Below are 115,343 nucleotides of genomic sequence, written 5' to 3'. Positions count from 1 at the left end.
ACTGTGCTAATGTTTTTCTTAGCTCTTATGATTTTTGGGCTAATCTCTGCTTTTAGCATGAGTGTAAATTTATTTCCTAATGTTTCCATACCTCTTATAAAGATTACAAGCAAGGTTAATGGGGACTTAAATTTCGTAGAATCAAAAGTCACCAAAGAGATAGAAAATGCTTTAAGTGAAATTGATGGAGTAAAAACCATAACCTCAGCTGCGTATGATAATTTTAGTGTGAGTGTAGCGGAGTTTAAACTGGGTAAAAATCTTGAAGTAGCTGCTAATGATGTGCGTGATAAAATAGGAACTTTAAGCCTACCTTCTAAGCCTGAAATTGAAAAAATCAGTTCAGATTCTGGTTCTGCTATTTCACTTTTTTTATATTCTAAAGATAAATTACAACTCATGCGTGAAATCAATGATAAAATAAAACCTTTTTTGCAAAGAGTTGAAGGAGTAGGTAAAATCGAAGCCAAGGGGTTTTTAGAACCCCAAATTCGCATAGAATTAAAACCAAACGAACTTAGAAAATACAATCTTAACGCCCTTGATGTAGCAAATATCATCAAAAGTCAAAATTTTAAACAAGCCCTAGGCGAACTTAATAACAATCAAGATAACTATATCATCAAAGGCTATTTTGAAGCCACAAATTTAGAAGAACTTAGCAATCTTCGCATAAAAACAGGAGTATTTTTAAGCGATATTGCTAATATTTCAAGCCTTTATGAAGATGAAAAACAAAGTGCTTTATACGAAGGTAAAGAAGGGGTGCTTTTAGAACTCGGAAAAATCACAAATTATAATACCCTTGAAATGATTAAAAATGTCAAAAATGCCTTGCCTATTTTAGAAAAACAAATTCCAAAAGATATAAGTATCAATGTGCTTTATGATAAAAGCTTAAATATCCAAAAGCACCTTTCTCAAGTGATTTTTGATATGGTTTTGGGGATTTTTCTAACCCTTGTTATCGTGTTTTTATTTTTAAGAAATTTAAGTGCAACTCTCATTGCTTGCATAGCTATACCTACTTCTATCATTTCAACTTTTTTTATTATCGATCTTTTAGGTTATGATTTAAACCGCTTAACTTTCATAGCTTTAACCTTAAGCATAGGAATTTTTATCGATGATGCTATAGTAGTGATTGAAAATATTGCTAAAAAACTAAAAACTTATCCGCCTTTACAAGCTGCTTTTTTAGGTATCAATGAAATAGGTTTTAGCGTTTTAAGCATCAGTATAGTTTTACTTTGTGTTTTTATCCCTATTTCTTATATGAACTCTATACCAGGGCTTTTTTTTAATGCCTTAGGCATAAGCGTTGCAAGTGGGATAGTGATAAGCTTTTTGGTTTCTGTATTTTTAATACCTAGTATTGGAGCAAGATTTTTAAATCCAAAAGAAAGCAAGTTTTATGAAAAAACAGAAGCTTTTTTTGAAAAAATAGAGCAAAAGTATGAAAATTTACTCTATAAAATTTTACAAAATAAAGCAAAATTTATCCTAACCACTCTTGTTTTTGTAGGGCTTTCTTTTGCTTTAGCTACTCGCATAGGGCTTGATTTTTTACCTATGGAAGATGATAGCGAAATTCAAGTTTTACTTGAAAGTAAAAAAGATTTAAGTTTAGAAGCCATGAAAGAAAAAAGTTTAAATTTGCTTGAAAAAATCAAAAATGATAGCAATGTCAAATACGCTTTTTTACTTGTAGGCTATGATGATGCCAAAGATGCTACAAAGGCTAAAATTTATGTTAAACTTAAAAATTTAGACGAAAGAAATTTAAGACAAAGCACTATAGTAAGTTTATATCGTCAAAAATTTCAAGATGAAAGTTTAAAAATCAAAATTTTAGAACTTCCAAAGATAGAGGGTGCAGGCATTGATGATCCCGTGCAGTTTTTAATCTTAGGAGATGATTTAAACACTCTAAAAGAAGCAGCTTCTCGAGCAAAAGAAATTTTAGGCACTAATGCACGCATTATAGATATAAGCGATAATGCCAATGCTACAAAAGATGAAGTAGCCTTACACATCAACAAAGAAAAAGCTAAACTTTTAGATGTCAATCCTGAATATATCGCTGGGGTTTTAGGGTATTCTTTCTCACAACTTAGCGTAGGAAGTATGGATAGAGGCAATTCAAAAGATGATATTATCCTAAGTTTTGCTCCAGAATTTAAAAAAGACATAGAAGCTTTAAAACGCATTAGTATTAAAAACAACCAAGGTGTAAATTTAGAACTTTCAAGCGTGGTGGATTTTATATACAGCAAAGATTTAAAAACTATCAATCGTTACAATAAAAACCGCTCTGTGAAAATCACAGCTGGAGTAAATGATCTTTCCTTAGGAGCGGTGCAAAAACTTTTACTAGATAATATGGATAAAATTTTAAATAACAATGCAAATCTTAGCTATGCTTTTTCAGGCTTTATCAATCTTTTAGGTGAAACCGTGCAAGGTTTTGCTATGGCAGTAGCACTTGCTTTTGTTTTAATTTATCTTGTTTTAGCCGCACTTTATGAAAGTTTTATTCTGCCTTTAATCATCATGATAACCATGCCTTTAGCCTTTGGCGGAGCTTGTATAGGGCTTTTTATCACAGGGCATAATTTTTCGCTTTTTGTACTTATTGCCATCATCTTACTTTTTGGCATGGTGGGGAAAAATGCTATTTTACTTGTGGATGTGACCAATAAAAAATGCCATGAAGGTTTAGATCCCGATAAAGCTCTTTTAATCGCTGGAAAATCACGCTTAAGGGCTATATTGATGACAACTTTTGCTATGATTTTTGCCATGCTCCCACTCGCTCTTTCAAGGGGTGCGGGCTATGAAGCCAATTCTCCTATGGCAATAGCCATTATCTTTGGGCTTATAAGTTCGACTTTGCTTACCTTGCTCGTAGTACCTGCACTTTTTAAATTTTGTTTTAAACTAGATAGTAAATTAAGAAAAATTTATGAGAGAGAAAAATTAAATTAACCAAAATGATTAATTTAATTTTTTTAAGTATTATTCTTATAAAGTGCTTTTAAGTTATCATAGGCGATTTGTATTTTTTCAAACTGTTCTCTTGCGTAAGCTTTTTCTATTGCACTTTTTCCTTGATGAAAATCAGGATGATAAAGTTTTACCAAAATCAAATATTTTTGTCTGATTTCACTAAGATCATTTTGCGGAGTGCATTCTAAAGTATTAAAATAATTACTAAAAAGCTTAGCTAAAGCATTAAATTTCCATTTCATATTTTCTTTATTGTGAATATTTTGGCGAAATTTTTTATACTCTTCGCGGTCAACTTCAAAATTCACGCAATATTTTAAATGCTCGCTCTCATCTGCAAAAGCTTCAAAAAGTTCAAGGGTATTCTCGTTTTTATATTCTAAAATTAGAATATTTGTCATTTCATTGTATTCTATATTATGATCTTGAAAATAATTTCTTATATAAGTAACGAATAATTTTTCATTAGAACTTAACTTCATCAAAATTCTACCCGCAGCAAAATCAATCTTGATAAACAACATAGGCTTAAGCATATTATTTTGCTCAAAATTTAATCTAAAAGTTTTAAAATGAGCATCTTGTAAATTCTCTATACCTTCGTTTGTACTTTTGCGATATTTTTGATCTAAAACTTTTAAGAAATAACGACGCTGTGGAATTTCATTTTCTTCAAAAAAAGAAAAAATTTTATTTTTTCGTCCTATGACCTTTGTGAAATTTTTGGTAATCAAGTCTTTAAAATACTGAAATACGCTAATATCATCTGTATTAACATTGATAGTTTCTAAAGTTTGCACGATTTGCATCTATTTCTCCCATAAAACCTCATTTTCAAAAAGCTCTTTAGTGCCTTTTAAAATTTCATTGGGTGTATAATCGGCTTTATAAGATAAAGATTGACACTTTTTTACAAAATACCCGAGATAAATATAATCTAAGTTCATTTTTTTAGCTATTTGTATTTCATTGAGCAAAGAAAATTTACCCAAAGAAAAATACGAAAAATCAGGATCATAAAAACAATAAATGCTTGAAATTCCATCCTCTAAAATATCAATCAAATCAACACAAACGAGCTTATCTTCTATATAAAATGCAAGCTCATATCCAAAATTCATAAAACCATCGACATAAAGATTATAATACTGTTTAAAGCTTAAATCATAACGCTTCCAGTTCTTTTTTTCTTCCATAAAACGATGGTATTTATCATATAAAAACAAATGTTCATTGCTTAAATTGGGTGTTCTAAGTATAACTTTGGTGTTAATATTTTTATTTATAACCCTTCTTTCACTTCTTGAAAAATTATATTCATTAACTAAAATTCTAAGACTTAAACATTCATCACAATCTTTACAAATAGGGCGTGAAAAATACCTACCAAAACGACGCCAACCTCGTTTTATTAGCTCATTATTGATTTCTTTAGGGCAATTTTCAATGTATTTATACTCTATTCTTGAGCGTTTATCTTTTAAGTAAGGACACTGATCTTCAAGAGTACAAAAACCAATCTCAAGCATTAAATTTTCTTAATATCTGCATTTTTGATAAATTCGGAAAATTCATCCTGTAGTTTTTCTTGCTTTAAGAAAATTTCTTGCATTTCCTTATCTATGTTTGTTTCTTGATTTTTTTCGCGAATATCTTTAGCTAGTTTTTCTAAATTTTTTACACTTGCACCACTCTTGCTTGATTTCTTTGCTAATTTTTGAGTATTGGTGTTAGCTTGCATTTCTTTTTTAATACTTTTAAGACTGTCTAAAAAATCCATCTATTATTCTCTGCTTTCTCGTATTTTTTTAAGAGTAGCAGCTATTGCAGCTATAACTTCTTCTTTATTTTCTTGATGACGATCTTCTGTTTTTTCTAATAGTTCTTGCATATGTGTTTCTATGAAAGAGGTGTCTAAATACCCTCTTCTAAATTCTCTTGTTTTTGTAATAGCGATTAAAAATGGTATCGTTGTTCTAATATCATCAATCACAAATTCCTTCAAAGCACGCTCAAGTTTATTAACCGCTAAATCATAACTTGTTGCTTTAATAATAAGCTTTGCAAGCATGGAATCATAATAAGGCGGTACAGTATAGTCTTTATAAATATGACTATCAACCCTAACAGATGGTCCAAGAGCTGGGTAGTATTCTCCTATTTTTCCAGGACTTGGAATAAAATTTTTCCATACATTTTCAGCAGTAATTCTAGCTTCAATAGCAAAACCCCTAGGTTTAATATCGCTTTGTTCTAAGTCCAAAATTTCTCCTGCTGCAATGCGAATTTGTCTTACAATAAGATCAATACCTGTAATTTCTTCAGTAATTGGATGTTCAACTTGAATTCTTGTATTCATTTCCATAAAATAAAAGCGATTATAATCATCAAGTAAAAACTCTATAGTTCCAGCATTTGTATAACCTACGGCCTTAGCAGCTGCCACAGCTGTAACACCCATGGTTTTTCTAAGATTATCTGAAATTCCAGGGCAAGGTGCTATCTCAATTACCTTTTGATGTCTTCTTTGGATAGAACAATCCCTTTCACAAAGATGGATAATATTTCCATAGTTATCTCCTAAAATTTGAAATTCTATATGTCTGGGATTAACTACATATTTTTCCATAAATACTTCATCATTATTAAAGTATGTTAAAGCTTCTCTTTTGCAAGATTCAAAAGCATTTTCAAGATCTTGTTCTTTATGAACAACGCGAATTCCACGTCCACCTCCACCACCTGAAGCTTTTAAAATAACAGGATAACCAATCTTCTCAGCAAAAATTTTAATTTCTTCCATGCTATAGGAATTTAATTTTTCAGTCCCTGGAACAATAGGTATGCCATTTTTAGCCATTAACTTACGAGCGATATTTTTATTTCCCATCTTATGGATTACTTCAGATTTTGGACCTATAAAAATAATTCCAGCATCTTCACAAGCCTTAGCAAATTCGTAATTCTCACTTAAAAATCCATAACCAGGATGGATCGCATCAGCACCACAAGCCTTAGCAATCTCAACAATGCGAGTAACATCTAAATATCCTCTTATAGCATCCGTTCCTATGCGATAAGCCTCATCTGCGATTTTTACATGCAAACATTCACGATCAGGCTCTGTAAAAACTGCAACACTTTTAATATGTAAATCTCTACAAGCACGGATTACTCTAACAGCTATTTCAGCTCTATTTGCTATGAGAATTTTATGGATTTGATTCATAATTTGCCTTTTTTGTTATATTTTTATTGTTAATTTTAGCAAATTTTCCTTACAAAAACTTAGCAAAAAATTTAATTTATTTTAGTTATAATAAAACTTTTTAAAATTTTAATTCCAATAAAGAAAAGTTATAATTATAATGGTTGCTGATAAAAGATTATTTTATTTAAGTTGTATTTTAATCACCATAGGAATAGTATTTTCATACTCTCTTACAGCTTTTACTGTTCTTTTTCTTGACTATAGTGAGTTTCATTTTTTTATTCGTCAGCTATTTTTTGGAATTAGTGGCATACTTATAATGTTTTTTATTTCTCGATTGGATCCTGATAAAGCACTTTCTAAAAAAATTATTTTAGCTATTTTGATTATTTCTTTTATCTTTATCATCATTTTGCCATTTTTACCTTCTGCATTAGCAACAGCTAGCGGAGGAGCTAAACGCTGGATACGCTTAGGCCCACTCTCTATCTCTCCTGTAGAATTTTTCAAAATAGGATTGATTTATTTTTTAGCATGGAGCTATACAAGGCGTATTGATGATAGTAAAAAAGCTATCAGACACGAGGCTTTAATTCTTCTGCCTTATTGTATCTTAGCTTCTATAGTTATAGGATATATTTATATCACTCAAAACGATTTAGGACAAAGCGTAATTTCTTTCTTTTTGATTCTAGCTTTAGCTTTTTTTGCAGGAGCTAGTAAAAGGCTTTTTGCTTTTGGAACTTTAATCATTATGATGATAGGTATAATGGTAATTTTTAGCAACCAAAGAAGAATTCAAAGAATCGCTTCTTGGTGGGGGAATATACAAGATGCTTTTTTACCTATGCTTCCTGATTGGCTAGCAAATGCTTTAAGAGTAAGTAGCAACAGCGAGCCTTATCAGATTTCGCACTCTTTAAATGCTATAGCCCATGGAGGAATGTTTGGTGAAGGCCTAGGACTTGGAACTTTTAAATTAGGCTTTTTAAGTGAAGTGCATACTGACTTTGTTCTTTCAGGAATTACTGAAGAAATAGGACTCTTAGGTCTTGGAGTTATTTGCTATATTTATCTTTGGATGATTTTAAGAATTTTTAGAATTGCAGGAAGATGCGAAGCTAAACAAGATTTTATTTTTTGTTCAGGCATAGCCTTACTTTTACTTTTTTCTTTCTTTATGAATGCTTTTGGTATTATTTCTCTTACTCCACTAAAAGGTGTAGCGGTTCCACTTTTAAGCTATGGAGGAAGTTCAATGTGGGCAATTTGCATAGGCATAGGATATGTATTAATGATTTCAAAAAAGGTTAAATTATGACAATAGCTTTAACAGGTGGCGGAACTGGAGGGCATTTAGCCATAGTACATTGCTTATTAGAAAGCGCAATTAAAAAAAATATAGAATGTGTATACATAGGCAGTCAAAATGGTCAAGATAAAGCTTGGTTTGAAAATGAAATACGCTTTAAGGAAAAATTTTTTTTAAGCTCTAAAGGAGTGGTTAATCAAAGCAAATTTGGCAAAATCAGTTCTTTACTCCACACCTTAAAACTCTCCAAAGATTGTAGAGAAATTTTTAAAAAATACCACATCCAAGCCGTTTTTAGTGTAGGTGGATATAGTGCAGCTCCTGCATCTTTTGCAGCTTTATTCTCACATTTGCCTCTTTTTATACACGAACAAAATTCAAAAAGCGGCTCTTTGAATATGCTTTTAAAACCTTTCGCTACAAAATTTTTTAGCGCCTTTGAAAAAGAATTTAGTCCTTATCCTGTGGCAAATAAATTTTTTGATAATGCTAGGACTCGCACAGAATTAAAAAATATTATTTTCCTAGGAGGATCACAAGGAGCTAGCTTTATAAACGAACTAGCTTTAAATCTCGCCCCAAAGCTTCAAAAGCAAAATATTAAAATCATTCATCAATGCGGAAAAAATGATTTTGAAAAATGCAAAAAACACTACCAAAGCTTAAATATCCAAGCTGATGTTTTTGACTTTAGTTCAAATTTGGAAGAAAAAATGAAAAATGCGGATCTAGCTATATCAAGAGCAGGTGCAAGCACCCTTTTTGAACTTTGCGCTAACACCTTGCCTGCTATTTTCATACCTTATCCTTATGCAGCTAAAAATCATCAATACTTTAATGCTAAATTTTTACAAGATCAAGCTTTATGTCAAATTTTCACGCAAGACTCGATCAATCTTGATGATTTTTTAAAAGCAATGTTAAAACTTAACTTAGAAGATATTTCTACAAGATTGCAAAATATAGCACAAAAAAATGGTGGGGATATTTTACTAGAAAAAGCACTATCTGATAACTTGGCTTTTATAAGATAAATATCCAAAGATATTTACCAAAACCCCTGCAAAAATCAACATCAAAATAGCAAGTGAAAAATTCTCAAATTTATCGTGTAAAAAACCTATAATCCACTGCCCTTGTGCTGCGATTAAATATCCAAAACCTTGAGCTAAAGCAGAAAGCTTTGCTGCTACTTGAGTATTTGAACTTTTTTGAGCGATAAAAAGTAGTGCAATACCAAAAACCCCACCCCATGGAAAGCCCATGATAAAAGCACTAATGATAATAGAAGTTTTACTATCAAAAACAAAAAGCATGGCAAAAGCAATTACATACATACTACACAAACTTGCTATATAAGGAGTATGTAAATTTTGCCTTAATTTTCCTAAAAGCAATGGGCCAAAAAGGGACACTGGAGCTGCAACAAGTTGAGCAAAAAGAACCATATTTGTAGCAAATTCTTTATCAAAACCTTTTTCTACAACGATTTGAACATACCAAAAAAACAAAGAATAAGCTAAAAAACTTTGAAATCCCATAAAAAGGGTAATCTTCCAAGTGGTTGCATTTGTAAAAAGATTGATTTTTTTAGAACTTTTTTTCTTAGCACGAAAAAATCTACCATTTTTAGCTTGAGGATAATAAACCACCAAAGCTACAAAAGAAAAAATCGCCCAAAAAAACATAGCACCTGCTAAATCAAACACGCTAAGTAAAGGTATAGCTAAAGCTACCCCTGCTATAGAAGAAATACTTAAAATAAGACTATAAACCCCCATCATACTTGCTATTTTTTTAGGAAATTTTTCTTTAATAAAACTAGGCAATAAAACATTAGCGATTGCTATACCACAACCTATGCCTAACATACCCAAAAATAAGCCATATATCCCTGTATAAGAACGCAAAATTTCGCCAATAAAGATCAAAAAAATCCCCACGATAATAGCCCTAATAGGTGAAAAATATCCCACTATAAAAGAAATACTTCCAAAGGCTATCAAAGGTAAACTTGTAAGCACTCCTGCAAAAGTAGAATTTAACCCATACGCATCTTTAATCACATCTATTATAGGCCCTATAGCGGTAATAGGAGCACGCAGATTAAAAGCTACAATCACAACGATGAAAAAATTAAGCCAAAAAATCTTTTTTTGAATACTACTCATAAGATAATCTTTCTTTGCAAACTTGGATATATGTTTTTAAGTCTTTTTCTTTCATTAAAATTTCACGCATACAAATACCTGCTATATTCATATCTTTAAAATTTTCTATATTTTGAGCATTGATACCGCCTATAGCATAAAGTGGAATTTGACTAAATTCAAGCAGAGATTTTAAAAAATCAAGCCCTTTAGGTTCTAAACCCGCCTTACAAGAACTTTCAAAAATATGCCCTACAAAAGCATAATTTACCTTATAACTCATCGCCTCTAAAAGCTCTTCTTTGCTATGGACTGAAGTACCAAGTATATGAAAATATTTTATTAATTTAGGCTCTTTTCTTAGCAAAGAAAGCGGTGCGTGAAAATAACGATGCCCTAATTTTAAACAAACCTTATCAAAAGAATGCAAAAAACAAGTCACTTTTTGCTTTGTGCAAATGCTTAAAACTTCTTTTGCTAAATCATAATACTCAAACTCGCTTAAATCTTTTTCTCTTAAAACTATAGCATCTACCTTAGCCTTAGCAAGTTTTTCAATCTGCTTTAAGAAGTCTATTTCTACACATTTTCTATCGCTTATAGCGATGATTTTTTTATCCCACATAAATGCTATCACTCATCACAGCTTGTAAATTTGATCTTTTAAGCATAGCTAAAATTTCATCTACACTCCTATCATCTGAAATTTCAAACTGCTCATCGCCCTTTTTCTCGCCCTTATGCTCACCTATACCCACACTCACTCCTGCGCTCATTTTAGTAGCGCCAAGCTTGATAACCTCATCTCTAAAACCTATTCTTTCACGACTTGAAATGGTAATACCCGCAAAAGGCAAAAAGAGTCTATAAGCACAAAGTACTTGCAAAAGGCGTTTTTCACTCACATCTTTAGGATGGATTTTAGCATTATTGATAATAGGTCTTAAACGTGGTACTGAAATAGAAATTTCAGCATGCGGATAAGCTTGTTGTAAAAAATGCGCATGAAGTGCCGTAGCAAGGGCATCTTTTCTAAAATCATCTATACCTAAAAGTGCCGCAAAAGCCACTCCACGCATACCTGCTTTTAAAGCTCTTTCTTGAGCATTAAAGCGATAAGGAAAAATGCGTTTTTCACCACCTAAATGAATTTTAGAATATTTTAAAGGATTGTAAGTTTCTTGAAAAACAGTCACATAATCACAACCCTTTTCATGCAAAATTTTATATTCTTCTTCATTCATAGGATAAATTTCAACGCCTACAACCTTAAAATACTCTCTAGCAATCTTGCAAGCATTTGCTATATATTCTACACTTGCAAACTCCCTACCCTCACCTGTTAGCATTAAAATTTCCTCTAAACCACTTTTAGCAATAGCTTGCATTTCTTCATGAATTTCAGCTTCACTTAGCTTAGCTCTTGCGATTTTATTACCTTTTTGAAAACCACAATAAACACATTTAGAATTACAATAATTTGACAAATAAAGTGGGGTAAAAAGAGAGATAGAATTTCCAAAATATTTTTGCTTGACTTTAGCGGATTTAAAGGCTAATTCTTCTATGAAATCTTCTGCCGCACTTGAAAGCAAGGCTTTTAAATGCTCTATGTTTAAATGTGTTTGATTTAAAGCATTTTTAACATCTTTGGCGCTAAATTGACTCTCATCATAGCTTTGAACTTGAGTTAAAACCTTGTTTAAAATTTCGCTTTTTATTTCCTGCATATGAGGTAAATACTGCATATAATCTTGCATGATTAATCCCTTAAAAAGCCTGTTAATGGAGAACTTGCTTTAGCCTCGCTCACACTTGCTAAACCTGCTAAAAAAGCCGCTCTTCCTGCATTTACCGCCAAAGAAAAAGCTCTAGCCATCAAGGCTATATCTTTAGCTTCAGCTATAGCTGTATTTACCATCACCGCACTTACTCCCATTTGCATAGCTTCACAAGCTTGCGCAGGACTTCCAATACCCGCATCTACAATGATAGGCAAATCAATTTCATTAAGCAAAATTTGTATAAATTCCTTAGCACATAAGCCTTTATTGCTCCCAATAGGTGCTGCCAAAGGCATGATAGCCGCAGCTCCTGCATCACGCATAGCTCTAGCTGCGTAAAGATCAGCATGCATGTAAGGTAAAGGCGTAAAGCCCTCTTTAGCTAAAAGCTCGCAAGCTTTAATTGTTTCGTAATTATCAGGCAGCAAATACCTACTATCGCTTATCACTTCTATCTTGATAAGTTCTCCACAACCAAGCTCTCTTGAAAGCCTTGCAATACGTAAGGCTTCATCGGCGTTTCTTGCGCCTGAAGTGTTGGGTAAAAGTGTGATATTTTTAGGGATATAATCAAGTATATTAGCAATTTCCCCTGTATTTGCACGGCGTAAGGCTAGAGTGATAATCTGTGCTTTAGCTTCTTCTATGGCTGATTTTATAAGCTCTAGCGAATATTTTCCAGAGCCTAAAATAAATCTTGAATCAAACTCGTATTTACCTATTTTTAATTTATCATTTTTTAAATTTTCTTGCATTTTTACTCCTTATTTGCTAAAAGCTCTAAAACAAGGTTACTTTGATGTCCTGCGCAAATATTTACCCTTGGTGCCATAAGTCCATTTCCTAGCTTAGCACCATTTACCAAATCCCCACATACATAGAAATTTTTAGCAATTTTTCTTGTTTGTATGCTGTTGCTATCACCATAGCCCGCAAGCCCTGAAGCACAGATTAAAATACTATCTTTGTAAAATCTATGAAAATTTTGCGCCATCATCGCTTTTGCGATAGCACTATCAAAGGCTTCACAAACTATATCTATATCTTTAAACAAAGACTTTAAATTATCCTCATCGATTTTTAAAGTGCAAATTTCAACGCTGATATAAGGGTTAATCTCGCTAATTTGCTCTTTTAAAGCTTCAGTTTTAAATTTACCCAAATCACTTACACGGTAAGCTTGACGATTCAAATTACTAGGTTCAATCACATCAAAATCAATCAGCTTTAAATACCCCACTCCACTTCTTGCCAAATTTATCGCTATATGTGAGCCAAGCCCACCTAAACCACAAACTGCCACGCGCCCATTTTTAAGTTTATCGTGAAGCTTTGGAGTGTGTCTTGCTCTCATCATAGCATCTAGTGCATCTTTTGGAGGTAAAGTATTTCTTTCTATGCAAAAAAGCTCATCATCTTCGTTTAAAGCGATAGTCTCTTTTGTTGCAAAACCATTGATAATCCATACATCATTTTCATTTTTGCTGATATTTTCAAAAAATTCCAAACTTGTTTTAAAGTCTGTATCAAGTTCTTTACCATTAAATTTCACTCTCATCAACCGCCTCCTACAAAACTTACGATTTCAGCTTTATCGTTTTCTTTTAAAATCAAATTTTCAAATTCGCTTTTTGGTATGATTTCTCCATTTAATTCTAAAGCGATAAGTTCGATTTTCAAGCCTTTTTCTTTGATAAAATCCATAAATTTAAGCTCTTTAAGCTCAAATTTTTCTCCATTGATAATCATCCTAAACCTTTAAAAATTTTCTATCAAGTCTTTAAAAACAAGGCAAAGTTTTTCAAATTCTTCTATACTTACTCTTTCATCAATAGCGTGAATTCTATCATTGCAAACCCCAAATTCCACTACCTTTACACCGTATTTTGCAAAATACCTTGCATCACTTGTACCGCCTTTGGTATTAAGCTCTGGCACTTCATGAGTGATTTTTTGAACGCTTTCATTCATTTTTTGAACGATTTTATTATCGATATTTGTCAAAAAAGCTTCGCTTGATTGTTTTAGCTCTAACTCATAGTTTAAACCATGACAAATTTTTTCTACATAACTTTTTACATCTTCTAAACTTGTATCAGGGGAATTGCGAACATTAAACATAAGTTTTAAATCATTTGGCGTAACATTACACACCCCCATACCTCCGCGAATATCGGTAATAACGATTTTTGAAGGACTAAATTCAGCACTTCCAGGATCAAGATCAAAACCCGCTAAAAGCTTTAAAACCGGTGCAAAATCATGCACAGGATTGATACATTTTTCAGGATAAGCAACATGCCCTTGTTTTCCGCGGATTAAAAGTTTTCCATTGATAGAACCACGACGCCCTATTTTGATACTATCGCCGATTTTTTTAACACAGGTTGGCTCGGCAACCACGGCATAATCAGGTAGCATATCTCTTTCTTGCATCCATTCTAAAACAGCCTTAGTTCCATATATAGCTTCGCCTTCTTCATCACTTGTTAAAATAAGACTCAGTCTTGCTCCTTTAAAATCCGCATTCTTTGCCGCATCTACAAAGGCTGCTACTCCGCTTTTCATATCTTGAGCACCTCTTGCATAGATAAAGCCTTCTTTTTCCATAGGCACGAAAGCATCGCTACTCCAACCCTCGCCTGCAGGCACCACGTCTACATGCCCACCAAAAGCTAAATGCTCACCCTCATCTTTAAATTTTTTAGTGAGTAAAAGGTTTTTAATGCCTTCTTTTTCTATAAAAAAAGCTTCAAAATCACTCAGTTCCATAGCGATGAAATTTAAAGCTCCATCATCATTTGGCGTAACAGATTTAAATTTTAAAAGTTCGATTAAAAATTCTTTTGCATTCATTTTTTATCCTAAGAAAGTTTTATATAATAAATTAAGAGCAAAATACTCTATAATTATAGCTGAAATTATATTGATTATAAAAACAACTTTTGCACTAAAAACATGACTATATCTTGCCACCACAAAGGCTAAAGCACTTACCCAAAAAAGTATAGCCACAACAAGCCCTAAAGTCATCAAATAAGCATGATCGCTGCTTAAAACCACGCTTGCAGCACTAAGCCAAAATCCTATCACAAAAGGATTTGAACCATTTAAAAAAGCTCCTTTAATATAACTTTTCAAAAGACTTTCTTTAAATTCTTTATGCTCTAAATTTAAGCTTTCTTTCTTTTTTCTTAGCATCAAATACGCCATATAAGTTAAAAAACAAAAACCAAAAATCGCCAAAGAACGCATAAAAATAACATTGTCTAAGAAATTTAAAAGCCCAAATTGAAGCAAAAAAAGATAAAGCATATCTATACTAAATGCTCCAAGTCCTACAGCTATGGAATTTTTAAAAGCTTTTAGTGCATAAGTTAAAATCAAAATATTTACAGGCCCAAAAGGTACGCTCACTCCAAAGCCCAAAAAAACTCCACTTAAAAAAGAATCAAACATTACCATCTTTCATAAAATTTTCTATATCAAGTGCGATTTTATCAATAGCACTTATAATATCTTCTATATAGATTTTATCAAAATACCGCTCTAAATTCGCATCTTTTTCGTAGATATTTAAAATACTTTTTTCGCACATTGAAGCATAACGCCCTACAGGCAAAACCGCCCCACTTGTGCCTATGCTGATAAAAAGCGAAGTTTGATTTAGCAAAGAATAAAGCGTAGCATAAGCAGGAGCTTGCTCTTCAAACATGACTATATTGTGTCTTAAATCCTTACTTTTGCATTTTGGGCATTGTTTATCTGTGATTTTTTCATAGCCTATATTAAAAATTTCTTCGCATTTTAAGCAGCGAAGTTCAGGCAAAAAGCCATGCAAATGAATCACATCTTTACACCCTGCACGCTCTAGCAAATCATCTACATTTTGCGTGATAACAAAAAGATTTTTACCCCATTTTTCTTTTAACTGTGCAATTTTTTCATGAGCATGATTTGGCTTTACATTTTGAAGTTGTGCTCTTCTTGCATCGTAAAAATCAAGTACTTTTTTAGGATTTTTTCTAAAACCTGTTGCAGAGCAAACCTCCATCACATCGTATTCTTCCCAAAGTCCGTCATTATCCCTAAAAGTTTTGAGCCCACTTGGAGCACTAAGCCCTGCTCCGCTTAATATCATAATGTTTTTCATCGCTAAACCTTATAAAATTTACAAAGTTTAGCGAAAAATGCTTTAAGAAAATAAATATTTTTGCAAGATTTTTTCTTTTTCTTTTTCTAATCTATCAAGTTCTATTTTATATTCATTGATTTTTTTCTCAATCTTGTCAGTTATATCTGCTATTTGATCTTGAAATTCTAAAGAAGGAAGTTTAACCCTTAATGCTTTTATTCTATCTATTGAAGCTCTAAGTTTTCTTGAAAATCCTTGTTTTTTACCAGCTTCATTTAAAATAAAACTTATGTATTTAGCATTTATTTTTGTATCATCAACCCTTAATACCCCACAATGATCAGTTGGATAAAACTTTTTATTTTTTGGCATAAATCCCACCATCCAATCTCCATCTATACCCCACAAAACAGAATCATTATCATAATCTTGCAAAATTTCTTTATTAACAAATCCAAATACTTCCAATACATTTGCACTATAAACAGGAATTTGTCCATTTTCAAGCAGCTCATTATTTAAAACTCTTTTTCCAATACTTAGTTTAAAAATTGGATTTGATAAAGCATATTCTTTAATTGTTTTATTAAATGATGATAAAAATTCACTATCCAAATTTATTTTACACAAATTATTAATTTTATCTAAAATAGAATTTAGTTCATATTCTTGATTGTCCTCTATGATGCCGCATTTTTGAAGCATTGCTTTGATTAGGTTTTGATACTCTTTTATACTCAAGCTTAAAGCATTATGCTGCTCTTCTACTTCTTCACACTCTGCTACGATTTGTTTTTGAATTTCAAGCGGTGGTTTTGGAATAACCATATTTTGCAAGATTCCTAAATTTATATTTTGTTGCGAAGTTGTAATAACTTCGTTATATAATTGAAATTTAAAATAATCAATAGCATACATAAGATATTTATTTATAAATTCTTCATTTGGAATAATAGCTACTATAGCTTGATTTGTTGTCATATCTTCGCCTAATATTCCAACTCTACCAATAGTTGCATAAATTGAAACAACAACAGCACCTTTTTGTATCATTTTTGCATTAGAATTCTTAAAACCCTCTCTTGTAATTTTTTCTTTAGTATCCATAATAACTTGACGATTAGAGTAATCGCTAATTGTTAGCCACTTAATATCCCCATTCCAATAATTTATATTTTTTCTTGATGGTGTTCCTCCCATGAAAAAATCTCCACAAATTTTCAATTTAACCAATGGGTATTGAGACTTTATTTCTTCTCTTTGAGTTTTTGGATTTAAACTTATAGCTTTATTAAATTCCACTTTTTCAAAATCTATCATATCAACAAGCCTTGCTTTTGTAGCATAAGTCTGTAATTCTTGCGGGATAACATCAAGCGTATTTAAAAAAGATTTGTAGATTAAAGTATTAAGCTTAGTTTCATTTTGCGGATTGCCTCTTTCAAAAAGTGGGCTCAAATAAGGTTCGTGCAATTCTTTTAAACCTTCATCACCTTTTCTATTGCTCCACTCATAACCTAAAAATTTCTTTTGTTCTTTTATATCACTTGGGGATTTTATGATTAAAACTTCTTGATTAAGACTTAGACAAAAATAAAGCAATTTATCCTTTTCTATTGCCTGAGCATAAGCTAAAAAGGCTTTATCTTCTAAATCTTGCTTATCTTTACTTTCTTTATAAATTTTAGATTCTTTAAGTTTTTTATAATCACTTGTTTGCCTAAATGCATTGCGATAATCTTTAAAGGCTTCTAGCTCTGCAAGATTAGAATCTAAGTTTCCATTTAAAAAATTGCTATAAAGCTCTTTATCAAATTTTCTAAAATCACAATACGCACTTAGATAATTTTGATAAAAGTTTTCATTGTCTTTTAAATTTTCAGCTTCTATGCGTTCTTTAATCAAACTATAATCTTGAGAAATAAGATGATTTTCTTGTTTAAAAGTTTCTTTTTTGCGTAAAAATAAAATAATCGTATTTGTCCCTGTTGCTCCAAATGTTTGATTACCTAGCTCTACAATGGCAATAAAATCAAAATTTTGAAACAATATTTCTCTTGTATTTTTATAAATAGAATCTTTATTTAAAATAGAACTTGGCAAGATAATAGCAGCTTTAGCATTATCATTTAAAATTTGATTTGCTCGCTCACAAAAAAAGCATTCGATAGAATTATTTGTTTCTATGTTTATATCATCGTTAAAAAGTTTATAGGTATTTTTAGATTTATCACTTAAAGTTTCTAAAAATCCTTTTACAGAATAAGGTGGATTTGCTATAAGCAAATCAAAACTATTTGATTCTATTTGTGGTTTTGCTTTTTCTCCTTCTAAATTATTTGTATTTGCTAATTCAAAAGAAGCAAGTGCATCAGCGTATAAAATATTGATTTCATTTTGCCCATACATTGCACTTGATACCTTAGAAACCTTACTTAAGCGATACTCTTTTTCAATACCATAAATATTTTTATAATGCTCTTTAAGCTCATCTTCTGTTAGATAACGCTTAAGCTCATTGGCATAGGTGTTTAAAAAATGTCCAGCACCACAAGCATAATCAATCACCCTTAAAGCTTTAGAGTTTTTGCTTAACATTTCTTGAAGCGGTAAAGAATACATAATAAATTCACAAATTTGAATAGGGGTAAAAAACTGCCCTTCATCTTGCTTCATACCTTTTTGCAAAAAAAGTTCAAAAAGATTGCCTAAAAATTGATTTGTAGAGTTTTGGGTAAGCTTGTAATTTGCAAAAAGCTCTACTATTTCTTTTAATACAAGTGCATTTTTTAAGAATAATTCTTTATTATGCACTTCTAAAAATGCAAAATCATTATTTGAATAAAATTTTAATTCTTTGATGTAATTTTGCATTACTTCTTTTAAAGTTTTTATCTTTAATTGCTTAAAGTCTTTTTCTATATCTTCATTAGATACAAAGGTAATTTTCTCTCCTAAGAATTCTTTCATAGCTTCTTTATAAAGCCACATTAATCTATCTTGCATATTTGCATAAGTATCTGCCATTACACCAAAATATCCAAATTTGAGATTGTTTTTATTAAAAGTTTCATCATAAATTTTGCAAAGAAAAATATTTACAAGTTTATCAAAGGCATTTTCCTTACCTGATATATTATGCTTGCGTAAAATTTTTGCAAATTCGTGATATTTGCCTTCTTCTTTAAGTTCTTTAAGATTATCAAAAGTTGGAGTAATTTCTAAAATTTTATAGGCATTGACATTTGCTTCAAAAATACCTTGCTCGAAATATTGCAGTTCATAACTTTCTTTCCAAGTTTTAAAAAGTTCTATATTGTTATTAGATTTTTTATAAGAATTTTGTAATTCTTTTTCTTTTAGATATTCTTCGTTATCGTAAGCTTGTATGATGTAATTTTTATATTCTAACTTATCGCTAAAATCACTTGTATAAAGACAAAGATATTTTACACCTTTTTCTTGCTGAAAATAAGAAAAAAGCTGCCCGCCATCTTCTTGCATTCTATTCCATTCTTTTATAAATTCACTATTTTTAGAATCTGTGGTTTTACATTCTATAATCAAATAAGGATTGTTTTCATTATCCTTTACTAAAATATCAGCCTTACCACCTTTTTTATCCCTGCCAAGATTCCATTTTGGCTCTAACTCTAAATGTTGAGCCTTATAACCTTTTTCTAAAAGTCTATGCACACATTCAAAAACTACAAAATTTTCAGGGTGTGAAAAATTAGAAGTAGTTTTATCGTGAATTTTTATTTCTTTTGGGTAATTAATACTTTGGTTTTTATAATCTATTAAAAGTGTGCAATTATTGATTGTTTTTACATAATTTTCATTTTTATTTTTAAAGCCTAAGTTTTCTAAAACTTGTTTGAAATTATCTTTTGTAATCATTTATTTCCTTATAATTTTACCACCTTAGCACCAAAGCCACCTTGATTGATCGGTGCGTCATTAAAACCCTTGACACTTTTATGGGTTTTTAAAAACTCTCTTACAGCAAAGGCAAGCTTTCCTGTTCCTATGCCATGATAGATCAAAACCTCATCAAATCCCGCTATCAAAGCATCTGAAATAAATTTATCAAGCCTTGAAATAGCCTCATCACTCCTAAGTCCATGCAAATCCAAAGTTACACTTAAATTGCTTGGTTTACTTACGCTTATACTTGTTTTTGCTACTTTTTTTGGCATTGCACCACTTTTTTTAAGTAGTTTTAAAGGCACACGAAGTTTGATCCCATCGCTTTCAACCATAGCATCGTTTTTAGAAATGCTTATGATTTTACCCTTAATTTTTTCATATTTTACAAAATCCCCCACACGCAATTCTTCGTTTTGCTCCATACTTGGCAAAATGATTTCTTTTTTAAGCTCATTGGCTTTATTAAGACTTCTTTGCTTATCTTTTGTGTCTTTAAGCTGTATAGTTTTTTTAGCTTCTTCTATGGCTTTGTGAAATTTAAATTCTAAATTTCTCAAACTCGTACGAAATTCTTGTTCATTTTTTTCTTTTTGATCTTTTAAAGAAAGTAAAATTTCATCGACTTTTTGCTCTTTTTTCTCAACATTTTCAAGCTTAGCTTTTAGTTCTAATTCAAGATTGATATTTTTACCTACAAGTTCCTCTAAATTTTCTTTATCCTCGCCATAAAGCTTTTTAGCCTCGCTAACTAAATTCGGCGGAATCTGATAACGCAAAGCGGTTTCAAAGGCATAAGATTTTCCTATAGTACCTTTTAAAAACTCATATTTTGGGCGTGAAAGTTCTTCATCATATAAAGCAGCGATGAGTTCAACTTGCTCATTCTTTGCTAAAAGCATGGCAAGGCGTTTGTGGTGTGTGGTGATAATGATTTTAAGATTATTAGCTATGAGTTTTGAAATTAACACGCTATACAAACAAGCCGCTTCTTCAAAATCTGTTCCAAGCTCTATTTCATCGATACCTAAAAGCAAATTTTTCTTAGAAAAAAGCCTAGAAAAATGCAACATTCTTCCTGCAAAAGTTGAAATGTCGTTTTTAACATTTTGCGGATCTTCTATGATGGCATCAAATTCTTTAAAAGTACCGATTTTACTTTCACTTGCTTTTATATGCATAGGCAAAAGATGTTTAGCTAAAAATGCTGCGCTTAGCATGGATTTTAAAAGCATGGATTTTCCACCTGCATTTACCCCTGTGATGATTAAAACTTGTTTTTTAAATTCCAAACTCACGCTTTTTGGATTTTTTAAGGCAGGATGAGCGAAATTTTTAAGCACTAAATCCGTACTTTGATCACACAAAACAAATTCAAAATCCCTTTTTTTAGCAAGCAAAACCCTAGCACTATAATGATCAAAAAGATCAAAGACTGTATTGATAAATTTTAAAAAAGGTAGGTTTTTTGCTAAAAAAGCTGAGAAATTTTTAGCGTATTCATAATAAATTTCTTCTTTTTGATTTTTGATTTTTTCTATATCATTTTGCAAATTTTCAACACTTAAAGGCACGATATAAAAGCCACCGCCACTACTTCTACCTATGATTTTTGCTTTAATAGCGTGATTAAACCCGCCTCTTACAAGCAAGGCTTCAAGATTGTTTATAAGATGGATTTGTGTATCGATAAGATAAGGCATTAAAGCTTTTGTATAGCAAAATTTCTTAAACTCAGCTATTATGCTTTCGTTTTTCAATCTTAAAGCGGCATTAAGATTTACAAGTCTTTCGTCTAAACTTTCTTTTAATTCCCCTTTTTCATCGAAATTCAAACAAAGCTCCAAAGCCCCGCTAACAAATTCTATCTTTTGTAACCAAGAGTCTAAATTTGTTCCTAGTTTTATTTTTTTTAACTTTTCAAAATAACGAAAAATTTTTACAAATTCAAAAATTTCATCTAAATGTAAAATTCCTTGCTTGCTTAAATGCACTAAGGCTTTATCAAGATTGCTAAGCTCTGGCATAGTAGGAAATTCCACCTCACAAAGCTCATGTATGCGTTTAAAATGAAGGTTAGAATCTCCTTGTAAAAAAATCTCTTTATCTCTTGCAAAAAGGGCCTTAAACTCTTCTAAATAGCTGTTTAAATCAAGCTTTGAGATCAATTCTTCTTTTGCATCATTCATCATTTAACCTACAATCTTTAATATCTATGATTAAAGAATTAAAACTTTGATTATTATCCTTTGAAATAAAACTTCCTGTTCCAAATTCATAATTAAAATACGCCTTAGAAACATTAATATCTTTACATAAAATATTTTTATTTTGATTAAAAGCTACGATAATATCTGTTCTTAAATGACTTTTTTGCGTATTTTCAAATTCAAAAAATACTGCTAAAACAATAAAAATCACAAGTAAAATACCAAAAAAAGGTTTGGTTTTTTTGCCTAATTTTTCACGCAAAGCAAAAGTGATTAAGGCTAAAATTAAAATAATTAAAAAATATAAAAAAACCCTACTCATTCTTTTGCCTTAATTTGTTGCTGATATCTCCTGCACCAAAACCTATAATAAGCCCTTCTTCAAAAACCTGCCCCTTAGAAGCTACTAAAAATTTACCCTCTCTTTTGATATCTTCTACAAATAAAGCCTTAGGAAAAACTGCTTTTAAATCAAGCTCTATAGGCTCTTCTCCTGCAGCATAAACAGGTAAAATTACAAGCTCATCAACACCTTCAAAAGCCTTTGCAAATTCCTTTAAATTTGCAGCTAAACGCGTGTAGCGGTGGGGTTCAAAGATAGCTGTGATTTTTTTATATCTACCTAATTTTGCGTATTCTTGTGCTGCACTTAAAGTCGCTTTTATTTCGGTTGGATGATGACCATAATCATCAATTAAAACCAAATTTTCATCAGCATGTAAAATATCAAAACGCTTTTTAATACCTTGATAATTTTTAAGTCTGGTTCTTATCGTTTCTATATCTAAAAAATTTAGAGCCGCCAAAATCGCCAAAGACGCATCAAGAGCTAAATGATATCCCATACCAAAAACTTTAAACTCACCTAAATCTTTTAACTCAAAGCTTGTAAAAGGTTTGAAATTTTCTATACACATGGTGCAGTTTTTGATATCTTTGCTTGGATAAAGCTTGATTGACTCATTTTTATAATTTTTCAAAAACTCATCTTCAGCATTAATCACGCGAATTTTAGCCACATCTAAAAACTGGGTATAAGCATGATGAAGTTTTGAAACTTCATTACCATAATGATCTAAATGCTCTGCTTCCGCATTGGTAACTATAGCCAAATAAGGATTTGAATTTAAAAAAGAACTATCGCTCTCATCAGCTTCAAAAACAAGGTTTTGACTTTCTTTATAAATCATATTTGAACCAAATTCTTTTAAAATCGCTCCGATGATCACAGAAGCATCATCAAGTAAAGAAGCTAAAATACTTGAAGTCGTGCTTTTTCCATGTGCTCCTGCAATTGCAAAAACACGCTTATCTTCTAAGATAAGAGGTAAGGCCTCCTTGCGTGAAAGGCATTTAATGCCTAATTCTTTAGCATGTTTAAATTCAGGATTTTCTTCTTTGATAGCAGCAGAATAAATAACTAAATCTTTGTTTAAAATATTGTCTTTATGATGAGGGATGCTGACCTTAACCCCTTCTTTTTCTAGTTCTTTAGTGATTTTACTCTCTTTAAGATCACTTCCGCTAATCTTAAAACCTTTTTCTTTTAAAAATCTTGCTAAAGCGGAAATTCCTATACCGCCTATGCCGATAAAATGGATATTTTGCATCATTTAAACCTTTATACTTTAAAGGCTAAATTTTAGCACTTTTTTACTAAAAAGAAAATATAAACCTTAGCTTCTATCAGCTCTAGATAACTTTTATAAACTTATAAATCTATAAGTATAAATTTAATTTTTAAATTCTTTTATTATCTTATCAAAACCCCAAAGTTTTCTTGCTTTATCACTTTTTTTAGGCTCTATAATAAGCATTTCTTCTTCAGAACCTAATTTACTTTCTATCTCGCCAAAAGCATTGATAAACAGAGTATCGCCGTAAAAATTCCACTCATCTTTTGTTTTACCTATGCGATTTACTCTTAAAATGCTTGTAGAATTTAAAAAAGCTCTTGTTTTTAAAAGTTCTTCCCATCTTTGTTTGCTTTCAAAGGTACAAGCACTAGGAACGATAACCAAATCAATTTTTTTCGCCATAATCTGCTGCCAAAAAATATCAAAATGCGTCTCAAAACCAAAAAGCAAAGTACATTTTAATTTTTCATAATTAAAAGTAAAAATTTTTAATTCCGATGGAGTTTTGTTGCTGAAAAATTTTTCTTCATTCCAATGTTCATAAGGCATTAAAATTTGCTGTTCATAACTTTTAACACCATTTGGAGTAACTTTTAAGCAAAGTTTTTTATAACTTTTAGCTTCAACGCTAACATAAGGAGCGATGATTTCTAATTCGTATTTTTTAGCAAGTTTAATCAAGCTTTCTTTTTTAGCCTCGCTTTGTTCTTTTATCATATTTTTTGGCATGTGTAAAAGTTCTGTAAAAAAACTATTGATCACATATTCGCCCAAAACTACCAAATTTGCCCCATTGTCTTTTGAAGCTTTGAGATAATAATCAAGCCTTGATTCACTTAAAGCTAAAGTTGGAAACTGTAAAGCCGCTATTTTACTCATCGATTTGCTCCACTTCTAATTTTGCTTTTTCAAGCTCAAGTCTTGCTTTTTTGATACTCTCTAAACCTTCTTTATAAATTTTTACACTTTCATCTAAGGCAAGCTCTTGATTGTTTAATTTTTCCAAAGATTCATTAGCGTGTTTTAAATTTTCTTCAAAACTCATTGATGATTGACCTTGTAATTTGGTGCTTCATGAGTGATAATAACATCATGCACATGACTTTCTTTAAGCCCTGCAGTAGTAATTTCAACAAATTCAGCTCTTTTTTGAAAATCTTCTATATCTTTAGCCCCAACATAACCCATAGAAGAACGCAAACCTCCTAAAAGTTGATGCACCACGCTTCTTATACTTCCCACATAAGGAACACGCCCTTCTATACCTTCAGGAACGAGTTTATCTTGAGCAGTACCTTGCTGAAAATATCTATCTGAACTTCCCTTTTGCATAGCCCCAAGTGAGCCCATACCACGATAAGACTTATATTGTCTTCCTTGATAAGTAAAAAGCTCTCCTGGACTCTCATCTGTTCCAGCTAAAAGCGATCCTATCATAACAGAACTTGCACCTACGGCTAAAGCTTTTGCGATATCACCTGAATATTTAATCCCGCCATCAGCTATCACAGGAACGCCAAATTTATTTGCTTCTTCCACGCACTCATCAATGGCTGAAATTTGAGGCACACCCACACCTGAAACAATACGCGTAGTACAAATACTTCCTGGCCCAATACCTACTTTAACCGCATCTACTCCTGCTTCACAAAGTGCTTTTGCTGCGGCTGCAGTAGCGATATTTCCTGCGATAAGATCTAAATTTGGATATTTGGTTTTAATCGCTTTTACTGTATCAATAATACCCTTAGAATGTCCATGCGCAGAATCAAGCACAACAACATCAACGCCTGCCTCAACTAAAGCATCTACACGATCCATTTGCCCTACTCCTATAGCCGCACCCACACGTAATCTTCCAAAACCATCTTTATTGGCATCAGGATATTCTTTGCGTTTTTTAAGATCTTTTATAGTGATAAGTCCTTCCAAGCGTCCTTGTTCATCAACTATAGGAAGTTTTTCTACTTTGTTGGTACTGAAAATTTTTTCCGCATCATCTAAAGTACAACCCTTTGGAGCAGTGATTAAAGGCATTTTAGTCATAACATTTTCAACCAAATTTGAAAAATCGCTCTCAAATCTTAAATCACGATTGGTAAGTATGCCTATTAGTTTCTTATCTTCATCTACTACAGGAACACCTGAAATTCTATACTCTGCCATAATTTCTAAAGCTTCCGCAACACTTGCTTTAGGACTTACAAAAATAGGATCGATAATCACTCCGCTTTCGCTTTTTTTCACTCTTTTTACTTCTCTAACTTGTGAAGCTATATCCATATTTTTATGAATCACTCCAAGTCCTCCAAGTCTTGCCATCATGATAGCAGCTCTGTGTTCAGTAACTGTATCCATAGCCGCAGAGATTAAAGGCATATTTAAAGTGATATTTTTTGTTAGTTTAGTGTGAATTTTTACTTCCTTAGGTAGAACTTCAGAATACCCAGGACGCAATAATACATCTTCAAAAGTTAAAGCTCTTTTTACAATTTTCATCTTTCATCCTTAATTTTTAATCATTTGTTCTAAACTTAAAGCCCCATCTAACAAGGTTTGTTCATCATAAGCTTTGCAAATCAGTTGTGCTGATATATTAAGCCCTTCTTTATCTTTTGCAACAGGCACACTAATGCCTCCAAGTCCTGCTAAATTTACAGAGATAGTATAAACATCTTCTAAATAAGTTTGCATAGGGCTTTTTTGAGTATCAAATTTAAAAGCCGTTGTAGGAGTTACAGGCATAAAAATAAGATCACAATCTTGCAAAATTTCTTCATATTTTGCCTTGATAAAAGCTCTAGCTTTTTGTGCTTTGATATAATACGCATCATAATATCCACTACTTAAAACAAAAGTTCCTAACAAAATTCTTCTTTTTACTTCTTCGCCAAAACCTTCGCTGCGTGTATTTACATACATCTCTTTTAAATTTTGAATATTTTCAGAACGCTTGCCATAACGTACCCCATCATAACGACTTAAATTTGCACTTGCTTCAGCTGTTGCGATGATATAATACGCTGCGATATCAAATTTAGAATCAAGCAAATTTTTATATACAATCTCATGTCCATTAGCTTTTAACATATCTATGGTTTTTAAAAGTGCGTTTTTTACTTCGCTATCTGCATCATTGACATAATTTTCAATCACTGCGATTTTTAATTTTTTATTTGCATTTAAATTTGGAGCGGTTTTGATAAACTCGATATTTGCACTCGTGCTATCCATTTTATCATATCCTGCGATCGCATCATATAAAATTGCTGCATCTTCTACATTTTGCGTTAAAACCCCGATTTGATCCAAACTTGAAGAATAAGAAGCCAAACCATAGCGACTCACTCTTCCATAACTCGGTTTAAATCCTACACAACCACAAAAAGCCGCAGGTTGGCGTACAGATCCTCCTGTATCAGAACCCAAACTTGCCAAAGCCAAGCCACCCGCTACCGCAGCAGCACTTCCACCACTTGATCCACCTGGAACACGCTCAAAATTTAAAGGATTTAAAGTTTTTCCATAACAAGAACTCGCTGTTGAACTTCCCATAGCAAATTCATCCATATTACAACGCCCAAAAGGAGAAAAACCATTAGCTTTTAAATTAACAATCGCACTTGCATCATAAGGAGCAATGTAACCTTGTAAAATGTTACTTGCACTGGTAAGTTCCCAGCCCTTTACACTGATATTATCTTTTATAGCTACAGGCACACCTTCACCTGAAACACTTAAGTCTTTATCTAAAAATTGTTCGATATAAGCACCTAATTTTTTTTCTTTTTTTGCTTTTTCATTGAGTTCTTTTTTTAAATTTTCAAGTTCTTCTTTGGAGTATTTTAAAGCTTCTTTTAAAGTTATCATTTATTTTCCTTTGTTTTTTTGATCAAAAATACTGCTAAAGCACTAAAAGCCAAAACCACCGCTATAGTTGTGATGATAATACTATTTGGAATCGGATTTTCTAGCATTGAACTCCTTTTAAAACTTCTTCACATCTTAAACAAGGTGTTTCTTCATTTTTACTTTGAAGTTTCCAACATCTTGGGCATTTACAAAGTGAAGCTTTGGTGATTTTAAATTTCTCATTCTCTACTTCAAATTCAGCCAAAATTTCTTCATTTTCATTGCTGATTTGACTTACCATAAACCAATCGGCTAATTCCTCATTTGGGAATTTATTAAAACTGATGTTTAAATTTAATTCCAAAGTAGATTTAATGATTTTATCTTTTTTAAGTATATCAATTTGTTCAAAAAATTTCTCTCTAGCACTCATTAAAAATGTATCATCTATACCAAAATCATAATCAAAATCTTGAGTTAAACTTAGATCAAATACATCTTTTGCATCACCTTTAATTAAAACATTAGCATGTTCTAGAGCCTCATCTACACTATAGCTTAAATTCGGAGCAAGTAAATTTAAAAGCTCTTTTGCTATCAAAGCCATAGCCACTTGAGCAGATTTTCTTCTTTGGGCATTTTCACTATCGCAATAAAGCCTATCTTTACTGATATCAAGATAAATCCCACTTAAATCCGCACTTAAAAAATTTAAAAGCAAACTAAAACCTTTAGCAAATTCATAAGCAAAAAATGCCTCTTTACTTGCTTTAAAAACTTTGGTTGCACGGCTTAATATCCATTTATCAATAAAACTAAATTCTTTAACTTCTAAATCTTTTAAGTCATTTGTATTGGCAAGTAAAAATCTTATAGTATTTCTTATTTTGCGGTATTGTTCGCCTACTTGTTTTAAGATATTGTCTGAAATTTTTAAATCACTTGAATAATCACTTAAAAGTATCCAAAGTCTTAAAATTTCAACTCCATAGGTTTTTGCTACATATTCAGGAGCGATCACATTGCCTTTAGATTTAGACATTTTTTGCCCTTTTTCATCGGTGGTAAAACCATGAGTTAAAATGCTTTCATAAGGTGCGCTTTCATTGATCGCTGTACCTACAAGCAAAGAGCTTTGAAACCAACCCCGATGTTGATCGCTTCCTTCTAAATACATACTTGCTCTTTTTTCTCCTGCGTCATAAAGTCCACTATTTAAAACCGCATTAAAAGTACTTCCACTATCAAACCAAACATCTAAAATATCATATACTTTTTCTAAATTTTCAGCTTTGTATTTTGAATTTGTAGGAATTAAATCTTTGATTTCAAACTCCCACCACACATCAGCGCCGTATTTTTCAAAAATAGCTGCTACAAAGTCAAAAAGTTCATCATCAAAAATCACTTCTTTAGTATTTTTATCTCTAAAAAAGGCTATAGGCGTTCCCCAGTCCCTTTGTCTTGAAATACACCAATCTGGGCGATTTTCCACCATAGAACCTATTCTTTTTACCCCACTTTGCGGATAAAAAGTTGTTTTTAAAAGTTGTTCTTTTGCACACTCTCTTAAAGTTTTTCCTTGAAGTTTTGGTTCATCCATTAAAATAAACCATTGTTTAGTAGCTCTATAAATCACAGGCTTGTGTGTTCTCCAGCAAAACGGATAAGAGTGTATAAATTTAGAAGAATGTAAAAGTTTTTCGCCTAAAAGTTCTAAAATTTTTTCATTGGCCTTAAAAATATGAAGACCTATAAACTCTTCAAGCAAATGAGAAGGCAAAAGCTCTTTAGCTCTTAAAGTTTCATCATAACATCCACCATCATCAACAGGCATTAAAACTTCAATACCGTATTTCAAACATGCATAATAATCATCTTCGCCATGTCCTGGTGCAGTATGCACAAGCCCACTTCCACCATCCATCAATACATGTTCACCCATGATTAAAACAGATTTTCTTCCATTTAAAGGATTGATAGCTTCAAGTTTTTCAAATTCTTTTGCGTTTAATTCTTTTTGAATTTCTCCACTTGTAAGTCCTTTTTCTACCATACTTTTAAGTAAAGCACTAGCAAAAATCAAACCTTCTTTAGTGATCACATAATTTTCATTAGGATTTAAGGCTATAGCTTGATTAGCCACCAAAGTCCAAGGTGTAGTTGTCCATATCACTGCACTTGCTTTTGATACGCCTAATTTTTCGCAAGCTTTTACATCCAAATCAAAAGCCACAAAGATAGAATAATCCTCTTTATCCTGATACTCTACTTCAGCTTCCGCTAAAGCTGACTTTGCCGCCCAACTCCAAAAAACAGGTTTAGAACGCTCGCAAAGTAAGCCTTTTTTAGCAATCTCACATAAAGTTCTATAAATCGCTGCTTCAAACTCAAATTTCATAGTCAAATAAGGCTTATCCCAATCCGCAATAATGCCTAAATTTTTAAATTCTTCTCTTTGGATATCTACAAATTCACTCGCATGTTGTCTGCAAAACTCACGAATTTCTTTTTTGCTTAAGCTTTTTTTCTTTTCTCCAAGCTTTACTTCTACTTGTTGTTCTATAGGTAAACCATGACAATCCCACCCTGGAGTAAAACGCACACTCTCACCTTTAAAATAATGTGTTTTGATAATAGTTTCTTTTAAAATTTTATTTAAAGCATGTCCTATATGGATATGTCCGTTAGCATAAGGGGGGCCATCGTGTAAAGTAAAACTTTTTTTCGCATTTTTGCGATTTTCTTTCATTTTTTCATAAGCATAATTTTGCTCAAACCATTTTTTAAATCTTTGCGGTTCAAGTTCCGCTAAATTCGCCCGCATAGCAAAACTAGTACTGGGCAAAAGTAGAGTTTCTTTGTAGTCCATTTTTTCCACCTAATTTTTAATAATCTTAAATTCTACTCAAATTAGCTTTAATTTCTACTTTGTTTTTGGCTATAATTATAAGAAAAAAAGGAAAATTTATGAAACATTTGCTTTATCTTATAGGAGATGAGCTTACTATAAACGAAAAATTCAAAAATTATATTTATAGAACTTATGAAGAAAAATTTAAAGAAATTAACGAAATTCGCATACAAAATAAAACCGATAAAGATTTACCTTTTTTACTTGAAAATCTCTTAAATCAGTATGATTTTATCACTTTATTTACAAGCCCTTTGCATTATGCGACTGTTGCTAAAATTTTAGCAACTTTAAATGATGATAATCTTATCTTAAAAGATGGTACCTTGGTTCCAGATAAAGCAGAATTTAGTAAAAATAGCTTTGTGTGTAATTTTTCAAATTCAAAAATCAATGTCGTTAAAATAAATCCAAGCGAAAAATTACCTGATCTTCTTGGGCATATAAAATTAAATTTTGCATATTTTTGCATTTTTGGCATGGATGATGAAAGCGTTATATTGCTACTGCAAACCCTAACAAAATCTTATGAGATAAGTATAAAATCAACCAAGCTTTTAGATAATCTCGTGCTTATTAAGGCCACTTGCGCTAATTTTGGAAAACTTGATGGTTTTTTAAATAGCGTAAAAAATCTTTTTGGACAAAAGGTGTTTTTAGGTAAAGATCCTATACATTTTATAAGCTCTAAACTTTTAGAAAAAAAATTAAAAATTTCTTTTGCTGAAAGTTGCACAGGTGGACTTTGTGCAAGTACCTTAACCAAAATTTCAGGTGTAAGTGAAATTTTTGAAGGATCTATTATAAGTTATTCCAACCGCATCAAACACGAATGGCTTGGAATTAGCGAAAGCGTCTTAGAAAATAATGGCGAATACAGTGAACGTTGTGTTTATTTTATGCTAAAAGGTATTTTTAAAACAGCTAATCCTGATTTTGCCTTAGCTATTAGCGGAGTAGTTGGCGAAAAAGATGAGGGAAAAATAAAATCAGGCACTATTTATATAGGTGCAATGTTTAGAGATGGAACTTTTATCCAAGAAACGCTTTATTTAGATGGAGATCGTGAATTTATGCAAGAACAAGCTGTTTTGGCAACTTTTTGCCTACTTTTAAAATTAAAACCTGAGATTTTTGAAATTTAAGGGATTTAAACAATGAAAGAAATTAAGCTAAAAGAAGACTTGGAAAAAATTTATCCCTTGATAAAACAATTAAGAAATAACCTATCTTTCAAAGATTTTTTAGATAAATTCCAACTTGCTACACAAACTCAACATTATAAACTTTTTGCCTATGAAAATGAGGGAAGCTACAAAGCAGCTTGTGGAGTCATGCCCTTTAATGTACTTTATCATAATCATTGTCTTTATATTTGTGATTTTGTCGTAGATGAAACTTTAAGAGGAAAAGGTATAGGTCAAGCTTTTTTGAAAAAAATCCAAATTTGGGCAAAAAATCAAGGATATGAAGAATTAGAACTAAGTTCAAGTTTTTTTAGAACACAAGCTCATGAATTTTATATCCAAAAAATGGGTTTTGAAAAATCCGGTTTTGTTTTTAAGAAAAATATCAAACTATAATATTTTTGATTAAGCTTTGCATTTTATAATTAATATTATTATTTTTGATTTTAAGGAATAAAATGAATTTTAAAGAACTAATTTCAAAACGCAGAGCTTGTAAACTTTTTAATGATAAAAAAATCAATGAAAAGGATTTGCATTTTATCTTAGAAAGCGGAGTCTTAGCCCCAAGCTCACATGGATTTGAGCCTTGGAAATTTGTAGTATTGGAACAAAAAGAACATAATCTTAAACTCTCAACTCTATGTTACAATCAACAAAATGTAGCAAGTGCGAGTCATAATATCATTTTTCTAGCAAGAAAAGACCTTCAAAGCAAAGATGAATTTGCACAAAAACAAGTGCGTCGCTTCTCAGGTTCTAGTGAAGAAAATTTTCAAAAAATTTTAGAAATTTACACCCATAAAACCAATGCAATGAATGATAATGAACTCTATCATTATGCACAACTTCAATGCTATCTTGCTATGATGCAAATGTCACTAGCTGCGATGAGCTTGGGTATTGATTCTTGTATGATAGGTGGCTTTGAAAAAGCTAAGGTTGATAATTTTCTTAATTTAACTTATCCTTTTGAAACTGCTGTAATTTTATCCTTAGGATATAAAGCCCACGAACCAAAATATTCTACTCAACGCTTAAATTTTAATGAAGTCGTCGAATTTTACAAGGAAAAATAATGAAAAAAGAACTTGAAATTTTTAGCACAAGATATTCTTGTAGAAATTTTAAAAATGAAAAACTCAAAAAAGAGGATTTAAATTCTATTTTAGAAATAGCAAGATTAAGCCCCAGCTCCTTAGGACTAGAACCTTGGAAATTTATAGTAGTGCAAGATGAAAAAAGAAAAGAAGAACTTTCTAAAATTTGCAACCAGCAAAAACATGTAAAAGATTGTGCTGCATTAATTATCATCATTTCAAGACTTGATTTTTTGGATTATTTTGAAAAAAAACTTAGAAAAAGAGATATGAGTGAAACAGAAATTCAAAAACGCTTAGATACTTATATGCCTTTTTTAAAATCTCTAAATCAAGAACAAAAAATATCTTATGCAAGAGAACAAGCTCATATAGCTCTAGCTAGCATACTTTACAGTGCTAATGCTTTAAATATAGCAAGCTGCACTATAGGTGGTTTTGATAAAGAAAAGCTTGATTCTTATTTATCACTTGATATTCAAAAAGAAAGATCAAGTTTGGTGGTGGCTTTAGGATGTTGCAACGATGAAAAAAATCCTCAAAAAAATCGTTTTAGTTTTGATGAAGTTGTAAAATTTATTTAAATTTTGCTTTTAAGCAAAATTTAAATAAAAATAAACTGATTCTTTTTTGTATTTTTACTAAGTCTTTGCTTAAATTTTATACAATTTTGATTATAATTTTACATTTAATTTCACAAGGCTTGTTATGAATTTACCCAATATCTTGGCGATTTTTAGAATGGTTTTAGCACCTTTATTATTTTTTTTACTAATTCATAAATTTGAAAATATTCATCAAAGTTGGATTAACTATTTTGCTGCCTTAACTTTTTCATTAGCAGCTTTAAGTGATTTTTTTGATGGATACATTGCAAGAACTTGGAAACAAACTACAAAACTAGGCGGAATCTTAGATCCACTAGCCGATAAAATGCTTGTTTTAGCAGCTTTTTTAGGACTTTTACTCACAGGAAAAGCTAATGAATGGGTCATTTATATTATCTTAGTAAGGGAATTTTTTATCACGGGTTTTAGAGTTGTAATGATCAGTGAAAATTTAAATGTCAATGCTTCTTTTGCAGGCAAACTTAAAACCGCTTTTCAAATGACTGCGATAGGATTTTTAATCATGGAGTGGATAGGCGGAGAAATTCTACTTTACATAGCTTTGATTTTAACTCTTTATTCTGGATTCGAATACATCTATACTTATACAAAAGCTCAAAAAAAAGGAGAAAAATGAGATCTTTATTGTTTTTAATTATTATTTTGATTTTAGGAATTAAATTTTATTCTATTGAATTTTTAGCAACTGTTTTAGTCATCTCATTTTTAATTTTCTTTCACGAATTAGGACATTTTTTAGCTGCAAGATCTTTGGGTGTAAAAGTTGAAGTCTTTAGCATAGGATTTGGAAAAAGTCTTATAGAACGTGAATTTAAAGGCACAAACTATCGCTTAAGCGCTTTACCACTTGGAGGATATGTTAAACTTAAAGGACAAGATGATATGCGTCCTGGTTTTGAAAATCTAGACAAAGATAGCTATAGCATTTTAAGCCCCTTAAAAAAGATTTATATTCTTTTCGCTGGACCATTTTTCAACCTGATTTTAGCTTTTTTTCTTTATATTATCATAGGAAATTTAGGCTTAGAAAAACTTGCTCCACAAATAGGAAACATAGCGCCAAACTCTGCTGCACAAGACATAGGACTTCAAAAAAATGATACTATCTTAGAAATCAACGGTGTAAAAATTCAAAGCTTTGATGAAATTTCAAAACATTTAAGTTTAGAGCCTTTGAAAATATTAATCAATAGAGAAGGAAAAAATTTAGAATTTATTTTAACTCCAAAAATAGGACAAGGATATAATGACTTTGGGCAAATTATTGAAAAACCTCAACTTGGAATCAGTCCAAATGGTACAAGCACTCTTGCAAAACATCAAGGTTTAGAAAGTTTTAAATATGCCGCACAAGAAAGTTTTCAAGCTTCTACACTCATCATCAAGGGTATAGTAAAACTCATAAGTGGTGAAGTTGAAGCAAAAAATTTAGGCGGTATTATCACCATGACTGAAATTACCTCAAAGGCTGCACAAAATAGCTTTACTTTGCTTTTATTTATCACTGCTTTAATTTCTATAAATTTAGGCATTTTAAATCTTTTACCTATTCCTATGCTTGATGGAGGACATATACTTTTTAATATTTATGAAATGATTTTTAGACGCAAGGTTCCACAGCGTGCTTTTGAATACTTAAGTTACGCAGGCATGGCAATACTTTTAAGCTTAATGCTCTTTGCAACTTATAACGATATATCAAGGATTACAGGTGAATAAAAAATTTTCCTACCCTATTCCAAATTTTACTGATAGAAGAAAAAGTATCATCTTTTGGCGCTATTTGCGTTTTCAAGCAAGAAAAATTCTATATTTTCCTCAAGTAAGGCTTCTAGAAAAAACGCTTAATGAAGAAAAAAATAAACATTTAAAAGACTTTTTCTCTCAAAGACCCTATGCTTGCTACAATGCTATAAGAAGATTTTGCGATAAAAGTTTTAAAGCAAATGAACGCGTTAAAACACTTATTTATGATGTTGATAAGGGACTTACTTGTTTTAAATTTCTTCCCGAAGAACAATTGATTTTTTCTTTTGATGAAGATTTTGAGCTTTTTTTAGGATATAACCATAATGTTTACGAAGAAGGTTTTTGGGCTTTTTCTTTAAAATTTAAAAAATACACTATTTCACAATGTAATTTTTGCTTTACTTTAGAAAATAATCTTCTACTTTCTTGCATACAAGGATATAAATACAAAGATTTTAATCTTTTAGAAATTAATAAAATTTTAACTAAAAAATGTCATGGTTTGCGCCCTGTTGCTTTACTTATAGAATGCTCTAAGATGCTTTGTGAAATTTTAAAACTTCAAGCTACTTTAGGTGTACATGAAAAAAATCAAATCCGTTCTCAAAAAGGAAAAGAAAAAGGATATTTTGTAGATTATCAAAAAATTTGGCTAGAAAATGGTGGAGAATTAATAAAAATCAATAAACACAAATACTATAAACTCCACCACTCTCAAAAAAACCTAGAAGAAATCCCTTCGCAAAAACGCTCCATGTATAAAAAACGTTTTGCTATGCTTGAAAATATTAAACAAAATTTATTCCAAATTTTATCTAAATAATACTTTTTAAATATTCTACACTTTTCTCGCAACCTTTTTTTTGAAGTTTTAAAAGCCTCTCTAAGCATTCTTGAGATACTTCTTGAGGATAATAATACTGCATAGCTTTTAAATCTTCAAATAAAGCTTTTTCTATCTTAAAAGCCCCTTTACCTAATTCTTTAACCCCACCTGTTCCTTTTTCTCTTTTAAAAGTCGCACAATAAGGATAACATTGCTCTACATTAATACGGTCAAGTCCTTCTTTTTTAAGAATTTCTACACAAGTTTTAATGTCTAAATTTCCTTCTCCCAAAGGAACGCCGCAAACATATTCTACACCCTCTTCAATGAAAACTATATGATCCTTACAATGCGTGCTAAAAGTATATTTAGCCATGTCTTTGCAAGCTTTTATAGGATCTTCATAGGCCATCATGGAATTTCCAAAATCATATAAAAATCCTATTTTAGGATGATTGATCAATTTCAACAAATCAAGCAAATCCTCTGAAGTTTGATACTCATGATTTTCTATAGCAAGTTTTAAATCATATTTTTCCAAAATCGGTATCAAAGCTTTTATTTCATCCTTTGTAGCTAAAAAATCTTCTTTATCGAATCTAGTAGTAATTTTAGAATCATCATAAGCCCCATCGCTAGCATGTTTAACCTTTTTATTTTTATCGGTTAAGGGCACATAAGAGCGTATAATTTTAGCGCCTAAAATAGAAGCTACTTTAGCAATTTTTTCAAATTTATCTTTATTAAAACCCTTAGAGTCGATCTCACAATACATATTGTATTCATCCAATTTGGCTTTAATTTTTTTAAGATGATTTTCGTCATCGCTTCCTAAGCATCCCCATTCTTCATCTAAACCAAAATCTTTAATGATATTTATAATCACACCCTCACAGCCCAAATTTTTAGCAAAATCTATATAAGAAAATATATCCATCCTACCATTTTGAAACCATAAATGCATGCTTTCAGTTTCTAAACCTATTTTCATGATACCACTCCTTTTAATGCTTTTTTTCTAGCTATCATCTTAAGTAAAATCGTAGTTACAATCACACCACAAATAGCAAAAATCCCCATTAACGCAAAAACAATTTGATAGCCTAATAAACCTTTAAAATGATCGATCATAAAACCATAAAGTGCAAAACAAAAAAGTTGTGGAGAATAACCAAAAATACAAGCTATACTCATAGCAGCTCCGCTAATTTCTCTAGGTACTTCTATCTCATCCACAGGCGCAAAAAATGTCGCACGCATAGTAAAAACAAGAGCGGCAAAACCTAAGGTTAAACTCATACCAAAATAAATATTTAATTTCTCATGAGGCATAAAAACAAAAATTAATATGGCCAAGGCTCCTAAAATCAAAGCAAAACGCAAATATCTTGTTGAAGATTTAAAGGTTTTATCTGCTAAATATCCCCCAATTGGCCCACCTACTAATTTTAAAGTGTATTGATTGATAATACCATAAGCACCGACCAAAGCCACAGGCATACCATAAATATCTTTTAAAAATGGAATAAAATAAGTCAAACCACAATACACAGAATAAATAGTAAAAATGGTCAAAGATACCACCCAAATTTCAGGAGTTTTAATCGCTTTGATAACTCCATTCCAAGCGGCTTTGTTTTTACTGATTTCATTTCCTTGCTCATCTTGGGTATTAATTTTGTCATCTTCAAGTAGAAAATATGCCAAAATACCTGCTATAATCACACAAGCGCTATAAAATAATATAGCAGCCTTAAGTCCACCTGCGCCAGACCCTAAAAGTAAAAAAATTCCCAAAGCACCAAAAGCAACTATAGTATCTATAACACCACGTCCTGCTTCTAAAAATCCAAAAAGTCTTCCTTGTTGAGTAGAATCTCCAAGCAAGCGAATGGCTTTAAGCAAAACAGGCCAATACACAACTTCTCCAAATAAAGAAAGCAAACCCCAAGCTATTAAAATTCCATAAAAAGAAGGAAAAGTAGAAATATAAATTCCAACCAAACCCACACAAACCAATGAAAAAGGAATGAGTATTTTTTTAGAAAATCTATCTGCTATATAAATGGATGCAAAATTTCCCACCGTTTGCACTATGCCATAAACTGAGAGCGCGAGTCCAATTTGTGTATTGCTAAGATTCATAAATTCTTGCATAGGCACATAAAAGGCATCTTTTAAAGAGGAAAGTTTAAAAACAGTTCCTCCGCCAATAACTAAAACGATAAAAGTAAACCAACGAATAGGTTTCGTACTATTCATATCCACCCTCCTTTTTTAACAATTCGCAACTTAAATTAATTATATCACGGATTAAGATAAAAGGTTAAAATTTCACCTTTAAATTATAAACAGGTAATTACAAAAAGTTACAACACTTATTGAAGTATAAATTAAGTATATTTTGATATAATTTAGCCTTGCTTTATGCAAAATCCTTGCTCATGAAAATGGGCTTTAATATCCATAAGGAGAAAAGATGAAACATTATGAGGTTTTATTTATCTTAAAACCAACACTTACCGAAGAGGAAGTGAATGCGAAGTTGGAATTCGTTAAAGAAGTCCTAACCAAAAATGGTGCAGAAATTGAAACTGTTGTTCCAATGGGCACTAGAAAATTAGCGTATAAAATCAAAAAATACGAAAGAGGAACTTATTTTGTGATTTATTTCAAAGCTCCTACAAACTTGATCGCTGAGCTTGAAAGGGTGTTAAGAATCACTGAAGAAGTAATAAGATTTTTAATCGTAAAATATGAAAACAAAAAAGAAATTGCAGCTTGGGAAAAACTAAGCCACGGGATTAAGCAATCTAAAAAAGAAATCAAACCTTTAGATGCTCCTGAAATTCAATAAGGAAAAAGATGTTTAACAAAGTTGTTTTGGTTGGAAATCTTACACGCGATATAGAAATGCGTTATGCACAAAGCGGTAGTGCTATTGGAACTTCTGCTATCGCAGTAACAAGAAGATTTACCACAAATGGAGAAAAAAGAGAGGAAACTTGCTTTATTGATATAAGCTTTTATGGTCGCACCGCAGAAGTTGCAAACCAATACCTTACAAAAGGTTCAAAAGTACTCATAGAAGGACGTTTGAGATTTGAACAATGGAGTGATCAAAATGGACAAAATCGCTCTAAACATAGCATTCAAGTTGAAAATATGGAAATGCTTGGCGGCAATTCCAATGCTCCACAACAAGGTGGAATTGGTAATAATAGCTTTTCAAACAACAATTATAGTGGAAACTATGAAAATCAAAGCTATGATCCTTATATGAGTGAAAATCAAAATTTTAATAAAGCAAAAGCAAACCCTGCTCCACAAAGAAACCAAAACCCACAACACGAAGAAAAATTAAAAGAAATTGATATCGATGCTTATGATAGCGATGATACTAATTTACCATTTTAAAGGATAAACTATGGCAGAAAAAAGAAAATACTCTCGCAAATATTGCAAATACACTGAAGCAAAAGTTGAATTTATTGATTATAAAGATACAGCAATGTTAAAACATGCTTTATCTGAAAGATTTAAAATCATGCCACGCCGTTTAACAGGTACAAGCAAAAAATACCAAGAAATGGTAGAAGTTGCAATCAAACGTGCAAGACATGTAGCTCTTATCCCTTATATAGTGGATAGAAAAGAAGTAGTCAATAATCCTTTTGAAGGACTATAATCTTTTAAAAGCAAACTTGTAAAAAGTTTGCTTTCTTATACATTTATTCTCAAAATAAAATTAAACCAAAGTATATTCTAAGACATCACTAAAAGTATCAACAGCAATGATTTCCATATTGTCTCTAACCTCACTAGGAATATCTTTTAAATCCCTTTCGTAATTTTTTCTTGGGATTAAAGCTGTTTTTATATCTGCTTTATAAGCTGCAATTAATTTTTCTTTTAATCCACCTATTGGTAAAACTTTTCCTTTTAAATCTATTTCACCTGTCATTGCAACATCTGCTTTAACCTTTTTATCACTAAAAATAGAAGCAATAGCTGTGCTTATCGTAATGCCTGCACTTGGGCCATCTTTTGGAGTAGCTCCATCTGGCACATGGATATGAATATTATAACTATCATAAACATTAACTTTAGGATCGATAATTATTTTTTTAGGTATTTTTATTTTTCCTTCATCGATTAAAACTTTTATCATGCTAAAAGCAATTCTAGCTGATTCTTTCATTACATCACCCAAACTTCCCGTGAGCGTTAATTCTCCTTTACCTTTAATTTTTACAGCCTCTACTTTTAAAACATCTCCACCTACACTTGTCCAAGCCAAACCATTAACCTGACCTACTTGATTTTCTCCATTATTTTTTTCTATTTCAAAAATTTTTTTATCTAAAAATTCATTCAAATTTTTTGTATTAATAATGACTTTTTTAATATTTTCTAAAAGTAGTTTTTTAGCACTCTTACGACACAACTCTGCCACTTTGCGACGCAAATTTCTAACTCCTGATTCACGAGTATAATCACTAATGATTAACTCTATAGTTTCATCATCAATAGATAATTCATTGGATTTTAAGCCATGTTTTTTAAGCTCATCTGGAATTAAATATTTTTTCATTATATGAAATTTTTCACTTGGAGTATAAGAGCTAAGTTCTATAAATTCCATTCTATCTCTTAAAGGTGCAGGAATATTGCTAATATCATTTGCCGTTGCTATAAAAATGACTTTACTTAAATCAATATTAAAATTTAAATAATAATCCCTAAATTTAGAATTTTGCTCTGGATCTAAAATTTCTAAAAGCACCGCACTTGGATCGCCTCTAAAACTGCGATTTAATTTATCAATTTCATCCAATACAATTACAGGATTAATTTGTTTTGCCTCTATGAGTCCTTGGGTAATACGTCCAGGCATAGCGCCTATATAAGTTCTACGATGACCACGTAGCTCATTAACATCTTCAAGTCCGCCTAAGGCTATGCGAATAAGCTCTCTTTTTAAAGCTTTTGAAACAGAATTTGCCAGTGAAGTTTTACCCACGCCAGGAGGTCCATAAAGACAAAGTATAACTTTAGCACCATCTTTTTCTGCTATTTTTCTTTTTTCTAAAAGTTCCCTAACTGCAAAATATTCTTCTATGCGTTCTTTTGGTTTATTTAATGCATAATGATCATGGTTGAGCTGTTTTGAAACTTCTTTAATATCAAGTTTTTTCTTAGAAATTTTTTCAAAAGGAATATCTAATGCTGTTTCTATGTAAGTTTGAATCATCGATGCTTCGGAATTATCTTGATGAATGCGTTCGAATTTTTCAATTTGTTTTTTGATTTCTTTATAAGCGTCTTCGTGCATAAATTTCTTCTTTAACTCCAGACGCTTTTGATACTCTCTAACCTCATCTTCTTTTTGTGTGTCAGAACCAAGCTCTTTTTGAATTTGTCTTAATTGTTCTTTTAAAAAATATTCTTTATTTACCTTATCAATACGAGAATGTACTTTATTTTTAATTTCTTTTTGAATTTTATTGGCTTCTATTTCTTGGGCAATTAAATCTATTAATTTTACTAATTTTTGCTCAAGATCTGTTAAAACAAAAAACTCATAAGCAACTTGTTTTTTAATACGCACAGTATTTAAAATCAAATCACAAATCCTAGACGCATCAAAACCTTCTTCAATTGTTCTTAAAAGATCCGGAGAAAAATAATGACTAATATTTGCCAAATTTTTTACCTTCTCTTTTAAAACTTCAAGAAGCGCTTCTTTTTTAGTTCCTTCTAAAAAGTCTTCTTTTATAAGTTCTATCTTGGCTTCTAAAGGTTTATTAGAAATTTGCTCTATAATTTTACCCTTAGCATATCCTTGAAAAAGTATTTTCACCCTTCCATCAGGTAAAGGAACTTTTCGCATGATAGCCCCAATCACTCCACAATTATAAATTTCATCAAAATTTCTTCCATTTTCCAACCTTGAAGGCGCAACAAAAAGCATGCTATCATTTTTAATCGCAAGATCTAAAGCTTTCATATTGGATGAATCGTTAATAAAAATAGGAGTTATCATAAAAGGATATAAAAATAATTCATCTTCAACCAATACTGGTAAATTTGCTGGATAATTTTGTATCTCTTCAATCTGCATTTATTTTCCTTGTTTATTAAAATCTTTCAAATATACTTCTATACCAAGGAAGCTCAGGTTTGATAATACTTTGCTGATAAAATTCACTTTCTTGAAGTCTTTGTTTATAAATTTGCGCACTTTCATCATGCCCTATGCGCTGGTATAGATTTTCTATAGTACTATTAAGATAAAAAACCGCTAAATTAAATTTTGTAAGCATTGTTTGAACCAAAGGTTCATATTCTGTATAAGGATAATCTTTCAAAAAAGTATCTATTTCTTTTTGGCTTTCAAGCATTAAAGCCTGATTACGATTTGGCACTGCAAATGCATCAAATTTTGCTTTAATTTTAAGATAACGAATATAATCAGCATTGCGTGAATTTCCAAATTTTTTATTATATTCATCTAAATAAAATTCAGCTAACTTATATTCCTCTTCATCCATATGAGCTTGTGCTAAAATAATTAAAGTAGTTTCCAATAAAGGATCGGCAACGTGCTCACTTGCCATACCATTATAATGATCATCGGCTTTTTCCAAATCCTTGTCCTGTAAATCTTTAATAATTTGCTTATACCACTCACTAGCACTAAGATTGTATAAACCTTCATCATTTTTCGTACTACACGCATTAAAAAAAACACTTAAAAAAACCAATAAAAAAATACCTTTTTTCATACTTCACCTTGATTTATATTCTCAAAAATCTATATTTTAACGATTTTATAATTATGTTCTTCTAAAATTATAATAAAATTAATTAAATAATTTAAAATTTTGGAATGATTATTGCTTATTTTATGTTAAAATATTAAACATTATAACTTGAGGAGAAAACATGACCCTAGCTGTTAAATGCCCTATCTTAGGTTTTGAAGAAACCAAAAATATGGAATTTTCAACTATCGATGAAGTATTTGTAAGACTTAAAAGTCTTGATGGTAAAGACTTTTCTTTTGTTTTAATTAATCCTTATTTGATTAGACCTGATTATGAATTTGATATACCAACTTATTATCAAGAGCTTCTTTCTTTAACACCTGAATCTAATATGAAAATTTTTAATATAGTAGCCATAGCAAAAAGCATTGAAGAATCGACAGTGAATTTTCTAGCTCCAGTAGTCATTAATCTTGATAATAATACTATGGTACAAGTGATACTAGATACAGTTAATTATCCGGACTTTTTTCAAGCTGATCAAATTGCTAATTATATTAAAAAATAATGCTCTATATACTTGCAAATGGAGCTATGGCAACAGCCTTAGCCTATGGATTAAAAGATGATTATGAAATTTGTATAGTAGGAAGAAGTATAGAAAAACTTCAAGCCCTCACCAAAGAAGGCTTTAAAACCTTACTTTACAAAGATTTTAACATAGAAGGTAAAGATGTTATTTTGGCTTTCAAACCTTATGCTTTAGAAAATATTGCCCAAATACTAAAAGGACGAGCACGCATCTTAATCTCTGTTTTAGCCAATGTTGATTTTGAAAAACTACAAACCATCAAAGCTCAAAATTATGTTAGAATAATGCCTAATACAGCAGCTAAATATAAGGCTTCAACTACACCATATATACTTAAAAACTCTCATTTTGAAAATGAAATTTTAGACATTTTAAAAACTTTTGGTTCAGCTTATAAATTAGATAATGAAATACAAATGAATGCAGCTATGGCGATTAGCGGCTGCGCTCCTGCTTTTTTAGCACTTATAGCAGAAAGTATTGCTAATGCTGGAGTTTATGAAGGTTTGTCAAAAGAACTTAGTCTCAATCTTACGCGCTCTTTATTTAAAAGCTCTAGTGCTTTACTAGAACATGAACATCCAGCTATTATCAAAGAAAATATTTGCTCCCCTGGCGGAGTTACAATAAAAGGCATAAAAATACTCGAACAAAAAGGAATTCGCGGAAGTTTTTTTGAAGCCATAAATGCTAGCAGTGCTAAATGAAAAAGGCTTTCATACTTATAGAAAGTATTAGTGCTATAACGATCATATCTTTAATTTTCATTGGCATTTTTTATTACTATACTCAACTTTACAAAAACTATGAAAATTTAAATATTTTTGAAAGACTCTATAAACTTCAAGAAGAATTATATGAAAAGCCCATTTTTAAAACCATCATACTTCAAACTTCAGCCTTAAAACCTATAGTTTTACAAGAACAGTTTGTTAATGATGGTATATTTCAATTTCAAAAATTATACTTTCAAGATCAAAATTATAGCGTTTATTTTAAAGAATGAGCAAAGCTTTTACACTTTTTGAACTTATAATATCACTAATACTTTTTACTTTTATAACTAGCTTACTTTCAAAACCTTTAATGGATTTTTATCATTTAAATTTCACTGCTTTACATACAAACAATCTTATCACTCAAGCACATTTAAACTTGCTTAAAATAGAAAAATTAATACAAAATTGTATTAATATTACATTTTCACAAAATACATTAAAATGTCTTTTAAAAGATGAGTTAATTAGCCTAAAAGATAATAAACTTTATCTTATTAATTCTGCTCTTATTTTAGAAAATAATCATACACTTTATTCACCTCATTCTGATTTTAAAACACAACTCCAAAATAGAAAAGATTTATATAATGACAATGAGCATATTAGCTATGCTTATAAAATTAATAAGATTGAAAAAATATCCATCTTAGAAAATGGTATATCTACAAATTTTACAGGTAGTTTTATTCCTTTGCAAGCTCAATTAGTTATCAAATTGCAAAATGAAGAACTTATATATGAAATAAAGCCAAAATTTAATGAACAATTAAACCAACAAGGATTAATTTCTAAAAACATAAGCTCATTTAACCTGCAAAACAATAAATTAAAAATTTGCCTAAAAAGACAAACAAAATATTGCCTTGAAAAAAGAATTTTACTATGAAAAAAGCTTATGTTTTAATTTGGACAATTTTTTTAATACTACTAATAAGTCTATGGATGAGCTTGACCTTAAACATATCTAGCTACACTCCAAAAATAATCCAAGATAGTTATTACTACCTTCAAGCTCAAATTTTAAGTCACAATGCAACACAATTTTCTAAATATTTTTTATATCAAGCAAAGCAAGAAAATAAAGAATGTTTAGATAATATATATTTTAATTACGCAAAAGCTTTGATTAAAATAAAATACTTTTATCCTATTGTACAATGTGTTAATTTTAAATTTTCCAACTTCAATCCCGATGCAAATTTAAGCAAAGATGGTGTTATTATAGCCCACATTAGCATTACTTTAAATCGTGATAAAAATGTCAATGATGAAATTTTACTCACAAAAAGCATTATCATTTATCCCAAAGAAAATTTTTGGAATTTAAAAAATTAAACCAAAGTCTTAGCAAGCTTAACACACTCTAAAAGACTTTGATTTTCGCATATATAAAGATTTTTAAAATTTAAAAGCTTCTTTGCTGTGCTTTGCCCTATAACTACAACCTTATCTTCTTCTTTTAAGCTATAAAATTTTAAAAAATTTTCTACACTTAAAGGAGAGGTAAATATAAAAATAGCAGGATGAGTAAGTTTTTTGTCACCTTTTTTAAAAACATTTTCATAAACAATCATTTCATCTAAATCCACACCTGCATTTTTAAGATCCAAATTTAAAGTTGAAACAATATTTTTAGCCCTTAAATATAAACATTTTTGCGTTTTTAATTCCTCTTTAAATTCAAGAAAAAGATCTTTTCCATAAGCCTTTGATGGAATTTTAATCTTTTTAAAACCTAAATTTTTAGCGTATTGAGCTGTACTTTGTCCTACAGCGTATAAATTGAGTTTAAAATTTAAAGTGATTTTTGCATTTTGTAAGGCTTTTAAAGCATTTTTTGAGGTGCAGATTAAAGCATCATATAAACTTAAATCCACACTAAAATCGTAAAAAATAATCTCATTTAAAATAAGATTTTCCACCCCTTCAAAAGGAGTTTCATTTAAGAGGTAAATTTTCATAGATTTTACGCTTTAGCTCTTTAGCTGCCAAAAAAGCATCTTTAGCATCCATGATCGCCCTAACCACAGCCACACCGCTTAAATTTATACCCTTTAACTCATCAAGCACTTCTTTATCAATCCCTCCTATGGCTACAACCCCTATAGGGCTTTTATCACAAATTTGGCTTAAAAACTCAAGGCTTAAAAGCGAACTTTCTTTAGTAGGCGTTGCCTTAATGGCTCCACAACCTAGATAATTTACTCCTTGTATGAACTCAAGTTGTTCTAGTTTTTTAAGGCTTAAGCCTATGATTTTTTCATCTCCTAAAAGCTTTCTAGCTAGTTTTACTTCTAAATCTTCCTGCCCTAAATGCACCCCATCAGCATCTAAGGCTAAAGCTATGTCCACTCTATCGTTAATCAAAAAAGGTATTTTATAGGCCTTGCAAAGTTTTTGCACCTTTAAACCTAGTTTATAAAATTCTCTTGCATTAAGCTCTTTTTCACGAAGTTGTATGATACTTACTCCACCTTTTATAGCATTTTCTAAAGTATTTAAAAAACACTCCTCGCTTTTATTTCCCTGAGAAGCAACTAAATAAAGGCTAAGATCTAATTTATTTTTCATCTAAAAACTTGAAAAAATGATTTGTAGGACCACAACCTTTTCCAAGATTGAGTGAATAATAAATCGCATTTCTTACATATTCTTTAGCCTCACTAACAGCATAAAATAAATCCTTGCCTTTAGCTAAATTACTAGCAATAGCCGAAGAAAGCGTACAACCTGTACCGTGAGTATTTTTAGTTTCTATGCGTTCGCCTTTTAAAATATAAATTTCTTTTCCATCATAAAGCACATCATTGGCATTTTCTTCACTATGTCCGCCTTTAAGTAAAACTGCCTTAGCCCCCAAGCTGCATAAATGTTTAGCTGCCTTTATCATCTGCTCTTCATTAGCGATCTTAAAACCGCATAAAAACTCTGCTTCAGGAATATTAGGCGTAAGAATGTCTGCAAATTTTACTATGGTTTGTTTGAAAAAATCACAATTTTCTTGCGGCATTAAAGCATAACCATTTTTAGCAAACATTACAGGATCAATCACTATATTTTGAGGTTTAAACTCGCTTAAATTTTTAGCTACACAGCTCATTAATTCACAAGAACCTATCATTCCGATTTTAGTTGCCTTTGGCACTATATCTTCAAACACGGCAAGCATTTGTTCATCTACGCTTTGAGTAGGTATATCGTGTACAGAAATCACCCTTGCGGTATTTTCAGCTACCACACTTAAAACCACACTCATACCAAAAAGATTGTGCGCACTAAAGGTTTTAAGATCGGCTTGTATCCCTGCTCCACCACTACAATCACTTCCTGCTATAGTTAAAACAGGTATAAGTTCGCTTCCTTTTGCTTTCATAATTCTTCCTTTAAAATTTTGATCCATTCTTCACCCTTAGGGCTTAATTTTTGTCCTTTAAAACTCTGTTTTGCAAAAGCTACAATCAAAGCATGAAAAATTTGATAAAGTTCGTAAAGTTCACATTTTCTCCCTAAAATTTTACACAAATTTTCTTGCTCACTCTCTATACCACTTTGAAAAAATTCTCTTAATTCTTCATAATTTTCAAACTCATAGCCTAAGTGAAAAGCCAAACGCAAACTATAACTATCTACAACCAAAATCTCTCTTTTGCAAAGATAATTTAATATCCCATCAACACTTTCAAAACCCAAACCTTTGATATTTAAAAGCCATTCTCTGCTTACATTTGTTTTAAAATTTTCTAAATTTTCATAAGTGTTTATGATACTTTCTACTAAGCCTTTTAAACGCTTGGCTTTGGTATTATAAAATCCGCTAGGCTTGATTAAAGTTGCAAGTTCTAAATTGGATAAAGTATTGATTTGTTCTAAGCTTGCAATATTTTCTTTTTTTAAATTTTCTAAAGCTTTTAAGACATTTTTCCAATTTGTATTTTGAGTTAAAATGACAGAAATTAAAAGCTCAAATTCACTCAATCCTTGATTTTCAAGCCAATCAAAATCATGATAATTTAAATCTAAATTTAAAAGCTTGATAAAAATTTGCGCTCCAGTCATTTAAAATTCTCCTTAAAAGCCAAATAAAATTGCTTTGCAGTACGACCACTTCTACTTGCTCTTAAGGTGGCAAATTCTTTAGCTTTAGCGTGTAAAAGCTCTTTATCGCAAGAATAATCTTTAAAATAAAAATCTATCATCTTTAAATACTCTTCTAAATTTCCTTGATAAAAACTTAACCACAAACCAAATCTATCACTCAAGCTTAATCTTTCTTCGGCAGCATCGCTTAAATGAAGTTCTGTATGTGTGATTTGCGTATCAAGATTATCAGCAATGCTTTCACTTAATAAATGCCTACGATTTGAACTCGCATAAATAATTACATTATTTGGGGCTTTTTCTATGCTTCCTTCGAGCAAAGGTTTTAAAAATTTATAACTATCATCTCCCTTCTCAAAAGAAAAATCATCACAAAAAAGTATGAATTTAAAATTTTCTAATCTGATTTCATCGATGATATCTGCTAAGGCAAATAAATCTTCTTTATTTAATTCGACAAGTCTTAAGCCCTGTTCTTTAAATTCATTAAATATAGCCTTAATCAAACTTGATTTTCCAGTGCCCTTAGTTCCTCATAAAAGTGCGTGATTTGCCCCTTTATTTTGAATGAAATTTAAAGTATTGTCATAAAGTGCTTTTTTTTGACTTTCCATACCTACTAAATCTTTTAAAGTGATAGGATCGATTTCAAAAATAGGCTTTAAATAGTCTTTTCTTGCTCTATAAATTGCTGCATAAATTTTATTCCAATCCATTTTAAGCCTTTCTTAAATGCATTAAAATTGCCTCTAAAATATCATCATCGTCTTTACTTTTTGCCTTGATAAATTCTTTTTCATCATTTAAAGCAGTAAATTGAATATTTTGCTCATAGTTGCTAATACTTTTAAATTTATTTAAAGCTAAAATTTTAATAATAATCAAAGATAAAAATTGCTTAGTATAAACATCAAGTTTTCCAAAACGATCTTCAATTTCACCTTCAATCTCATAAACCTCATGAACTTGCTCACACTTACTAAGCCTTCTATAAAGTTCTAATCTTAAGCGATCTTCGCTGATAAGTTCGCTGTTTAAAAAGGCATTAACATTGAGTTTTAAATCAAGTTTATTTTCTTTTTGATCCACTTCATTTTTACTTAAAGCATTAAGTTCATCTTCTAACATTTTAAGATATAGACTATATCCAATTTGCTCGATATGTCCGCTTTGATCCACGCCTAATAAATTTCCACCGCCACGAATTTCAAGATCATGATAAGCCAAAACAGATCCTGCACCTAAAAAAGAATTACTTTCTAAGGAAACAAGGCGCTTTAAAGCATCTTTTGTGATAATATTTTTATCTTCGATTAAAAAATAACAATAGCCTTGCTTGTCACTTCTTCCCACGCGCCCACGCAATTGGTGCAAATCAGCCATACCAAAACGATCGCTTTTTTCTACTATAATAGTATTTGCATTAGGTAAATCAATACCACTTTCTACGATAGAGGTACTTAAAAGCAAATCATATTCTTTGTTTTCAAATTTCAACATTTCTTCTTCTTGCACCTTAGCATCAATTTTAGAATGTAAAATCAAAATACGCAAAGTAGAAAAAAGTTCTAATAAATGCTTTTTACACTGCTCTATACTTGCAATATGATTATGAATATAAAAAATTTGCCCACTGCGTCTTAACTCTCTTGCTATAACTTCTTTTAAAAGTGCGTCATCATTTTCTTTAACAAAAGTTCTTACATCTATTCTATCTTCTGGTGGAGTTTGTAAAACACTATAAGATTTTATAGAACTTAAAGCTTGATTTAAGCTTCTTGGTATAGGGGTTGCTGACATGGATAAAATATGTGAATTTTGAGTGATTTCCTTAAGCTTTTCTTTTTGTTTCACTCCAAATTTATGCTCTTCATCAATAATAACAAGAGCTAAATTTTCACATTCTACACTTAAAAGTGCATGAGTTCCTACAACTACACAAGCTTTATTTTCTTTTAAATTTTGCAAAACCTGTTTTTTTTCTGCACTACTTGTAAAGCGATCAAGTTTAAAAACCTCTATATCAAAAGGATCAAAACGCTTTTTTAAGGTTTTATAATGCTGATGAGAAAGCAAAGTTGTAGGTGCAAATAAAAATGCGCAAAATCCGCTTTTAACTACTGGATAAATAGCATTCATAGCAACTTCTGTTTTTCCAAAACCCACATCACCGCTTAAAAGCCTATCCATGACTTTTCCACTTTGAAAATCTTGCAAAATTTCATGGCAGGCTTTATCTTGATCACTTGTATAAACAAAACCCGCACTAGCTATAAAATCAGCTTGTCTACTTAAATCCACTGTGATTTTTTTTGCTTGCACTAAAGATCTTTTAGCTGCCATAATAACAATTTCAGAAGCTATGGCTAAAAGTTTAGTTTTTAATTTTTCTTTAAGTTTAATAAAGCTTGTTTTACCTAGTTTGTCTAAACTTGGAATAGATCCACTCACGCCCAAATATTTATCAATCAAATAAAGATTTTCCACTGGTAATAAAAGCTTATCAGAATTTTGATACTCTATAGCAACAAACTCTTTTTTTGCTCCGCTTATCACTATCATCTCAAGACCTAAAAATTTACCCACTCCGTAATCTTCGTGTACTATATAATCCCCATTTTTAAGCTCATCTATAATCAAACTAGCTTTTTTTCTTGTTTTTTGTTTTTCTTTTTGATTTAAAGAAATGATTAGCTCTTCAGGACTAATAAGATTAAGCCTTAAATCACTTTTTACAAAATAGATATTTTGAGTATCTTCAAGCTCTAAAGCTTTAAATAAAGCTTCGTTTTTAGCTAAAAGTGTGATTTTTTTATTTTTATGAAATTCAAAAAAATCTTTATTGTAAGAACTTTGCAATTCTTTAAATTTTTTAGCTTGAGGTAAAATTTTTGCATTCACAAAACTTATATCTTTTTCATATTCGTTAATATCAAACTTTTCACAAGCTAAAAAATCAAGTTCTAAATAATCAAAAAAATCATCAATACACCAAAACCCTAAAGAATTGATATCATGTATTAAAGTATCACTTTGAAAATCTTCTAATTTGTCCTTAAAAATTTCATAATTTTCTTTGTCAAAATATTTTAAAAAAGGACAAATTTCAAAATGTTCTAGTTCGTTAGGAATAGACTTTTGACTTTGCAAATCAAAATATCTTATACTTTCAATCTCTTCGCCAAAAAGCAAAATTCTAATAGGATTTTCTTCATTGATACAAAAAATATCAATAATATCCGCACGAATTGAAATTTCACCTTTATCCTGAACTATATCTACAAATTCGTATCCCAATCTTGAAATTTCATCTTCAAAACATTTCAAATCAAAATTTTGTTTTTTATCGATATGATAATTTTGTAAATGTTTTTTTGAAGGAAGTTTTTTTAAAACAGTATTTAAAGGAGAAATAAGGATTTTTTTTTCTTCTTCTTTATGATAAGCATTTAAAATCTTGCAAAGATCAAAAAGTTCTTTAGAAAAAGCCCTTAAATCATCTCCAAACTGCGCTCTAAAATCAGGTAAAACAAAGGTTTTTAAACCCTTAAATCGTGAAACTTGAGCAAGTAAATCTGCTTGTTTTTCATCTTTACAAAGCAAAAGTTCACAAATTTTTGGATTTTGTAGGTATTCATAAAATGAAGCTTGCATTATTCTTCGTTATTATTTTCAATAAGTTTGATAGTATCTTCTTTAATTTTACTAGTTCCATTAAAACGACCGCCATTTTCTATAGAAATTTTTTGCGTTGAAATATCGCCATTAACAACTCCGCCTGCTAAAATTTCTAAACTATTGGCCTCAAGTTGCCCTTCAAAATACCCATTTACTACAATTTTATCTGCTTGTAATTCACCTTTTAAATTTCCATTTTTTCCGATAACCACAATGCTTTCAGAATGAATAATACCACTTAACTCTCCATCAACATGAAGCATAGAAGCAAAATAAAATTTACCCTCAATTCTCGCACCTGAAGAAATTACTGTTGTTTCTGAGCTAGAGCTGGATGTTGGGCTGATACCGCCTTTATTAAAGATTGCCATGGAACTCTCCTTTCTTGATTAAAAAAATCATTCATATTTTTTCTTTGCAAATTTAAAAAATACAAAGGTTCTAAAGTTTTATTAATAAACCTTACCTCATAGTGCAAATGCGGCCCCGTAGAAAGACCTGTATTGCCACTATAACCTATCAACTGCCCCTTGCTAACAAATTGACCTGCTTTGACTACTTCTTTGCGCATCATATGAGCAAATACTGTTTTAAAACCAAAATTATGCAATAAAATTACATTATAACCATAGCCGTTATCACTATAACCTGAAAATTCCACTACTCCACTTGCTGGTGCATAAATAGGAGTACCAATTTCCGCTCTTAAATCAATACCAGGATGAAATTCCCTTCTTTTTAAAAGCGGATGCTCTCTCCAGCCAAAATTTCCTGTAATACCTTTATTTTCAATAGGCCATCCATTAGGAATTTGTCCCAAAATTCCAAGTTGCTGCTCATTGGTAAGCTGAAGATTATCAAGTCTTGCACTAATTGTAAGATTATTTTCTGCTTCTAAGCCCAAAGCCTCTTCAAAAGAAGCTATTTTATCTTCTATAGCTGCATACTGCTGAGTTTTTTCTTCTATGCTTTTTTGCATTTGCGAATTAGATAATTCCAATTCTTTGCTTTTTTTCAAAAGCTCCTCACGCTTTTCACTGATATCGCTAAGTTTGCTATCGAGATATTTGATATAAAAACCACTAAAAACTAAAAATAAAACAATAAAAGCAATAGTATAAAAAACTATTTTTTTGATTATTTGATTTAAATAAAAATGTCTTGAACCGTTAATATCTGTAATGGTAATAGTGAATTTATTTTTTACCACACCACTCCTTTAAAAAATTTTCTACCAGCATAAAAGAACCAAAAACTAGATTTTTTTTATTCTCTTCTAATTTTACAAATTCTTTGCATTGTATGCCTAGCTTTGATGCAATACTATAAATTTCATCATCGGCCAGCTTTCGTTCTGCACTTTTATATTTATATATTTGTATTGTATCAATAATAGGCTTTAATGTATTTAAAATTTGAAAAATATCCTTATCCAAATAAGCATTATAAATAAGATTTATTTTTTCTCCTTGAAATTTATCAAGCATAGCCTTAGCAGCCATGGGATTATGACCCACATCAACAAAAAAATTTGGAGAAATTTCTTGGCATCTTCCTTGTAAATTTAACTCTTGTAACTTTTTTAAAGCTTCTAAGGTTTTTTCTTGCGAAGTTAAAATTTCACAAGCCTTTAATGCAAGCTTTAAATTATGCTTTAAAAAACAAGGTAAAACAAACTTTTTACAATAAATCTCAAATTTTTCTTTCAAAAAAGGATTTAAGGAAGAAACTTGCAAATTAGCTTTTTTTAAAAAAGCAATTTTTTTTGCTAAATTTAAAACATTTTGCTCTTGCTCATCACTTATAAGTGCTATAGGAGCCATAACTTTAAGCTTGGTTCTTGCAATATCTTCTAAAGAATTGCCCAAAATTTGAATATGGTCAAATCCAATTCTTGTAAAAATATTCATTCTTCTTTCAAAAACAGAAGTAGCATCATATTCTCCACCCACTCCTGCTTCTAAAACAATGAAATCGCATTTTTGAAATAAAATCATAGCTAAAAAAGTAGCATATTCGAAATAACTTAATTTTTGCAAGTCTTGTTTAAAAATTTCTTCAAGTCTTATATGAGCTTGTTCTAATTCTTCATCATTTGCAATCTTACCATCAAGATAAAATCTTTCATTAAAACTGAAAATGTGGGGGCTAGTATAATGCCCTATTTTATAATTTAAATTTTCTAAAAGTTGGGTTAAATATCTACCCGTACTACCTTTACCATTTGTGCCTACAAGTTGAATTATAGGAATATTTTTAAAATATTTCTTATATTTTTCATACATTCTAAACATCAAAAAACGATCAATTTTATCGTAATTTATACTTTTTTGAGCTAAAAAATTCTCAACTTTCATTATATTTATTCATCAACTGTTGAAATCTGCTGTATCAACTCATCCAAAATATTAATATTTGGCTTACTTTGTTTATCAAGATAAGCCACATGAATTTTAGGTGTTATGATATCTTGCTTATAAATAAATCTAAAATTTTCTATAGTTTTAAGATTTGTATTTACAAGTTGAATGATTTCTTCTTTACTTTTTCCCGGTGAAACAATCAAATAACTCTTTTCATCTATCATCCACAGCTCATCAAATTCGCTACAAGAATCTTTTAAAATTTTTTTAAATCGAACAAAAATTTCATTCAAACTTCCCATACCATATTTTTCCATAATGAAACGGTAATTTACTATAGAAAATAAAGCTAAAGAATAATTAACTTTATACTTATTAAAATTTTCATCCATTTTATCAAGCTCTTTAAGAACACTCCAAGCCTCTCTCTCCTCCAAGCTTTGCGTGAATTCAATTTGATTATTTAAAGATGTAATTTTTTCTCCAAGTTTTTTAAATTTTAGTTTTAAATCCTCAAAACTAAGTTTTACTTCCCCATTTTCATCTGGTTTTAAAGTATTGATAAAATCCATATTTTTTTCATTCGATTTATTAAGCAAGACAAGCAATTCATAGATTTTTTTTAGATTATCATTAAAAAAATTTAAATTTTTTTGGACATACATATTATCAACCATTATACGATGATTTATAAATTCCATTAGTTCATTTTTAAAATTTTCTTCGCCTATTACAAAAGGCTTTTGTGTTAAATTTTGTATAAAACCTTGAATTTTTAAATCTTCTACCAATGAAGGATTTAAACCCAAGCATAATAATTCACTAAAGTGCTCATAACTGCGCTCTTCAAGTTTAACTAAGAGTTTTTTAATCACGCTATCATAATCATCATATTTACTAATGCCATATTTACGAGCTTGTTCTTCTAAGTCATTTTCATCGTAATTTCTTTCAAGCTCTTTCCATTTTTTAGTAAGCAAGTAAATACTTTCACTATCCATAGTTTTAGAAATTCTAATCGAAGTCACCTTAGCCAAATCTCTTATCTTTTTATCCTTACTTATTTGCAAAGTTTTAGATATGGTATATAAAAAATCAAAAAATTCACTAAATTGTTTTCCGCTTTGTCTATTTAAAACAGAAATTAAAAAACTAATTAGTTCTTCTAAACTTCTTATAGTTTTAGAATTTAATTCTTGTTGATAAATCGGTAAAAGCAAGGTTTTGTATTTGTCAAGTTTAGCTTTATTTGAGCTTGTGATACCATATTTTAAAGATAATTCTTCAAAAATTTCCGTATAATTTTCAGGAGTTGGTTTTAGTTTTCTTTCTTTTAATGCAATTAAAGTTTGCTTTGCTATTTCATTAGTATTTGGAATCACGTTTTTGCCCTTTAATAGCAATTACGGAAATAAACTCATCAAATGCCTCGCTTGAAGCTGCTCGAATAGCCTCATACCTTGCAGAATCACTAATAATACTATTTGGAGAAATTTCAAAATTATAACTTCCACTTGTACTAAAAGCCTGACTTGAACCATCTTTAAAGACAACATTAAAATCTAAATTTAATTTAGCTTTATAACTAATAACATAGCCATTTTTATCATAAGCTAAAGGAATAAATTCTAAATTATTCATTTTAACATTAATTACATCATCTGCCTCGTGTTTTAAAGCAAGTTTACGCCCTAATTTTGAAATTACCATTTCTTTTAAAGTATCGGCAACATAGATACTATTTTTTGGGTCTTGTTGACTTAATTCAACATTAACATAAACTTTCTCATCGAAAATATTATTAGCGATTTTTGATGTAGGAACATATCCACAAGCACCTAAAAATAAACCTATACAAAAAATTAAAATCTTTTTCATTTAATCACTAGATTAACTAGCTTTCCTTCCACATAAATTTCTTTAACTATACTCTTACCTTCAAGCCATTTAGCAGTATTTTCTTTTGCAAAAGCTAAAATTTCTTCTTTGCTCGCACTACTTGAAATTTCAAATTCAGCCCTTTTTTTACCATTAATACTTACAGCTAAATTTAAAGTATCTTTTACAAAAACCTCTTCTTTAAGTTCTAATTTTTTGAAATTTTTACATTTAAAAAGCTCCTCGCTAAGCTCAAAACAAACATGAGGAATAATAGGCTCTAAAATATTTAAAATAATATAAAAAGCCTCTTGCTCCAAAGCTTCATTTTTACAAAGCGCTAAAGCGTTTAAAGCTTCCATGCAAGCTGCAATTAAAGTATTAAAAGCAAAACTTTGATGATAAACTTCAAAAGATTTTTTCAAAGCTTCATATACCTTTAATCTTGCATATTTTTCTTCTTTGTTTAAATTTTCTTGTTTTAATTCTACAAGCTCACCTTTTTTAACATTTTGCGCCCTATCATAAAGTTTGCAAATAAATCTATAAGCCCCTTCAACAGCATCATCATTCCATTCAAGCTCTTTAGCCGGAGGCGCAGCAAAAAGTATAAAAAGTCTTGCGGTATCAGCACCGTATTTTTCTATAATCTCATCAGGATCTACAACATTGCCTTTTGATTTTGACATTTTAGCACCATCTTTTAACACCATACCTTGAGTTAAAAGTCTATCAAAAGGTTCATTTTGCGTTAAATAACCCAAGTCTCTTAAAGCTTTTTGGAAAAATCTCGCATAAAGTAAATGCAAGATTGCATGTTCAATACCACCTATATACTGATCCACACTCATCCAATACTTCACACTTTTTTCATCTAAAGCTTTTTCCTGCCAAGTTTTCTCATCACTTGCAAAACGTGCAAAATACCAAGAACTTTCAAAAAAAGTATCTAAAGTATCGCTTTCTTTTTGAGCCTCTTTGCCACATTTGGGACAAATACAATTTTTCCAAGTTGGATGTTTATCAAGTGGATTGCCCTCTCCTGTAATTTGCACATCTTCAGGCAGAGTAATAGGTAAATTTTCTAGTTTTTGAGGTACTATACCACAGCTTTGACATTTAATCATAGGAATAGGCGCACCCCAATATCTTTGACGCGAAACACCCCAATCACGAATTTTAAAATTTACAACCCTTTTTCCTATATTTTTAGCTTCAAACTGAGAAATAATTTTTAATCTTCCCTCATTACAATCAAGATTATCAAATTCTTGACTATGGATTAATTTTCCTGATTTTTGCGTATAAGGTAAATTTTCTTGAGTTTGAATAACTTGTTTGATGGCAAGATTATATTTTGTTGCAAATTCAAAATCTCTTTCATCATGAGCTGGAACAGCCATAACCGCTCCACTACCATAATCAGCCAAGACAAAATTAGCCACCCATAAAGGAATTTTTTCTCCGCTTAAAGGATGAATGGCATAAATTCCTAAAAAATAACCTTCTTTTTCAGAACTTTGTCTTTCTCTTGGGCTTTGATTTTGAATAGCTTTGATTTTATTTAATACATCTTGATTTAATAAATTTTGCGAAAGCAAATTTTGAACAATTTTATGTTCTGGAGCTAAAGCGATATACGAAACTCCATAAATTGTATCTGCTCTTGTAGTAAAAACTTCTAAAGAACTTTCTTTAGTTTTTTGCTTGCTTTCTTCGTCTAAATTTAAAGAAAATTCCAAACCTTCGCTTTTACCAATCCAATTTTCTTGCATAGTTAAAACTTGATTAGGCCATTTATCTTTTAATTCTTCTAAATCTTTTAAAAGTTCCTCAGCATAAGCAGTGATTTTTACATAATAACCTGGCATTTTTTTCTGCACCACTTCATGACCACAACGCCAACATTTTCCGTCTTCAACTTGCTCATTAGCCAAAACCGTTTGATCTTGCTCACACCAATTCACATTTGCTTCTTTAGTGTAAATCAAACCTTTTTCAAACATCTTAATAAAAAATTCTTGCTCAAATTTTGTATAAAGTGGATCTGAAGTAGCAAGCATTCTTTTTTTAGAAAAAGAAAAACCTAAAGAAAAAAGTTCTTTTTTCATATAAGCTATATTTTCATAAGTCCATGACTTAGGATGAATTTTATGTTTAATAGCTGCGTTTTCAGCAGGCATACCAAAGCTATCAAAACCTATAGGATGTAAAACATTAAATCCTATCTTGCGATAATATCTTGCTAAAGCATCACCTATAGTATAATTTCTTACATGCCCCATGTGAATGCGTCCGCTAGGATAAGGAAACATCGATAAAATATATTTTTTAGGCAAATTTAAATCATCTTTTGGCTCAAAATATTCATTTTCATCCCAAATTTTTTGCCATTTTTTTTCTATTAAACTTGCTTCATAAGCCATAAATTCTCCTTACACTGTTCCTTTTTCATACATTGCACGATTGCGTTCTTTATCTTGTTTTCTTTTTGCTTTTTCAATTTCTTTATTTCTAAACTCAAGCACACTAAATTTAAACCATAATAATGTCGGACTTGCAACAAAAATAGAGCTTAAAGTTCCCGCTATAATACCTATAATTAAAGTCAAAGAAAATCCTTGTATCATTTCCCCGCCAAAGAAATAAAGTATCACAACGGTTGCTAAAGTTAACCCTGAAGTTAAAACCGTTCTTGATAAAGTTGCTGAAACACTTTCATTGATAATAGGTGCAAGTTCGGTTTTTTTACTTGTTTTAATGCCTTCTCTGATTCTATCAAAAATAATAATTGTATCATTCAAAGAGTACCCAAGCACAGTTAAAACAGCAGCCAAAGTATCTAAATTAACATCAATTTTAAATAAAGAAATTGCCCCTAAAGTAATCACAACATCATGAATTTCACTGATTATAGCCGCAAGAGCAAAACGCCACTCAAAACGCAACGCTATATAAATTAAAATTGCTATCAAAGATACAGCTATAGCCATAAGTCCTTTATTTCTAAGTTCATCACCTACTTTTGGACCTACCACATCAGCACGACGCACTTCAAATTTTCCCGTATCCTTTAAAAGAGTGCTTATATGCTCGCCTATATCATTGCTTACATTATCGTTGCTTCCTAAAAAGCGTATGGTTACTTCTTCATTGCTTCCAAATTCAGTTACAGATAAATTTTGAAAAGTTCCTTGTTTTTCTAAAATTTCTCGGATTTGTGTTATAGGAGCTGCATTTTCATATTTAAGCTGAACTAAAGTTCCTCCGCTAAAATCAATACCATATTGCAAACCCCTATCCCAAAGCAAATAAATAGAACCAAAAAACAAAATAAAAGAAAGAGAAATAGCAGCAAAACGCATTCTCATAAAATCATAAATTTTCTTTTCGCTAAAAAACTGCATTATCTTCTCCTGTAACCAAACCAAAATCTTGTATTATTACTTTTTTCTATGCGTTGCATAAAATAATCAAACATTCCGTGAGTTCCTAAAATAGCTGTAATCATAGAAACGACAATACCAATTCCCAAAGTCACAGCAAAACCTTTAACTGCTCCTGTTCCATAGGCATAAAGTGCTACCGAAGTAACTAAAGAAGTGATATTTGAATCTATAATCGCACTCATAGCATTTTTATAACCTTGTTCTATACTAGCTCTTATATTTACTCCATCTCGCAAGAGTTCTCGTATGCGCTCATTGATAATCACATTTGCATCTACCGCCATACCCACAGTTAAAACAAGTCCTGCCATCCCTGGTAAAGTTAAAGTTGCTCCAAACATAGCCATAACAGCCACTACTACCAAAACATTAACCAACATTGCAATATTTGCAAAAATTCCTGCCACACCGTAATACATCATCATAAATATTACAATAAAAACCGATGCACCGATTAAGGCTATCATACTCATTTTAATACTATCAGCACCTAAAGATGGTCCTATACTTCTTTGTTCAAGTAATTTTACAGGCGCAAGCAAAGCTCCACTTCTTAAAGCTACCGCCACATCACGCGCTTCTTCTTGGGTAAAAGCTCCACTGATTTGCCCACTACCTCCACCTATGCGTTCATTGATAGATGGAGCAGAATACACTTTATTATCAAGTACAATAGCAAGACGCTTTCCAACATTTGCTCCTGTATAATCAGCAAATTTTTTAGAACCCTCGGCATTTAAAGTAAAATTAATTACAGGATAATTACTCTTATCACTAATCCCTACTCTAGCATCAGTAAGCATAGATCCATCTAAAATAGGTATGCTTTTTAAGGTATATTTTAAATTTGGACTTCTAGAATCAGACACTAAAATCAGTCCATAACTCGCAGCCTCAGCATCACTCATTGTAGAAGCTTGACCCATTTTAGAATCATCAACTTCCATAAGTTGCAAATGTGCTGCTTTTGTGATGCGTTCTTTTGCTCTTAGTTCATCTTCTTTGGTTTTAATCCCTGCAAGTTCAACCAAAATCTTATCATCACCTTGTTTAGCAACTGTTGGCTCTGCTAAACCAAATTGATCAAGCCTATTTCTTATGGTTTCAACTGCTTGCAAAAGTGCAAAATTTTCTATATTTTTTACTTCTTCTGAGGTAAAAGAAATTTTATAGTGCATATTTTCACTTTGTATATTAATTCCTTTTATTTCTTTAAGCAAATTTTCAACTTTTGCAATATCTGCATTATCAAGCAAAGTAAATTCTAAAATATCATCATGGGTATTTAAGCCATTATTTAAAATATTTTCTTTATTAAAAGAATAACTCAATGAAGATGCAATTGATTTTATTTTAGATTTTACAGCTTCTTCATTATCTACACCTAAGAGCATATAAAGCCCGCCTTGCAAATCAAGCCCTAAATTAATCTTCGCACCACGTTCTGACTGCAAAAAAGAAGGGAGTGAAAAAGCCACTCCAAAAATAAATACCGCTATAAAAATAATCAAGCGATAATTGATTTTAGAATTACGCATCAATTTTCTTTGCTATAAATTCTCTTGAAATTTTTGCAGTAACATTGTCTTCATTAAGCTTAACTTTGATAAAATCCTCCTCTGGTTTTACGACTTCACAAATAAGTCCGCCATTAGTGATGATTTTATCTCCTTTTTGCAAAGACTCAAGCATTTGTTTATGTGCTTTTGCTTGTTTTTGTTGCGGTCTGATCACCAAGAAATAAAAAATTGCAAATAACACTACAAGAGGTAACAATGAAGTTAAAATTGAATTTTCTGCCATATTTTTCCTTTATTCCAAAAAAATTAAACACTAATTCTATCATTTTTAAAATAATAAAAGTCTTTTTTATTGCAATTTTACTTTCAAATTCTATTTATCTATCATTTTTTGAAAATATTTTTACACAAACTATTAGCCCATTTTTAGCTATTTGGGGGTTAGTTTTACTTCTAAAAAGTAAAAATTCTAAACAATATTTTTGGATAGGTTTTTTTGTAGGGATTCTTTGGTTTTGGTGGATTGGTTTATCTTCAATTTATTTTAATCTAAACTATTTAGTGCCAATTATACCAATTATCATTGGTTTTATTTATGGACTACTTTTTAGATTATGTTATTTATTAAAATTTGATTTTTTAAGACTTTGTGGAATTTTTTGCATAAGTTTTATCCATCCTTTAGGATTTGATTGGCTTAATTGGGGAATTTTTACAGTTTATGGTTTTTTTGACCCAAGTTATCGTGGCATTATTTGCATATTTTTAATAGCATATTTCATCTATGAGGGTTATATATCAAGATATTATAAAATAGCGATTGTTCTTATTTTATTCTTTAGTGGATTTCAATATAATGAAAAACAAGCTCAAACTCTTAATTTAAACTACAAACTCATCAATACTAATATTTCTCAAGATCAAAAATTTTTACAAGAAAATTTAAAATCAAATTCTGATATCCTAATTCAAGATATATTTCAAGCTATAAATGAAAAAAAAGAACTTGTAATCTTGCCTGAAACCGCTTTTGCTTTTGATTTAAAAAATACCAAATATGAACTTATACTTAAAGAATTATCTTATAAAATTACCATTATTACGGGAGCATTTCATGTTGAAAAAAAACATACTTACAATAGCACTTATATCTTTAAAAAAGGTAATGTCTATATTTTAAATAAGCATTTTTTAGTTCCCTTTGGTGAAGAAATTCCATTTTTTAAAGACTTAATAAAAAAATATTTTCTTAAAAATATTGAAGAATTTTCCCAAGGTCCTATACAAAGCAAATATAAATTAGACAATCAAATTATTACAAATGCAATTTGTTATGAAGCTACCAAAGAACAAAACTATCAAAATTCACAAATTATTATAGCTCTAAGCAACAATGCTTGGTTTAATAATAGCAGCGAATACAAACTCCAACAACTCTTAATGAAATTTTATGCGAGTAAATATGGGGTTAGTGTTTATCATGCTACAAATGGCAAAGAGAATATAGTTATACTCCCTAAAAAACTTTTAAGTAAAGATTGGACAAATTTATCCAAAGAAATATTTAATGATAAAAAATAATATTAAAATTTTAATTTTAAAGTAATTTAAGTTATTTTATATTATAATTCTATCAAATAATATTTTGACTTAGAGGGGTTTTTACCCCAAAGCTAAATTAATTTAGCTTCCTTCCTAACTTTTATATTTATGGGGGATATTGAAAAATATCCCTCTAAGTCAAAAATTAATATAACTTCATTAATTCTTTATAATTATACAAGCCTTATTTAAGCTTGTATAATATTGTTAATTTTTTAAAGTAGCTTTTTAAACTGTTCTAGGGCATCAAGTTTTTCCCAAGGATAGTCCTTTTGTCCTACTTGCCCACGAGCTGCTACATCCGCATAAAGAAAAGTTTCTTTACTTGGTTTATCCAGATGAAATTTATCACGGATCCAATTTGGCGTTAAAGAGAAATTTTGCATTACAAAACCACTTAAAACATCGTCATTTACACTAGTATTTGTACCCATACAATCCACGCTTACCGAAGTAGGTTTTGCAACACCTATAGCATAACTAAGTTGAACGATACATTTTTTAGCAAGTCCTGCTGCAACTATGTTTTTAGCTAGCCATCTACCTGCATAAAGCCCACTTCTATCAACTTTAGTATAATCTTTGCTCGATTGCGCACCACCACCTATTGGAGAATAACCTCCAAAACTATCTACTATAAGTTTTCTTCCTGTTAAACCACTATCATGCAAAGAAGAGTGATTGATATATTTACCAGTTGGATTGATTAAAATTCTAGTTTTATTCGGATCAAAAAGCTCTTTTGGTAAATTACTATCCAAAATAAGTTTCATTACCAAAGATCTTAAATCTTCTATTTTCATACTTTCAACACAAGGCGCAGAAACCACTATAGTATGAATACTTTGCGGTTTGCAATTTTCAAAATTTGCCTTAGTGCCATAATCAATAGTTACTTGAGTTTTAATATCCACTCCAAGTTCATGTGGATTTGCTTTTGCATAAGCATAAACTCTATCACATAGCATTCTTGCATAACTAATAGCTGCTGGCATATATTCCTCAGCTTCACAACTTGCAAAACCAAACATAATGCCTTGATCACCTGCTCCTGTTTCACCATCTTCTTGATCGACGCCTTGGTTGATATCGGGGCTTTGTTCATTTAAAAACACCATAACATCAACCTCATCAGGATGCAAACACTGCTCTTTGCTAAAATGCCCTGCTCCGTCATAACCAATATTTTTTAAAACATCTTTAACTAAATTATCGTAATCAGCTTTACTAAGCTTGTGATTTGATTTAACTTCGCCTCCTATCACAACCTTATTTCCTGCGACAAAAACCTCACTCGCCACCCTTGAATTTTTGTCATTTTTCAAGAGTATATCCACTATCGTATCAGCGATTATATCAGCGCACTTGTCTGGATGACCTGCACTTACGACTTCTGAAGTGAATAGATACATAAAAAGTCCTTTCATTTAAAATGAACCACAATTGTATCCAAATAAACTTATCAAAGCTTGATAAATTAAAAATTCTCTAAAATTAAGCAAAAGTTAGTTAAAATCAACTTCTAATATAAAAAATATTTAAAAGGTTTTTATGTTTTCTAAAATCATTCAAGGCTACGCTAAAGGCAACCTCATAGTTCAAATTTGCATAGGTATAGTACTAGGAATACTTATAGGCATTAGTTCTAAAGAAATATCTGAAATTGCAAATTTACTCGGAATACTTTTTACAAGTGCCTTAAAAGCTATCGCTCCTATGCTTGTTTTTATTTTAATTTTAATCTCAATTTGCACTAAAGATTTTTCTCAAAGTGGTACTAAGATCAAAAATATTATCATTTTGTATATAGTAGGCACCTTTCTTGCTTCAGCTTGTGCGGTTCTTGCTAATTTTTTCTTCCCCGTAAAGCTTGTTTTAGATGGAATTCAAACCGCTACAAACTCATCTCCAACCCACATGAGTGAGATTTTTAAAGATCTTTTATTTAAAATTGTCGATAATCCTATAAATGCTCTTTCAAGCGGAAATTATTTAGGAATTTTAACCTGGGCAATAGCTGGAGGTATAGCATTAAAACACTGTTCTAACGAAGCAAAACAAGTTTTTATAGATATTAACGAAGGGGTTTTGAAAATTGTTAAATTTGTAGTAAAACTTGCTCCTTTTGGAATTTTTGGACTTGTAGCTAATTCTGTAGCACAAACAGGAGCGCAAGGTTTGATAAGCTATGCAAAACTCTTAATTTTACTTGTAACTACTATGCTTTTTGTTACTTTTGTTATCAATGCTTTAATAGTCTTTTTTTATACAAGAAAAAATCCTTTTCCTTTAATTTTTATCTGCTTAAGGCACAGTGCATTTTTTGCTTTTTTTACAAGAAGTTCGGCAGCAAATATTCCTGTAAATATGGCACTTTGCGCCAAACTTGGCATAGATAAAGAATTTTATGGCATTTCTATACCTTTAGGAGCTACTATCAACATGGCAGGAGCGGCAGTTACTATAGCTATTTTAAGTCTTACTGCAGCCAATACCGTTGGTATAGAAATCAGTCTTTTGCAAGCCTTTTTATTAAGCATTATTGCTACCTTTGCAGCTTGTGGGGCTAGCGGAGTTGCGGGCGGATCTTTACTGCTTATACCTTTGGCTTGTTCTTTATTTAATATAGACTATGATATTGCTATGAAGGTAGTTGCCATAGGTTTTATTATAGGGGTTATTCAAGATAGTGTTGAAACTGCTTTAAATAGTTCTACAGATGTTCTTTTTACAGCAATTTGTTCTAAAAATGAATTAAATTACAATATCAAATAAGGTAAAAACATGCGTCATCTCATCACTACAAAGGATTTTAATAAAGTCGAAATTATGGAGCTTTTTAAAGAAGCAAGTGATTTCTTAGATGAAAAACCTAGAACTTTTCTTAAAGGAAAAAGTATCACGACAATTTTTTTTGAAAATTCTACACGCACCCTTTCATCTTTTGAAAGCGCTGCAAGAAGATTGGGTGCTAGGGTTTTACGCCTTGATGTTTCAAGATCAAGCTCTAGCAAAGGAGAAACTCTTTATGATACTGCTGCTAATTTAGATGCCATGAGTCCTAATGCTATTGTTGTAAGACACGCAAACTCAGGAGTTCCTTTGATATTAGCAAAGCATATGCATTGTCCAGTTGTTAATGGAGGAGATGGAAAACACGCCCATCCTACCCAAGCTTTGCTAGATTTATTCACTATTTATAATCATTTTCAAGCCGATGTCGAAGGTAAGAAAATTTGCATCGTAGGTGATATCAAAAATTCCCGCGTTGCAGCGTCCAATATAGAACTTTTAAGCAGATTTAATCTTGATATTACCCTAGTAGCTCCACCACATTTTATGCCTAATACTCATCTTAAAAAACATTATAAGCTTGATGAGAATATCATAGCAAATTCAGATATCATCATGAGTCTTAGAACACAAACAGAAAGACATAATAAAACCGTTTACGCTTCACTTAAAGACTATGCAAATGATTTTTGCATTCAAAAAAGCTTAGTAAAAGATAAAAAGCTTATTTTACTACATCCAGGCCCTGTAAATCGCAATATTGACATAAGCGATGAAATGATGAGCGATGAAAGAACTTTAGTTTTAAAACAAGTTAAAAATGGAGTGGCCATTAGAATGGCTGTTCTTAAAAAACTCATATTAGAAAATGAAGGATAAAAAATGTTAGAATGGGACTTAAGTGCTTTATTTCTTGATAAAGAAGCGTTGAAAAATTTTACACAAGATCAAATCCAACAAAGTTTAAATTTCAAAAAAAACTATGAAAATAAACTTTATACATTAAATGCTAATGAGTTTTTGCAAGCTTTAAAAGATTATGAAAATTTAAATCAAGCTCTTGGCAAAATCATGACTTATGCTTATTTGCTTTTTGCTAAAAACACTCAAAATGGTTCTTTTTATGCACAATACGAAGAAGAATGCAAAAAAATAGAAGAAAATTTACTCTTTTTCGAGCTTGAATTTTGTGAGTTAGCTCCTGAAAAAAGTCAAGAATTTACAACTTTTTGCAAAGATTATGATTTTTATCTTTCTAATTTATTGCAAAACAAACGCTATAATCTTAGCAAAAACGAAGAACGCATTATACTCTATCTTTCAAATACAGGTGCAAATGCTTTTAGTAGACTTTTTGATGAAAGTATGAGCGCTTTAAAAATCCCTTTTGAAGGTAAAAAACTTAGCGAAGAAGAAATTCTAAGCAAAATGTATGATGAAGATAGAAAAATACGCAAAAAATCTGCTAAAAAATTCAGTAAAGTTTTGCAAAAAAATAGCAGACTTTTAAGTTTTATTATCAATATGATAAAAACAGAAAGAAAAAACATAAGTTTATTAAGAGGTTATGAAAATGCTGAAATTTCAAGACATATCAGCAATCAAATTTCGCAAAAAAGCGTTGATTCTTTAATAGCAAGTGCGCAAAAACATTTTAACTTAGTATCGCAATTTTACAAAAGAAAAAAACAAATTTTAGGCTACGATGAGCTTAAAGACTATGACAGATATGCACCCATAGGAAAAGAAGCAAGTTTTGATTTTAAAACAAGTAAAAATATTGTTTTAGAGGCATTTCAAGCTTTTTCTCCACAATTTTATGATATAGCAAAAAATGCTTTTGATCAAGGTTGGATTGATGTTTATCCGCAAGAAAATAAACAAGGGGGTGCTTTTTCGCACTCTGCAACTTCTGATGCACATCCTTTTGTTTTATTAAACTACACCAATAAAAGACGCGATCTTTTTACACTTGCACATGAATTAGGACACACTATCCATCAAAAACTTTCTTATAATGTAAGCTATTTAAATCAAAACACGCCTTTAACCACCGCAGAAACAGCTTCAGTTTTTGCTGAAATGCTCGTATTTGATTTTATTAAAGATAAGTTAAAAAAAGAAGAACTCCTATCTTTATATGCAAATAAAATCGAAGATATTTTTGCAACTTTTTATAGACAAATTAATTTTACTTGTTTTGAAAGACGCTTACATGCTCAAGAAAATGAACTTAGCACCGAAGAAATCAATAAAATTTGGATGGAAGAATCTCAAAAGATGTTTCAAGACAGCGTAAAACTTACAAAAAATTATGCTTCTTGGTGGAGTTATATTCCTCATTTTATCCATTCTCCTTTTTACTGCTATGCTTATGCTTATGCGCAACTTTTAGTTTTAGCTCTTTATGGACTTTACAAAAGTAAAAAATGTGAAAATTTTAAAGAACTTTATATCAAAATGCTTTCTTTAGGTGGAAGCGTGAGTCCAAAAGAACTAGTAGGAATGTTTGGCTTTGATATAGAAGATGAAAATTTTTGGGAAATAGGCATAAAAGAAATTCAAAAACTCATCAATGAATTTATGGAGTTACAATCATGCTAGAAACAATCTTAAAAAATGAAAATTTTATCCATACCATGCAAAAGCATTGCTATGAAGTTATTTCACACCTTATAGAAGAAAATATAGAATTTTCCATAGTTGCAAATACAAATTTCATAGATTTTAACCCTGAACTTCCCAAAGAGCTTGATGTTAAACAAAATCCTTATGCTCTTTTTGCTCTTGGAGGATACACCTTTGAATCCATACAACTAAATAAAGATTCCATTCAATTTCACGCAGGTTTTGGAAATGATGATTTTGATAGTTTTGTAAAGGTTGATTTAGGAGCTATCACGCAAATTCAAATAGAAAATAGCATTTTATTTGTTAATTTTAGCCTTTATAAACGCGAAGATAGTAAAAATTTACAAAAATCTAAAAATATATTTTTAAATAATCCAAAAAATAAAGATATTTTCAAAAAATGAATCTATTTGAAGATTTAAATGATAGTCAAAAACAGGCAGTAAGCCACATTGATGGAGCTATGCTTATCCTAGCGGGTGCAGGTAGTGGAAAAACCAAAACTATCACCACTCGTCTTGCTTATCTTATCGGTGAAGTAGGCATCCCCTCGCATAACACTCTTACTCTTACTTTTACAAATAAAGCAGCTAGTGTTATGCGTCATAGAGCGTTAAATTTTCTACAAGGCAATCACAATCCTTTGCTTTGCACCTTTCATAAATTTGGACTTTTATTTTTAAAACTCCATTTTGAAAGATTGGAGCGTAAAAATAGTTTTATTGTTATCGATACAGATGATACAAAAAAAATAATTAAAGACTTAATCCATGATAAAAACAAAGATAATGTCTATGATATTATCAAATACATATCTTATTGCAAAAATGAAGGCAAAAGAGTAAGCAATGTCTTTGAAGATTTAAATTTACTAAAAGAACATAATTTTGAAAAATATCAAAATGAATACAAATTTGCCAACTATTACCGTGCTTATGAAGAATACTTATTAAAGCAAAATTTTGTAGATTTTGATGATCTTTTATTGCTAAGCAATCTCATTTTAGAAAATGATATAAATTTTGCCAAAGAACAAAGCTTACTTTATAATTACATTACAGTTGATGAGTATCAAGATACTAATACCTTGCAATATAAAATTCTAAAAAATCTATGTTGTATGCATGAAAATATCACAGTTGTTGGTGATGATGATCAAAGTATTTATAGTTGGCGTGGAGCAAAAATTGAAAATATTTTAAATTTTCAAAACGATTTTAAAAATGTTAAACTTATAAAACTTGAACAAAACTATCGTTCAGTAGGGACTATTTTACAAGCAGCAAATAATCTCATATCTCACAATGAGCAACGACTTGGAAAAACTTTAATCTGCACTAAAGATACTGGGGAAAATATTAAAATATTAAAAAACGAAAACGAAAAACATGAAGGTTTATATATCGCTCAAGAAGTGAAAAAATTGCTAAATTCTGGAGTAGAAGCTAAAGAGATCGCCGTTTTATTTCGAGTTAATGCACTATCAAGAGCAATAGAAGAAGCATTTATGAAGGAAAAAATTTCTTATAAACTGCTTAGCGGTATGCGTTTTTATGAGAGATTAGAAATAAAAGATTTAATCTCGTATCTTAGACTTATCTTAAATCCAAATGATGATTTGTCATTTAGGCGTATTATTAATCGCCCTAAAAGATCCATAGGGGAAAAAGCCTTAAAAAATTTAGAAGAATATGCAAAAAAACGTCAAATTTCACTTTTTGATGCCTTATGTGAAAGCGATGGCGGTATAGGAATTTTAACAACAAAAAAAGCGCAAAATGAAGCAAATATTTTTATACAAAATATTCACACTCTAAAAAGCTACGATAATGCAAAAAAAGTTTTTGACAATATGGAAGAATTATTTAAAATCAAAGATTATTTTTCAGAGCAAGATGATGGAGATGAAAGAATCAGAAATCTTGATGAGTTTTATGCTAATCTAAGAGAAAAACTCAAAGAAGATCCCGAAGCTTCTTTAGAAGATCTACTTAGTGAAATTTCTTTATTAAGTGATCAAGATAATTTAGATGAAGAATGTGTTTGCTTGATGAGTATTCATGCTAGCAAAGGTTTGGAATTTGATTATGTTTTTATAATAGGCTTTGATGAAGGATTTTTTCCTTTAAATAGCGAAGAAAATCTCGAAGAAGAACGCCGTCTTGCTTATGTTGCCATCACTCGCGCCAAGAAATTTCTCACAATAAGTGTTGCAAATTCTCGTTTTTATCATGGTTCAAGAGCAAGCATCAATCCTAGCCGCTTCTTAGAAGAAAGTAAATTAATCAATGAAAAATCAAAAAATCAAAATATACAAAAAACTAGTTTTTGCAAAGGAGATCTAGTTAAACATAAAATTTTTGGCATTGGCAGGGTTGTTGAAGTTAATAAAAGCGGAAAAGAGGAAAAGCTTAATATTAATTTTGGTGGTATAATACGTGTAATCATGGCAAGCTTTGTGGAAAAAGCAGTATGAACAAGATCTTTGCAGCCTTTAAACCAAGGGGTTTGAGTTCTAATGCCTTTTTAAGTACTTTAAAGAAAAAATATAAAAATAAAAAAGCAGGATATTCTGGCACTCTTGATCCTTTCGCCAAAGGGGTTTTAATCGTTGCATTTGGACAATACACAAAACTTTTCCGTTTTTTAAAAAAAACTCCAAAAACCTATAAAGCTACTTTATGGCTTGGAGTTTACTCCTTAAGTCTTGATGATCAAAATATAAAAGAAATTAAAAATATAAAAGAATTTGATCTTGCAAATTTACAACAAATCATTGATCAAATGCAAGGAATTATCTCCTATACACCACCGCAATTTAGTGCCAAAAGAATCAATGGAACTCGCGCCTATGAACTTGCAAAAAAAGGTATAGAAGCAAATTTAAAACCTTGCCAAATGGAAGTATTTGATTGCAAGATTTTAAGCTATAATCATCCTTTTTTAAATATCGAAATCACAGTCAGTGAAGGTGCTTATATAAGATCTTATTGTGAACTTTTTGCTAGAAAACTAGGTATTAATGCGACTTTAAGCTCTTTAGAGCGCATTAAAGAAGGCAAATTTGTTTATAATAATGAGAAAAGCTTAAATGTGTTAAAATACATTAACCTAAAGCCAAATTTTATCAAGGATTTAAATAAACTCGAAAATGGTGCTAAAATTTTTGTCGAAGAATTAGAATTTCATGATGAAGGAGATTATTATATTGAAACAGAAAAATATTTTAGCATAATTAATATTAAAGAAAATACAGTAAAATATCTTCTAAATAAGGTTGAAAAATGTTAATATTATCAAGAAAAGAAAATGAAAGTATAATTATCGGAGAAGGTATAGAAATCAAAGTCGTTCAAACAGGGAAAGGATATGCCAAAATAGGTATAGAAGCTCCAAAATCCCTTATGATACTTAGAAAAGAACTTGTTCAACAAGTAAAGGATGAAAATTTGCATTCTGTTGTTCAGAATGATATTAAACTTGATGACTTAAGCAAAAAACTAATCAAATGAAAGCTTACGCTAAAGCAAATATTTTTTTAAAACTTACCGGTTTTGACTCAAGAAAATATCATCTTTTAGAATCACGATTTATACTTTTAAAAGATCTTTTTGATGAGCTTGAGCTTATTGATAAAGAATCAGATTCTAAAAAAGAATTTGAAATCATTAGTAATTTTAAATGCGAAAATAATATTATTCAAAAGGCTTATTTGCTACTTTCTAAAAGATATAATAACGAATTAAAAGAATTATTTAGCAAAAAAAGCCTAAAACTCACAAAAAATATCCCAGTATGTGCTGGACTTGGCGGTGGAAGTAGCGATTGTGCGAGTTTTTTACTGCTAATGAATGAAACCCTAAATTTAAAATTAAACCTGCAAGAACTTATAAATTTAAGCATGCAACTAGGAAGTGATATTGCCTTTTTTTTAAGTGGCTTTCACTCTGCTAATGTAAGTGGCTGTGGTGAAATTATAAAAGAATTTGAAGATGACATACCTAATTTAAAATGGACTTTTCCACAAATATCTTGCCAAACTAAAGCTGTTTATGATGAATTTGATAGAAAAATATTTGACTTTCAAAAAAACAATAATCAAGCGCAAATCTACAAAAAACTCAGCACAAAAGAGTTGTTACAAAACTTTAAAAACAAAGAATTAAATGATTTATTTACTCCTTGTGCAACTTTATATCCTAAAATGAAGTTTTACTTACAAGAAGATTTTTTTCTAAGCGGTAGCGGTAGTAGTGTTTTTAAGGTTGATCGATGAAAATTATTGCGAGAAATAAAAAAGCTTTATTTGATTATAGCATCATAGAACGCTTTGAAGCCGGAATTGTCCTTAAGGGAAGTGAAGTTGTAGCCTTAAGGGCAGGAAGAGCAAATCTTAAAGACTCTTTTGTTCGCATTATAAAAAATGAGATTTTTTTACTTAATTCTCATATTTCATTGCTTCACACTACACATTCTTTCTATAAACACGAAGAAAGAGGTGCTAGAAAGCTTTTAATGCATAGAAAGCAAATTGATAAATTATTAGGTAAAGTAAGTATAGAAGGATATACTATCGTTGCATTAGATCTTTATTTTAACACAAAAAATAAAGTAAAAGCCACTCTTGCTTTAGCTAAAGGGAAAAATTTGCACGACAAGCGTGAAACTTTAAAGAAAAAGCAAGCCGATTTAGAAGCTAGAGCTGCTATGAAAAATTATAAATAAAGGAAATTAAATGAAAAAAATTTTAACCCTATTTTTAATAAGTTTAGCATTTTTTCTTAATGCTTGCTCCAAAGAAGAGGAAATTCAAAATGATTTTATGTTTGAAGAGTATCACAAAGGAGATAAAATAGTATTAAATAGTGTAAATGGTGGAAGCAAAACTTTAATAAGAACAGATAAAGGTTTTGTGGTAGAAGGAGAGGAAGGAAAAGTTCTAATGTTTGATTTTTTTGGCACTTTTTGCACCCCATGCAAAGAAGAAGCTTTAGATCTTAGCAAACTTTGGAAAAATAATTCTAGCAAATTTATCATTATAGGACTTACACATTTTGAAGATGTTAGCGATGAAACAGTTAAAAAATTCGCGGATGATTATGGTGCTTACTATTTTCTAAGCAATGACAGTTCTAATGATCGTATTATTGCTCAAATTTTAAAAGATATAGACTATCAAAATATGGAGCAACTTCCTTTTAAAGTTGTTTTAAAAAATGGAATTTATCAAAAAATAAGCGATTACTGGAATAATAATGCTCCAACAAATTTTTATCTTGGCAAAATTCCAACAGAACTCATGCAAGAAGATTTAAATAAAATCTACAAAGGAAAATAATGCCAAAAACCCAAACTCTAGAGCAGACAAAACTTAGTGAACCAAAAATGTATAAAGTTATACTCTTAAATGATGATGTAACAACCATGGATTTTGTCATAGAAATTTTGATGAATATTTTTCATCAAAACCTTGAAAAAGCAAGTCAAACAATGTTAGAAATTCATCACAATGGTTCTGGAATTTGTGGCATTTACACTCAAGAAATAGCTCTTTCAAAACAAAAAAAAGTTATAGATGCGGCTAAACTTGCTAATTTTCCACTACAAGCAAAGGTAGAAGAAGAATGAAATACCAAGAAAATTTACAAAAATATCTTGATAATGCCAAAAATCTAAGCTTAATAAACCATCATGAATTTGTTACCTGTGAGCATGTACTGTTTGCATTACTAAAACTAAGCACTGATTTTAAGGATATATTTGAAGAATTTTCAGATGGAGATCTTGAGCTTCTAGAAACCGAATTAAAAAATTACATTTCTCAAAACAATCAAGTTATTAAACAAGAAATAGAACCTACAATATCTGTTGTTTTAGATGAAATCTTACTTTCATCTAAAAATAAAAATAATGAAATTAAAATTATAGATTTTTTAGAAAAGCTCATACAGGATTCAAGAAGTTATTCTAGCTATCTCTTAAAAAAACACAACATAAATCTTAACAAAATTCAAGAACTTCAAAATCATGAAAATATACAAAATTTAAGCAACCACACAAGTGATTTAACACTTTTAGCTCAAAATGGCAAGATTGATCCTTTAATAGGAAGAAAATTTGAACTTGAAAGAATGATGCAAATTCTTTCACGTCGCAAGAAAAATAATCCTATTTTAGTAGGAGAAGCAGGAGTTGGCAAAACGGCCATTGTAGAAGGATTAGCATTGGCTATTGCGGAAAAAAAGGTGCCTAAAAACTTACAAAATGCAAAAATTTTTAGTCTTGATATGGCTAGTATACTTGCGGGAACAAAATACCGTGGAGATTTTGAGAAACGAATTAAAGAAATTTTAAATGAACTTGAGAAAATACCGAATGCTATTTTATTTATTGATGAAATTCACACTATAGTAGGAGCTGGAGGCACAGGAGAATCTCATACTGATTTTTCCAATCTTTTAAAACCAGCTTTAAGCAATGGAACTTTAAAATGCATAGGTGCAACAACTTTTATGGAATATAAAAATACTTTTGATAAAAATAAACCCCTAAGTCGCCGTTTTGCTAAAATAAATGTAGATGAACCAAGCCAAGAAGAAAGCTTGCAAATTCTGAAAGGATTAAAAAACAAATATGAAGAATTTCATCATATAAAATTAAACGATGAAATTCTTCAATATGCTGTAATTTGGGGTAAAAAATTTTTTAATGATAAATTTTTACCTGATTGTGCTATAGATCTGATCGATGAACTTGGTGCTTCTTTTGCTTTAAATCCAAAAGCTAGAAAAAATGCCAATTTAAAAGATTTAGAAAATGTTTTAGCAAAAATGACCCACCATCACAAAATGTTTGAATTCGATCAAAATAAAGCTTTAATGAATTTAAAAACAAGTTTAAAAGCAAAAATTTTTGGCCAAGATGAAGTTATAGATAGCCTTGTTTCATCACTTAAGCAAAGTTTCGCAGGATTTAAAAATTCCAATACACCACGCGGAGTGTTTTTGTTTACTGGATCAAGTGGAGTTGGAAAAACAGAACTTTGCAAAGCTTTAGCTGAATTTTTAGGTTTAAATTTAGAACGCTTTGATATGAGTGAATATGCAGAAAAACATGCTATAAGTAAACTAATAGGATCTCCAGCTGGATATATAGGTTTTGAAGAGGGTGGACTTTTAAGCAATGCTATTCGCAAAAATCCTTTCAGTCTTGTTCTTTTTGACGAAATAGAAAAGGCTCATCCTGATTTAAGCAATACCTTTTTACAAATTTTTGACAATGCCGAGCTCACCGACAATAGCGGTCTTAAAGTAGATTTTAAAAATACAATCATTATTATGACATCTAATCTAGGACTTAAAGAAAGCAATGAGCTTGGTTTTTTAAGTAAAAATGAAGAAAAAAGTAATCGTGCTATCAAAGACTTTTTTGCTCCAGAATTTATTAATCGCATTGATAAAATTTTACATTTTAATGATTTAAACGATGCTATACTTGTTAAAATTATCGAAAAAGAACTTGATGAAATTTCTAAAAATTTAAATAATATAAAATTATCAGCGGATGATAAAGCTAAAATTTATTTAGCTAAAAAAGCCTATAATAAAGAATTTGGAGTAAGGCTTTTAAAACGCATAATTTCTGAGGAGATAGGAGAAAAAATCAGTGATGAAATTTTATTCGGAAGGCTTAAAAAAGGCGGTATAGCTAAAATCAAACTTGGTAAAAATGGAAAGCTCGAATTTATATTCTAAATTACTCAATGCACCTAAAAATGCTCCTGTATTTTTAAGTCAAAATTTAGAAGCTGATTTTATTGTAAAAGCTTATACTTTTGGTCTATTCCCATGGACAAGTAAACCTGTAACTTGGTGGTGTCCAGATCCTAGATGCATTTTAATTCCAAATCAAATTCACATCCAAAAAAATATGAAAAAATTTATTAATCTCTATCAAATTAAACTTGATTATGATTTTTTAAAATTAATTACATTATGTCGCGATACACGCTCTCAAAGCTGGATAGATGATGAATTTATTACCACTTATTATAAGTTATTTACCCAAGGCTATGCGCATAGCCTTGAACTTTATGAAAATAATGAACTTATAGGTGGAATTTATGGTTTAATTTTAGGAAAGGTTTTCTTTGGTGAAAGTATGGTAAGCATTAAAAAAAATGCATCTAAAGTTGCCATGATTAAACTTTGTGATTTATTAAAACCTTATGATTTTATCATAGATTGTCAAGTTTATAACCAACATTTAGAATTCATGGGTGCTCATAATATTTCTAGGAAAGAATTTTTAAATATTTTAAAAGAAAAATGCAATCAAGAAAGTGGTTTTAAAAATTTTAAAGATTTAATGACTTAAAAAATAAGCGTGAAAATCACGCTTATGACATTGCTTTAGCAACTTCAGCAGAGCTTTCACGAATTTTCTCCATACATTCTCTTGCTTCTTTTGCAAGTTCAACACTCTGATTAACATCCTCTAAACCGCTTTTAATACTCTCAACCACTTGTGATGTAACATTACGAATAGAATTAATCGTAGTGGTAATTTCATTAACTGAATGCCCTGTTCTTTCAGCTAAATTTCTTACTTCATCAGCAACAACAGCAAAACCTCTACCATGTTCACCAGCACGTGCTGCCTCAATAGCAGCATTTAAAGCAAGCAGATTAGTCTGATCAGCAATATCACTAATAGTCTGAATAATAGATTTAATTTCATCTGATTGTTGATTTAATGAGGAAACAAGATTTGAACTTTGAGACATCATATCAGCAATATTCTGAACATTTGAAACAGTGTTTTCAATTACACGATCTCCATCTTGAGTAAGATTATCATTTTTTTCTGCAAGTTCGCTTATGAGGCGAAGTTTTTCTTGATCTTTTTTAACTTGTTCGCTTATATCTGTAGCAAATTTAATAACCTTGTAAATTTTTCCATCATCATTTTTAACCGGATTATAACTTGCTTCAAGGTATACTTTTTTATTATTTCTTCCGTATCTTATATATTTACCTGATTGAAATTTACCCTCTCTTAAATCTTCCCAAAATTGAACATAGTCCTTAGAGTGTCTATAATTAGAATCACAGAACATACTATGATGCTTTCCTTTAATCTCATCAATATTAAAATCCATAGTTCTTAAAAAATTTTCATTAGCCGTAATAATAGTCCCATCAGGTTTAAATTCAATAATAGCCATAGAACGATTAGCAGCAGCAATAGTATTTCTAAGATCAAGCATTTCATAATGTCTTTGAGTTATATCATTGGCAAATTTAATAATTTTATAAACATGACCATTATTATCACTAATTGGAAGATAATTTGCTTCTAAATAAACATCTATCCCTCCCTTAGCTATACGTCTAAAAAGACCACTTCTAGCTTTTCCATCTCTTAAATCTTTCCAAAAATCACTATATGCTGAAGAATTAACAACTTCAGACAAACAAAACATACTATGATGCTTGCCCTTGATCTCTGAAAGGGAGTATTTCATAGTTGTTAAAAAATTTTGATTTGCCTCTAAAATAACGCCATCGGTGGTAAATTCAATTACCGCCATGGTATTCCCAATAGATCTTAAAATATCTCCTAAACCATTACACTTTTTTTCAAGTTGTTCAATTATTTCAGTATTGTTTTTCTTAGCACCAAACATAAAACTCACCTTTTTAATAATAAATTATTTTAAAATTATATCATATTTATATAGTATTATTTACTTAAAATTATATTAATTTATAAGTTAAATATATCTTTTAAACCTACAATAATCATCTTAAACCCCATAGCAGCAATAAATACTTGTGCTATACGAGAAAAAACATGTAAAATCAATTTTCCAACTATTTTTTCTATAGTAGCTGCAAAATGAAAAAGTATAAACATAAAAATAAAAGCTATCATTACTCCGCCAAGAGCAACATCAAGCCCACCATCTTCGGCTATAACGATAATACTAGCTAAAGTTCCAGGCCCAACAAGCATAGGAAATGCCATAGGTATTAAACTCTGTCTTAAAATTTCCTTATCATCCATATCCTGATAAGAACTAAAATCCTTAGTTGCAATTTTTGTTGAAAAAAGTAAATTTTTAATAGCCATTATAATAAGGACTAAGCCACCAGAAACCCTTAAATCATCTAATGAAACTCTAAAAATATAGTTCATAAATAAAGGTCCTGATAGTAAAAATACCAAAACTATAGTAAAAGCTGTATAGAGAATAGTTCTAAAAAGTTTTTTTCGAAGCATTAAAGGCAATCCATCACTCATAGCCAAAAATTGAGTTAAATTACCAAAAGGATTTAATATGGCAAGTAAAGTAATTGCAGCAAAGAACATCAAATAAAGCTCAGAACCCATACTAGAAAACACTATCAATCCTTAGCTTTTACAAATTCCAAAGAAATAGAATTTACACAATGTCTTACATTTTTAGCAGAAAATCCTTCTCCTTCAAAAACATGACCTAAATGTCCATTGCAGTTTGCACATACAATCTCGGTTCTAATCCCATCTTTATCAGGAATTCTTTTAATAGCCCCTCTTATTTCATCATCAAAGCTAGGCCATCCGCAACCTGATTTAAATTTATCTTCGGATTTATAAAGCGAAGCTCCACATTGTTTGCATTGATAGATTCCTTTTTCATAAAAATCATTATATTTCCCACTAAAAGGAGCTTCTGTTCCTTTATTTAAAATTACTTTTTTTTCTTCTTCATTTAATTCTTTCATGATCTGCCCTTGTAAAATAATTTTTATATTATATAATTAAAATTTCAATTTTAAATGATAAATTTTTATAATTTTCAAGAAAGTTTTAAATGCAAAAAGAATTTTTTCAAGAACTTCAAGATATTTTATATGAAAAAAATATAACTATAAAATTTCACTCTTTTCAAAATTTTTATGAAGACTTTAAAAGCCACAAATTTATTTTTAATCACGAGCATCAAAGCATTTTCAAAAAAAATACATCGCAACAAATTACCTTGCTTCATCCTACGCGTATAAGAAGGCCTAAATTTCTCAATTCAACTCATGCGCTTGCTAAAATAATTCATTCAGTCGCTCATATAGAATTTAATGCAATTAACCTGGCTTTAGATGCGAGTTATCGCTTTAAAAATCTACCTTTGCAATTTTATTACGATTGGCTGGAGGTGGCAGATGAGGAAATTAAACATTTCAAACTTTTAAATTCAGCACTTGAAGAACTTGGTTACAAATATGGAGATTTTCCAGTGCATGATAATTTAGAATCTGCTCTAGAAGCTACAAAAGACTCTTTAAGCTTTAGAATGGGAATAGTTCATAGAGGTTTAGAAGCTAAAGGGCTTGATGCCAACCCCTTTGTTGTTCAAAAACTTCAAAGTTCCAATCATTCCATTAAAAATCTTTTAATGGAATATCTTGAAATTATACTTAATGATGAAATAAAACACGTTAAAAAAGGAGATACTTGGTGGAAATTTGCAAATCAAAAAAAGTATGATTTTATCGAGCTTTGTAAAACGTTTAAACAATTCTCTCTTGCAGGAAAAAAACTTAACATTCAAGCAAGAATCAAAGCTGGCTTCACTCAAGAAGAATGCGAAGTCATTGAAAAATTTTACTCTTGATTTCTTATCTTAAATTTTGAAACAATAATTGTATATAAAACCCGAATAATTCCATAAAGCACATACAAGCTTGCTAAAATTACTAAACTTTCAAGAGGATAAAGATATAAAAATGAAAATATTATAATTAAAATAATCAAAACTTTTAAAACACTAGAACGATTAAAATCAAGCTTTTTAAAGCTAGGATAGCGTATATTGCTTACCATTAAAAGCCCTAAAATTGCTTGAAGCACCAAAAAAACTACACCATAAGGCTTTAAAAAATCATAACTAATAAACGCATAAGTCCATATAGCACTCACAACTGCTGCAGTAGGTATAGGAAGACCTATAAAAACAGAAGGTTCATAAGTGCCTGTGGTAACATTAAATCTCGCCAAACGAATAGCTCCAAAAACCACAAAAAAAGCCGTAATCAAAGATCCAAGCTTTCCAAAATCATAACCTATAGCCATATAAAAAAGAACCGCTGGAGCAACTCCAAAAGCTACTAGATCAGCTAAAGAATCAAATTCTACTCCAAATTTTGAAGTAGAATTTGTAAGTCTTGCAACACGGCCATCAAGCCCATCGCAAATCAAAGATAAAATAATATAAATCAAAGCTGTATAATAATTTCCATGTATTGAAGCTATAATAGAAATAACCCCTAAAAAAGCTGAAGCAGCTGTAAAAAGATTGGGTAAAATATAAATTAGTTGCGGTCTGTTATTCATTATTTTTCCTTACGCAAAATAGCCCAACAATGAACCTGCTTTAATTTCATCATTTAAGCCTATATGAATTCTAGTATCTTTTGGTAAAAGTAAACTTATAGAGCCATTGATTAAAAAACCCATTCTATCTCCTGCTTTTAAATCATGAGAAATATTATCGAGCTTTAATTTTCTATCAAAAGAACCTGCATAGATTCGCAAGGCTATCGTTTTATTCTCTTTAACTTTTGCCAAAATAAAAGCTCTTTCATTCATCATTTTTGCAGATTTTAATTCACTGCACAAAAAAAGCCCATGTCGTAAACGAATATCTATTATAGACATTGCAAAAGGTGTATTAAAATTCCCAGCATCATAAAGAGCATTTTTAATAGCAATTTCAACACATTCACCCAAATCTTTATGATGAATATTTTCTATTTTAGTAACCCTACCATCCATAGGTGCAAAAATAGCTTTTTCATCACTACAAACAAGTTCTCTTTTGGGCGCTCTAAAAAGAAAAATACAAATTACAATTAATGCTAATAGCAAGATGGAAAAAGAATAAAAAATCCACACAAAAATAAAAATCAAGCTTAAAATAATAAGACTTAAATATCCATCTTTTGCAATAAAATCTTTCATTCTTCTACTTTAACTTCAGTTTTAACTTCTTCGAGTTCTTGTAAACGAGTTGGTAGACTATTTTGATCCTCAAACTCTTTAATAATCTCACGCACTTTATTACCTTCAATAGTTTCTTCTTCATAAAGGGCTGCAACCATAGTCTCAATCGCTCCCTTATAAGTATTTAAAGTATCTTTAACATCTTTATAGCGTTCATCTAAGGTTTTCTTTACATAATCATCTAAAGATTCTGCCATCTTTTCAGAATAATCTTTTATGGTTTGTCCACCACTTAAGAAAGTATTTCTTTGTTTTTCAAGCACCATAAGTCCTGCAATTTCACTCATACCATACATAGAAATCATAGCTTTTATAATATCGGTTGCTCTTTCTAAATCATTACTTGCACCCGTTGAAATTTCACCTATAAACACTTCTTCAGCTGCACGACCACCCAAAAGTACATCTACTTCAGCGATAAGTTCATGTTTTTGCATTAAAAATTTATTTTCCTCAGGAGTATTTAAAGTATAACCTAAAGCCGCAAGACCACGCGGAATCACAGAAACCTTACTTACACGTTTTGCACCTTTGGTAGTTTCAGCGATTAAAGCATGACCGCATTCATGATAAGTAACAATTTTCTTTTCTTTTTCATTAATACGACGTGATTTCTTCTCAAGTCCTGCTATAGCTCTTTCAACAGCTTCAACTAAATCATTTTGTTCTACATATTTTTTAGAATCCCTACCTGCTAAAAGTGCCGCTTCATTAATAATATTTGCAAGATCAGCTCCTGCAAGCCCTGCGGTTAAGCGTGCTATGTCTTCTACCTTAACTTTTGGGGAAATTTTGACATCTTTCATGTGCACTTTTAAAATATCACACCTACCTTTAAAATCAGGTTTATCAACTAAAACTTGTCTATCAAACCTTCCTGGTCTTAAAAGCGCTGCATCTAAAACTTCTGGGCGATTTGTTGCTGCTAAAACAATAACTGGGGAACTTTCTGTCCCAAAGCCATCCATTTCAGCCAAAAGCTGATTTAAAGTTTGTTCTCTTTCATCGTTTCCACCCATCATGCCACTTGCTGCACGACTTTTACCAATAGCATCTATTTCATCTATAAAAACAATAGCGGGAGCTTCTTTTTTTGCATTTTCAAACAAATCTCTCACACGAGAAGCACCTACACCCACAAACATTTCTATAAAAGAAGAACCTGAAACACTAAAAAACGGCACATCAGCTTCACCTGCAACTGCTTTTGCAAGCAAAGTTTTTCCTGTACCTGGAGGCCCAACAAGTAAAAGCCCTTTTGGAATTTTAGCTCCCAATTTAATATATCTTTCAGGATACTTTAAAAAATCTACAATTTCTTTTACTTCTTCTTTAGCTTCTTCAACACCAGCTACATCGCTAAATTTTACTTTAGGTTTTTCTGAATTTACAAGCTTCTTAGAACTTCCTATACCCAATATAGAACTTCCCATATTTTTTTGCATACGACTTGCCAAAAACATCCAAATACCAAAGAAAATAAATACTGGCAAAACCCATGAAAAAAGTATATCTGTAAACCAATTTGTTTCAGAATACGCACCATAAGCGATATTTTTACTATCTAGTAAACTCACAAGCTCAGGATCATTAACTTTTTTTGCCGTATAAACAGTATTGTGAGAGCTTGAAATCGCTTTGATTGTTGTTTGTCCTATGCTAACTTGATTGATTTGTCCACTTTCAATAAGCTTTTTTAACTCAGAATAAGGGACATTTTTATTTACTTCATTGCCATTCAATGCCCCGCCAAAAGAACCATTGCCATCAAAAAATCCCTTAAAAATAATTATCATTACAATTGCAAAAATCGCAAAAATAAAAATGGGATTTTTGTTAAAAAAATTATTGCCCTGCGGATTACCCTTATTATTTGGGGTATTATTATTCATTGCTTATCCTTTTTATTATTTTTATATACAAAACTACACCACTCATTGATTTGCATTTCATCAATGAGTTTCAAATCTTGAAATTTTTCTTTAATTCTTGTTGAATATTTATCTAAAATTCCTGACAAAATAAGTATAGCATTATCTTCTAAATGGTTTTTAATATCTTTTTCTAAAATTAAAATCACATCTGCAATGATATTTGCAACAATTAGATTATATAAACCATTTGCTTTATCTATAGATCCACACCAAGCCTTGTGAAAATCGACACCATTTAATCTTGCATTTTCCAAAGAACTATCAATAGCCAACTCATCAGTATCACAAATTTCAACATTACAGCCAAACTTTGCCATAATAATACCCAAAATTCCACTACCACAACCAAGATCTAAAGCTCTTAATTTACTTTTAGAAAATTTTTGTAAAAATTTTACACAAGAATATGTGCTTTCGTGATGTCCTGAGCCAAAGGCTAAGGCTGGATTAATCTTTATATTTATACAATTCTTTTTTTCTTCTTGCCAAGTAGTATGGATGTAAATATTATCCACTAAAATAGGTTTTATGCCTTTTTTATATTCTTGTATCCAGTCCTTGTTTTCTTTCTCTACAAGACTTAAATTAGAAATAATTTTGCGGTTTAAATTGAAAGTAGTTGTAAGTTTTTGAGCAAATATTTCAAGTGCCCATGAAAGCTCTTCTAAACTCTCATGGGATCTAATGTAAACACCATTATCTTTCTCTTCTATGGCTTCTATACCTAAATCAAAAGCAAAATCAAGAAATAAATTTTTATACCGCTCTTCTACAATAAAGAACAATTCGTAATATTTTTTTTGCATTTAGAATTTTAAAAATCAGCCTTTACTCAGCTGCACCTTCTCCACTTCCTGTTCCTAAAACATCTTCAAGTTTTTCCTTTAAAACTTGTGGAGTAAAAGGTTTTACAATATAGTTGTTTACGCCAGCTTTTAAAGCAGTAATCACTTCAGCTTTTCCGCCCTCAGTTGTAACCATGATAATAGGCATATCTTCATATTTTTTCTCTGCTCTTACTTTTTTTACCAACTCCAAGCCATTCATTTCTGGCATATTCCAATCTGTAATTAAAACTTTTACATCTTCATTTTTAGTTAATAAATCCCAAGCTTCAACGCCATGCTCGGCTTCTAAAACATCATCGTGTCCAAGTCTTGTTAGGGTATTTTTAATAATCCTTCTCATAGTAGAACTGTCATCAACAACTAACAATTTCACAATTTCGTCCTTTCAAAGTTTTTATAGTTTTATTTTACCCTTTTTAGCCTTATTAATCAAGCTAAAAAATTTTAAAAAACAGCATTATATCATCTTTTACTTAAATTTTTACTCAAATATTATTATTTTTATACTTAACCGTAAATAAATATACACTTAAACCTAAAAGAAGCAAGCTCACTCCACCGATAAGATAAATCGCATAAATCATCTGAGAAAGATCACCAATAGCAAGTTTAAATACCAACATCAAAGCTTCTATGGCCAAAGCAATGATAATAGAACCTAAAAATCTCACCATAGTTTTTTGAATTCCACCTTCTTCTTTTTTTGTCCTTCCTAATACTTCTTGTTCGATCAAAGTTTTTGCCAAATCAAAAATGGCCAAAGCTAAAGTTATAGCAATAGTACTTTCAAACATATGTTCTATACCTATAGCTTGATTATCAAAAAGACTAAAAAAACCTTTTTGAAATAAAAAACAAGTAATCACAAATAAAACTAGTGCGAAACAAAAATATACCAAACGACTAAATTGAGTAAAAACAAACTCAAATTTTCCTGCTTGAATAATCTTTAAAATATCTTCAAGCTTGATATCAATACAAACAACAAAAAGTAAGTTATTTTTATCATCGTAAATTGGCATAGAAGCTGTCACGCAAAGTTCGTTGTTTAAAACTGAAGGATAAGGATCGCTCAAAACACATCGTCTTAATTTTACAGCTCTATAAAAATAAGAACGAGTACTTCTATCCTCACCCTGTCCTATTTCATGAGCCTTATTTAAGGAAATCGCATTTTCTATTTGCATGCCTGAAATATCTAAAATATACAAAGCATCAAAAACAACAACTTCATGAGCTATTTTATCCAAAGCTATTTTAATCGTTTCAAGGTGAATATCAGGAAGTTTATTAGGCAAATTTCTTGTTAAAATATAACTCATATAAGCTCTAGCACGATAGCGATTATCTTCAAATCTTTGTATATCTTTTATATACATTATACACCTTCTTTATTGTGTTTAAATTCAGGTACAATCTTTAATAAAGCCTCTGAAATATCTTCACATATTTGTAAATTTTCTATCTCTTTATTAAGCCAATCAAGATCAACCTTCTCATTCTTTGCTACAAAAATACTCTCATATTGCGTTTTAGCATCATTTTCATCAATTAAAAGCTCTTCATAAAGCTTCTCACCTTTTCTTAAGCCTGTGATTTTAATTTCTAAATCATTGCGATTAGAAAGCAAAAGCATTTTTTTAGCTAAATCTATGATTTTCACAGGCTTACCCATATCCAAAACAAAAAGTTCTCCCCCTTTTGCGATAGCTCCAGCTTGTAAAACAAGTTGCACTGCCTCAGCCACAAGCATAAAATAACGCACTATATCAGGATGTGTTAAAGTTAAAGGCTCATTATTGGCAATTTGTGCTTTAAATTTCGGTATCACACTACCACTAGAACCTAAAACATTACCAAAACGCACACAAGCAACTTCAAAATTTTCATCACTCATACTTAAAGTATAAAGCTCGCAAACTCTCTTAGTGCAACCCATAATATTTGTTGGTCGCACTGCTTTATCTGTACTTATCATCACAAATTTAGCTACTTTATTTTCTTTAGCACTGTCACATAAAATTTTAGTTCCTAAAATATTATTAATTACTGCTGAATGTGGATTTTGTTCACAAAGAGGCACATGTTTATAGGCGGCTGCATGTAAAATAAGCTCAGGTTTATAAGTTTTTAATACCTCATCTAAACTTTGCTTATCTAAAATACTCAGTAAAATAGGAGTAATTTTTTCTTTATATAAATTTAAATCATCATTGATCTTATAAAGATTATACTCACTATGATCAACCATAATAAGATGCTTAGCGCCAAATTTAATACATTGTTTACAAAGTTCACTGCCTATAGTTCCACCTGCCCCACTTACCAAAACTACCTTGTCTTTTAAAAAAGCTGCCACAGCACTATCGTCTAAATCTTTTGGTTTTCTAGCAAGCAAGTCTTCTATACTAATATCTCTTGCTTCGTTTCTTGTAAAAGAAAATATTTTTACATCGCAAATACCATAAGCTACAAGTTCTTCAAAAAGTTTTTTAAGCTCTTCTTGTTCAAGTCTTAAAGCAATAATGGCAGTTTTTACCCCTTGTTCTACATAAGATTTTATTTTTTCTTTTTCTTCTACAACAAATTTATCACAATAAGTCCCTATAAGCTCTTTTCTCGCATCAACCACACCCACAGGAAAAAGTCCCAAAGAACCTTCTTTTGCACCTTTTAACAAATGCAATGCCTTAGAAGTTGCCCCTACTACAATACAAGGAGTTTCTTCTTCTTTCATTCTAGAAGGTTTAAAATCCACAAGCATTCTTTTGCTAATTCTTAAAGTACCTATAAACATATAAGAAAGAACAAAATCTATCACAATAGCACTTCTTGGAAAAGGATTAAAAAAATCACTAAAAAAATAAAAAATAAGAAAAAAACAAAACTCAGCTAAAAGCAAAGCAATAAAAATTTTTCTTGCTTCATTGAGAGAAAAAAATCTCCAAGCTACTTTATAAATTCTAAAAATAAACAAAAATGAAAGTTTTAAAATAAGCAAAATAATAGCAGAAACCATCATACCATGATAAAAAATACTCGGAATATCTCCACTAAATCTCAAAGAAAAAGCCAGATAAACACTAAGTAAAATTAAAACAATATCTGAAGTTAAAAAAAATGCTAATCTTTTGCTTTTATAAAAAATCATTTTAAGCCTTTATGCTCTTTAAGATCAGTTTTGAAATTTCATAAACATCATCTTTACTCATCGCTGTACCACTTGGCAAACAAATTCCTTTTTGGAAAAATAACTCACTATTGCCATTAAGATAAGCCTTAGCTCCTTTAAATACTTCTTGAGTGTGCATAGCTTTCCATAATGGTCTTGTTTCTATTTGTTCATTTTTCAAATCTTCTATGAGTTTTGAAATTTTTGGATGCAAAGTAATATTTTTTTGACTGATATTTATATCTTTTTGACAAGCATTAAGTTCATTTTTATCAAAATCAATCAAAGCTGTACTTAACCAACGATTACTTCTTGAATTTTCTAACTCATCTAAAAAGCTAAAATGCTCTCCTAAAAATTCTTTATACCACTCATAAATTTCTCTTTTTTTAAGCACTCTTTGCTCTAAAACCTCCATTTGCGCTACACCAATAGCTCCTAAAACATTGCTTAAACGGTAATTATAACCATAATCTAAATGTTCATAATGCAAACAATTTTCCCTTGCTTGAGTGCTGTAAAATCTTGCCTTTTCAATCTTTTCTTTATTTTTTCCTATAAGCATACCTCCACCTGAAGTGGTGATGATTTTATTACCATTATAAGAATAAGCTCCAAATTCTCCAAAAGTTCCTAAAGCTTTATTCTTATAAAAACTTCCTAAAGCTTCGGCAGCATCTTCGATTAAAACAATGTCATTTTCTTTGCAAATTTCAACAATTTCATCCATTTTTGCAGCATTACCATAAAGATGAGTTAAAATCAATGCTTTTGGTTTTTTTTCACATTCTTTAATAGCAAGCTTTAACAAATCTACATCGATATTATAAGTTTCATCACAATCTATAAATACAGGTTTTGCTTTAAGATAACAAATAGGTGCTACTGAAGCGATAAAAGTAAAAGAAGAAGCCAAAACAATATCATCTTGTTTTACCCCCGCCACCCTTAAAGCTAAATGCAAAGCCGCTGTAGCCGAATTTAAAGCTAAGGCATTTTCACTTTTGCTATAATCTTTTACACTTTGTTCAAAGCGATTTACAAATTCACCCAAAGGTGCCATATAATTACTTTTGAAAACTTCTTCTATGTATTTTAATTCATTGCCGCCCATATGCGGAGGAGAAAGAAAAAATCTCATGATTTATCCTTTGTATAAAACAAAATTTTTATAAATTGACTCTATTTTACCTAAAAAAATTTACAAAGAATCAAACAAAAATCTTTTTATAATCATTTCATATTTTTCTTTTTGCAGGCACTCCCACAAAAACACCTTTTTCATCTTGACTTTTAACCAAAGTTGCTCCACCACCCAAAATACTATCATCTGCTAAGCTTAAATTAGGCAAAACACAAGAATTAATCCCTAAAAAACAATTTTTACCGATTTTTACATTACCTGCACATTTAGCCCCCACACTCACATGAGAAAATTCCCCTATCATGCATTCATGTTCAATCACACTTGAAGTATTTAAAATCACGCCTTTTTCTATTTTGGCTTTAGCATTAACTACTACATAAGGCATGATTAAAATTCCTGCATTTTCTTCCACACTTGCACTAGGACTTATAAGCGCGCTTTTATGAATAAGATTAACGATTTTAAAGCCATTTTCTGAAATTTTTTGATAAATCTTTTTTCGAATTTCATTGTTTCCTATGGCTATAAAAAAATCATACTTAGGCAAGGTGCTTTCAAATTTCATTCCTTTAAAATCATCTAAAAAAATACATTCTTTATAACCCATATTTTTAGCCACATCTTCACAAACAAGCCCATGACCACTAGCACCATAAATATAAATTTTTTCAGTTCTTGCCATTAAATTTCTCTGTTGTAACATGGCCTTCTTTGCTTACCCCACTTCGTTTTAAAACCTTTAAGGCTGTTAAAAACATGATTTTTAAATCAAGCAAAAAAGAAATATTTTTCACATAATACACATCAAGTTCGAATTTTTTCTGCCAAGAAATAGCATTTCTGCCATTTACCTGCGCCCATCCTGTTATACCTGGACGCACTTTATGACGCAATTTTTGCTCTTCATTGTAAAGGGGTAAATACTCAACCAAAAGAGGTCTAGGCCCCACAAAACTCATATCCCCTTTTAAGACATTAAAAAGTTGCAAAAGCTCATCCAAACTTAAGCTTCTAACAATTTTTCCAAAAGCTTTTAAGCGAAGTTCATCGCTTAATAACTCACCCTTCTCATCTCTTTCATCGCTCATGGTTTTAAATTTATAAATTTTAAAAATTTTTTCATCTAACCCAGGGCGATTTTGAATAAAAATCACACTTCCTTGAGTGATTTTTAAAAGCAAAGCAGTGATTAAAATCACCGGAGAAAAAAGCACTAAAAGCACTAAAGCTAAAATAAAATCAAAAATTCTTTTAAAAACTTTTTCATACATTCTTAATTACCCTATCATAAAGTTTTAAATAACGCTGTGCGATATTATTTTCATCGTATTGTAAAGCATCTTGGGCGGCATTTTTAGCTAAATTTAATCTTAATTTTTCATCTTCTAATAAAAGTGAAATTTTTTCGCTTAAATCCTTAGCATTTTTTGTTTTTACCCAAAGTCCATCATAAGCATTAGAAATAGCCTCTACACAACCTTCGCAGTCACTTACCACTATAGCCTTACCACAAGCTTTTGCCTCCAAAACACTTACAGGAAAGCCTTCTTTATAGCTTGGCAAAACAAAAATATTACAATTTTGTAAAAGCTCGACTATATCACTTCTAGCACCCAAATAATGCACCACACCCGAGTTTAAAAACTCCAAACTTGCACAAGAAGGATTTTCATCTCTTCCACCAACTAAAACAAAATTTGCTTTGTCTTTTAGCATAGCAGCACTTTCATAAAATTCTTTTACACCTTTATGCCATAAAGCTCTTGCTATCATAAGCACAATGGGTTTTTTATCTATGTTTAAATTTTTCCAAAAAAGCTCTTTTTTTTCCGATTCTACATAAATAGGAAAAAATTTTTTTAAATTGATCCCTACGGATTTTATCACACAAATTTTATTTTCCTTAAGCCCTAAATTCCGCATAAACTCAGCATTACTTTCATTGACAAAAATAAATTGGTGTGCAAATTTAAAACTTAATTTATAAAGATTATTAATAACAAAACGCACTAAATTTGCCTTAAAACCTTGATCTATATAAAAAGATCCCAAGCCTTCTACTAAGGCAAAACGATAAGGAATTTTTGCCCATTTTGCTGCTAAAATTCCAAAGGTATTGCTTTTGTGTGCCGCACTTTGAATAAGATCAAGATTTAAATTTTTCAAAACCTTAGCAAGATAAAAAAAATTCTTTAAAACCACAAAAGGATTTAAACTAGCTCTTGAAAGCTCGTAAACAATTACTTTCAAGCCAAGATCTCTAAGTTTTTGTGTGTATTCATCTTGTGGCACTATAACAAAAACTTCATCTTTTCTATCTTTTAATGCTTTTATAATAGGCATTCTAAAATGATAAATACTTGCTCCTGCATGTGATAAAAATCCTATTCTCATTTTCAACCCTTAAATTTTAAGTTTAAAAACCTTAGCATCTCTAGAATTAATCACCAAGTCAAATAAATTCTTATCATAATTTCCTAAAAAAAACATTTGCACATAAGCACTATTAAACATGGTTTTATCCATTAAAATAAATTGTGCGTAAGGAATAGCACTATCTTTTAAATAAAAAATATAAAACTGAGCCTTATCATCAATTGGAGTGATTTTGTATTCACCTTGTTTAATAGAATTAATCTCTACGATACTATTTACAGAAACCACATTATCACCTATTTTAAAACTTCTAAAATCATCGCTTAAAACCACTCCGTTGCTAAGATAAATTTCTCCATTTTTAACATCAAGTGGATAAGCTGTGCTAAAGGTAAAAGGTTTATCCAAAACTCCTGTATCTAAATTAATAAAAGAAAAACTAGTCACCGTAGAAAAAATCAAAGACATTCTAGCGGGCATATAAAGATAAATATCACGAGTTTTTGGTATATCGATTTTAAAATCAGGTTTTGATAATGAAGCTAGAAACAAATCCACATTGCTTTGATTATAATCTTTCATCATAGCTTGTAAAATGTCTGTTTTTAAAATATCATTTTGCGGAGCATAAAAGCTTTTTTCTGTATATTCTACACTAAGCCTTGCCATATTAGCTGCAGCTTGTTCATCTTTGCTTAAAGCAAAAGAAGGGAAAAAATTATCCTTGCCTAAATGCTTTCCACCATCTACTAAAGTTTTCACATCGCTATAATAACGCACAGGATAACCATAATCCCACCAAGTTACCACATAATCTTCTCTATTGGCTATATTTTTTAATTGATTTAATAATGATGCTTCATTTTGAGAAAAAACTGTTGGTGCTTTGTAGTTGTAAATATGGATAAATACTGGAGTTAAAGTCAAAATAGTTGCAAAAATAATACAAATATTTGAAGTTAATTGGCTATATTTTTTAACCAATATAGCCTTAAACTCGCTCAATAAAAAACCAAATCCTAAAGCCATTATAGGTACAGAATAAATGGTAAATCTAAGCCCCCCTTTTAAGGCTAAAAACCCAAGCACCAATATAGGTAAAGCCATAATCATACTTTTATATTTTCTCAAAAGCCATACAAAACCAAATAAAGAAAACAAAAAAACAATTTCACTGCCACTAATTCTTCGCATAAATTCGCTAAGATCTACATTTTCAACTTCTTGTATGGTTTGATTGACATTAAAATACATAAAGCCCTGCGTTAAATTCGCACTTTCATCACTTCTAAAAATATAAAATTTAAGCTGATAAAGTATGGGATCAACCCCACCACTTAAAATCAAAAATATCAAAGTTGCACTACCTAAAATTCCTATAATCATAAAATTTAAGCGTTTTTGCTCTAAAGCAAATAAAGCAAAAAGTATTACTATAATGGCACTTTGATAAAACCATGCTATATTTGAAAGAGTAAGAGAAGATAAAATCACAGCTATATAAAAAATCTTTTCTTTTCTATGAAAAATAAGCGTATAAATTAAAAAAAGTCCAATTAAAGCTACATTTAAAGTATAACTTGAAGGATACCACCAAAGATAAATTCCTATAAATAACGGCAAGGCAATCAATGAAAAAAAGTCTTTTTTTAAAATCATTCTTACCATAAAAAATAAAATAAACATAGGTAAAACAATTACCAGCATATCCGTATCATAATACCCACTCATAGTGCGATTATAATAACTGTTTGCTATACTTGCTAAAAGAGCAGCTACAAAGCCCATTAAAGGACGTTTATATTCATTAGCTAGTAAAATAATAGGAATCACCACCAAAGAAGATAAAAAAGTACTCATATATAAAATGATACTTTCGAAAGAAAAAGGTGTGATTTTATAAAGCCAATAAGTAAGCGCGGATAAAGAAGATCCATAATAACTCAAATCATTAGGCTGATGAAAACCTGCTATCATATCTCTTGCGCCCTCAGCAAAAGCATAGCCATCATTTGAAATGATCATTAACTGATTATTGAAAAAATACTCGTTAAACTCACTTGCCCACCAAACCCAATAAAACCTGCAAAATACACTAAAAACATAAGCTAATATAATCATCGCAAACAAAACTAAATAAGGGTTTTTTAAATACTCTTTTTTCAACATCTTTTATCCTAATAAATATTTCAAAGCATCGCGTGCAATTTTTACTTTATCAAAAGCCTTAGCCCTAGTTTTAGCCTTATTTTTATACGCTTTTCTTAATTTATCGTCTTCAAGCATAGTCTTTAAACCCTGAAACATAGAGTTTTCATTATCTACTTCTACTAAAAGCCCAAATTCATCATCGCCAAAAAGCTCTCTTGCGCCACTTTTATGATCAGTGCAAACCACAGCACAAGAACAAGCCAAACTTTCAATTAAAACATTTGAAAAGCCTTCAAATACAGAAGCAAAAGCAAAAAATTCGCATTTAGCCATGTATTTATAAGGATTATTATCAAATCCTAAAAGCAAAACCTTTTCTTCCAAATTTAATTCTTTAATCAAAGCTAAAAGCTCATCTTTAAGCACACCTTCACCTAAAATCACAAGCTTTAAATCTGTTTTCACTCTTGCATAAGCACGAATTAATAAAGCATGATTTTTACCTTTATCAAGCCTGCCTACACTTAAAATAAATTTATCTTTTAAAGCTATATCTTCAAGGGCTTTTTGCTCTATGTTTTCTAAATCGATAGCATTGTATAAAATTTCACATTTTTTTGGATTTATACTAAAATTTTGCACTAAATCTTCTAAATTTCCTTTAGAATTAGGCAGGATTAAATCAGCTCTTGGGTAAAGTAAAGAAATTAAAAATTTATTTGCTAAAGAATTAAAATTATTTTTTGCATACATCACACTTGGCGTAGTGCATTCATTGATCACAAGGCGGGTTTTATTTCCAAACATTCTTGCCATTAAAGCTATATAATTAGGTCGATTTAAAAAAACAAATTCTGTATCAATGCCCAAATTTCTGCAAAGTTTTTTATATTTTAAAGCCAAAAAAGGTAATTTTAAAAATTTCAAAATAGGATTTTCACTAGGTTTTGAACATTCTAAAAAATGAATTTGACACTCTGGAATTTCATAAGAAATTTTATCATTCATCAAAATCAAATGCACTTCAAATTTCAAACTTAAAATAGGCAATAAAGTCGCCACAACTCTTTCAGCACCACCACTTCCTAAAGAATAAATAAAAATGCCTAATTTTTGCATAAAGCCACCCGAATTTTTGATAATTTTTTAATCATACTATTTGGAATTATACTTAAAATGAGTAATATCAAAGCAGGAGCATTGATTTTTATACTCAGGCTTTTAAACAAACACTTATAAAGAGCTTTATAATTTTTTGCAAGTTTTGCATAATAAGCTGCCATTTTATAATAACTCGCACAAGTTTTTTTATAATCTTTATCCTTACTCATTCTAAGTTCATTTTCTAAAATTTTAGCAAGCTCTAAATATCCCAAATACACCCTATGAGCATTTTTACTCGCCCCTAAAGTCACGCTATCTTGCCTAAAAATCCTATAAATCCTAAAAGCCTTATGGATATAAAAACTTTTTTCCTTGTATAAATTTACCCAAAGCGTGGCTTCATTGCCGTAAAATTCTTCATTAAAACGCTTGTTTTCAAGTAGAGATTTTTTAAAAACAGAAAAAAACTCTCCGCTAAATTTAGCCATTAAAAAATCTTTTTTAGAAATTTCACTATCTTTTTCCAAGCCCTTGCCGCTAAATTCCTTGCTTAAATTTCCTTCTTTTTCCATCAAACAATTTCCAAAAACATGAGCATAACCCTCACTTGCTTTTTGCATCAAGGTACTTAAAGCCCCAGATAAAAGCTCATCATCATCATCTAAAAAAGTTACAAACTCGCCACTTGCTTGATCTAAGCCATTGTTTTTATTGCCATTTGGGCCTTGTTTGTAATTTTGATTTAAAAAATACTTAATGCGATCATCATCTTTTTGTAAATTTTGCACCACACTTTTAGTATCATCACTAGAATTATCATCGCTTACAATAATTTCTAAATCTTTAAAATCTTGATTTTGTATGCTTTTAATAGCCTTTTCTAGTAAAACTTGACGATTAAAAGTTGGTACTATAACAGAAAGTTTAGGCATTTTTAACCTCGACTATAAGCTTAAGCCATTCTTCTTTGATATGAGAAATTTCAAAGTCTTTACACCTTTGTTTGGCACTATTTACAAGTTCTTTTCTAAAATTTTCATCATTTAAAACAAGTTCAAGTTTTTTAGCAAGTGCTATTTCATCATCACAACCTACCAAAAGCCCATCATGATTATCTTTGATTAAATCCTTAGCACCATTATAATAAGAACTTGAAATTCTACAAACCTCAAAATACAAACTTTCAATTAAAACCGTTGGCAAACCCTCTACAAAAGAACAAAGGCAAAGCACTTTTGCTTTTTCATAAAGAGCCTTGACATTTTCAACGCGTCCTAAAAAATCAACTTTTATTCCTAAAGATTTTACCTTGTATTCAAGTTCTTGCCTTAACTGCCCATCTCCTGCTATAACAAATTTATATTTTTCTTGCAAATTTTTATCCAAATGCGCTATAGCTTTTAAAAACATTGCAGGGTTTTTGTTGTAATCTAAACGCCCTATAAAAAGAACCAAATTTTCCTTTTTAAAACTAGAATCAAAAGGAATCTCATCGCTAAAATGACAAGGGTTTAATAAAAGCTTAACCCTTTTTACAAATCTTTCATAATACACCTTATCACTGCTTCCAAGCACACTTAAAGCATCACAAAAAGGATAGCTTACCCTTCTTAAAAAACGCCAAATTTTAGGTTTTAAATACGCCTCATTGCTATGCTCACTTATAATGAGTGGAGTTTTAAGCCCTATTTTCGCAGCAATACAAGCAATATTAGTCGTATCCAAAAAAGAAATAAAAACATCAGCCTTACTTTCTTTTAAAGCCTTTCTTAAAGCAAAAAATTTCTTAAAACGACTTGCGATTTTATAATAAAGCGTGTCAAATCTAAATTGTTCTAAACTTGTAACTTTAACTTCATTTTCAAGCTTATAAAAAGATTTTCCTGCATGAAATTTAATAATACTTACTTCATGCTCTTTACAAAGTGCATTAGCCAAGGTTACTAAAACACGCTCAGCGCCTCCCGAATTTAAAGTTGCGATAATAAAGCTTATTTTCATTATTTCTCCTCCTTAAGCTTGCCGTGTTCTAAACGATAAACCTTATCACATTGCGTTATCGTAGAAAGACGATGTGCGATAATAATCATGGTTTTATCTTTAGAAATTTTATAAATTTCATCCATGATTTTTGCTTCACTTTGAGTATCAAGTGCAGAAGTTGCTTCATCAAGCACTAAAATTTCAGGCTCTAAATATAAAGCTCTTGCTATGGCTATGCGTTGTTTTTGCCCCCCGCTTAAATTACTCCCCCCATCACCTACTTTTGTCTGAACTCCTTGAGGTAAATTTTTTATAAAATGCTCTAAATTTGCTTGTTTGATAACCTTACTAAGTTTTTCTTCATCAACCGCATCTGTAAAAGTGATATTTTTAACTATGCTGTCATTAAAAAGATAGATATTTTGCGGGATATAGCCTATTTTTTGGCGATAATTTTTTGTATTACTTGCATTTAATTCTTGCTTATCAATTAAAATTTGCCCTTCTTTTGGTTTTAAAAGTCCTATGATAAGATCTACTAAGGTGCTTTTTCCACAACCACTCTCCCCTATAAAAGCGATTTTTTCACCTTTTTTAATATTTAAATTAAGATTTTTAAATAAATGTTTTTTTCCCTCATAACCAAAGCTAAGATTACAAATTTTAAGCTCTTGATTAAAGCTTAATTTTTCCTCGCCCAAATTTTCTTCTTCTTGTCTTAAATTTTGATAAATAATATCCAAAGAAGAATGATAATAAAGCAAATCATGATAACTTGTAATAATACGATTTGCACTTGGCATTAAGCGATAAAGCGCTAAAACAAAAATAGAAATCGTGGATAAAATACCTGAAATATCACTTTCATTTTTCAAAACCAAAAATACCACGATAAAAACAAGTACACAAAAACCTATTCCTTCAAGATAAATTCTAGGCACCGCAGCTACGCTTTCATTGGTAATATTTGCTTTAGAAAAAGCTTCACTTTGTGCTTTAAAAAGACTTAAAACTCCATCTTCTTTGGTTTTAAGCTTGATAAACTTGAAATTATTTAAATTTGTATTTAAAATTTCAAAGAAATTTTTCATCGCTTCTTCGCGTCTTAGTCCTGCTTTTTTAATGATAGGACTTAAAATTTTCACTAAAATAAAGGCATTTAACACCATAAAAACACTTAAAAATAAAGTGATTTTATAATTAATCAAAAGCATTAAAGCATAAAGCAAAAGCACTACAAAAATTTCACTCATCAAAAGTAAAAATGATGAAATCATAGTGCTTAGATTATAAACTTCTCCTGTAATGGACTTTAAAATTTCAGATTGATTTTTTTGAGTAAATTTTTCATAATTAATATTTAAAAATTTAGAAAAAACCTTATAAGCGATCGCATGATAACGCCCTTTAGAAAATCTTGCCAAAAGATGGAAATAATACGCATTTAACAAAGCTCTAAACACATAAAAAACAATAAGCCCCACTCCAAAATAAACAATGATTTCAAAAACAGGGATATTAAGATATTCTTTTAAACTGATTAAATATTTATTACGATCAAAATAAGAAAAATCACTAGCCAAAGTGATAAAAGGCATTACCAAAGAAATCGCAAAAGTTTCTATAAAAGAAACAAATACTGAAAAAACAAGTAAGAAAAATAAAAAATTTTTATCTTCCTTGCTTAAAATAAAAAAAAGTTTTTTTAGCACTGTTTTTCCCAATCAAAAGCAGATTTACAAATAAGCTCTAAATCATCATATTTAGGCTGCCAAGAAGTAAGATTTCTGATTTTACTTGCATCAGAAATCAATACGCTAGGATCACCCGCACGGCGTGGGGCAAGTTCTACTTTAAAATCCACTCCGCTAACTTTTTTCATCGCTTCAATCACTTCTTTTACACTAAAACCATGTCCATAACCTACATTAAAAACATTGCTTTCATTCTCTTGCAAATAATCCAAAGCTGCTAAATGCGCGCTTGAAATATCATCTACATGGATAAAATCTCTTATGCAAGTACCATCTTTTGTATCATAATCATCGCCAAATATAAAAAGTTTGTCACGTTTTCCTGCGGCACATTCAGCTGCAACTTTTATAAGCAAAGTCGCTTTTGGATAGCGTTGTCCTAAAGTATAATCCATACAAGCACCTGCGACATTAAAATATCTTAAAATACAATGCTTAAATTCAGGATTTGCCATACTTGCATCACGTAAAACCTCTTCACTCATAAGCTTACTACGCCCATAAGGATTAATAGGTGCTAAAGGACTTGTTTCGCTCACAACAGGAGTCTGTGGTTCACCATAAGTGGCTGCCGTTGAAGAAAATATAAATTTATTTACTCCAGTTTGCAAACAAGTTTCGATGAGATTTGTCGTATTAACAGTGTTGTTCATATAATATTTTAAAGGGTTTTGCATACTTTCAAAAACTTCAATGCTTGCTGCAAAATGCACAATAGCGTCAAATTTTTCTCTCTCAAACAATGCTTTTATACCTTGAAAATCACTTAAATCTTGTTCAAAAAATTTAAAAGCTCTTATTTTTTGCAAATCTTCTATTGCGATTTTAGAACCCTTAGAAAGATTATCTAAAACACAAATTTCATGATCTGTTTTTAAAAATTGTCTTAAAGTATGAGAACCTATATAACCTGCACCACCGCTAATAAGAATTTTCATCATCATTCCTTTTTTAAAAATGTCAAAAATAAATTTTAATATATTTTCTTAAATACTTAAGATCGAACTTTTGAAATTTCACTTTCACAAGCTTTTGCAAAAACTTCTGTATAAGAACGATCTGATTTTTTTACACGCAAAAAATCTCTCATATAAGAAAGAAAATCAATGTAATCTTCTTCACTAACATTAGCTTTAATAAATTCATATTTTAAAAAAAGCATATAGGTATTTAAAACATCACTTTCACAATATTCGTGAATTTTTTCAAGTTCATTTTCATAAAAAAGCTTCATTACCTCATCGCCATGCACATCATATTTTCCTGGCAAACCCACCATAGAGCAAAGTGTATCAAGCTTTATTCCACGCCCATTAGATCCTAAGGATTCTAATAAATCACAATGTTTTAATTCTGAAAATCTTGTTTTATAATTATTCCATTTATCGCTTTGAGTATCTAAATAAGTTGCTGCTTTTAAATTGTATTTTAAAGCCCTTAAAACAAGAACGGGCATATCAAAATTTTTACCATTAAAGCTGACTAATTTTGGCTCATAATTTTCTATAAAATTGAAAAAATTCTCAATCATTTCTTTTTCATTTTGCCCATCAATTTTATTTACTTTGATAAATTTTCCAAAATTATCACTTAAAACCGCACAAATACTGATGATTTTATGATAAGGCAAAGGCAAAAACTCACTCCCGCTTTGTTCTTTTTGCCACTGAAGTGCTTTTAAACTTACCTCCAAATCACTTCCTTCAAAACCCAAAGTTTTGCGGATAAGCTCAACATCTGGCACACTCTCACAATCAAAAACACAAATATAACCTTCATTTTTTGCCATTTTTAACCTTTTTTTAAATAATTTCGCTAAAATCATAGCAAAAATTTTAAAATATTAGGCTTTTAATGAAAATAGCAATTGTTCGTTTGTCAGCACTTGGTGATATTATCCAAAGTGCCGTGGTTTTGCAATTTATCAAAAATTTTAAAAAAGATATAGAAATTCATTGGTTTGTAGATGAAAAATTTGAAGGCATACTTAAAAACCATCCTTTAATAGATAAACTCTATGCCCTGCCCTTAAAAGACAAAAAAATTCTAAAAAGCCTCAAAATTCTTCTTAATGCAAGAAAAAACAACTATAATGCAGTAATAGATCTACAAGGGCTCATAAAATCTGCTATTATAAGTCGAATTTTAAGTAGAAATAACTTTGGTTTTGATAAAAATAGCCTTAAAGAAAGTTTTGCTCATAATTTCTACAACCAAAAACTTGAGTTAGATTACAATGAAAATGTATTTGTAAGATACTTAAGTCTTACCTCCTTTATGTTAAATACTGATTTTAATGCCAAAAATTTAGCCTTTAAGCAAGATATTTTTAGCGTGGATGAAAATTTAAAACAACTCTTAAACAATAAACTCAAGCTTGATAAAAATGAAAAAAACATACTCATACACGTGGGTTCAAGCGTAGAAAATAAAATCTATCCTAAAACCAAACTCGCTATACTTTGCAAACTTTTAATCAATGAATTTCAACAAGCAAAAATTTGGCTCGCTTGGGGAAATGTAAAAGAATACGAATTTGCCAAAGAGGTTTTAAATCTTAGTGACATTGATGAAACACATATAGAATTAGCACCAAAATTCAATCTTGAAGAGCTAATGGCCTTTACAAAAATGATGAATTTAATCATAGGAAATGATAGCGGTCCAACACATTTGGCTTTTGCTTTAAACAAAGCATCTATTACGATTTTTGGGGCAACACCAAGCTACCGCAATGCTTTTCAAACTCATATCAATAAAATCATTGATGCGGGTAAAAAAATCCAAAATGCCAAGCATATCGATAAAAGTGATTTTTGTATCACGCGTATAGAAGAAGAAGATATCTTTAAACTTGCCAAAGGCTTACTTAATGAAAAATAGCGATAGAATATATCTTAGTCTTTATTATATTTTGAAATTTTTTGTTACTTTTATGCCTGATTGCATCTTGAATTCTTTAGCTTTGATTGTAGCAAGAATCACTTTTCATCTTAACAAAAAACATCGTAAAATCATCGATATAAATTTGCAAATCTGTTTTCCTCAATACACTCAAAAAGAACGCGATAAACTCTCTTTGAAAATTTATGAAAATTTTGCTCAATTTGGGATTGATTGCTTGCAAAATCAAAACACCACCAAGGAAAAAATTCTCAATAAAGTAAATTTTATCAATGAAAATTTTCTTATAGATGCTCTAGCTTTAAAGCGTCCTATTATCTTCACAACTGCACACTATGGAAACTGGGAAATTTTAAGCCTTGCTTATGCGGCTAAATATGGTGCGATTTCCATAGTAGGAAAAAAGTTAAAAAGTGAAGTTATGTATGAAATTTTAAGTCAAAGTCGCACCCAATTTGACATAGAACTTATCGATAAAAAAGGCGGTATAAAACAAATGCTAAGTGCTCTAAAAAAAGAGCGAACTTTGGGAATTTTAACTGATCAAGACTGCGTAGAAAACGAAAGCGTAAGATTGAAATTTTTTAACAAAGAAGTGAATTATCAAATGGGAGCAAGCCTTATCGCACAAAGAAGCAATGCTTTAATCATCCCTGTTTACGCTTATAAAGAAGATGGTAAATTTTGCATAGAGTTTTTTAAAGCAAAAGATTCTCAAAGTGCAAGTTTAGAAGAGCTAACACTTTATCAAGCACAAAGTTGCGAAGAAATGATTAAAAAAAGACCTTGGGAATACTTTTTTTTCCATAGACGCTTTGCAAGCTATAATGAGGAAATTTACAAGGGTGCAAAATGAATCTAAAGCAAATAAGCGTTATTATCATCGTAAAAAATGCTGAGCAAACTTTGCTTGAGTGCTTAAATTCTTTAAAAGATTTTGATGAAATTATTTTTCTTAACAATGAAAGCAGTGATAATACCCTAAATATAGCTAATGAATTTAAAAAAGATTTTGCTAATTTGCACATTTATCACAGTACTTTTATAGGTTTTGGAGCTTTAAAAAATCTTGCTTTAAGTTATGCAAAAAATGATTGGATTTTAAGCATTGATGCTGATGAAGTGCTTGAAAATGAGTGTATTAAAGAGCTTAAAAATTTAGAACTTCAAGAAGATAATATCATCGCACTTAGCCGTAAAAATCTCTATAAAGGCGAATGGATAAAGGCATGTGGTTGGTGGCCTGATTATGTTTTAAGAATTTTTAATAAAAATTTCACTCATTTTAATGATAATTTAGTACATGAAAGTCTTATTCTACCAAGCAATGCTAAAAAAATTCATCTTAAAAATGGATTAAGGCATTATGCTTTTAGAGATATTTCTCACTTAATTAATAAAATGCAGTACTACTCAAGCCTTTGGACAAAACAAAATATACACAAAAAAAGTGGTGTTTTAAAAGCAAATTTAAGAGCTTTTTGGACTTTTTTTAGAAATTATTTTTTAAAAAGTGGCTTTTTATACGGCTATAAAGGCTTTATAATTAGCGTTTGCAATGCCTTAGGGGTGTTTTTTAAATACATGAAATTATATGAACTTCAAAGACAAAAGCCAGAAACTTGTGCTTTAATAATAACAACCTATAATCAAAAAGAACGCCTTAAATTAGTACTTGATAGTGTTAAAAATCTAGCTTTTTTACCCAATGAAGTTTTAATCGCAGATGATGGTAGCAAAGAAGATACAGCAAGGCTTATTAAAGAATATCAAAAAGATTTTCCTTGCCCTTTAAAACACATTTGGCAAGAAGATGAAGGGTTTAAACTTAGTAAAAGTCGCAACAAAACTATAAAAAACACTGATAGTGAATATATAATAGTTATTGATGGTGATATGATTTTGGAAAAAGATTTCATAAAAGAACATTTAGAATTTGCACAAAGAAAGCTTTTTTTACAAGGTTCAAGAGTAATTTTAAATGAAAAAGAAAGCGAAGAAATTTTAAACAAAGATGATTATCGCATAGCTTTTAATAAAAAAGATTTTAAAAGTTCTAAAAATTCTTTTTTAGCTAAAATACTTTACAATCTTTCAAAAAAAGATGAAAAAATCTTTAAAAAAACCACTCTTATTAAAGGTATTAGAGGTTGCAATATGAGTTTTTTTAAGACTGATTTTGACGAACTTGATGGTTTTAATGAAAATTTTATTGGTTGGGGTAGAGAAGATAGTGAATTTGTGGCTAGATTTTTATTTAATAAAGGTATTTTTAGACGCTTAAAATTTAAAGCTATTGCTTATCATATTTATCACAAAGAAAATAGCAAAAAAATGCTTGAAAGCAATCATCAAATTTATTTAGATTCCATCAAAAACAAAAAGATTTCTTGGAGAAATTAAGTTTTAAAAATAGCATTTTACATTTATAAAATTTTTTTAATAATTTATATTTAAAATAATTTATTTCTTTATTATTAAATAAAAATTTTAAAATATCAATTTGTAAATAAATCAAGACATATGACTTTAAATTTTCTTTAAGAATTTTATTTTCTTTTATATATTTTAAAATATAAAAATAATCATCTAAACAATCCTGAATTTTCTCTTTATTTTTTCGTCGCTTAGTAATCGAAAAAGAATTATCTACATAATTATACAAATGCAAATCAACTTGCAAGTATCCATTATCATTTAAATTGTTTATCAAGAAAAAAAACGCAAGCATATCTTCGGCTACTAGGAGTTTTTTATCTATTGCAAAAAGCTCTTTTAATGAATCCAAATAAAAATCCTTTTTTACAAACAGAGTGCAGATATTCCAATAAATTCCTTTAAATTCTTCTAAATTTTTAAGTGTATCCTTAAATGCTGATTTTAATTTAACGCCATTACTAATCTGAGTAAAAGAAAATTGGCATATTTTATAAGTATGTATTAAGAGTATTAATTTTTTGCAAGCATCAAGCTCTAAATAATCATCAGGATCTAAAAACATCAAATACTCACTATTTGAATGTTTAACACCATTATTTCTGGCTGCAAAGGTACCTAGGTTTGTTTTATTGTGGATTATTTTTATTCTTGTATCTTTTTTGGCATATTCTTTAGCTATTTCTATACTTTTGTCATTTCCACAATCATCCACAACGATTATTTCTATATCTTTAAAGGTTTGATTTATGCAACTTTCCAAAGCTCTTGCTATATATTTTTCTACATTATAGGTGGGTATAATTATTGAAATTTTAGGCATTATTTTTCTTAAAAAGTTTTTTAGGATGACGCAAATAAAATCTAAATAGTAACCTAAATCTAAAAAATCTTAAATTGATACCCGCTAAAGCAAATAAATCCTTTATATTGAGATAATTTAAAGGATAGTATTGCTCAATATAATAATGAATATAATGTAAAAATATCTTATTTGCTAATTTTTCATTTAATATCCTACTTTCTTTGCAAAAAAGCAAAATATTAACCCCAATTACACACATACAATAAGCCTTAAAATAAGCTCTAAGCTTAGAATAATCATCAAAATAATGTCTTAAAGGCTCTAAATAAAAAGGCATATTTTTAGGAATTATTTTTTCTTTTTCACTTTTTATTATAGAATTAGCTCGAATTCTATAAATTAACAACTCTTCTTTAATACAAGTTATCTTTTTAGCGCTTAAGAATAATATAGTTCCAAAATCATGATCTTCATGATAAATCCCATAAATAAAACGAAGCTTATAGGCATTTAATAAACTTGCTCTAAAAGCTCCTTGCCAAGCAAAATAAAACTCACAAATATTATTTTTTCTAAAAAAATCAATCCCACTAATATTTTTAGCGTATTTACAATTTAAATAAATATCACATTCTGCTTTTTGTCTAAATACTTGCTCTTCTTCAAGAAATTCTTTAATATTATGTGTGCAAATATCTATATCATCTTTACTCATCTCATTTACACATTTTTCAATGCAATCAAGATCTAAATAATCATCGGAATCTAAAAAATGAATAATATTATCAGGTAAATCTTGGATGATAAAATCGTTAATATTTTTTAGCTTTGTTTGTATTATATTTTTGCTAAGTTTTGTAAATTTTTTATTTATTTCTTCTTTCGTAAGTTCTTTAGTATTGTTTTTAAAAGTATTTGATTTTTTATAACTAATAATATTTTCTTCATTTTCAAAAAAATCTCTTAATTTTGTACCTTTTATAAATTCTAAACCCGCATTTCTAGCTGAACTTAAACCACCATTTTCTTTTGTAATAAGAAAAATTCTTTCATCTTTTTTGGCATATTCTCTAGCGATATTTAAGCTATTATCAGTGCTTCCATCATCTACTAAGATAATATCTAATTTTTTATAACTTTGATTTATGACGCTTTTTAAACACTCATCTAGGTATTTTTCCACATTATAAATTGGGATTATGACGGAAATTTTGCACACATTAATTCTTTATTAAATTTAAGCTTAACAATACCAATACTCCAACATGATAATCTAAGTGATAATTATAACACATTCAATTAAATTTATTTTTAAAATACTTTTCCATCAAAAATCTTTTCAATAAAAAATATTTTATTAGAAATTTATTTTTTATTTTTTTTATTTTATATATCATATAATTATATTTTAATCGATATAATTTTATTTCTCGATGTAATTTATATACGATTAATTCACCAATCATTATTTTTAAAAAAACATACAAATATAATTCAATATTCTTTTTATGATGATTTAAAAATTCTAGTAAAATTCCAATAACTATTTTTTCATCTTGTAAGTTTTTTTCAATTTTGACAATATCATTAGTCTCAACAGAACTATTGTCATTTTGACAATAATAATAAATATTTTTTGCACTAGTAGTAATTTTTCCACAATTTAAAATAATAAAAAAATAAATTAATGCATCTTCTGCCATGATTAATTTAGCGTTTAATATCTTTTTTTCTAAAAAAGAAAAAGATGCTAAATATATTTCTGTTTTAATAAGTTTAGAACAAAGATTCCAATAAGAAGTACTATTATTTTGAGTTATAATATTCTGACAATATTCAAAAACAGTAAAAGTTTGATCTTGTAAAAAATTTCCCCTATTTACAACCCCTGAAATTCTTTTATATATAAAATCAAACCATATAAAATCACTTTCTTTTTGAGTGTTTAAAATTCTCACACACTCTTCACAAGCATTAAGTTCTAAATAATCATCAGGATCTAAAAACATAATATAAGGAGAATTTACAATTTTACCCCCCCTCATACCTAGCCCTCAAAAGACCTAAATTCTCTTCATTATAAACTATTTTTATTCTTGTATCTTTTTTGGCATATTCTTTAGCTATTTCTATACTTTTGTCATTTCCACAATCATCCACAACGATTATTTCTATATCTTTAAAGGTTTGATTTATGCAACTTTCTAAAGCTCTTGCTATATATTTTTCTACATTATAGGTGGGTATAATTATTGAAATTTCAGAATTCTTCAACTATAATCTTCCTTTATATATATTTAAATAAATGAAAATTATAACTTAGGAAATTTAATGAAAATTTTACTTATAAATTATGATATGACGGTATATGGTGGTACTGAAAGAGTTGTTGCTAATTTGGCTAATTCTTTAGCAAAAAACCATGATGTGATTATTCTTAGTATATACAAAAAAATTCTTTCGTTCCATTTTTATTAAATAAAAATGTTAATCTACATTTTTTATATAAAAACACAGAAACACCACTTAAATCTAAAAAAATTACAGCCATAAAAACAATAATAAACAATATAATTATCAATAAAATGATAAAAAAATGGCGGCGGGGGGTAGATGTCATTATATCAAATGATTATCAGACATTTGTACCTATATTTAAACTAAAAAATACACAATATATTAAAATTATACATGGAAATTTCAATGTTTACAAGCAATGTAATAATCTCTCTTATTTTCATAAAATTATTACTCTTTCAAGTAAAGAACTTGAGCAATGGAAGAAAAGACATCAAAATATTTATACCATTCCTAACTTTCTACCTTGCATTCCATCTAAAAAAACTAATTATAGACAAAAAAATATTTTAAGTGTAGGAAGGTTTACACAAGATGATTTAAAAGGATTTCTTAGGCTTATTGAAATTTGGAATATTATTCAAAATAATAAAAAATATCAAGAATGGACATTAACCATAATTGGAGAGGGGGAAAATAAAGAAAAAATTCAAACAAAAATTCAAGATAATAATCTTGAAAATTCAATCAAGATTAAACCTTTTACACAGGATATTGAAAAAGAATATCTAAACGCTAGTATATTTGCAATGTGTAGCTATTATGAAGGCTTTCCTATGGTATTAATAGAAGCTTTATCATTTGGGCTACCATTGGTTGCATTTGATATTAAAACAGGGCCAAGCGATATTATAGATGATGGAGAAAATGGATATTTAATACCAGATAATGATCTTTTATATTTTGCTCAAAAAACTAAAATTTTAATAGAAAATGAAAATTTAAGAGCAAATATGGGAGAAAAAGCTAAACAAAAAGCTATAAAAAATTTTTCTGAAAAAACTGTCATGTTAAAATGGGAGAAAATCTTAAATTTTTAACTTATATTTAATATTATCAATACACTTTAAAAAGAAATTTCTTTTAGGATAATCTATAGTATCTAATAAATCATTTATATAATATTTGGTTAACAAACTACCATAAATCCCGTTTTTATAAAATAAATTTTTATTCATTTTGTTAGTTTTCCACATTTCGGAAAATAAGTGTAAACAAGGTCTACCTTCATCAAAAACTTGTCCCTTGTCTATAAAATTTTTAACTTTATACCACGGAATTTGACAAGTTTGTTTATAATCCCATTTATATTTACCTAAATCCCATTTTTCAACCTGTTCTGCTAAAAACCAAGGACCTATTACCCCCCAAGGAATAATTTTTTTATTATCTATAATCTTTTTTGCTTCTTGTATAAGATTTTTCCCAAAATCCGAATTTTTAGGAAATTTTAAAAATGATGTTGTAATTCTTGGTTTAGTTTCATCTTTGTCAATCTCCTGGGTAAAAATATATTCTTGACTTAAATCCATATGATTTAAACAAACCATATCTAAATCTACCCAAAGAGCATCTCTTTGATATAAAAGATTAAACCTAAAATAATCCGAAAAAGCAGCTACTCCAGCTCCTCTATCATCGCTAAAATACTCACTAAAAGGTACAATCTCATTTGCATCTTTAAGTATAAAATTGCTAAATAATTCTTGAAATTTTAAAAATATTTTATCATCTAAATTATAAGTATACAGATGGAATTTATATCCATTATCAAGCCAAGATTTAATAGTAAGGATTTCCATTAGACCTATACCTTTATAACCTTTAGGAGTATACCAAAAACTTGAAATTTCAGTCATTCTTAGCCTTTTATTATTAAAATACAAACCTAATTATATAAAATCTAAACTTAATTTCTATTTTTCAAACTCATTTCCTCTTTCTCTAAAACACTAAATAATTTTTCATGAAAATTATCATTTTTAAAATCCATAGAAAGTCTTCTTATAAGTTCATTACTTTTCTTTTTATCTTTATAGTTTTGATTTAAAATTTCTTTATTTTTGTTTTCATATCTTCCATTTGGATTAAATTCATAATGATAAATGCAAGTTTTAAAAACAGCTATTTTCTCGCAAAACATAAAATAAATATAACAAAAAAGCACATCTTCGCCATAGCTCAAATACTCATCTATTTTAACTTTTTCAAAACTTTTTAAGATGATATCTTTTCTAAAGCACTTCGCCCAAACTGACCAGCAAAAATGCCTTTGTTTGCTTAAGAATTCTAAAAATTCCTTTTGATTAAAAACTTCATCTTGTTTAAAACGATAAAATTGTTTGGTTTTTACCCTATGCACAAAGGCATCAAAACAAAGCAAATCAAAACCTTTTTTCATCTCTTTAAACGCTATTTCACAAGCATCAAGAGTTAAAAAATCATCACTATCTAAAAACATTATAAAATTAGACCTAGAATGCAAAACTCCCAAATTTCTACTTGCAAAAGTTCCTAAATTTTCTTCATTTTGAAAGATTTTTATCCTTGGATCTTTTTTAGCAAATTCTAAAACCATATTTAAACTATTATCTTTACTTTTATCATCGATAATCAAAATTTCAATATCTTTTAAAGTCTGATTTATACAACTTTGCAAAGCTCTTAAGATAAAATCACAAGAATTAAAAAGCGGAATTATGATCGAAAGTTGTGGCATATTTTTCCTAAATTTTGTTAAAATAATAAAAACAATTCTATCAAAGTTTAGGAAATTTATGAAAATTTTTATACACCTTCCCACTTGGCTAGGCGATGCGGTGATGGCTTCGCCTGCTTTATATGCTATAAAAGAACACTTTAAAGATGCTCAATTTATCCTTTATGGTTCTTTGGTTTCCACAACACTTTTTAAAGAATTTCCTAATTCTAAAATCATCATAGAAAATAAGCAATCCCGCTACAAACAAGCCCTATCTTTACGCAAAGAACTTGGTAAAATCAATTTTAGCTTTGCTTTTAGATCTGCGTTTTCTTCTAAGATTATCTTGTATATTCTTAAAACAAAACAAAGATATTTTTTTAACAAAAACAAGTACAAAGAAGAACATCAAGTTTTAAAATACCTTTATTTTATAGAAAACTCGCTTGACATAAAAGCTCATTTTAAAGACTTAAAACTTCCCTTTAAGCTAAAATTTCAAAACCCTCTTGTCTTAAAAAATGGTAAAAAAATTCTAGGACTCAACCCTGGCGCAAGCTTTGGAAGTGCAAAAAGATGGGATGCGAGTTATTTTGCTAAAGTGGCTTTAAATTTCAGCCAAAGTCATGAAATTTTAATCTTTGGTGCAGGAAAAGCCGAACAAGAACTTTGTAATGAAATTTATCAAATTTTAAAAGAACAAAACATAAAAGTAAAAAATCTTTGCAATAAAACCACTATCAAAACCCTTTGTCAAAATATCGCTTTTTGCGATCTTTTTATCACAAATGACAGTGGTCCTATGCACATAAGTGCGGTTTATAAGGTAAAAACCGTGGCTATTTTTGGCCCTACGAAATTTACCCAAACTTCACCTTGGCAAAATCAAAACGCAAAATTAGTGCATTTAGATCTAGCTTGTATGCCTTGTATGCAAAAAACCTGTCCTTTAAAACACCACAAATGCATGAAAGATTTAAAGCCTGAAGTGATTTTAAAAGCAATTCAAAATTTAATTAATATCTAATTTTTTCTTAATGTAAAAAGTATAAGATAGTTTTAAAATATTTCTATAAAGTCTAAAAATTTCTCTAATAATTTTTCTGTAAAATTTAGCCTTCAAAAATAAACGTCCAGCTTGAGAAATTGAACTTTCTATTCTACAATCATGTTTTAATAATAAAGGTTTTTTAACTATATTTAACACATTATGTTTATAAAACATATCCATATAATCATCTACGGCATAGATCCAATTTTTAGCATATTTAAGAAATTTCTTTGCAGCACTTACTTGCAGTACATAACCTTGAGATCCAGCAAGTTTTTCAAAACTTAAATAATATCCATTCTCGTTCAAAAAATACAATCTTTTATCAAATAAATAACAAAGTCTTATATATTCATATTTGCTCTTTAATAGCTCATCTATATATTCTACTCCATTATTTAAAAATTCATCACTAAATTCCACATCATCCTCTAGGATGATTATAGGCTCATCAAGCTTCATGCATTCTTGCCAAAGTTTATAATGACTAGCAAAACAAGCTTTTTCTCCATCAGAAAGCCCTCTACCCAGCACCCAAGAACCCCACCAAGGAAAATGATCTTTAAATTCCAAATGTTCTTTATTTTTAGCATCAATAGCCTTAAAGAAAATAAATTCTAATTTATTTTTTAAAGTAGGATTTATTTCAAAAAGCTTTTGGATTTGTTTTTGCATATGCTCTTTTCTATCTAAAGAACGCTCTAAATTGATGATAAAAACTTTCATTAAAAACTCTCATCTATAATCTGACAAAGCGTATGTATGATTAAAATGTGCATTTCTTGAATTCTAGCTGTATCATCGCTTGGCACAACAAGATTATGATCACAAAGCTTATTCATCATTCCACCACCCTTTCCACTAAGCCCTAAACAAAGCATATTAAGTTCTTTTGCTTTTTTAAAAGCTTCTAAAACATTAGGGCTTTTTCCGCTCGTTGAAATACCGATTAAAACATCATTTTCATTTCCTAAAGCTTCCACTTGTCTTGAAAAAACAAACTCAAAACCATAGTCATTTCCTATAGCACTAAGTGCTGAAGTATCGGTTGTAAGCGCTATACCTGCTAAAGCCTTGCGTTCTTTTTTATAACGCCCACTAAGTTCAGCTGCAAAATGCTGTGCATCAGCTGCACTTCCACCATTTCCGCAAATTAAAATTTTACCACCTTTTTTAAGACACTCACATAAAAGCTCACCTACTTTAGCGATTTGTCCTTTTAAAATTTCACTTTTTTGAGCGATTTTTTGATGTTCTTGCCATTCTTTTTCTATTAAATTTATCATATTTTATCCTTAATCTTTTCTACGATCTTGCTTGTGCTAAATCCTTCTTCAAAGTCAATTAATTTAACCTTTGAAACGATATCCGCACCCACAACAAGCTTATCTTTATAATCAGCCCCTTTAACCAAAATATCGGGTTTTAAAAAGCTTATAAGTTCCAAAGGCGTATCTTCATCAAAAATCACTACAAAATCTACAAAATAAAAAGCTGCCAATATGCAAGCTCTTTGAAACTCTGAATTTACAGGACGACTCTCGCCTTTGAGTCTTTTCACACTCGCATCTGAGTTTAAACCTACAATCAAAACATCACCCAATCTTTTAGCTTTTTCAAGGTATTTTATATGTCCAAAATGCACTATATCAAAACAACCATTTGTAAAAACAATCTTTTTATCATTTTGTTTTAAAAGCGTTAAAAGTTCTTCTTTGCTTTTGATTTTTTTCTCAAAATCCACACGATTAAAACTCTTAATCTCATCAAAACTCACACTCACGCTACCTATTTTACTCACTACAACGGCTGCAGCTTCATTGGCAAGTTCGCAAGCTTTAAAAATTTCAATCTCATTTGCCAAACAAAAAGCCAAAACGGCGATCACACTATCGCCCGCCCCTGTTACATCATAAACTTCTAAGGCTTTAGCAGGTGCGATTTTTAAACTCTTATCAAAAAGTGCGATCCCCGCTTCTGAAAGAGTGATGATAGAATAACGCAAAGCAAAATCTTCTTTTAATTTTTTAATCCCTTTTTCTAAATTTTCACCCTCTAAATTTTCAAATTTCAAAGCCTCTAAAGCTTCTTTTTTATTAGGTGTAAGTAAGGTTGCACCACTGTATTTGCTAAAATCACTCCCCTTAGGATCAACCAAAACAGGGATATTTAAAACCTTAGCCTTTTCTATCACAGCCTTACAAACTTTAGGGGTTAAAACACCTTTGGCATAATCGCTTAAAACCACAGCCTTAAAGTCTTTAATCTTTTTATCAAACAAAGCAATAAGCTCATTTTCAAGCAAAATCTCACTTGTATCTTCTTCATCTAGTCTTAAAACCTGCTGATTGTGTGCCATAATACGATTTTTAAAAGGAGTTTTGCGTCCTTTTTGGATCAAAAATTCTCCTTTTAAATTTTCTTGTAAAAATTTCCCACTCTCATCATCGCCCACAACACCGAATGTAAAAACATCAGCTCCCAAGCTTTTTAAATTTGCATAAACATTCGCAGCCCCGCCTAATTTTTTATCTTCTTTAAGAGTTTTAGCTACCAAAACAGGGGCTTCAGGGCTGATACGCGAACAATCACACCAAGTGTAATTATCCACCATAAAATCCCCTATAATCAAAATTTTAGGTTTTTGCTGGCTTAAAAACTCAAGCATTTACTTCCTTTTCAAAAAGTCTTTTTATCTCATCTAAATAATCTTTTATACCCTCTTCAAGACTAAATTTTGGCTGATAATCCCAAGCTTGTTCTAGTTTTGCTTCAGTATGGAATTGATAAGATTTTACATAAGGATTTGGGATATATTCACAAGGCAAATCAGTCTTTAACTCTTTTTGCAAAATATCAACTATATCTTGAAAAGTCCTTGCTTTACCACTGCCTACATTATAAACTCCACATTTTGAGTCAAGGGCGATTAAATTGGCACTAATAACATCTTTGATATAGGTAAAATCTCTATAAATTTTATCACTTCCTTCAAATAAGCGTGGATTTTTACCCGCTAAAATTTGATGTCCAAATTGCAAAACCATAGAAGCGGTTTTGTTTTTATAAAATTCGCCTTTTCCATAAACATTAAAATATCTAAGTCCTATCAAATGAGCTTTATCGTAGTATTTTTTCGCCAACTTATCCATCATCAATTTTGAAAAAGCATAAGGATTTTTTGGTTCTTCATCTTTACCTACAGTTTGCGGACTTTTTGCATCACCATAAACCGAAGCTGAGCTTGCATAAATAAGCTTTGCATTAAGATCTATGCTAAGTTCTATAAAATCTTTAAAAGTATTTAAATTGGTTTGTAAAACCTTAGTTTGATCAAAAACCGTAGTGTCTGAAATTGCTGCTTGATGAAAAATAATCTCTGGCTTAAAATCTTCAATCTTTTTTAAAACTTTTTCATCATTAATATCACCTACAAAAAGCTCTCCATCAAATTCAAGCAAATTTTTAAAATGCCCAAAACTTTGTAAATTTCCATTTTCAAAAGTCGCACTACTACGCATTTTATCGATGATTAAAATTTCATGTTTTTCTTGCAAATTTAAAGCCAGTTGTGAACCTATAAATCCTGCACCACCTGTAATTGCTATTTTCATTTAAATGTCCTTTTCTTTAAAAAAGCTCAAAATTTCTTTTAAATTTTTGCATTGCTTAAAAAAATCGCCTTCTTTTTTTTCTTCATTTACTAAAATCAAAGTACCAATATCAGCATTTAATCCTGCTTGCATATCGCTTAGATTATCTCCGATAAAGATAGAATTTTTCATATCCAAATCAAACTCATCTTTTGCTTTTAAAAGCATTCCTGCTTTAGGTTTGCGACACTCACAACCTTCTAAATGCGGACAATGATAAATTTTATCAATTTTTATATCTTGTTTGACAAATTCTTTAAGCATGTAATCACAAAGCTTTAAAAAATCACTTTCCTTGTAATATCCTCTTGCAATGCCTGATTGGTTTGTCGCTATAAAAAGCAAATAATTTTTAGCTAAAAAATATCTACAAAGTTCAAAAATTCCATTACAAAATTCGAAATCTTCTATTTTATAGACATATTTTTTATCTATATTAATCACACCGTCTCTATCTAAAAATAATGCTTTTGTTTTCATAAAAACATTATAATATAGCTTTTTTAAAAAGAAAATAAACATTATCTTTAATTTCTTAAGATTTTTATAAAAATAAAGATATATAATACCTAGCAATCTAATTTTTACTAAGGAGAAAACAAATGAAAAAATTATTAGTAGTTTCTGCTTTGGCATGTATTGGCGTTTCTGCTTTTGCTGCAGATGGTGCTACACTTTTTAAAAAATGTGCAGTATGCCATGGTGCAAATGCTGACAAAGTTTACTTAAACAAAGTTCCAGCCTTAAAAACTCTTTCTTCTGCTGAAAGACTTCAATACATGAAAGAATATTCAGAAGGCAAAAGAAATGCTTATGGTCAAGGTGCGATCATGAAACTTAACCTTAAAGGTTTAACTGAAGAAGATTTTAAAGCTATTGAAGCTCATATTGAAACTTTAAAATAATTTCTTAAAAAGGCTTTCCTTTTTAAGAAAGCCTTTTTTTATCCAAAGCTTCTTTTTTACGCCTTTCTAATTCTATAGCATCACGCAAAGAATCCTCATCGTCATTTAAAGTAGTAAATTTATAATCATCATCAAACTGCTTATTTTTAATCCCCCAAAGCAAAGTTGCCAAAATGATAAAAAACGCTAAGATAGACACCCCTATCATCATCATGATTATACTATTCATTCTTTGATCCTTAAAGCATTTAAAACGACTATTATACTACTAAAAGACATAGAAATAGCAGCGAACAAAGGATTAATCATGCCCAAAAAAGCCAAAGGTATGGTACAAGCATTATAAAACAAAGAAAAAGCAAGATTTTGCTTGATAATTTTAAAGGTGTTTTTAGATAATTTTATGGCTTTTTTTAAAGAAAGCAAGTCATTTTTCAAAAGTAAAACATCACTACTTTCTATAGCTAGATCACTTCCTTCTCTTAAAGTCATCGAAACACTTGCGTATTTTAAAGCTAGAGCGTCATTTACCCCATCGCCTACAAATAAAACTTTGTAATTTTTGCTTAAATTTTCTATAGTTTTCATTTTATCTTCAGGCAAACAAGAAGCTTGATAATTTTGAATTTCTAACTTTTTAGCTATTTTTTCCACTGCTTTTTGATGATCGCCACTTAGTATCATTAATTCTTTCTTTTCTTTTTTAAGATAAGCAATAAGCTCTTTTGCACCTTCTCTTAAAACACTATCAAACTCAAAAAAAGCTAAAATTTTACCTTCCTTAGCAAAAATAAAATGCGTATTATCAAATTCTTTAGTTACAATACCCTTTTCTTGCAAAAATTTAGAACTTCCACCTAAAAGCAACTCTTCATTTAACTCAGCACTTAAACCTTTAGCTTGAATACTCGAATGCTTTTTAAAATCTAAATTTAAATCCTTAGCTCCTTTTTGCTTTAAATATGACGCAATATTTTGAGAGATAGGGTGTTTAGAAAGTTTTACAAAATTATAAAGCTCATTTAAATCAAGCGCTTTATCCAAAAAAACCTCTTTAAGTTCAAGCTCTATTTTAGTCAAAATACCTGTTTTATCAAACATCACACAATCACATTTGCTTAAATCTTCTATCACGCTAGAACTTTTAAACAAAATATGCTTTTTTAAAGCCCTACCTAAGGCCACAAGATTGCTCACTGGTGTTGCTAAAGCCAAAGCACAAGGACAAGCGA

At 30.1% G+C, this 115,343-nt stretch carries 115 protein-coding genes and 2 pseudogenes (2 of these 117 running past the window's edge); 40 read left to right on the top strand and 77 right to left on the bottom strand.

Features of this window, described 5'->3' with window-relative positions; all coding sequences use genetic code 11:
* A protein-coding gene (gene cmeF, locus ELQ09_RS02480) for a multidrug efflux RND transporter permease subunit CmeF (RefSeq protein WP_134263747.1) crosses the window boundary here: on the top strand, positions 1 to 2,988 show its 3' portion. Its footprint begins 30 nt before the window's first position; only the last 2,988 of its 3,018 coding nucleotides appear in the window; its start codon lies beyond the left edge, outside the window; the stop codon is at positions 2,986 to 2,988.
* Between the two features lie 23 nt (positions 2,989 to 3,011).
* On the opposite strand, the gene ELQ09_RS02475 is transcribed toward cmeF, so the two are convergent.
* From ELQ09_RS02475 to ELQ09_RS02460, 4 genes are read right to left on the bottom strand one after another with little or no spacing between them, the layout of a single operon-like run.
* The gene (locus ELQ09_RS02475; RefSeq protein ID WP_002861764.1) at positions 3,012 to 3,818 is read right to left on the bottom strand and encodes an adenylosuccinate lyase; all 807 of its coding nucleotides are present in this window, start codon (positions 3,816 to 3,818) and stop codon (positions 3,012 to 3,014) included.
* Positions 3,819 to 4,538, bottom strand: coding sequence for an arginyltransferase (locus ELQ09_RS02470; protein WP_002880745.1), 720 nt, complete (start codon positions 4,536 to 4,538; stop codon positions 3,819 to 3,821).
* Positions 4,538 to 4,789, bottom strand: coding sequence for a hypothetical protein (locus ELQ09_RS02465; RefSeq protein ID WP_038816117.1), 252 nt, complete (start codon positions 4,787 to 4,789; stop codon positions 4,538 to 4,540). The genes ELQ09_RS02470 and ELQ09_RS02465 overlap by 1 nt, the downstream gene beginning before the upstream one ends.
* Positions 4,790 to 4,792: 3 nt before the next feature.
* Positions 4,793 to 6,238: an acetyl-CoA carboxylase subunit A gene (locus ELQ09_RS02460; protein ID WP_070317101.1), complete on the bottom strand. Its 1,446-nt coding sequence runs from the start codon at positions 6,236 to 6,238 to the stop codon at positions 4,793 to 4,795.
* Between the two features lie 139 nt (positions 6,239 to 6,377).
* Between ELQ09_RS02460 and ftsW the strand changes: the two genes are divergently transcribed.
* Both ftsW and murG read left to right on the top strand, forming a co-directional pair.
* On the top strand, positions 6,378 to 7,541 hold the full coding sequence (ftsW, locus tag ELQ09_RS02455) for a putative lipid II flippase FtsW (protein WP_002853553.1): 1,164 nt from the start codon (positions 6,378 to 6,380) through the stop codon (positions 7,539 to 7,541).
* Complete coding sequence (gene murG, locus ELQ09_RS02450) at positions 7,538 to 8,566, top strand: undecaprenyldiphospho-muramoylpentapeptide beta-N-acetylglucosaminyltransferase (RefSeq protein WP_134263746.1); 1,029 nt, start codon at positions 7,538 to 7,540, stop codon at positions 8,564 to 8,566. Before ftsW ends, murG begins: the two co-directional genes overlap by 4 nt.
* Here the strand turns inward: murG and ELQ09_RS02445 are convergent.
* From ELQ09_RS02445 to ileS, 19 genes are all read right to left on the bottom strand, one after another.
* A complete protein-coding gene (locus ELQ09_RS02445; protein WP_134263745.1) occupies positions 8,537 to 9,703 on the bottom strand; it encodes a CynX/NimT family MFS transporter in 1,167 nt (388 codons plus the stop codon). The genes murG and ELQ09_RS02445 overlap by 30 nt on opposite strands.
* Complete coding sequence (locus tag ELQ09_RS02440; RefSeq protein WP_070317098.1) at positions 9,696 to 10,307, bottom strand: thiamine phosphate synthase; 612 nt, start codon at positions 10,305 to 10,307, stop codon at positions 9,696 to 9,698. Before ELQ09_RS02440 ends, ELQ09_RS02445 begins: the two co-directional genes overlap by 8 nt.
* The gene (gene thiH, locus ELQ09_RS02435; protein ID WP_070300990.1) at positions 10,297 to 11,442 is read right to left on the bottom strand and encodes a 2-iminoacetate synthase ThiH; all 1,146 of its coding nucleotides are present in this window, start codon (positions 11,440 to 11,442) and stop codon (positions 10,297 to 10,299) included. Before thiH ends, ELQ09_RS02440 begins: the two co-directional genes overlap by 11 nt.
* 2 nt (positions 11,443 to 11,444) lie before the next feature.
* Entirely contained in the window at positions 11,445 to 12,221 is a 777-nt protein-coding gene (locus ELQ09_RS02430) for a thiazole synthase (RefSeq protein WP_057100806.1), read from the bottom strand.
* Between the two features lie 2 nt (positions 12,222 to 12,223).
* Positions 12,224 to 13,027: a thiamine biosynthesis protein ThiF gene (gene thiF, locus ELQ09_RS02425; RefSeq protein WP_079861524.1), complete on the bottom strand. Its 804-nt coding sequence runs from the start codon at positions 13,025 to 13,027 to the stop codon at positions 12,224 to 12,226.
* The gene (gene thiS / locus ELQ09_RS02420; RefSeq protein ID WP_002836054.1) at positions 13,024 to 13,215 is read right to left on the bottom strand and encodes a sulfur carrier protein ThiS; all 192 of its coding nucleotides are present in this window, start codon (positions 13,213 to 13,215) and stop codon (positions 13,024 to 13,026) included. The genes thiF and thiS overlap by 4 nt, the downstream gene beginning before the upstream one ends.
* Positions 13,216 to 13,224: 9 nt before the next feature.
* Entirely contained in the window at positions 13,225 to 14,322 is a 1,098-nt protein-coding gene (dapE, locus tag ELQ09_RS02415; RefSeq protein WP_002877725.1) for a succinyl-diaminopimelate desuccinylase, read from the bottom strand.
* Between the two features lie 3 nt (positions 14,323 to 14,325).
* Positions 14,326 to 14,925: a LysE family translocator gene (locus ELQ09_RS02410; protein WP_002861777.1), complete on the bottom strand. Its 600-nt coding sequence runs from the start codon at positions 14,923 to 14,925 to the stop codon at positions 14,326 to 14,328.
* Positions 14,918 to 15,619 (bottom strand): NAD-dependent deacetylase, encoded by a 702-nt coding sequence (locus ELQ09_RS02405; protein WP_002936643.1) that lies wholly within the window; start codon positions 15,617 to 15,619, stop codon positions 14,918 to 14,920. The genes ELQ09_RS02410 and ELQ09_RS02405 overlap by 8 nt, the downstream gene beginning before the upstream one ends.
* Positions 15,620 to 15,661: 42 nt before the next feature.
* The gene (locus ELQ09_RS02400) at positions 15,662 to 19,501 is read right to left on the bottom strand and encodes a restriction endonuclease subunit S (RefSeq protein WP_134263744.1); all 3,840 of its coding nucleotides are present in this window, start codon (positions 19,499 to 19,501) and stop codon (positions 15,662 to 15,664) included.
* An 8-nt stretch (positions 19,502 to 19,509) separates the two neighbouring features.
* Positions 19,510 to 21,720: an endonuclease MutS2 gene (locus ELQ09_RS02395; protein WP_074469264.1), complete on the bottom strand. Its 2,211-nt coding sequence runs from the start codon at positions 21,718 to 21,720 to the stop codon at positions 19,510 to 19,512.
* Positions 21,710 to 22,060, bottom strand: a complete 351-nt coding sequence (locus ELQ09_RS02390) for a membrane protein (RefSeq protein ID WP_002869116.1) — start codon at positions 22,058 to 22,060, stop codon at positions 21,710 to 21,712. Before ELQ09_RS02390 ends, ELQ09_RS02395 begins: the two co-directional genes overlap by 11 nt.
* Positions 22,053 to 23,351, bottom strand: coding sequence for a UDP-N-acetylmuramate--L-alanine ligase (gene murC, locus ELQ09_RS02385; RefSeq protein WP_079742602.1), 1,299 nt, complete (start codon positions 23,349 to 23,351; stop codon positions 22,053 to 22,055). The genes ELQ09_RS02390 and murC overlap by 8 nt, the downstream gene beginning before the upstream one ends.
* Positions 23,352 to 23,471: 120 nt before the next feature.
* Positions 23,472 to 24,254, bottom strand: a complete 783-nt coding sequence (locus ELQ09_RS02380; protein ID WP_134225687.1) for a carbon-nitrogen hydrolase family protein — start codon at positions 24,252 to 24,254, stop codon at positions 23,472 to 23,474.
* On the bottom strand, positions 24,247 to 24,420 hold the full coding sequence (xseB, locus tag ELQ09_RS02375) for an exodeoxyribonuclease VII small subunit (protein ID WP_002853034.1): 174 nt from the start codon (positions 24,418 to 24,420) through the stop codon (positions 24,247 to 24,249). The genes ELQ09_RS02380 and xseB overlap by 8 nt, the downstream gene beginning before the upstream one ends.
* Positions 24,417 to 25,874: an IMP dehydrogenase gene (gene guaB, locus ELQ09_RS02370; protein WP_057100053.1), complete on the bottom strand. Its 1,458-nt coding sequence runs from the start codon at positions 25,872 to 25,874 to the stop codon at positions 24,417 to 24,419. The genes xseB and guaB overlap by 4 nt, the downstream gene beginning before the upstream one ends.
* A 9-nt stretch (positions 25,875 to 25,883) precedes the next feature.
* Positions 25,884 to 27,245: an Asp-tRNA(Asn)/Glu-tRNA(Gln) amidotransferase subunit GatA gene (gene gatA / locus ELQ09_RS02365; protein WP_134225689.1), complete on the bottom strand. Its 1,362-nt coding sequence runs from the start codon at positions 27,243 to 27,245 to the stop codon at positions 25,884 to 25,886.
* Positions 27,242 to 27,352, bottom strand: a complete 111-nt coding sequence (locus ELQ09_RS02360) for a membrane protein (protein ID WP_002869114.1) — start codon at positions 27,350 to 27,352, stop codon at positions 27,242 to 27,244. Before ELQ09_RS02360 ends, gatA begins: the two co-directional genes overlap by 4 nt.
* The gene (gene ileS / locus ELQ09_RS02355) at positions 27,346 to 30,099 is read right to left on the bottom strand and encodes an isoleucine--tRNA ligase (RefSeq protein ID WP_134224630.1); all 2,754 of its coding nucleotides are present in this window, start codon (positions 30,097 to 30,099) and stop codon (positions 27,346 to 27,348) included. The genes ELQ09_RS02360 and ileS overlap by 7 nt, the downstream gene beginning before the upstream one ends.
* 98 nt (positions 30,100 to 30,197) lie before the next feature.
* Between ileS and ELQ09_RS02350 the strand changes: the two genes are divergently transcribed.
* The 7 genes from ELQ09_RS02350 to ELQ09_RS02320 all read left to right on the top strand — a co-directional run bounded on the left by ELQ09_RS02350 (position 30,198) and on the right by ELQ09_RS02320 (position 35,629).
* Positions 30,198 to 31,286, top strand: a complete 1,089-nt coding sequence (locus tag ELQ09_RS02350; RefSeq protein ID WP_134224629.1) for a CinA family protein — start codon at positions 30,198 to 30,200, stop codon at positions 31,284 to 31,286.
* A 12-nt stretch (positions 31,287 to 31,298) separates the two neighbouring features.
* Entirely contained in the window at positions 31,299 to 31,724 is a 426-nt protein-coding gene (locus ELQ09_RS02345; RefSeq protein WP_070317090.1) for a GNAT family N-acetyltransferase, read from the top strand.
* Between the two features lie 62 nt (positions 31,725 to 31,786).
* Positions 31,787 to 32,407 carry an NAD(P)H-dependent oxidoreductase gene (locus ELQ09_RS02340; RefSeq protein WP_002858394.1) on the top strand — a complete coding sequence of 207 codons (621 nt, stop codon included), beginning with the start codon at positions 31,787 to 31,789 and terminating at the stop codon, positions 32,405 to 32,407.
* Positions 32,407 to 33,012 (top strand): NAD(P)H-dependent oxidoreductase, encoded by a 606-nt coding sequence (locus tag ELQ09_RS02335; RefSeq protein ID WP_134263743.1) that lies wholly within the window; start codon positions 32,407 to 32,409, stop codon positions 33,010 to 33,012. Before ELQ09_RS02340 ends, ELQ09_RS02335 begins: the two co-directional genes overlap by 1 nt.
* Positions 33,013 to 33,136: 124 nt before the next feature.
* A complete protein-coding gene (gene pgsA, locus ELQ09_RS02330; RefSeq protein ID WP_002871789.1) occupies positions 33,137 to 33,673 on the top strand; it encodes a CDP-diacylglycerol--glycerol-3-phosphate 3-phosphatidyltransferase in 537 nt (178 codons plus the stop codon).
* The gene (gene rseP, locus ELQ09_RS02325; protein ID WP_134224626.1) at positions 33,670 to 34,776 is read left to right on the top strand and encodes an RIP metalloprotease RseP; all 1,107 of its coding nucleotides are present in this window, start codon (positions 33,670 to 33,672) and stop codon (positions 34,774 to 34,776) included. Before pgsA ends, rseP begins: the two co-directional genes overlap by 4 nt.
* Positions 34,769 to 35,629: a VirK family antimicrobial peptide resistance protein gene (locus ELQ09_RS02320; protein ID WP_134224625.1), complete on the top strand. Its 861-nt coding sequence runs from the start codon at positions 34,769 to 34,771 to the stop codon at positions 35,627 to 35,629. The genes rseP and ELQ09_RS02320 overlap by 8 nt, the downstream gene beginning before the upstream one ends.
* Here ELQ09_RS02320 and ELQ09_RS02315 read toward each other — a convergent pair.
* Entirely contained in the window at positions 35,622 to 36,623 is a 1,002-nt protein-coding gene (locus tag ELQ09_RS02315) for a sugar phosphate isomerase/epimerase family protein (protein WP_002861795.1), read from the bottom strand. The two genes, ELQ09_RS02320 and ELQ09_RS02315, sit on opposite strands and share 8 nt — an antisense overlap.
* Complete coding sequence (locus ELQ09_RS02310) at positions 36,620 to 37,894, bottom strand: MFS transporter (RefSeq protein ID WP_002866096.1); 1,275 nt, start codon at positions 37,892 to 37,894, stop codon at positions 36,620 to 36,622. The genes ELQ09_RS02315 and ELQ09_RS02310 overlap by 4 nt, the downstream gene beginning before the upstream one ends.
* A gap of 217 nt (positions 37,895 to 38,111) precedes the next feature.
* On the opposite strand from ELQ09_RS02310, the gene rpsF reads away from it, so the two are divergent.
* From rpsF to rpsR, 3 genes are read left to right on the top strand one after another with little or no spacing between them, the layout of a single operon-like run.
* Complete coding sequence (gene rpsF / locus ELQ09_RS02305) at positions 38,112 to 38,489, top strand: 30S ribosomal protein S6 (protein WP_002812868.1); 378 nt, start codon at positions 38,112 to 38,114, stop codon at positions 38,487 to 38,489.
* Between the two features lie 8 nt (positions 38,490 to 38,497).
* Entirely contained in the window at positions 38,498 to 39,049 is a 552-nt protein-coding gene (locus tag ELQ09_RS02300; protein WP_134224624.1) for a single-stranded DNA-binding protein, read from the top strand.
* Positions 39,050 to 39,059: 10 nt separating this feature from the next.
* Positions 39,060 to 39,320 carry a 30S ribosomal protein S18 gene (gene rpsR / locus ELQ09_RS02295; protein WP_002777087.1) on the top strand — a complete coding sequence of 87 codons (261 nt, stop codon included), beginning with the start codon at positions 39,060 to 39,062 and terminating at the stop codon, positions 39,318 to 39,320.
* 60 nt (positions 39,321 to 39,380) lie between these two features.
* Here the strand turns inward: rpsR and lon are convergent, their stop codons facing one another.
* Positions 39,381 to 41,756 (bottom strand): endopeptidase La, encoded by a 2,376-nt coding sequence (gene lon / locus ELQ09_RS02290; protein WP_134224623.1) that lies wholly within the window; start codon positions 41,754 to 41,756, stop codon positions 39,381 to 39,383.
* Positions 41,757 to 41,772: 16 nt separating this feature from the next.
* A complete protein-coding gene (locus ELQ09_RS02285) occupies positions 41,773 to 42,420 on the bottom strand; it encodes an outer membrane protein assembly factor BamD (RefSeq protein ID WP_002877748.1) in 648 nt (215 codons plus the stop codon).
* A 160-nt stretch (positions 42,421 to 42,580) separates the two neighbouring features.
* Here ELQ09_RS02285 and fliW point away from each other — a divergent pair, with 160 nt between their 5' ends.
* Genes fliW through ELQ09_RS02260 form a run of 5 tightly spaced genes read left to right on the top strand, consistent with a single transcriptional unit; the run spans position 42,581 to position 45,108 of the window.
* The gene (gene fliW, locus ELQ09_RS02280; RefSeq protein ID WP_002852982.1) at positions 42,581 to 42,970 is read left to right on the top strand and encodes a flagellar assembly protein FliW; all 390 of its coding nucleotides are present in this window, start codon (positions 42,581 to 42,583) and stop codon (positions 42,968 to 42,970) included.
* The gene (locus ELQ09_RS02275) at positions 42,970 to 43,701 is read left to right on the top strand and encodes a pyrroline-5-carboxylate reductase (protein WP_002932769.1); all 732 of its coding nucleotides are present in this window, start codon (positions 42,970 to 42,972) and stop codon (positions 43,699 to 43,701) included. The genes fliW and ELQ09_RS02275 overlap by 1 nt, the downstream gene beginning before the upstream one ends.
* A complete protein-coding gene (locus tag ELQ09_RS02270; protein WP_002855822.1) occupies positions 43,698 to 44,000 on the top strand; it encodes a transformation system protein in 303 nt (100 codons plus the stop codon). The genes ELQ09_RS02275 and ELQ09_RS02270 overlap by 4 nt, the downstream gene beginning before the upstream one ends.
* Positions 43,997 to 44,659 (top strand): hypothetical protein, encoded by a 663-nt coding sequence (locus tag ELQ09_RS02265; protein WP_002866103.1) that lies wholly within the window; start codon positions 43,997 to 43,999, stop codon positions 44,657 to 44,659. The genes ELQ09_RS02270 and ELQ09_RS02265 overlap by 4 nt, the downstream gene beginning before the upstream one ends.
* Positions 44,656 to 45,108 carry a hypothetical protein gene (locus ELQ09_RS02260; protein ID WP_032603535.1) on the top strand — a complete coding sequence of 151 codons (453 nt, stop codon included), beginning with the start codon at positions 44,656 to 44,658 and terminating at the stop codon, positions 45,106 to 45,108. The genes ELQ09_RS02265 and ELQ09_RS02260 overlap by 4 nt, the downstream gene beginning before the upstream one ends.
* Here ELQ09_RS02260 and ELQ09_RS02255 read toward each other — a convergent pair.
* The 15 genes and pseudogenes from ELQ09_RS02255 to yajC all read right to left on the bottom strand — a co-directional run bounded on the left by ELQ09_RS02255 (position 45,105) and on the right by yajC (position 61,042).
* Entirely contained in the window at positions 45,105 to 45,734 is a 630-nt protein-coding gene (locus ELQ09_RS02255; protein ID WP_002866105.1) for a uroporphyrinogen-III synthase, read from the bottom strand. The genes ELQ09_RS02260 and ELQ09_RS02255 overlap by 4 nt on opposite strands.
* On the bottom strand, positions 45,712 to 46,344 hold the full coding sequence (gene thiE / locus ELQ09_RS02250; RefSeq protein ID WP_134224622.1) for a thiamine phosphate synthase: 633 nt from the start codon (positions 46,342 to 46,344) through the stop codon (positions 45,712 to 45,714). Before thiE ends, ELQ09_RS02255 begins: the two co-directional genes overlap by 23 nt.
* Positions 46,334 to 47,146 carry a bifunctional hydroxymethylpyrimidine kinase/phosphomethylpyrimidine kinase gene (gene thiD, locus ELQ09_RS02245; protein ID WP_002864255.1) on the bottom strand — a complete coding sequence of 271 codons (813 nt, stop codon included), beginning with the start codon at positions 47,144 to 47,146 and terminating at the stop codon, positions 46,334 to 46,336. The genes thiE and thiD overlap by 11 nt, the downstream gene beginning before the upstream one ends.
* The gene (locus tag ELQ09_RS02240; protein WP_096702661.1) at positions 47,143 to 47,829 is read right to left on the bottom strand and encodes an endonuclease III domain-containing protein; all 687 of its coding nucleotides are present in this window, start codon (positions 47,827 to 47,829) and stop codon (positions 47,143 to 47,145) included. Before ELQ09_RS02240 ends, thiD begins: the two co-directional genes overlap by 4 nt.
* Positions 47,826 to 48,587: pseudogene (locus tag ELQ09_RS02235) on the bottom strand (ATP-binding protein). Before ELQ09_RS02235 ends, ELQ09_RS02240 begins: the two are co-directional and overlap by 4 nt.
* 1 nt (position 48,588) lies before the next feature.
* Positions 48,589 to 51,525, bottom strand: coding sequence for a DEAD/DEAH box helicase (locus ELQ09_RS02230; RefSeq protein WP_057042819.1), 2,937 nt, complete (start codon positions 51,523 to 51,525; stop codon positions 48,589 to 48,591).
* Positions 51,525 to 51,920, bottom strand: a complete 396-nt coding sequence (locus ELQ09_RS02225) for a polymer-forming cytoskeletal protein (protein WP_002868630.1) — start codon at positions 51,918 to 51,920, stop codon at positions 51,525 to 51,527. Before ELQ09_RS02225 ends, ELQ09_RS02230 begins: the two co-directional genes overlap by 1 nt.
* Positions 51,857 to 52,759, bottom strand: a complete 903-nt coding sequence (locus tag ELQ09_RS02220) for a M23 family metallopeptidase (RefSeq protein WP_002866112.1) — start codon at positions 52,757 to 52,759, stop codon at positions 51,857 to 51,859. The genes ELQ09_RS02225 and ELQ09_RS02220 overlap by 64 nt, the downstream gene beginning before the upstream one ends.
* Entirely contained in the window at positions 52,746 to 53,906 is a 1,161-nt protein-coding gene (locus ELQ09_RS02215; protein ID WP_070317080.1) for a folylpolyglutamate synthase/dihydrofolate synthase family protein, read from the bottom strand. Before ELQ09_RS02215 ends, ELQ09_RS02220 begins: the two co-directional genes overlap by 14 nt.
* A pseudogene (locus tag ELQ09_RS02210) lies at positions 53,896 to 55,294 on the bottom strand (hypothetical protein). Before ELQ09_RS02210 ends, ELQ09_RS02215 begins: the two are co-directional and overlap by 11 nt.
* On the bottom strand, positions 55,278 to 55,790 hold the full coding sequence (gene lptE / locus ELQ09_RS02205; RefSeq protein ID WP_002860199.1) for an LPS assembly lipoprotein LptE: 513 nt from the start codon (positions 55,788 to 55,790) through the stop codon (positions 55,278 to 55,280). The pseudogene ELQ09_RS02210 and the gene lptE overlap by 17 nt, the downstream one beginning before the upstream one ends.
* On the bottom strand, positions 55,787 to 58,216 hold the full coding sequence (gene leuS, locus ELQ09_RS02200) for a leucine--tRNA ligase (protein ID WP_134224617.1): 2,430 nt from the start codon (positions 58,214 to 58,216) through the stop codon (positions 55,787 to 55,789). Before leuS ends, lptE begins: the two co-directional genes overlap by 4 nt.
* A gap of 9 nt (positions 58,217 to 58,225) precedes the next feature.
* Complete coding sequence (gene secF / locus ELQ09_RS02195) at positions 58,226 to 59,197, bottom strand: protein translocase subunit SecF (RefSeq protein ID WP_057042810.1); 972 nt, start codon at positions 59,195 to 59,197, stop codon at positions 58,226 to 58,228.
* Positions 59,197 to 60,777: a protein translocase subunit SecD gene (gene secD, locus ELQ09_RS02190; protein WP_134263741.1), complete on the bottom strand. Its 1,581-nt coding sequence runs from the start codon at positions 60,775 to 60,777 to the stop codon at positions 59,197 to 59,199. Before secD ends, secF begins: the two co-directional genes overlap by 1 nt.
* Positions 60,770 to 61,042: a preprotein translocase subunit YajC gene (gene yajC, locus ELQ09_RS02185; RefSeq protein ID WP_002786346.1), complete on the bottom strand. Its 273-nt coding sequence runs from the start codon at positions 61,040 to 61,042 to the stop codon at positions 60,770 to 60,772. The genes secD and yajC overlap by 8 nt, the downstream gene beginning before the upstream one ends.
* On the opposite strand from yajC, the gene ELQ09_RS02180 reads away from it, so the two are divergent.
* The gene (locus ELQ09_RS02180; protein WP_134224616.1) at positions 61,015 to 62,340 is read left to right on the top strand and encodes an apolipoprotein N-acyltransferase; all 1,326 of its coding nucleotides are present in this window, start codon (positions 61,015 to 61,017) and stop codon (positions 62,338 to 62,340) included. The genes yajC and ELQ09_RS02180 overlap by 28 nt on opposite strands.
* 236 nt (positions 62,341 to 62,576) lie before the next feature.
* On the opposite strand, the gene metK is transcribed toward ELQ09_RS02180, so the two are convergent.
* Positions 62,577 to 63,773 carry a methionine adenosyltransferase gene (gene metK / locus ELQ09_RS02175; RefSeq protein WP_088303561.1) on the bottom strand — a complete coding sequence of 399 codons (1,197 nt, stop codon included), beginning with the start codon at positions 63,771 to 63,773 and terminating at the stop codon, positions 62,577 to 62,579.
* A 139-nt stretch (positions 63,774 to 63,912) separates the two neighbouring features.
* On the opposite strand from metK, the gene sstT reads away from it, so the two are divergent.
* Genes sstT through aat form a run of 13 tightly spaced genes read left to right on the top strand, consistent with a single transcriptional unit; the run spans position 63,913 to position 76,161 of the window.
* Positions 63,913 to 65,136 (top strand): serine/threonine transporter SstT, encoded by a 1,224-nt coding sequence (gene sstT / locus ELQ09_RS02170; protein WP_070300964.1) that lies wholly within the window; start codon positions 63,913 to 63,915, stop codon positions 65,134 to 65,136.
* A 9-nt stretch (positions 65,137 to 65,145) separates the two neighbouring features.
* The gene (locus tag ELQ09_RS02165; protein ID WP_057042803.1) at positions 65,146 to 66,033 is read left to right on the top strand and encodes an aspartate carbamoyltransferase catalytic subunit; all 888 of its coding nucleotides are present in this window, start codon (positions 65,146 to 65,148) and stop codon (positions 66,031 to 66,033) included.
* Positions 66,034 to 66,036: 3 nt separating this feature from the next.
* Positions 66,037 to 67,758, top strand: a complete 1,722-nt coding sequence (locus ELQ09_RS02160; protein ID WP_134263740.1) for a M3 family oligoendopeptidase — start codon at positions 66,037 to 66,039, stop codon at positions 67,756 to 67,758.
* Positions 67,752 to 68,189, top strand: coding sequence for a hypothetical protein (locus ELQ09_RS02155; RefSeq protein WP_088303564.1), 438 nt, complete (start codon positions 67,752 to 67,754; stop codon positions 68,187 to 68,189). Before ELQ09_RS02160 ends, ELQ09_RS02155 begins: the two co-directional genes overlap by 7 nt.
* Positions 68,186 to 70,261: a 3'-5' exonuclease gene (locus ELQ09_RS02150; protein ID WP_088303565.1), complete on the top strand. Its 2,076-nt coding sequence runs from the start codon at positions 68,186 to 68,188 to the stop codon at positions 70,259 to 70,261. The genes ELQ09_RS02155 and ELQ09_RS02150 overlap by 4 nt, the downstream gene beginning before the upstream one ends.
* Positions 70,258 to 71,076 carry a tRNA pseudouridine(55) synthase TruB gene (gene truB, locus ELQ09_RS02145; protein ID WP_002884967.1) on the top strand — a complete coding sequence of 273 codons (819 nt, stop codon included), beginning with the start codon at positions 70,258 to 70,260 and terminating at the stop codon, positions 71,074 to 71,076. The genes ELQ09_RS02150 and truB overlap by 4 nt, the downstream gene beginning before the upstream one ends.
* Positions 71,070 to 71,297 carry a carbon storage regulator CsrA gene (gene csrA, locus ELQ09_RS02140; protein WP_002852854.1) on the top strand — a complete coding sequence of 76 codons (228 nt, stop codon included), beginning with the start codon at positions 71,070 to 71,072 and terminating at the stop codon, positions 71,295 to 71,297. Before truB ends, csrA begins: the two co-directional genes overlap by 7 nt.
* Positions 71,294 to 72,061, top strand: a complete 768-nt coding sequence (locus ELQ09_RS02135) for a 4-(cytidine 5'-diphospho)-2-C-methyl-D-erythritol kinase (RefSeq protein WP_096702653.1) — start codon at positions 71,294 to 71,296, stop codon at positions 72,059 to 72,061. The genes csrA and ELQ09_RS02135 overlap by 4 nt, the downstream gene beginning before the upstream one ends.
* Positions 72,058 to 72,510 carry an SsrA-binding protein SmpB gene (gene smpB, locus ELQ09_RS02130; protein WP_002852861.1) on the top strand — a complete coding sequence of 151 codons (453 nt, stop codon included), beginning with the start codon at positions 72,058 to 72,060 and terminating at the stop codon, positions 72,508 to 72,510. The genes ELQ09_RS02135 and smpB overlap by 4 nt, the downstream gene beginning before the upstream one ends.
* A 10-nt stretch (positions 72,511 to 72,520) precedes the next feature.
* Complete coding sequence (locus ELQ09_RS02125; protein WP_088303569.1) at positions 72,521 to 73,123, top strand: TlpA disulfide reductase family protein; 603 nt, start codon at positions 72,521 to 72,523, stop codon at positions 73,121 to 73,123.
* Complete coding sequence (locus tag ELQ09_RS02120) at positions 73,123 to 73,413, top strand: ATP-dependent Clp protease adaptor ClpS (RefSeq protein ID WP_002856038.1); 291 nt, start codon at positions 73,123 to 73,125, stop codon at positions 73,411 to 73,413. Before ELQ09_RS02125 ends, ELQ09_RS02120 begins: the two co-directional genes overlap by 1 nt.
* On the top strand, positions 73,410 to 75,539 hold the full coding sequence (locus tag ELQ09_RS02115; protein ID WP_134263739.1) for an AAA family ATPase: 2,130 nt from the start codon (positions 73,410 to 73,412) through the stop codon (positions 75,537 to 75,539). Before ELQ09_RS02120 ends, ELQ09_RS02115 begins: the two co-directional genes overlap by 4 nt.
* On the top strand, positions 75,514 to 76,161 hold the full coding sequence (aat, locus tag ELQ09_RS02110) for a leucyl/phenylalanyl-tRNA--protein transferase (RefSeq protein ID WP_002932715.1): 648 nt from the start codon (positions 75,514 to 75,516) through the stop codon (positions 76,159 to 76,161). The genes ELQ09_RS02115 and aat overlap by 26 nt, the downstream gene beginning before the upstream one ends.
* Before the next feature lie 22 nt (positions 76,162 to 76,183).
* On the opposite strand, the gene cetZ is transcribed toward aat, so the two are convergent.
* From cetZ to ELQ09_RS02095, 3 genes are all read right to left on the bottom strand, one after another.
* Positions 76,184 to 77,473, bottom strand: coding sequence for an energy taxis response protein CetZ (cetZ, locus tag ELQ09_RS02105; protein WP_070317075.1), 1,290 nt, complete (start codon positions 77,471 to 77,473; stop codon positions 76,184 to 76,186).
* Between the two features lie 80 nt (positions 77,474 to 77,553).
* The gene (locus ELQ09_RS02100) at positions 77,554 to 78,180 is read right to left on the bottom strand and encodes a MarC family protein (protein WP_079862154.1); all 627 of its coding nucleotides are present in this window, start codon (positions 78,178 to 78,180) and stop codon (positions 77,554 to 77,556) included.
* A gap of 14 nt (positions 78,181 to 78,194) precedes the next feature.
* Positions 78,195 to 78,554, bottom strand: a complete 360-nt coding sequence (locus ELQ09_RS02095; RefSeq protein ID WP_070317073.1) for a methionine-R-sulfoxide reductase — start codon at positions 78,552 to 78,554, stop codon at positions 78,195 to 78,197.
* An 89-nt stretch (positions 78,555 to 78,643) separates the two neighbouring features.
* Here ELQ09_RS02095 and ELQ09_RS02090 point away from each other — a divergent pair, with 89 nt between their 5' ends.
* A complete protein-coding gene (locus tag ELQ09_RS02090) occupies positions 78,644 to 79,441 on the top strand; it encodes a ferritin-like domain-containing protein (protein ID WP_070317072.1) in 798 nt (265 codons plus the stop codon).
* On the opposite strand, the gene pssA is transcribed toward ELQ09_RS02090, so the two are convergent.
* From pssA to ELQ09_RS02000, 18 genes are all read right to left on the bottom strand, one after another.
* Positions 79,432 to 80,160 (bottom strand): CDP-diacylglycerol--serine O-phosphatidyltransferase, encoded by a 729-nt coding sequence (gene pssA / locus ELQ09_RS02085; RefSeq protein ID WP_002859122.1) that lies wholly within the window; start codon positions 80,158 to 80,160, stop codon positions 79,432 to 79,434. The genes ELQ09_RS02090 and pssA overlap by 10 nt on opposite strands.
* A gap of 9 nt (positions 80,161 to 80,169) precedes the next feature.
* Entirely contained in the window at positions 80,170 to 80,787 is a 618-nt protein-coding gene (locus ELQ09_RS02080; protein WP_002868622.1) for a phosphatidylserine decarboxylase, read from the bottom strand.
* The gene (ftsH, locus tag ELQ09_RS02075) at positions 80,784 to 82,721 is read right to left on the bottom strand and encodes an ATP-dependent zinc metalloprotease FtsH (RefSeq protein WP_002853468.1); all 1,938 of its coding nucleotides are present in this window, start codon (positions 82,719 to 82,721) and stop codon (positions 80,784 to 80,786) included. Before ftsH ends, ELQ09_RS02080 begins: the two co-directional genes overlap by 4 nt.
* The gene (locus tag ELQ09_RS02070) at positions 82,718 to 83,569 is read right to left on the bottom strand and encodes a 50S ribosomal protein L11 methyltransferase (RefSeq protein ID WP_070317070.1); all 852 of its coding nucleotides are present in this window, start codon (positions 83,567 to 83,569) and stop codon (positions 82,718 to 82,720) included. The genes ftsH and ELQ09_RS02070 overlap by 4 nt, the downstream gene beginning before the upstream one ends.
* A 22-nt stretch (positions 83,570 to 83,591) precedes the next feature.
* Positions 83,592 to 83,984 (bottom strand): chemotaxis response regulator CheY, encoded by a 393-nt coding sequence (locus ELQ09_RS02065; protein ID WP_002866134.1) that lies wholly within the window; start codon positions 83,982 to 83,984, stop codon positions 83,592 to 83,594.
* Positions 83,985 to 84,096: 112 nt separating this feature from the next.
* Positions 84,097 to 84,990 (bottom strand): PDC sensor domain-containing protein, encoded by an 894-nt coding sequence (locus ELQ09_RS02060; protein ID WP_002932694.1) that lies wholly within the window; start codon positions 84,988 to 84,990, stop codon positions 84,097 to 84,099.
* Entirely contained in the window at positions 84,990 to 86,762 is a 1,773-nt protein-coding gene (pglF, locus tag ELQ09_RS02055; protein WP_052785357.1) for a UDP-N-acetylglucosamine 4,6-dehydratase (configuration-retaining), read from the bottom strand. Before pglF ends, ELQ09_RS02060 begins: the two co-directional genes overlap by 1 nt.
* 1 nt (position 86,763) lies before the next feature.
* Positions 86,764 to 87,924 (bottom strand): UDP-N-acetylbacillosamine transaminase, encoded by a 1,161-nt coding sequence (pglE, locus tag ELQ09_RS02050; protein ID WP_134263738.1) that lies wholly within the window; start codon positions 87,922 to 87,924, stop codon positions 86,764 to 86,766.
* 97 nt (positions 87,925 to 88,021) lie between these two features.
* Positions 88,022 to 88,612, bottom strand: a complete 591-nt coding sequence (pglD, locus tag ELQ09_RS02045; protein WP_032598731.1) for a UDP-N-acetylbacillosamine N-acetyltransferase — start codon at positions 88,610 to 88,612, stop codon at positions 88,022 to 88,024.
* Entirely contained in the window at positions 88,599 to 89,201 is a 603-nt protein-coding gene (gene pglC / locus ELQ09_RS02040) for an undecaprenyl phosphate N,N'-diacetylbacillosamine 1-phosphate transferase (protein ID WP_002932689.1), read from the bottom strand. Before pglC ends, pglD begins: the two co-directional genes overlap by 14 nt.
* Positions 89,194 to 90,324 carry a N,N'-diacetylbacillosaminyl-diphospho-undecaprenol alpha-1,3-N-acetylgalactosaminyltransferase gene (pglA, locus tag ELQ09_RS02035; protein WP_134263737.1) on the bottom strand — a complete coding sequence of 377 codons (1,131 nt, stop codon included), beginning with the start codon at positions 90,322 to 90,324 and terminating at the stop codon, positions 89,194 to 89,196. The genes pglC and pglA overlap by 8 nt, the downstream gene beginning before the upstream one ends.
* A gap of 9 nt (positions 90,325 to 90,333) precedes the next feature.
* Positions 90,334 to 92,475, bottom strand: a complete 2,142-nt coding sequence (gene pglB / locus ELQ09_RS02030; RefSeq protein ID WP_134224612.1) for an undecaprenyl-diphosphooligosaccharide--protein glycotransferase — start codon at positions 92,473 to 92,475, stop codon at positions 90,334 to 90,336.
* Between the two features lie 3 nt (positions 92,476 to 92,478).
* Complete coding sequence (gene pglJ / locus ELQ09_RS02025) at positions 92,479 to 93,576, bottom strand: N-acetylgalactosamine-N,N'-diacetylbacillosaminyl-diphospho-undecaprenol 4-alpha-N-acetylgalactosaminyltransferase (RefSeq protein WP_134263736.1); 1,098 nt, start codon at positions 93,574 to 93,576, stop codon at positions 92,479 to 92,481.
* The gene (gene pglI, locus ELQ09_RS02020) at positions 93,564 to 94,493 is read right to left on the bottom strand and encodes a GalNAc(5)-diNAcBac-PP-undecaprenol beta-1,3-glucosyltransferase (protein ID WP_052785354.1); all 930 of its coding nucleotides are present in this window, start codon (positions 94,491 to 94,493) and stop codon (positions 93,564 to 93,566) included. The genes pglJ and pglI overlap by 13 nt, the downstream gene beginning before the upstream one ends.
* A complete protein-coding gene (gene pglH, locus ELQ09_RS02015) occupies positions 94,486 to 95,565 on the bottom strand; it encodes a GalNAc-alpha-(1->4)-GalNAc-alpha-(1->3)-diNAcBac-PP-undecaprenol alpha-1,4-N-acetyl-D-galactosaminyltransferase (RefSeq protein ID WP_134263735.1) in 1,080 nt (359 codons plus the stop codon). The genes pglI and pglH overlap by 8 nt, the downstream gene beginning before the upstream one ends.
* Positions 95,562 to 97,256: an ABC-type lipopolysaccharide transporter PglK gene (gene pglK / locus ELQ09_RS02010; protein ID WP_134263734.1), complete on the bottom strand. Its 1,695-nt coding sequence runs from the start codon at positions 97,254 to 97,256 to the stop codon at positions 95,562 to 95,564. Before pglK ends, pglH begins: the two co-directional genes overlap by 4 nt.
* The gene (gene galE / locus ELQ09_RS02005) at positions 97,250 to 98,236 is read right to left on the bottom strand and encodes a UDP-glucose 4-epimerase GalE (RefSeq protein ID WP_096702647.1); all 987 of its coding nucleotides are present in this window, start codon (positions 98,234 to 98,236) and stop codon (positions 97,250 to 97,252) included. Before galE ends, pglK begins: the two co-directional genes overlap by 7 nt.
* A gap of 56 nt (positions 98,237 to 98,292) precedes the next feature.
* Positions 98,293 to 99,087, bottom strand: a complete 795-nt coding sequence (locus ELQ09_RS02000) for a 3'-5' exonuclease (protein ID WP_134239842.1) — start codon at positions 99,085 to 99,087, stop codon at positions 98,293 to 98,295.
* A gap of 65 nt (positions 99,088 to 99,152) precedes the next feature.
* Here ELQ09_RS02000 and waaC point away from each other — a divergent pair, with 65 nt between their 5' ends.
* From waaC to ELQ09_RS01985, 3 genes are read left to right on the top strand one after another with little or no spacing between them, the layout of a single operon-like run.
* On the top strand, positions 99,153 to 100,181 hold the full coding sequence (gene waaC / locus ELQ09_RS01995) for a lipopolysaccharide heptosyltransferase I (RefSeq protein WP_088303577.1): 1,029 nt from the start codon (positions 99,153 to 99,155) through the stop codon (positions 100,179 to 100,181).
* Positions 100,171 to 101,058 carry a lipid A biosynthesis lauroyl acyltransferase HtrB gene (htrB, locus tag ELQ09_RS01990; RefSeq protein WP_134263733.1) on the top strand — a complete coding sequence of 296 codons (888 nt, stop codon included), beginning with the start codon at positions 100,171 to 100,173 and terminating at the stop codon, positions 101,056 to 101,058. Before waaC ends, htrB begins: the two co-directional genes overlap by 11 nt.
* Entirely contained in the window at positions 101,055 to 102,605 is a 1,551-nt protein-coding gene (locus ELQ09_RS01985; protein WP_057031452.1) for a glycosyltransferase, read from the top strand. The genes htrB and ELQ09_RS01985 overlap by 4 nt, the downstream gene beginning before the upstream one ends.
* Here ELQ09_RS01985 and ELQ09_RS01980 read toward each other — a convergent pair.
* From ELQ09_RS01980 to ELQ09_RS08375, 4 genes are all read right to left on the bottom strand, one after another.
* The gene (locus tag ELQ09_RS01980; protein WP_088303578.1) at positions 102,574 to 103,461 is read right to left on the bottom strand and encodes a glycosyltransferase family 2 protein; all 888 of its coding nucleotides are present in this window, start codon (positions 103,459 to 103,461) and stop codon (positions 102,574 to 102,576) included. The two genes, ELQ09_RS01985 and ELQ09_RS01980, sit on opposite strands and share 32 nt — an antisense overlap.
* Positions 103,454 to 104,662, bottom strand: coding sequence for a glycosyltransferase family 2 protein (locus tag ELQ09_RS01975; protein WP_134263732.1), 1,209 nt, complete (start codon positions 104,660 to 104,662; stop codon positions 103,454 to 103,456). Before ELQ09_RS01975 ends, ELQ09_RS01980 begins: the two co-directional genes overlap by 8 nt.
* 76 nt (positions 104,663 to 104,738) lie before the next feature.
* On the bottom strand, positions 104,739 to 105,401 hold the full coding sequence (locus ELQ09_RS01970; protein WP_243834164.1) for a glycosyltransferase family 2 protein: 663 nt from the start codon (positions 105,399 to 105,401) through the stop codon (positions 104,739 to 104,741).
* Between the two features lie 73 nt (positions 105,402 to 105,474).
* Positions 105,475 to 105,717 (bottom strand): glycosyltransferase family 2 protein, encoded by a 243-nt coding sequence (locus ELQ09_RS08375; protein WP_243832725.1) that lies wholly within the window; start codon positions 105,715 to 105,717, stop codon positions 105,475 to 105,477.
* A 57-nt stretch (positions 105,718 to 105,774) separates the two neighbouring features.
* Here ELQ09_RS08375 and ELQ09_RS08255 point away from each other — a divergent pair, with 57 nt between their 5' ends.
* The gene (locus ELQ09_RS08255; RefSeq protein ID WP_166739818.1) at positions 105,775 to 105,921 is read left to right on the top strand and encodes a glycosyltransferase family 4 protein; all 147 of its coding nucleotides are present in this window, start codon (positions 105,775 to 105,777) and stop codon (positions 105,919 to 105,921) included.
* Positions 105,922 to 106,028: 107 nt separating this feature from the next.
* On the top strand, positions 106,029 to 106,841 hold the full coding sequence (locus tag ELQ09_RS01965; protein WP_134263731.1) for a glycosyltransferase: 813 nt from the start codon (positions 106,029 to 106,031) through the stop codon (positions 106,839 to 106,841).
* Here the strand turns inward: ELQ09_RS01965 and ELQ09_RS01960 are convergent.
* Together ELQ09_RS01960 and ELQ09_RS01955 are read right to left on the bottom strand one after the other, a co-directional pair.
* Entirely contained in the window at positions 106,830 to 107,660 is an 831-nt protein-coding gene (locus ELQ09_RS01960) for a hypothetical protein (RefSeq protein ID WP_134239846.1), read from the bottom strand. The genes ELQ09_RS01965 and ELQ09_RS01960 overlap by 12 nt on opposite strands.
* A 50-nt stretch (positions 107,661 to 107,710) precedes the next feature.
* The gene (locus ELQ09_RS01955; RefSeq protein WP_057031457.1) at positions 107,711 to 108,520 is read right to left on the bottom strand and encodes a glycosyltransferase family 2 protein; all 810 of its coding nucleotides are present in this window, start codon (positions 108,518 to 108,520) and stop codon (positions 107,711 to 107,713) included.
* 58 nt (positions 108,521 to 108,578) lie between these two features.
* On the opposite strand from ELQ09_RS01955, the gene waaF reads away from it, so the two are divergent.
* Positions 108,579 to 109,529: a lipopolysaccharide heptosyltransferase II gene (gene waaF / locus ELQ09_RS01950; protein ID WP_134224604.1), complete on the top strand. Its 951-nt coding sequence runs from the start codon at positions 108,579 to 108,581 to the stop codon at positions 109,527 to 109,529.
* On the opposite strand, the gene ELQ09_RS01945 is transcribed toward waaF, so the two are convergent.
* Genes ELQ09_RS01945 through gmhB form a run of 5 tightly spaced genes read right to left on the bottom strand, consistent with a single transcriptional unit; the run spans position 109,515 to position 113,728 of the window.
* Positions 109,515 to 110,279, bottom strand: coding sequence for a glycosyltransferase family 25 protein (locus ELQ09_RS01945; RefSeq protein ID WP_134239847.1), 765 nt, complete (start codon positions 110,277 to 110,279; stop codon positions 109,515 to 109,517). The genes waaF and ELQ09_RS01945 overlap by 15 nt on opposite strands.
* Positions 110,279 to 110,839, bottom strand: coding sequence for a D-sedoheptulose 7-phosphate isomerase (gmhA, locus tag ELQ09_RS01940; RefSeq protein ID WP_070317052.1), 561 nt, complete (start codon positions 110,837 to 110,839; stop codon positions 110,279 to 110,281). Before gmhA ends, ELQ09_RS01945 begins: the two co-directional genes overlap by 1 nt.
* On the bottom strand, positions 110,836 to 112,221 hold the full coding sequence (gene rfaE1, locus ELQ09_RS01935; protein WP_134239848.1) for a D-glycero-beta-D-manno-heptose-7-phosphate kinase: 1,386 nt from the start codon (positions 112,219 to 112,221) through the stop codon (positions 110,836 to 110,838). Before rfaE1 ends, gmhA begins: the two co-directional genes overlap by 4 nt.
* On the bottom strand, positions 112,214 to 113,167 hold the full coding sequence (gene rfaD, locus ELQ09_RS01930; protein ID WP_070317050.1) for an ADP-glyceromanno-heptose 6-epimerase: 954 nt from the start codon (positions 113,165 to 113,167) through the stop codon (positions 112,214 to 112,216). Before rfaD ends, rfaE1 begins: the two co-directional genes overlap by 8 nt.
* On the bottom strand, positions 113,168 to 113,728 hold the full coding sequence (gene gmhB / locus ELQ09_RS01925; RefSeq protein WP_088303468.1) for a D-glycero-alpha-D-manno-heptose-1,7-bisphosphate 7-phosphatase: 561 nt from the start codon (positions 113,726 to 113,728) through the stop codon (positions 113,168 to 113,170).
* 80 nt (positions 113,729 to 113,808) lie between these two features.
* Here gmhB and ELQ09_RS01920 point away from each other — a divergent pair, with 80 nt between their 5' ends.
* Positions 113,809 to 114,111 carry a cytochrome c gene (locus tag ELQ09_RS01920; protein WP_070317048.1) on the top strand — a complete coding sequence of 101 codons (303 nt, stop codon included), beginning with the start codon at positions 113,809 to 113,811 and terminating at the stop codon, positions 114,109 to 114,111.
* A gap of 22 nt (positions 114,112 to 114,133) precedes the next feature.
* On the opposite strand, the gene ccoS is transcribed toward ELQ09_RS01920, so the two are convergent.
* Both ccoS and ELQ09_RS01910 read right to left on the bottom strand, forming a co-directional pair.
* Complete coding sequence (gene ccoS, locus ELQ09_RS01915) at positions 114,134 to 114,340, bottom strand: cbb3-type cytochrome oxidase assembly protein CcoS (RefSeq protein WP_002852798.1); 207 nt, start codon at positions 114,338 to 114,340, stop codon at positions 114,134 to 114,136.
* Positions 114,337 to 115,343: the end of a heavy metal translocating P-type ATPase gene (locus ELQ09_RS01910; protein WP_134263730.1), read on the bottom strand. Its footprint extends 1,351 nt past the window's final position; only the last 1,007 of its 2,358 coding nucleotides appear in the window; its start codon lies beyond the right edge, outside the window; the stop codon is at positions 114,337 to 114,339. The genes ccoS and ELQ09_RS01910 overlap by 4 nt, the downstream gene beginning before the upstream one ends.

Origin of the sequence: Campylobacter sp. CH186, from assembly GCF_004378925.1 — a bacterium.
Taxonomy (GTDB): Bacteria; Campylobacterota; Campylobacteria; order Campylobacterales; family Campylobacteraceae; genus Campylobacter_D; species Campylobacter_D jejuni.
Note: the sequence above shows the minus strand (reverse complement) of the source record. Positions and strands in the feature narration are given on the sequence as shown.

Excerpts from the sequence above, each read along its gene's own strand:
- ELQ09_RS02410 (WP_002861777.1), bottom strand. The coding sequence starts at position 14,925 with ATGTTTGATTCTTTTTTAAGTGGAGTTTTTTTGGGCTTTGGAGTGAGC.
- ELQ09_RS02260 (WP_032603535.1), top strand. The coding sequence starts at position 44,656 with ATGAAAAAAGCTTATGTTTTAATTTGGACAATTTTTTTAATACTACTA.
- ELQ09_RS01980 (WP_088303578.1), bottom strand. The coding sequence starts at position 103,461 with ATGCCTAAAATTTCAATAATTATACCCACCTATAATGTAGAAAAATAT.
- thiD (WP_002864255.1), bottom strand. The coding sequence starts at position 47,146 with ATGAAAGCAAAAGGAAGCGAACTTATACCTGTTTTAACTATAGCAGGA.
- ELQ09_RS01960 (WP_134239846.1), bottom strand. The coding sequence starts at position 107,660 with ATGACTGAAATTTCAAGTTTTTGGTATACTCCTAAAGGTTATAAAGGT.
- rfaD (WP_070317050.1), bottom strand. The coding sequence starts at position 113,167 with ATGAAAATAGCAATTACAGGTGGTGCAGGATTTATAGGTTCACAACTG.
- ELQ09_RS02120 (WP_002856038.1), top strand. The coding sequence starts at position 73,123 with ATGCCAAAAACCCAAACTCTAGAGCAGACAAAACTTAGTGAACCAAAA.
- galE (WP_096702647.1), bottom strand. The coding sequence starts at position 98,236 with ATGAAAATTCTTATTAGCGGTGGTGCAGGTTATATAGGTTCTCATACT.
- thiS (WP_002836054.1), bottom strand. The coding sequence starts at position 13,215 with ATGATTATCAATGGAGAAAAATTTGAGCTTAAAGAGCTTAAATTTATG.
- xseB (WP_002853034.1), bottom strand. The coding sequence starts at position 24,420 with ATGAGTTTTGAAGAAAATTTAAAACACGCTAATGAATCTTTGGAAAAA.
- ELQ09_RS02150 (WP_088303565.1), top strand. The coding sequence starts at position 68,186 with ATGAATCTATTTGAAGATTTAAATGATAGTCAAAAACAGGCAGTAAGC.
- rseP (WP_134224626.1), top strand. The coding sequence starts at position 33,670 with ATGAGATCTTTATTGTTTTTAATTATTATTTTGATTTTAGGAATTAAA.
- ELQ09_RS02360 (WP_002869114.1), bottom strand. The coding sequence starts at position 27,352 with ATGCTAGAAAATCCGATTCCAAATAGTATTATCATCACAACTATAGCG.
- yajC (WP_002786346.1), bottom strand. The coding sequence starts at position 61,042 with ATGGCAGAAAATTCAATTTTAACTTCATTGTTACCTCTTGTAGTGTTA.
- rpsF (WP_002812868.1), top strand. The coding sequence starts at position 38,112 with ATGAAACATTATGAGGTTTTATTTATCTTAAAACCAACACTTACCGAA.
- pglE (WP_134263738.1), bottom strand. The coding sequence starts at position 87,924 with ATGAGATTTTTTCTTTCTCCTCCGCATATGGGCGGCAATGAATTAAAA.
- sstT (WP_070300964.1), top strand. The coding sequence starts at position 63,913 with ATGTTTTCTAAAATCATTCAAGGCTACGCTAAAGGCAACCTCATAGTT.
- ELQ09_RS02240 (WP_096702661.1), bottom strand. The coding sequence starts at position 47,829 with ATGACTGGAGCGCAAATTTTTATCAAGCTTTTAAATTTAGATTTAAAT.
- pglA (WP_134263737.1), bottom strand. The coding sequence starts at position 90,324 with ATGAGAATAGGATTTTTATCACATGCAGGAGCAAGTATTTATCATTTT.
- ELQ09_RS02380 (WP_134225687.1), bottom strand. The coding sequence starts at position 24,254 with ATGAGTAAAATAGCGGCTTTACAGTTTCCAACTTTAGCTTTAAGTGAA.
- ELQ09_RS02265 (WP_002866103.1), top strand. The coding sequence starts at position 43,997 with ATGAGCAAAGCTTTTACACTTTTTGAACTTATAATATCACTAATACTT.
- waaF (WP_134224604.1), top strand. The coding sequence starts at position 108,579 with ATGAAAATTTTTATACACCTTCCCACTTGGCTAGGCGATGCGGTGATG.
- ELQ09_RS02000 (WP_134239842.1), bottom strand. The coding sequence starts at position 99,087 with ATGGCAAAAAATGAAGGTTATATTTGTGTTTTTGATTGTGAGAGTGTG.
- ELQ09_RS02070 (WP_070317070.1), bottom strand. The coding sequence starts at position 83,569 with ATGCAAAAAAAATATTACGAATTGTTCTTTATTGTAGAAGAGCGGTAT.
- waaC (WP_088303577.1), top strand. The coding sequence starts at position 99,153 with ATGAAAATAGCAATTGTTCGTTTGTCAGCACTTGGTGATATTATCCAA.
- ELQ09_RS02125 (WP_088303569.1), top strand. The coding sequence starts at position 72,521 with ATGAAAAAAATTTTAACCCTATTTTTAATAAGTTTAGCATTTTTTCTT.
- murC (WP_079742602.1), bottom strand. The coding sequence starts at position 23,351 with ATGATGCAAAATATCCATTTTATCGGCATAGGCGGTATAGGAATTTCC.
- ELQ09_RS02285 (WP_002877748.1), bottom strand. The coding sequence starts at position 42,420 with ATGAAAAAAGGTATTTTTTTATTGGTTTTTTTAAGTGTTTTTTTTAAT.
- pglD (WP_032598731.1), bottom strand. The coding sequence starts at position 88,612 with ATGGCAAGAACTGAAAAAATTTATATTTATGGTGCTAGTGGTCATGGG.
- ELQ09_RS02470 (WP_002880745.1), bottom strand. The coding sequence starts at position 4,538 with ATGCTTGAGATTGGTTTTTGTACTCTTGAAGATCAGTGTCCTTACTTA.
- ELQ09_RS02230 (WP_057042819.1), bottom strand. The coding sequence starts at position 51,525 with ATGCAAGCTTCATTTTATGAATACCTACAAAATCCAAAAATTTGTGAA.
- pgsA (WP_002871789.1), top strand. The coding sequence starts at position 33,137 with ATGAATTTACCCAATATCTTGGCGATTTTTAGAATGGTTTTAGCACCT.
- ELQ09_RS01920 (WP_070317048.1), top strand. The coding sequence starts at position 113,809 with ATGAAAAAATTATTAGTAGTTTCTGCTTTGGCATGTATTGGCGTTTCT.
- murG (WP_134263746.1), top strand. The coding sequence starts at position 7,538 with ATGACAATAGCTTTAACAGGTGGCGGAACTGGAGGGCATTTAGCCATA.
- ELQ09_RS02060 (WP_002932694.1), bottom strand. The coding sequence starts at position 84,990 with ATGTATATAAAAGATATACAAAGATTTGAAGATAATCGCTATCGTGCT.
- guaB (WP_057100053.1), bottom strand. The coding sequence starts at position 25,874 with ATGAAAATTGTAAAAAGAGCTTTAACTTTTGAAGATGTATTATTGCGT.
- ELQ09_RS02460 (WP_070317101.1), bottom strand. The coding sequence starts at position 6,238 with ATGAATCAAATCCATAAAATTCTCATAGCAAATAGAGCTGAAATAGCT.
- ELQ09_RS02445 (WP_134263745.1), bottom strand. The coding sequence starts at position 9,703 with ATGAGTAGTATTCAAAAAAAGATTTTTTGGCTTAATTTTTTCATCGTT.
- ELQ09_RS02255 (WP_002866105.1), bottom strand. The coding sequence starts at position 45,734 with ATGAAAATTTACCTCTTAAATGAAACTCCTTTTGAAGGGGTGGAAAAT.
- ELQ09_RS02430 (WP_057100806.1), bottom strand. The coding sequence starts at position 12,221 with ATGCAAGAAAATTTAAAAAATGATAAATTAAAAATAGGTAAATACGAG.
- ELQ09_RS02100 (WP_079862154.1), bottom strand. The coding sequence starts at position 78,180 with ATGGGTTCTGAGCTTTATTTGATGTTCTTTGCTGCAATTACTTTACTT.
- lptE (WP_002860199.1), bottom strand. The coding sequence starts at position 55,790 with ATGAAAAAGATTTTAATTTTTTGTATAGGTTTATTTTTAGGTGCTTGT.
- lon (WP_134224623.1), bottom strand. The coding sequence starts at position 41,756 with ATGCAGATTGAAGAGATACAAAATTATCCAGCAAATTTACCAGTATTG.
- ccoS (WP_002852798.1), bottom strand. The coding sequence starts at position 114,340 with ATGAATAGTATAATCATGATGATGATAGGGGTGTCTATCTTAGCGTTT.
- ELQ09_RS02165 (WP_057042803.1), top strand. The coding sequence starts at position 65,146 with ATGCGTCATCTCATCACTACAAAGGATTTTAATAAAGTCGAAATTATG.
- ELQ09_RS02180 (WP_134224616.1), top strand. The coding sequence starts at position 61,015 with ATGAAGTTAAAATTGAATTTTCTGCCATATTTTTCCTTTATTCCAAAA.
- ELQ09_RS02465 (WP_038816117.1), bottom strand. The coding sequence starts at position 4,789 with ATGGATTTTTTAGACAGTCTTAAAAGTATTAAAAAAGAAATGCAAGCT.
- pglB (WP_134224612.1), bottom strand. The coding sequence starts at position 92,475 with ATGTTGAAAAAAGAGTATTTAAAAAACCCTTATTTAGTTTTGTTTGCG.
- leuS (WP_134224617.1), bottom strand. The coding sequence starts at position 58,216 with ATGGCTTATGAAGCAAGTTTAATAGAAAAAAAATGGCAAAAAATTTGG.
- aat (WP_002932715.1), top strand. The coding sequence starts at position 75,514 with ATGGAAAGCTCGAATTTATATTCTAAATTACTCAATGCACCTAAAAAT.
- ELQ09_RS02350 (WP_134224629.1), top strand. The coding sequence starts at position 30,198 with ATGAAACATTTGCTTTATCTTATAGGAGATGAGCTTACTATAAACGAA.
- ELQ09_RS02300 (WP_134224624.1), top strand. The coding sequence starts at position 38,498 with ATGTTTAACAAAGTTGTTTTGGTTGGAAATCTTACACGCGATATAGAA.
- ELQ09_RS01945 (WP_134239847.1), bottom strand. The coding sequence starts at position 110,279 with ATGAAAGTTTTTATCATCAATTTAGAGCGTTCTTTAGATAGAAAAGAG.
- smpB (WP_002852861.1), top strand. The coding sequence starts at position 72,058 with ATGAAAATTATTGCGAGAAATAAAAAAGCTTTATTTGATTATAGCATC.
- fliW (WP_002852982.1), top strand. The coding sequence starts at position 42,581 with ATGACCCTAGCTGTTAAATGCCCTATCTTAGGTTTTGAAGAAACCAAA.
- ELQ09_RS02080 (WP_002868622.1), bottom strand. The coding sequence starts at position 80,787 with ATGAAAGATTTTATTGCAAAAGATGGATATTTAAGTCTTATTATTTTA.
- ELQ09_RS02115 (WP_134263739.1), top strand. The coding sequence starts at position 73,410 with ATGAAATACCAAGAAAATTTACAAAAATATCTTGATAATGCCAAAAAT.
- ELQ09_RS02215 (WP_070317080.1), bottom strand. The coding sequence starts at position 53,906 with ATGAAAGTTGAGAATTTTTTAGCTCAAAAAAGTATAAATTACGATAAA.
- rpsR (WP_002777087.1), top strand. The coding sequence starts at position 39,060 with ATGGCAGAAAAAAGAAAATACTCTCGCAAATATTGCAAATACACTGAA.
- ELQ09_RS02390 (WP_002869116.1), bottom strand. The coding sequence starts at position 22,060 with ATGAGTAGGGTTTTTTTATATTTTTTAATTATTTTAATTTTAGCCTTA.
- ftsH (WP_002853468.1), bottom strand. The coding sequence starts at position 82,721 with ATGAATAATAATACCCCAAATAATAAGGGTAATCCGCAGGGCAATAAT.
- ELQ09_RS02225 (WP_002868630.1), bottom strand. The coding sequence starts at position 51,920 with ATGGCAATCTTTAATAAAGGCGGTATCAGCCCAACATCCAGCTCTAGC.
- ELQ09_RS02270 (WP_002855822.1), top strand. The coding sequence starts at position 43,698 with ATGAAAAAGGCTTTCATACTTATAGAAAGTATTAGTGCTATAACGATC.
- ELQ09_RS02400 (WP_134263744.1), bottom strand. The coding sequence starts at position 19,501 with ATGATTACAAAAGATAATTTCAAACAAGTTTTAGAAAACTTAGGCTTT.
- ELQ09_RS02310 (WP_002866096.1), bottom strand. The coding sequence starts at position 37,894 with ATGAATAGTACGAAACCTATTCGTTGGTTTACTTTTATCGTTTTAGTT.
- pglF (WP_052785357.1), bottom strand. The coding sequence starts at position 86,762 with ATGATTTTTTATAAAAGCAAAAGATTAGCATTTTTTTTAACTTCAGAT.
- pssA (WP_002859122.1), bottom strand. The coding sequence starts at position 80,160 with ATGAATAACAGACCGCAACTAATTTATATTTTACCCAATCTTTTTACA.
- metK (WP_088303561.1), bottom strand. The coding sequence starts at position 63,773 with ATGTATCTATTCACTTCAGAAGTCGTAAGTGCAGGTCATCCAGACAAG.
- ELQ09_RS02335 (WP_134263743.1), top strand. The coding sequence starts at position 32,407 with ATGAAAAAAGAACTTGAAATTTTTAGCACAAGATATTCTTGTAGAAAT.
- gatA (WP_134225689.1), bottom strand. The coding sequence starts at position 27,245 with ATGATAACTTTAAAAGAAGCTTTAAAATACTCCAAAGAAGAACTTGAA.
- gmhA (WP_070317052.1), bottom strand. The coding sequence starts at position 110,839 with ATGATAAATTTAATAGAAAAAGAATGGCAAGAACATCAAAAAATCGCT.
- pglI (WP_052785354.1), bottom strand. The coding sequence starts at position 94,493 with ATGCCTAAACTTTCTGTTATAGTACCAACTTTTAATCGTCAAGTTTTA.
- ELQ09_RS02095 (WP_070317073.1), bottom strand. The coding sequence starts at position 78,554 with ATGAAAGAATTAAATGAAGAAGAAAAAAAAGTAATTTTAAATAAAGGA.
- ELQ09_RS02440 (WP_070317098.1), bottom strand. The coding sequence starts at position 10,307 with ATGTGGGATAAAAAAATCATCGCTATAAGCGATAGAAAATGTGTAGAA.
- cetZ (WP_070317075.1), bottom strand. The coding sequence starts at position 77,473 with ATGTTTGGTGCTAAGAAAAACAATACTGAAATAATTGAACAACTTGAA.
- pglJ (WP_134263736.1), bottom strand. The coding sequence starts at position 93,576 with ATGCAAAAATTAGGCATTTTTATTTATTCTTTAGGAAGTGGTGGTGCT.
- thiH (WP_070300990.1), bottom strand. The coding sequence starts at position 11,442 with ATGCAAGATTATATGCAGTATTTACCTCATATGCAGGAAATAAAAAGC.
- rfaE1 (WP_134239848.1), bottom strand. The coding sequence starts at position 112,221 with ATGCTTGAGTTTTTAAGCCAGCAAAAACCTAAAATTTTGATTATAGGG.
- ileS (WP_134224630.1), bottom strand. The coding sequence starts at position 30,099 with ATGGACTACAAAGAAACTCTACTTTTGCCCAGTACTAGTTTTGCTATG.
- ELQ09_RS02315 (WP_002861795.1), bottom strand. The coding sequence starts at position 36,623 with ATGAAAATAGGTTTAGAAACTGAAAGCATGCATTTATGGTTTCAAAAT.
- ELQ09_RS02340 (WP_002858394.1), top strand. The coding sequence starts at position 31,787 with ATGAATTTTAAAGAACTAATTTCAAAACGCAGAGCTTGTAAACTTTTT.
- ELQ09_RS08255 (WP_166739818.1), top strand. The coding sequence starts at position 105,775 with ATGAAAATTTTACTTATAAATTATGATATGACGGTATATGGTGGTACT.
- gmhB (WP_088303468.1), bottom strand. The coding sequence starts at position 113,728 with ATGTTTATTTTCTTTTTAAAAAAGCTATATTATAATGTTTTTATGAAA.
- ELQ09_RS02155 (WP_088303564.1), top strand. The coding sequence starts at position 67,752 with ATGCTAGAAACAATCTTAAAAAATGAAAATTTTATCCATACCATGCAA.
- ftsW (WP_002853553.1), top strand. The coding sequence starts at position 6,378 with ATGGTTGCTGATAAAAGATTATTTTATTTAAGTTGTATTTTAATCACC.
- secF (WP_057042810.1), bottom strand. The coding sequence starts at position 59,197 with ATGCAGTTTTTTAGCGAAAAGAAAATTTATGATTTTATGAGAATGCGT.
- ELQ09_RS01985 (WP_057031452.1), top strand. The coding sequence starts at position 101,055 with ATGAATCTAAAGCAAATAAGCGTTATTATCATCGTAAAAAATGCTGAG.
- ELQ09_RS02275 (WP_002932769.1), top strand. The coding sequence starts at position 42,970 with ATGCTCTATATACTTGCAAATGGAGCTATGGCAACAGCCTTAGCCTAT.
- ELQ09_RS01955 (WP_057031457.1), bottom strand. The coding sequence starts at position 108,520 with ATGCCACAACTTTCGATCATAATTCCGCTTTTTAATTCTTGTGATTTT.
- truB (WP_002884967.1), top strand. The coding sequence starts at position 70,258 with ATGAACAAGATCTTTGCAGCCTTTAAACCAAGGGGTTTGAGTTCTAAT.
- ELQ09_RS02160 (WP_134263740.1), top strand. The coding sequence starts at position 66,037 with ATGTTAGAATGGGACTTAAGTGCTTTATTTCTTGATAAAGAAGCGTTG.
- csrA (WP_002852854.1), top strand. The coding sequence starts at position 71,070 with ATGTTAATATTATCAAGAAAAGAAAATGAAAGTATAATTATCGGAGAA.
- ELQ09_RS02135 (WP_096702653.1), top strand. The coding sequence starts at position 71,294 with ATGAAAGCTTACGCTAAAGCAAATATTTTTTTAAAACTTACCGGTTTT.
- ELQ09_RS02475 (WP_002861764.1), bottom strand. The coding sequence starts at position 3,818 with ATGCAAATCGTGCAAACTTTAGAAACTATCAATGTTAATACAGATGAT.
- pglC (WP_002932689.1), bottom strand. The coding sequence starts at position 89,201 with ATGTATGAAAAAGTTTTTAAAAGAATTTTTGATTTTATTTTAGCTTTA.
- thiE (WP_134224622.1), bottom strand. The coding sequence starts at position 46,344 with ATGAAAAATAAATTAGATCTTAGCCTTTATTTAGTTGCTTCTCAGGGA.
- ELQ09_RS02090 (WP_070317072.1), top strand. The coding sequence starts at position 78,644 with ATGCAAAAAGAATTTTTTCAAGAACTTCAAGATATTTTATATGAAAAA.
- dapE (WP_002877725.1), bottom strand. The coding sequence starts at position 14,322 with ATGAATGCAAAAGAATTTTTAATCGAACTTTTAAAATTTAAATCTGTT.
- ELQ09_RS02405 (WP_002936643.1), bottom strand. The coding sequence starts at position 15,619 with ATGAAAAACATTATGATATTAAGCGGAGCAGGGCTTAGTGCTCCAAGT.
- ELQ09_RS01965 (WP_134263731.1), top strand. The coding sequence starts at position 106,029 with ATGATAAAAAAATGGCGGCGGGGGGTAGATGTCATTATATCAAATGAT.
- ELQ09_RS02345 (WP_070317090.1), top strand. The coding sequence starts at position 31,299 with ATGAAAGAAATTAAGCTAAAAGAAGACTTGGAAAAAATTTATCCCTTG.
- htrB (WP_134263733.1), top strand. The coding sequence starts at position 100,171 with ATGAAAAATAGCGATAGAATATATCTTAGTCTTTATTATATTTTGAAA.
- secD (WP_134263741.1), bottom strand. The coding sequence starts at position 60,777 with ATGCGTAATTCTAAAATCAATTATCGCTTGATTATTTTTATAGCGGTA.
- ELQ09_RS02395 (WP_074469264.1), bottom strand. The coding sequence starts at position 21,720 with ATGATGAATGATGCAAAAGAAGAATTGATCTCAAAGCTTGATTTAAAC.